This window comes from Gardnerella sp. KA00127, assembly GCF_049244125.1.
Taxonomy (GTDB): domain Bacteria; phylum Actinomycetota; class Actinomycetes; order Actinomycetales; family Bifidobacteriaceae; genus Bifidobacterium; species Bifidobacterium swidsinskii.
This window is the reverse complement of sequence record NZ_CP058377.1, coordinates 57,672-173,014: the sequence shown is the minus strand read 5'-3', so window position 1 is coordinate 173,014 and position 115,343 is coordinate 57,672. Positions and strand designations below refer to the sequence as shown.

The following is a 115,343-nucleotide window of genomic DNA, read 5'->3' as shown; positions in this document are numbered from 1 at the left end:
TAATTACTGCTATTGAATACTATTTAAATCACCGTAGTGAGCTAATATTACAGCAAACGCAAGACTCAAATATATAAATATCTTTGCAAAAAATTTGCGCAAATCGCACTAAAATATATGAAAATATCTGAAATTTTAAAACCGTATTTCAACAATTCCAATGCACAATTACATTGTCGCCTTTATACGTGCCCAACACAGAATAATGCGCGGTATCCATACGAAGAAGTCGCGCAAAATCTGGGTTTATTCCAAGCCAGCGCGCAGTAAGAATACGCAACACATGAGCATGCGCAACAACAAGCACGTCCTTACCTAATTTCAATTTAGGCATTGCCATATCAATAATCTTTTGAGTACGATCCGAAACCTCTTGCAAGCTTTCTCCAGAAGTCCTGTGCACATCCACTGTCTCTCCACTAGGAAGCACTTCTTTAGCATCACTAACCATGTGAAAAGGAAGAACTTTAGGACCATGTTTCCACACATCCCACGCCTCAACTCCACTTAGTTTAGAAATATCAGCGCGCGTGCGACCCTCAGCAGCACCATAATCCCACTCCAGCGCGCTATCGCAAATTGTATACGAAGCAAATCCAGCAAACTGAGCTGTTTGCTGCGCGCGACGAAGCGGGCTTACAAGCACACAATCCTCATCAAAACCTTTTGTGAACACACGCTGCAATCTAGCACCAGCCTCTTTTGCTTGCTCAACACCAACTTCAGTAAGAGGCAAATCCGTGCGCCCAGTATGCTGACCAGACACACTCCAAGCGGTTTGACCGTGACGAAGTAACACCAAGCAACCCTGCTTCGAGCATTCTTTCTGAGAGGATTCTTTAGTGCCGTTATTTTGCATAGTCTTCACATTCCTCACCAGCGCCATGTACACACATCGCACTGGACGCCTAGCAGCACGATTGCTTTACGTAAGCATTTCTTAACTTGCAGCCACTTTGCCGCAAATCAAGATTACTGTTCCATGGTACCGCCAAAATTGGTATTTCGTTACCATTAACATAGAAAATATGACGCAATTATCATCGGCTAATACTAAAACTCAACGAAACCATCGTGTGACTCAAGCTACCGTGCAACGACTGAATGCAGCGAATCGTAAGATTGATGCGCTTCGCGAGCGCCGATTAAAAAATCCAAATACTTTAGGAGATTCGTTGCTTAAAGCCGCACTTCCGTCTTTTGCAACGTTTATAGCTGGACAGATTGCGCACTTAATATGGGAAAAACATGTTGATACTAGAAAAATCAATTTAAACTCTAATAATCGTCCTAACAATCTTTCTAAAGAAAAAATCACACAAAAGCAACGTGTTAAGCAAGAAGAACCATTGCTAATGTCTCTTGGATTTGCAGTATTTTCTGCGATTCTTACTACGATTGTTGGTCGCTTAGTAAGTCACGGAACCTTGTCTTATGTTGCGCGGAGGCAAAGAAAGCGACAGTTTCGAAAAAATAAATTCTAATTTTGAACAAATGAAACTAAATGCAGAAATAATCGAAGAATAAGGAAAGTAAGGAATAAGAATAACGTGCAAAACTTACGTCACAACGAAACTATTGATACTCTACTGAACCGCCGATCTATTCGCGCTTTTTGCAGCGAAGCAATTGACGAAGATACAGTCGCGACTCTTGAAACCGTGGCTCAACGCGCTGCTTGCAGCCAGTTTTTGAACGACTGGTCAGCGATTAAAATTACGAATAGCTCAATTAAGCAGAAGCTTTCCGAAATTGGCAATCAAACATATATTGCTACAGCTCCGCTGTTGTACGTTTTTATTATTGACCAGCACAGAAACGCTGCAATTGCACAAAAAAATGGCATCGATACAGGCAGCGACGAATTTATGCTTAAAACTCGTTACCGCTTTACTCAAGCTCAAAACGACGTCTTTTGGCACTTCACACCATGGAAACTGCCGCGGAATCTTTGGGTCTTGGTTGCGTAATCCTCGGTTCAATTTTGAACAGTAGAACTCAGCTTATTGATATTTTGGATTTGCCTGAATACACGTATCCCGTGCTCGGCTTGGCAATTGGTAAGCCTGCACAAAATCCGGAATTAAAGCCGCGCATGAGTACTAGCATGCAGATTTTTGAAAACACTTACCCTGCTGACGATGCTGAATTACTAGAGAATCTTGCCGATTTCGACAATCGCGTGCATCAATATTACGATTTGCGAAATACTAGCAGACCGGTTGACGCTTTCAGCGCGCAAATTCTTGCTATAGCAGCAGACGATATTGCCAAAAAACACGAAGCAGAAGATGTTGAGCAGGTTGCAAGGCAAGGTTTTAATGTTGCATAAGATTTAACACCGTTTTAATTTAGTGCCGTTTTAACTTAACGCCGTCTTGGCTTGTACCCGCGCTTTCTAGATTTAGGCTTCGTGCTTGCGGATGGCGAGCGCATATCGGAATACATGCGATTTACCGGGTTTTTATGCGTCAAATGCCAGCAACCACAATATTCACAAGCATAAACCCATAACTGTGTTCCACGCTCTCGCAAACTTTGCTCCGCTGCCATAAGAGCCTGCCCTTTATTCTTGTACATGATTTTTTGGGTAGATTCGCAGCGCCTCGGAGTAAAGAAATACATAGCTTTTATGGTAGCAAACCGCTTAACACAGATTCTACGAGTTGCGTGCAATAGCGCGAAATAATGCAGCATTCCTAAATTTAAGTCACCAAACATATTCGCAAAAGTTCAAAATAAATTCAATTTTTACTTTGCAAAATACAAATTTGCGCGTAAAATCATCACTAAAAATATAAATAGTTCAATTTAATACTTATATTTTGAACTTTGCTATAAACTTGTTCAATTTATAAATGCCGATTTTACAAGAAAGACAGATTATGGCACAGAATTTTGCTGATGAGCTTAAAAAAGCTATGAAGCGTAAGGGGTACAAGCAGATTGACGTAATCGAGCTTGCAGCAAAAAACGGTCATAAACTTGGTAAAAGCCAGTTAAGCCAGTATTTAAGCGGCAAAACCGAGCCTCGCAAAGACGTACGTAACATGCTAGCTGAAATTCTTGGAATCAGCAGCGACGGAATCAAAGGCGGTCATTCTTGTGCAAAAATCGAGCAAAACTGCCAGTCTGCAGAAGAACCACAATTAAATCAGCCACAGCTTACAGAAGCTGAACTTTCCCAAACACTCAAACATAGAACCTTCAACAAATCAACCAAACTCGAGCACGTGCTTTATGACGTTCGCGGCCCAGTTGTTGAAGAAGCAAACCGCATGGAAGCGAACGGAACGCATATTCTAAAGCTCAACATTGGAAATCCTGCGCCTTTCGGATTCCGCGCTCCAGACGAAGTGATTTACGACATGCAACAGCAGCTTATTGACTGCGAAGGCTACTCGGATAGTCGTGGACTTTTCTCCGCTCGCAAGGCGATTATGCAATACGATCAGCTTAAGGGCATTCCAGGCGTGCAAATGGAAGATATTTACACTGGAAACGGAGTTTCCGAGCTGATTAATCTTTCTATGCAAGCGCTGCTTGATTGCGGCGACGAGATTCTTATCCCAAGCCCAGACTATCCGTTGTGGACTGCGTGCGCTAGCCTGGCTGGAGGTACTCCTGTGCACTACATGTGTGACGAAAAGTCGCATTGGTACCCAGATATTGCCGACATTCGCTCTAAAATCACGCCTCGCACTAAAGCAATCGTGATTATTAACCCGAATAATCCTACGGGTGTGCTGTATAGTCGCGAAGTTTTGGAAGAGATTGTTAAGATTGCGCGCGAGTTTAATTTGATTATTTTTGCGGACGAGATTTACGACCGTCTTGTTATGGATGGCAAGAAGCATATTTCGATTGCTTCTCTTGCTCCAGACGTATTCTGCGTAACTTTCAGCGGACTTTCTAAGTCGCATATGATTGCTGGCTTCCGTATTGGTTGGATGAGTCTTTCGGGAGATAAATCCAAGGCTCGCGACTACATTATGGGTCTTAATATGCTGTCTAATATGCGCTTGTGCTCGAACGTTCCTGCGCAGTCAATTATTCAGACTGCTTTGGGCGGATACCAGAGCGTTGAAAAGTATTTGGAACCAGGCGGACGCGTGTATGAGCAGCGCGAGTATTGCTATAACGCGCTTCAAGAGATGGATGGCGTAAGCGTTGAGCGACCAGACGCTGCTTTCTACATGTTTGTAAAGCTCGATCCAAGTCGATACAACATTCACGACGACGAACAGTTTGCGCTTGATTTGCTACGCGATCAGAAGTTGCTGATTGTGCACGGCAAAGGCTTTAATTGGCAGACTCCAGGCTACTTCCGCGTAGTCTACTTGCCGCGCTTGCAAACGCTTCGTGACGCAATGGGCAAACTCGCTAACTTCCTCTCCTACTATCGCCAGTAGAAAAAATAATTTTTATATAAACAAAAAAATTATGCATATAGTGCCACGCTAAAAAAACTTAACGTGGCACTATATTTTTCATAGGAGGAAGGAATCAAAGTATTTACTAAGCAGCCTATTCTCTTATAGATGCTGCTGGGCCAATTGACTCACGCAGCAGCACAGTAATAGGTAGACATACGTGACGGGATGATGCTCGTTCATACCCAGCATTCAAAGTCTCTACTATATATTCAGCAGCTAAACGTCCTTTAGTTGTAACAGGCTGTTTAACTGTTGTCAACGGTGGATTACTACATGCAGACTCATCTAGATCATCAAAACCTGTAACAGAAATATCACGTGGGATTTGCAAACCAAACTGTCTAGCAGCATCCATTACTCCAAACGCAATAACATCACTAAAGCAGATGAACGCAGTTGGGAATGCAGAATTATTTTGTTTAGTTATTTGTGCAAAAGCTTCTTTTCCTCCAGCACGAGTGCATGGCACTTCAATAACATTTTTCTTATCGACCAGTGGGGCTATTCCATTCTCTTCTAAAGCAGAAATCACACCATCAATACGGCGACGAATTGTTCCATGCCAAGAAAGATACCCATCATCATTGCCTGATTCTGGAGAAATCACCACAAAATTGCGATGGCCCAATGAAATAAGATGCTCAGTTAATTCCTTCATAGCGCGCGTCTCATCAATATTGATACTTGGAGCCTGACTATGCACCTCACTGTCAACAATAACAAATGGCTTTCCTTGCTGCATAAGAGCTTCAACTTCACCACGATCTTCTTCTAAACCAGTTACTATAAAACCGTCAACTGCAGCATAAGGAATTGCTTTTAACATAGAATTACGAAGTGGAGGCACTAAAAGAAGCGTCAGTCCCTCTCGCTCACAGATTTGCCCAATACCTTGAATAAATTCCGAATAGTATGGATTTTCTAGCACTCGCCCTAATTGCTGTGGTAGTAACAATCCCAAACTATTTGTCTTTTGAGTTCGCAGCATATAAGCAACAGGATTACGCACATATCCTAGTTCCTTTGCAACTGAAAATATGTGTTCTACAGTTTCTGATGATAAGCGATCAGGAGTATTATACGCAAAGGAGACAGCAGATTTAGAGACACGCGCTGCATCAGCAATATCCTGCATTGTAATTTTCTTTCCCATGTCTCACACTTCTTACTTCTACATTATTTTTACTGTTGAGCTTGCAATACAATCATAGAATTATCTTTATTGGGGCGCCAACTATTTCCAACAGTTACACCATTTATAATTCGCCAATTATGATTTTGCAATTGTTGAGGTAGCTTCGATGAATTATATTCTACCAAATTATTACGTGAAATAATCATCAAAAGAGATTCTTCCTTATGCTCTCGAGAAATAATGACAGTATCTTCGTCAACAGCGTAACAACTTTGCGTGCCTCTTCGCAACGCAATATGATCACGCCGCAATGCATTTAATTGAACAATTGTACGGAATATTTCAGCATTTGCATCAAGACTATCCCACTGCATACCAGAACGGCACCCTGGATCATTATCGCCAACCATACCAAGCTCATCACCGTAATAAATCATTGGAGCACCTTCGCAGGCAAACATGCAATAGTACGCGGTTATGCAATCCTCAGTATTATTTTGATGCGCAGTTAAAACACGCTCAGTATCGTGGCTACCCAACAAATTCATCATTCCATGGTGATATCCATACGGTATGCGCTCCTGCAAACGGTTAATACCGTTAACAAAATCGTATGCATTGAATCGCTTTGTCGCAGTAAAACCTAAAACTAAATCACGCAGAGTATAATTCATTGTGCTATCAGTAGTGTCTCCTTGCAACCATTGAGCAGGGTCTCTCCACTCTTCAGCTATCAAACATAATTCCGAATTTTTTGCTTTAACAACTTGCCTAAAGTCCTGCCAAAATTCTGGATAAATAAAATATGGAACGTCAAGACGATAGCCATCGATACCTTGATCAATCCAATATCTTGCAACATTAAAATGATGCTCACGCACCTTTGGATTAAACACATTCCACTTCGGTAGATATTCACAACCAGAACAGGTTTTATAATTAGGCACAGGCAATGACTTAACTGGAAAGTTTTTCACTGAAAAATAATTCACATATTCTGAATTCTCTTCATTTTTAACAACATCTTGAAACATCCAATGAGTTTTACCACAATGATTTAAAACTGCATCTAGTACTATACGTATATTCCGCTTATGCGCTTCATCTACCAATGTATGAAAATCTTCAAGCGTTCCTAAAAGTGGATCGATTTTGAAATAATCGTTTGCATCATAACGATGATTTGTTGCAGCAGAAAAAATTGGATTCAAATAGAGCGCGTTGCACCCTAAATCATGAATATAATCAAGTTTTTCTGTAATTCCAGCAATATTACCGCCTAAGAAATTCTCACGCGTAGGCTCAGCATCCCATGGATCAAGCGGCACATGACCTTCAGTTAGCATACCGTAGCCTTCACAACGATGGAAACGATCAGGAAAAATCTGATAAAATCTTGCATCAGGCAACCACTGTGGTATAGACATAATAAACCCCATCCTTAATATTTCTACAATTTCTAATCTTTCATACCCGTATTTGCAATTCCTCTAACGAGCGCACGTTGGAAGAAAAGGAACACAATGATACTTGGTATTGTTGCAGTCAAAGTTCCTGCCATCAAATAATTCCAAGAGGTTCCATAACGCCCTACGAAGGATGCTAAACCAATCTGGATTGTACGAGTTTCATCCGTATTCGTAACCAATAACGGCCAAAGGAAATCATTCCACGCAAAGAGAAAACTGAAAATACCAAGCGTCGCAAACGCTGGATATGACAATGGAACAATCAGTTTGAAGAATATTCCAAACCTGCCACAACCGTCAATGCGCGCTGCCTCATCAAGCTCTCGAGGAATTGTTGCAAAATATTGGCGAAGTAAAATAATGCCAAACACATCTGCAAGTCTAGGAACAACCAAAGCATACAGCGTATCAACCCACCCCAAATTAGCGACTATCTCATAGGACGGAATAACAATCACAAAATTAGGAATCATCAATGCAGAAAGCAGCAGAATGAATATTGTTTTCTTCAAAGGAAATTCTAAGCGCGCAAAAGCGTAGGCAGCAAAGGCATCAAATATTAAATGTCCTACAACAATTCCTACCGTCATCAATAGCGTATTCCAGTAATATTGTGCAAACGGCGCAGCTTGCCAAGCGTGAATATAGTTTTCCCAATGCCATGATGTAGGAAAAATTGAAGTATTCGTGTATGTTTCAGCACGCATTTGCAAAGAAGTAGTGAACATCCACAAAAATGGAATGATTACTGTTGCTGAACCTAAAATCAGAATCGCATGACGCGCCAAACGCGACCATAATGATGATTTCATTATTCTTCTCCTTGTGCTCCAGAAACTTTCCATTGAACCATCGTCACGCCTAGCACTAGCGCAAGTGTAATAAACGCTATTGCTGTTCCATAGCCAAAATCACCAAGCTTGAACGCATCCCGATACATCATCATGCCAAGCACTTCCGTGCCTCCGCGAGGCCCACCACCCGTGAGCATGTATGCAAGGTCGAAGGATTGGAAGCTCGTCACCAATGCCTGAACTACTACAAAAAACGTCATTGGAGACAGCAATGGGAAAGTAATCTTCCATAATTTTTGCCACCCAGTAGCTCCATCTAATGCAGCCGCTTCATACACACTTTTTGGCAATGCTTGTAACGCAGTTAAATACAAAATAGCGTTAAAACCAATATTTTTCCACACGGTCAAAAGAATTAATGCAATAAGCGCAAGCCAGCGATTTTGTAACCAATCTGGTCCGTGTATATTGAATTTCATCAACACACTGTTCACGAATCCAGAAGGATCGAGCATATATTTCCACACAATGGCTGCAGCCACAGAAGATGTAACCACTGGAAGGAAGTAAATACTACGATAAATACTCCTACCTCGTATAGGTGCATCAAGCAAAAGCGCGAGCAACAATCCAGTCAGCACACTTAATACACATACACCAGCAGCATAAATAATTGTTACCATTAAGCTGTTGAAAAACTCAGGATCTTGGAAAAGACGAGCATAGTTTTCCAAGCCAATAAATTTCTTTTCTGGAGAGAATCCATCCCACGATGTTAGTGAAATATATACAGCAGACAACACAGGGTACAGCACGAAACCACCAATAATAAGCACTGCTGGCAACAAGAATACCGCAGCACAAATTACCTGATCTTTCTGGTAGTGCCTGTGCGCAGACTTGAGAAAATGACGTTTTTTCATTACATACTCCTTGATGCAAAGAACTCCGATAGCTGAGCCAACTTTATTTCATTCGACCCAGCTATCGGCACAGTATTTATGCAATCAGCCTTTGGCAATCACGTCGTTTACTGCCTTTTCAGCATTCGCAAGCGCTTCATCAACACTCTGCTCTCCAGCGAAAGCCTTCTCCACAGCCTTTGCAAATTCGAAGGAAATCTTTGGATACAATGGCGTATTTGGACGTGTATGAGCAATCTCCATTTGTTCCACAAACGGAATTAAACGAGGCTGTTCCTTCTTAACCCAATCCAAATACTTATCAGACTTTGCAACACTCTTCGTTACAGGAAGCATGCCAGTCTTTTGCGACCACTTGATCACCTGTTCTGGCTGCAAGAACCAATTCAAGAACTCGCCAGCAGCCTTGGCACGAGCGTCAGAATTGTGGAAGACGATTGCTTGTTCACCACCGAGATTGGTTGCCTCCTTACCATCCTTTGGATGAGGGGCTTTTGCTACACCGAAATCAAATGGTGGATCTGGCGCCCAGATGCCAACCATCCAGCTACCTTCCTGAGCAGAACCACCCTTGCCCTTTTCAAATTCGCCCCACTTAGCATATGGGCTCACGCCGCTCTTGATGAGATCCATCCAGAAGTTCATAGCCTTCTTGCCTTCTGGCGTATTGAATGCAGCCTTAGAATTATCCTTCGTCAAGAATTCGCCGCCAGCTTGCCACAAGTTGACCTGGAAGTTCCAAGTTAAACCTTCGCCGTTATCTCCTGCTTGAGTAAGCAAATCATACCCTGGCTTGCCCGTCTTTTCCTTGATTGTCTTGGCAACTTTCTTCAACTCATCCCATGTTTGCGGTGGCTTGTTAGGATCTAACCCAGCTTCTTTATAAACATCCTTGTTGTACATGTACGCAAGATTATTGGCAGTCACTGGCACAGAAACTTGTTTGCCGTCAATATGACCATAGTCAATCAATGCAGGAGTCACATCATCGAGCGTTTTCGAGCTGATAACCTTAGAAAGATCAGTCAAATTGCCCATTTTTGCAATCTGTGGCACCCATACCAAATCACTTATAGAAATATCTGGCAAGCTCTTCGACGAAGCCGATGCACGAAGCTTCGTCATAAAATCAGAATTCGGGACGCTCGCAGTCTTAATCTTAATATTTTTATGCGAAGCATTAAAATCCTTCACCATTGCATCAAAGGTATCGGCGTTAGCGCCATCCCAATAATGCCAAATGGTAAGCGATGTTGCACCATTAGCGTCGGACGATTTCGTACTACCGCACGCACTTACGCTAACAATCATTGCAGCAGCACCAATCAGTGCACATATTTTTGTAAATTTCTTCATTGTAACCTTCTTTTTATATTCATACGTTAACTTGCACTCATTTTGCATTTAGAAAATGGATGACGAACGATTCTCTAAAGCATCAGAAAACAAACTAATAATTTTTTATTCTTTGTTGTATGACTACATAACAAGCAAACAGTTTTTTAATTGCCACAAACACTGGCTCATATAAATCTACATGTCATGTTCATACAGACACCAAAATCAAAAATGCATGCTTGTTTCTACCTCCTCCCCTCCAACTCCGAAGGCATTATCTTTAGACACCCACTGTTTGTCATCAAGCAATGCCTTAAATTGGAACTTTTTACCTTTAGGTATTCTTTCCATTTCAAATTCCCATATGTCGTTACCCAAATAATGACATGCACGACCATAATTCCAAGAAAGTGGATAAGTATCTCCTCTTACAGTTAGCGAATGACCTAAAGGAACATTCGCATGAACCATAATCTTCGTAAGATTCCGACGAACTGGGTGATACTCAGAAGTAGACGTCTCTGCGGCAAAAATAGCGACATCATGCGAAGATAATAGCACCTTAATCTGTTTACCGGTTACTCCTCCTGGCACAACAGTTGCCTTACGATTCGTATTCATCATATCTGTCAAAACAGTTCCTACAGAGATATGACTTTCTGCTCTAAGAGGTATAGTAACCATCTTTTCACCCCAAGTATTATGAGCAACTGTAATAACCTCATCGCTATTATCCTTGGCCATACGAGAGAAAGCATACACATCTTTGGCAGACCACATCTCAAGTTGACGACCTGTCCTCAATGAAGTGTGCTTACGACGAATCTCTGTTAATCGTTTAATATGCTGGTATAACGGAGATTTAGTGTTAAACGATTTCATATCTTTACGATTATCCTTATTTGCAATAGGGACTTCTGAACCATTGCCATTACCGTCATCAGCCTGTTCAGTGCCATAATAAATAATTGGCAAACCACGGGTAGTCATCATAAACGACAAGGCAGAACGTAAACGTTGATAATCATCATTTGCCCAAGTCAAAAACCTTGCTCTGTCATGATTATCAATAAATGTCTCTAATTGGTTTGGATTCCTATATTTCGTATCCTGCGAAAATAGCTTCCCTAAGTCACGCATATCCGTGTCTGCTGAAAAAGTTCTACGCACAGTGAAGAAATAAGGAAAATCTAATGCACCCCATTCGTAGTTTTGGTAATCAGCAACATAATCAACATCACCAACAAATATTTCTCCAAATGATGGAACCCCAACTTCTTTCTCAAATTTCTTTAACCAAGGTTTCGGGATAGAACGAGCAGCATCTACTCTCATTCCATCAAAGCCCATATCAATCCAATCTTTATATGTCTTAATAAGATATTTAGAGACTTGCGGATTAGACTGATCAAGATCATCTAAACCACCAAGATCACATTGCTCTATATCAGACTGCGATTCAGTATTATCGAATTTACAATCACCAAAATGATGATAAAATGCTGGATTATTCAAAAACCCTTCTGGATGATATGCCCCATTATATTTACGAGCATAAGCATCAAGATAGTCTGACGTGTGATTTGGCACAACATCGAGAATCATCTTTAATCCACGATTATGAGCTTCATTAATAAGCCTTTGCAAATCAGCTCTACTACCAAAATGTTTATTTGGTGTTGCAAAATCTTTAGTGAAATAACCATGATAGCTTGCTTCTTTACCGTCTTTTGACAACGGTTCTTGTTCAGACACAGGAGAAATCCAAATTGCAGTAACACCCAACCCTGCTATATAGTCCAAATGATTAGTTAGACCTTTCCAGTCGCCACCATGATAAAAACCTAAATCATTAGGGTTATATTCACCATGACCAAAATCATTGTTGGATGAATCACCATCCGCAAATCTATCAACTAAGACTTGATAAATAACATCACCTTCTTCCAATGGTCGCACACTATGAGCAGTGTTCGCAAAAGCAGAAGTAGATGAATTAAAAAGTAACATTACACTAATAAAAAATGAAACTATAAAAAATAAAATCCTACGCATAAATGCGCTAAACTTCATCGCTCGAGAGTTCATTTCAGTCTCCTTTGAACCGTAATGCTAAACTCTTGTAAATCAATTTACTACATTGTTAAACAAACGTCAATCCCTTAAAATAATTACATGTCATCTACTTGCTACGCTTGCAAACACTTCGTGACGCAATGGGGCAAACTCTCTAACTTCCCCTCCTACTATCGCCAGTAATTTATGTATCTTGCTTGCAAACCACAGCGATGCGAATCACTACACGAACAACAAAGCGCAAAAGTACGTACATTCCGGAGTAGTTAAGGGTAGTTCGAAGTAGTTAAGAGTAAAACACCGCAAGAAAACACTAATTTCACTCGCAGTCCAGAAAAAGGTGTATATCAATAGGCATATATCATTCAGAATATGAAAGACATTCATAACATGAAAGAAAAAAGAGAAGGAAATGAACGCTGCGGCACGAATTCGCACAACTCTTATTATTGCCGTTTTATCGCTTAATGCTTTTCTTTTAACAAGCTGTAGATTTGGCGTGAGTCTATATCTTTTAATGCATGTCGACTTATCTCACGCAGCGCTTAACGCAGTGTCCGTAGCACTTATGACCTGCGTAGCGGCACCGCTTGGCGGAATTATTGCAGATAAATATCCACCAACTAGATTGTTTATAGCACTAACGTTTTGTTTTGCCTTGTTGTGTACTGGATACGGTTTCGCTTTAGTAGCACAGCATAATCTTATTGCTATTACGGTTACACTACTCGGCATAATATTCGGGTTCTTTACCGCATTTTCTTCGCCTAATCAAAAAGTATTGATGGCGTATAGTGCACCAACTGGCGAAAAAACCAAGTTTTTGGCAAGCATGCGTATGTGGATTAATCTCAGCAGGCTTGCTGCACCTGCGATTACTGGCATATTTGTTGATATATGTAATCCGCTCATTTTCTTTACGAGCATTGCTATTGTGATGATACTAGCGGCGCTACCTCTACTGTTAGTTAATCTAAACCAGCAAGCACAAAATAGCGCAAACAATACGAAGACAGGAAGCAATAAAACTGCTGGTTTTGCAGCTTCTCTACACTATATGAAATCTACACCATGGTTAATAGTCTTAGGAGTAGTATCAGCATTACAATCAGGCTCATGGCTTGCTGCATTCAGACTAATGGGAGCACACCATTGTCTTACACTTTTTCATTCGGCATCCACGTGGGGTTCAATAGTCAGCATATTTAACATTGGCATGATTGTAGGTTCAGTATTATGCAAATACATTGTGCTACATTATGAGATTTTATACTCTATTTTATTACCTGGATTCCTTTCTATTCCTTTACTTATTTTCGCACTTAATAATTGGATTGCTCTTTTTCTTTGCTCTGCTTTCATTGCAGGTATTATTTTTGACGCAACTATCGTCTATGGGCAAACAGCTCTTCTCGACGGCATACCAACACGCATTCTCGGCGCGACTACTACTTTTACTTCCATTATGGAGCAATGCGGAATTATCGTGGGATATGCAAGCGTACTAGCATGGGGAAATCTAAATTCATCATTATTCATAATGATTGCAGCTGGTGTAATACTTGTTTCAACAGGTATAGCCTTATGGATTATTCAAGCTCGTAAACAAACATACCCATCAATGCTTACCAAAGATTATTGGACACCATCAACATGGGTAAAAAGAAGCATATAACAAGCTATTTAGCGCGAAAGCACAATAAAGCTATACAAATGCAATTACATCACAGGGCAATTAGTTTGCACATCCTGTTGGAATCCTGATGGATCTCCAAGTTTTGCTTTACGCATGTGCTCTTTGAAAAAGTTTCGCGTTGCATCATCACAACGATCTGGACCCATAAACGGCATGCTAGGCACTTTTTCAAGCTCATGCAAAGCTTTACTTGCCGCTTGTTCATCACTAGCATACGTGTCTAGCCATTGCCGCTCCCAAGCACACTGATAATAATTAGATGCTTGCGTATCGCCATATCCACTCTGGAACTGACTGTCTTTTTCTTCTCCAACCAAGTTTGCAGGAGCTTTATATTTTTCAGGCCAACTAAGCTTTGCCACAGATTCCTGATATTCCTTCTCTATATGAGCAAAATCAACAATCTCTCTAGGCGAACTATTTTGCGAGCGCGCGCCACCCATACCACTCGTATTATTGTTACCTACTCCTCCACACGCATTAAACATAAGAAGCGCACTAAGCACACCAATAATAAGAGTTGTTTTACTAATAGTATGATTATTCATTATTCCTTCTTTCTTATTTTTTGAAAATTATCGCAATGCTAATGCTGGTTGTAGGCGCGATGCTTTTATTGCCGGCACCACACTTCCAGCAAGTGCTGTGATAAAAGCCGCAATAACAGCTCCAATAGCGGCTTCATATGGGTAAACTGGCGGACTAACTGGGCTTGATGCATCCCAAAAACTTGATGCAATAGACACAAGACCAAAAGAAACAACGACGGCAACAATAGAAACTATCAACGCTAAAATAATCGCACTGCCTAACACAAGTGAAGCAATCGACCATCTAGTAGCACCCAAAGCTCTGCGTATAAGCAGTTCATGCGTGCGCTGCTCCAACGATGCTAAACCAATATTGATTAAACCTAGCGCGGAAACAAAAAGCAATAATGCTGCTACGATAGCAAAACTTAATTGCAATACTGTTATCACATTCTCGTAATTATCACTATTATCATGTCTTCTAATTTCGTTTACTTGCCCACCACAACAGTCATAAAGAGCATCTGAAACATAAGATTTAATTGATTTTTGAGAACGATTTTCTTTATTCAACCAGTAGATTGAGCCTTGAGCTTCTTTTCCAGAATATTCCCAAAGAGTTGGAGCGTAACGTAATAATCCTAGAATATTCACGTATACTTTTGCTGAGTCTACGCCATCGTTCACAACTCCAACAATCCTTATAGGACTCATTTGTGTTGTTTTGCGAGAAGTAATAAATGCTACTTCACCAATCTTGTATCTTTTGCTAGCAGATTGGTTTACTACCATTTCTAATGCGTTGCTTTTAGCGCTATTACTAAACCATCTTCCACTTACAATAGGTAAGTTATAAACTTTGTTGTATCCTGCCGTAGTGTAAACAGCGTCGACATATTGAAGATCGCTGGTTTTATATTCTTTGCTTATTTTTACGCTCTTCAAAGCTGGCATAGAAGCGCTAAACAGTAGCCCAGTGTTTGGTTGTAGCATAACGTTAGCGTTACGGTTTGCGGATTCAATGCGATTTAAAAATTTGTTAAATACTGAATATTCGTCAAAATTTTGTGCTGAAAAAGTAATCTCGTATGTTGGCCTACGACCGTTTAGCTGTTCGTTAGTTGCAATAAGATAGTCCTTACCAACCGTGCCGATAAGCACTGACGCAATAACGGTAACGATGCCAATAAATATTGAAAAACCTGTGAGGAAGGATCTCATAGGAGACAGGCGCAAATCTTTAAGCAGCATAATCATAAAGAACACCGCTTTCCATAGTAAAAATGTGAGAGCAAGAACGAGCCACTTTCATATCATGAGTGACTAATAGTAATGTTGTTCCAGATTCTTGAACACGATCATGCAACACTTGAAGCACTTTTTCTCCCGTACTACTATCGAGCGCACCAGTTGGCTCATCGCAAATAAGTAATTCGGGATTAGTAACGAGAGCACGCGCTATCGCAACTCTCTGTTGTTCACCGCCTGATAGCCTTCCAGGGTATTCATTTAGTTTATCTTGCAATCCAACAGCACATAATGCTTCTTCTATCGTTTTTCTTCTTGTCTGCTTGCTTTGTTGTAGTCCTGCGTATAAAAGCGGCAACTCAACATTTTCTCTAATGCTTAAATGCTTAATAAGCGAATAGTTTTGAAAAACAAAACCAATATTTCGAGCGCGCATATGCGATACTGTAGCATCACTACACTTTTGGATTGATTTGCCAGAATAATAGTATTTTCCAGTAAAATTTTTATTCAAAAATCCAATAATAGAAATAAGACTTGTTTTGCCGGAGCCAGACCTGCCAACTACCGCGTATGTTTCACCTTGATTAAGTAACATAGAAGCAGAGTTGACAGTGGTAAGCCATTCGCCATTGCCTAGTTTTACACGCGCTGACACGTCTTGTAGTTCAACCAGTGGAACAGGATTGTTCTCCATAATCATTGCACTCCTGGAATGAGATCAGGAGAAACACCTGCTACAACATCACCCTCATGCAAACCAGACGTAATTTCAATATTAGCGCCGTCACTGATTCCAAGACCAACTTCTTTACGCTCCCAATTATCGCCTTTCTTGTATGAGACTAATCCTTTTTGGACTCTTCCAGCAACTGCACTAACAGGCAGAGTTAGAACCGATTGTTTATGCTTGCCATTAAAAACAAGCGTCGCATTTTGGCCTGATTCTACTTCTGTGCTTTTATCTATTAAACACGTTAAAACTTTTGACGATACACTAGGCGTACTTTGCGCACTCGACTCATCTGTTTGAGTTGAATCAGCATTATCATTCTTGCTACTACCCGAAGCTGCAACATCTGTAGAAGTTCCACCGCTTTGTACTATTTGCAAACAATTGGTTGGCCCAACACCATCTTCAACTTGGAAGCGACCTTTAACATCTGCAATATCCGCAGAACGAAGTAAAGCTTTTGCATTAAGGCTTATTGAAAAACCTTCATATTTAAGAGTAAATAGCGGGAAAGATTTAGGCACGTCCGCAGATGATTCAGCCACTGACACAACTTTAGCGTCTACTGGAGCAATAACTTTGTTACCAGCATTGTAGCCTAAAATACTTCCAGCTTTTACAGCACTTCCTGCTTTTACCGACGGAGAAAAATTCCCTCTACTTACAGCAGTGATAACAAAGGTAGACGATTGTTCTATTGTTGCTTTACCCGACACAACTTGTGTTAAAGGCTGTTTTTTGACTGAAATAAGTGGAACTGAATCATGCGATGCCTGCTGTTGACTATCATCAGCTGCTCTACCAGCGCATGCAGTAAGCAAACACGCTGGCAGAGCAGCTAACAAGAATACTTTCGTAAACTTACGCATAACACAAAGTTCCTTACTCTCCAAACTCGTAGACACATAGGATGCGTCGAAACAAGCCTCTCAAACTGATCCAAAATAAATAAAAGGCTCGGCAATGCTGCAATTAACGCTTTTATGATTACCACTTCATTTAGAATTTCAGCTCTTGGTTAATAGCTTATAATCGCCGTAAAGAGTTTGCATCATACTAAATGATGATTTTATTTATGATTATTGGAGCTTGCGTAATACCAGAGAATGATTTATTTTGCATAGAGTTTATACACTACTGAGCAACTTGCTTGCGCATAGACGCAACCACATTGTGATTAAATCACTAAGCTTTAATCGAACTTATTCGCTGCGGAGTAACCCCCCGTAAGCTCCAGTAACTACCTTTATACAATCTGCTTTGTAAAGGTTTTCCTAGACAAGATATTCATCATACAAATTCAAGTACTATTATTACTTAAATAATGCTTTTCTAAAGGAGCAATATGATAGCAAAGCATATTACTGTTGGCATTGTTGATGATGATTGTTTTTGTCTACACGGCCTAAAAACATATATTGAGCAGGTTGTTCCGTCCTGCAGTATTTGCTGGTTATCCGCGTACGCCAATCAAGCAATTCAATTTTGTCAAAATCAATGCCCAGACGTGCTGCTAATTGACATGTATATGTCTGGGGTTTCGGGAATTAAAATATTATACGAATTGCGAAGAAGATACTCACTCCCAATAATAATTGCTATAACTTCATTCCCTATAAACGATTATGCTTTAAAAGCATCAACAGCAGGCGCACAAGGCATTGTTGGAAAGAACCACCCAGAAACTATTTGCGCCATGCTTAGCAGTATTGCCCATGGCACATTCAAGCCACAAATAATAGGCAATCTTCATTTTGACGACACGACGACAGCATTTCAACGTTTGCAAAATAAGCCAAAAAATGGACGCCTTGCTTTAACGGATCATGAGACTGAAATTGTAAAGTTGTGCAGTAGAGGAATGACTAATGCGCAAATCGCTAAACGTTTATTTGTTGAAACTTGTACTGTGGAAACTATCCTTCGTCGCGTGTTCAAAAAACTGAATGTGACGAATCGTTCACAACTTATTACTACATGGCTGCATGATGAATATTTAGGAAATGATACACAATGATTATTTTCTTAATGCGTCGTTTACGAGAAAAGCTTATTGACAATAAAACATTTTTACTATTGGGATGTTTGTCGAGCGCAATGGATGCGTATATTTACTCGAATAGCGACAATAGCACAATACAACTTGTTATAGTTTACATGATTCTTGCTGCTATAAATCTGTTCCTTTGCTTGCTTCCGCATTTTATGAGCATGTGCTATATTTTTGTGCATCTCAGCATTCTTGCTATTCCTAGTCTGAATCTTCCACCAGTAACTTTCGGGCTCATCATATCATTTGTTTTTATTTCGTATTTATATCCGATTCAATTTACACTACCTTTATTCTTAGTAATAGACGCATTACACTACGTTGCATACCGATACCTATCAACTTTATCTTTCAAGTATCTTATTGCTTACCTTTTAATAAATATATTTTGCGTTTGCACTGGTATTATTTTGCGTATTTCTCACCAAAAAATGGTTCTTTATGAAAAAGATAAGCAAACAATTAATAATCTTCATCTGGCTGTGCGAATGCACGATAGATTAACTAATAAGATTGCAGATATTGCACTACAAAGTAAAATAGCATTACTTGACAAGTCTATTTCTAAAAAACAGCGAAGTGCTATTGAGGCAATAAATGATTTGGCAGATCAGGCTTTTGAAGAAGGACATAATATTATCGACATTCTACGTGGAAATACTGCTAAGCAAGATGCTCGAAGCGAGTTCATTCAGCACATTGAAGATACACTACAAATGAACGACTCAATCAATACATCTTGTGGATTAAAAGGAAGATCCATATGCAATATATCTAGTAACGATATTCCTGAAGACATTAGCGATGAAATCATCTGTGAAGTTATTGAATTAATCGAAGAACTATATTTGAACATGCGAAAATATGCTTCTTTAGTTTATTACATCAGAATTTCGATACGTAAAAAACAAATTGTTATAAAACAGTTCAATGTTCGATTTTTGGGCGGAAAAAGTAAAGATGCAATTCGCTCAGTATCTCAAAAAGGACTTCTGCTTCATCGCGATACCATAAAGCATTTAGGCGGTTCACTCTATTTTCGAGCCTTTGGTAAGTATTGGGAATGTAATGCAGTTATACCTTTAAAAAATAAACATAACTATATAGATAGTATGCCTTACTGATTCAGTTTAAAAGATTAATGAATCTTAAACAGTTTTAGATAGTAATTATTTGTAAAGGTTTTCATATACAAGATATTGTTTACCTTTTAGCACGCCATTAATTTATAAATTGTCAAGATTTTTGGCATAAACAGTTACTTCTCGTACAGAAAGGCATATTATGAAGAAGTTAGCTATAGCATGCGTATTATCTGCTTCATTAATTTTTAGCAGTATTGTTGTTCCTTCTTCTACTGCACTCGCTCTTGAGCCAACAGATAGCACCGTTGAAAAAAACATAGCATGCGAACACATCACAACAAAAGATGGTTACCGCGTGTATGTAGTTAATGGATATCTCATTAAAATTCCAGCATCTAACGCAGAACCAACGCAAGCAGAGCTTCGTAACATATTACAAGAACGTGGAAAAATTAGTCTTGTAGTTAAAACAATTAAAACTATTTATCATAAACTACCTAAGCAAGTTAAACAATTCATTAAAAGTCATTTAGGATTAAATGAGCTTATAAAATTTTTGGAGCATTGGACTGGAAAGATTGAAGACGGAATTTATAATGCCTGCAAATCAGCAGGGATGCCAGATTGGATGGCTTGGGTTGTAACAAAAGCAATTATGATGCTGCTATAGTAGGAAAAATATGAGTAATTCAGAATATACAAAAGCACAAATTCCATCCGTATTTTGGACAATAGCCAATGGCGTATTTCTTGCTAGCGGAATTGCGCTGATTGTAATGCGTAATGATTATCTATGGGGAGTGCCTCAAATTATCGCTGGATTATTTGGACTTGCAACCATGTTTCTCATTAAAAAACCGTGGTGCGCGCAGCTATATTTTATAGTATCTTCACTAGTCGTAATAGCAAATGGGCTTATGGAAATATTCGGCATAATCCACGGATCTGGATACGGTTATGTTCCGCTGATTATTGGCATAATCGTGCTTTTATTTATAGGCCTTGACAAGGATGAAAGTTCAAAAGCTCTTGGAATTGCCAAGAATAAATAAAAGCATTAGACTACGATTTTAACTTAAAAACATATCGCAATTTTCAAAGGTCAAGTTGTAGCCACACATCCTACAGCTTGACCTTTACTTATTTATCCGCTATTGATTTGTTCTGCATAGAGTTTATACACTACTGAGCAACTTGCTTGTGCATAGCCCCAACCGCATTGCATTAAATCACAGCTTAAGGCTATCCTCATTAAGCAAAAAATCAAATAGGTCCATGGTGATTACTCCACGATTATCTCTTGTAACATGTAACCCATTTTTCGTAACTACTATCTTTTTAAAAGAATTATCAATATAGTAAAGCGAGCGCTTTTCTTGCAATGATTTTTCTTCCGTTGGCATAGCGAGCGCAGATTGTATATAATATTTTTCACTTCCCAAAGTAGCAATAAAATCTATTTCCAAAGATTTTTGCGAATAAATATCATGGTTATTTTTATCTTTTCGACCAGTATTTTCAGCAATATTCATTTCGCCAATATCCACGTTATATCCGCGATATCTTAACTCGTTGTATATAACATTTTCCATAATATGCGACTCTTCGATTTGCCTAAAATTAAGTAAAGCGTTGCGTACACCAATGTCTTCAAAGTAGATTTTGAACAAGGAATCAATGTATTTTTTGCCCTTAATATTGTACTTTTGAGCTTTGCTTACAAGAAAAGCATCACTGTAGTAGTCTATGAAACGACTAACAGTTTCTGAAGTAATTTCTCCATATCCGTGGCTAATAAACGTGTTAGAAAGTTTCCTTGGGTTAACAGGAGCGCCTATTGACGAAGCTATTACTTGCAAGGTTTCAGAAAGAGCCTGCTCTTTTCGCACGCCGTTTCGTTGAACTACATCTTTCAAATAAGTTTCTTTAACAAGATTTTCAAGATATTTTATTTGTTCCTCAACATTTTGCATTCTTGCTACAAGCGGTATTCCGCCAGCAATAATGTAATCTGCCCAAGATTCTGAAATCGTTTTGCTAGAACTTTCCATATATTCGGCAAAAGTAAGAGGTTGAACGTGAACTTCTGTGCTTCTCCCCTTAAATTCAGTAACAATGTCTGATGAAAGAAAACGGGAGTTAGATTCAGTAACATATATGTCTAAATTTGCGTGCCTTAAGTAACTGTTAAGTGTGCCAACAAAATTATCAAGCAATTGCACTTCGTCGAGGAAAATGTAAAACTTGTCGCTATCATTTATTTGCGACGCAATGTAGCGACGGAACACTTTAGCATTTATAACGTAGCCAAGTTTTTTATCTGCGATTTTTACTGGCTCGCCATTTGCGAATGGCTCAAGACGATCAATATCTTCGTCTGCATCAAAGGCAAACCGAATAATATTCTTCTGCAAAACACCTTGAGAAATAAGAGAATTATAGAACAGCTCGTTAAGAATGAACGACTTTCCCGCGCGGCGCACACCAGTAATGATTTTAACCAGACCATTCCAACTAAGCTGGTTAAGTTTCCTTATGTAACTTTGACGATTGAAAATCATTCGCATTCCTTTTCCTTCCACTTCTATCTTCAATTTAGCAAAGTACTTTGGTTTTTGCAAGATAGAATTAGCGAAAATAGGACATATTTAGCAATTCTATCTGATATTTTCCAAAGTACTTTGCGCTTTGCAAGATAGATTGGTTTATGCGAAGTTACTTTTCCTGCGCAAGCTCGATTGGCGGATGCTCCGCACGGAAAGCATTTACGTGCGCTTCAGACGCATACCCTAACGCAAAACCAGTAATCAGCGCATACTCCGGCGGAATGTCGAATACTTCGTCAAGCGGCGAACGCCATGTAGCAAGAACGCCAAGCGGGCATGAATCTACGCCTTGCTCTTTGGCAGCCAACAGTAACGTTTGCAGCATAATTCCAGCATCCAGCGCAGCAAATGGTAGAAAATCACGGCGTACAAGCACAAATCCCATAACTGGCGCACCAAACGCCTGGAAGTTGCGCAAAGTGTGAGCATTTCGAGCAGGAAAATCTTTACGATCAATATTTAAATGTTTATACAACGCCAACCCTAAACGCGCACTGCGCTCTTTAAGCGATTGCGGATACGGAGCCATTACAGGAAAATCTCCATCCGGCTGGCTCATTTTCTGGGCTATCATGCGCTCGTCTTCGCTAAGGGTAGCGTCTTTAGTACGAAACATTGCTTTGCATTTTTGCGTATAAGCATCAATAAGCTGCTGCTTGCGTTCTCCTTGAGCAATAGCGAGCATGTAGCCACGAGTGTTAGACCAGCTCGGCGATTGTGCAGCTGTTTGCAAAATAGTTTCAAGTATTTTAGAATCGACTGGCTTATTTAGAAAATCACGTGCAGAAAATCGCGACTTTGCGAGTACTTCAAAAGTTTGTGTAGTCATGCTTTTAGTATATCGCACCAAATACGCACGCAGTACTTTCCTCGCGTTTGCGAGGCGACCTGCTTGAGCGCAGCATTGCGCGCGCGAAAGCAATTCGGAGCGTGAGCTTGCTCAGCAGTGAGCGCTTATAGCGCGAGCGTTGTCCAGAGTTTGGAGGATTACAAAAACAGTAGTATACGAAAATAAAAAAAGCGGGGAGTGAAAACTCCCCGCTAGAAAAATAATGCGGCAGCGTGCTAGTCTCCCACACCCTATCGAGTGCAGTACCCTCGCCGTGTCAGGCCTTAGCTTCCGGGTTCGGAATGGGACCGGGCGTCTCACCTGAGCCATGACCACCGCAAAACTAGATTATACACTCAAAACCATTGAGTGGCAACACGTGGCGGTTAGGGAACCGGACATGAACGCGAATAAAAACTCTCTTACCAACTGATCGTTAAGCAAAACATTCAGTACTCATTAACGCTAGAAGAATAATACTCACAGAAACTCACCCTCCCCACTCACAAAAGTGAGGAAGAATGTCACCATCGCCCGTTAGTACTAGTCAGCTCCACCCCTTACAGGGCTTCCACATCTAGCCTATCAACCACGTGTTCTACATGGGGGCTCACACACTAAAGTGCAAGGAATGCTTATCTTGGAGCAGGCTTCCCGCTTAGATGCTTTCAGCGGTTATCCCTTCCGAACGTAGCTAACCGGCAGCGCCACTGGCGTGACGACCGGCATACCAGAGGTTCGTCCACCCAGGTCCTCTCGTACTATGGGCAGGTCTCCTCAACATTCCAACGAGCGCAGAGGATAGAGACCAAACTGTCTCACGACGTTCTGAACCCAGCTCGCGTGCCGCTTTAATCGGCGAACAGCCGAACCCTTGGGACCTGCTCCAGCCCCAGGATGCGACGAGCCGACATCGAGGTGCCAAACCATCCCGTCGATATGGACTCTTGGGAATGATCAGCCTGTTATCCCCGGGGTACCTTTTATCCGTTGAGCGATGCCACGTCCGTACGCCGGCACCGGATCACTATCTCCGACTTTCGTCCCTGCTCGACCCGTCAGTCTCACAGTCAAGCCCGCTTGTGCGATTACACTCAACACCCGATTGCCAACCGGGCTGAGCGGACCATTGAGCGCCTCCGTTACTCTTTAGGAGGCAACCGCCCCAGTTAAACTACCCGCCAGGCACTGTCCCTGACACGGATAACGTGTCGAGGTTAGACGCCAGATATGGAAAGAGCGGTATTTCACCTGTCGACTCCACGCAAGCTAGCGCCCACGCTTCACAGCCTCCCGCCTATGCTACACGATCCACACCTAACGACAATACCAAGGTATAGTAAAGGTCCCGGGGTCTTTTCGTCCTTCTGCGCTTAACGAGCATCTTTACTCGTACTGCAATTTCGCCGGGCTCCTGGCCGAGACAGTGGGGAAGTCGTTACGCCATTCGTGCAGGTCGGAACTTACCCGACAAGGAATTTCGCTACCTTAGGATGGTTATAGTTACCACCGCCGTTTACCGGGGCTTAAATTCACCGCTTCACCGAAGCTAACGGATCCTCTTAACCTTCCGGCACCGGGCAGGCGTCAGAGCGTATACAGCGGCTTACGCCTTCGCACGCTCCTGTGTTTTTGGTAAACAGTCGCTACCCCCTAGCTTGTGCCACCCCCAACAGCTCAACAGTGTAAAACCATATCACCATCAGGGGTCTCCCTTATGCCGAAGGCACGGGAGTAATTTGCCGAGTTCCTTGGCCAGGATTCGCCCGATCGCTTCGGTATACTCTACCAGACCACCAGTGTCGGTTTAGGGTACGAGCGGAATCACACCTCACGTTGAAGCTTTTCTTGGCAAGCAGGATCACCGGAATCAGCCTTACAGCCTACCCATCACGCCTCAGCTTTAACATCCCCCGGATTTACCTAGGAGACAGCCCACACGCTTAGCCACGGAAAACCACCTCCGCAGCCGGCTACCTACCCGCGTCACTCCCACGCTAACCTACTACCGATACAGTCCCAACACAAACCAGCCAACAACCCCGAAAGGCAATCAACCAGCAAATGAAGGTTAGTACTCTCAGATTCAGTTCGAACGGTGTAACACCGGTACGGGAATATCAACCCGTTCATCCATTCGACTACGCCTGTCGGCCTCGCCTTAGGACTCGACTCACCCGGGGACGACGAACGTGGCCCCGGAACCCTTAGTCATTCAGCGGACGGGATTCACACCCGTCTCTCGCTACTCATGTCTGCATTCTCACTCCTGTAAAGTCCACGACAAGTTCACACTGCCGCTTCACCCCATACAGGACGCTCTCCTACCCCGCATGAAACAAATCATGCAGCCGCGTCTTCGGTGGCGTGCTTAAGCCCCGCTACATTGTCGGCGCGGAACCACTAGACCAGTGAGCTGTTACGCACTCTTTCAAGGATGGCTGCTTCTGAGCCAACCTCCTGGCTGTCTATGCGACTCCACATCCTTTCCCACTTAGCACGCGCTTCGGGACCTTAGACGACGATCAGGGCTGTTTCCCTTTTGACGACGGAGCTTATCCCCCGCCGACTCACTGCCGTGATAAACCTAACAGGTATTCGGAGTTTGGCTGCTATTGGTACCCGGTATGGGCCCGCAAGCATCCAGTAGCTCTACCCCCTGTAAGCAATAACACGACGCTGCACCTAAATGCATTTCGGAGAGAACCAGCTATCACGGAATTTGATTGGCCTTTCACCCCTAACCCCAAGTCATCCCCCCAGTTTTCAACCTAGGTGGGTTCGGTCCTCCACACGGTCTTACCCGCGCTTCAACCTGCTCAGGGCTAGATCATCCCGCTTCGGGTCCAGGACATGCGACTCAAACGCCTTTTAAAACTCGCTTTCGCTACGGCTCCCCCACCCGGGTTAGCCTCGCCACATACCACTGACTCGCAGACTCATTTTTCGATAGGCACGCCGTCACCCCACAAAGAAGGCTCCGACGGATTGTAAGCGCACGGTTTCAGGAACTATTTCACTCCCCTCCCGGGGTGCTTTTCACCTTTCCCTCACGGTACTAGTACACTATCGGTCAGACAGGAATACTTAGGCTTACCCAACGGTCTGGGCAGATTCACGCGGGATTCCACGAGTCCCGCGCTACTTGGGAATAAACATAAAGAGACATCGCACGACAAGCTACGGGGCCATCACCCTCTACGGCTGGGAATTCAATCCCATTCACCTAGCACGACATTTTATCACTCTCCTCAACCCCGTCAGAGGCTGAACAGTCCATCCCACGACCCCGAATGCGCAACACCTGACGGCTATCACACGCACCCGGTTTAGCCTGATCCGCTTTCGCTCGCCACTACTCACGGAGTATCCTTTCCTGCAGGTACTGAGATGTTTCACTTCCCTGCGTACCCCCCACAAAAACTGTGGTGACCACTCATAACAGTGGCCGGGTCTCCCCATTCGGAAATCCTCGGATCAAAGCCCACTCGGCAGCTCCCCGAGGCATATCGCAGCCCGTCACGTCCTTCATCGGTCCTGTCTACCAAGGCATCCACCATACGCCCTTACCAGTGACAAACACTAAAGTAAGAACCCATCAGCAAAATTCTCTAGACAAAAAATCATCACACTAAACGATCACAAAACGATCAAGCGACTCCAACAAAAGGAGCCGGTTGAAATTGATAAAAGCAAAAAAATCGAAACAAAAAAGTTTCGCATTTTACTCGCGTCCACTATCCAGTTCTCAAACCACCACAACACCACAAAACCCAAGCCAAACACTCAAAAGCATCAACCTGAAATCCTGTGAGTCAAGGACCGCAACCCCAAACAAAAAGGGGGGTGGCAATCCGGGAACCCAAAAGCATGCCCAACAAACTCATCTAAAAACGTCAACTATTGTTTTCCACACCAGTAACCACACTCAAACCGAGCGTGCACAAAAAACTCCGTAGAAAGGAGGTGATCCAGCCGCACCTTCCGGTACGGCTACCTTGTTACGACTTAGTCCCAATCACGAGCCTCACCTTAGACGGCTCCATCCCAAAAGGGTTAGGCCACCGGCTTCGGGTGCTGCCCACTTTCATGACTTGACGGGCGGTGTGTACAAGGCCCGGGAACGCATTCACCGCGACGTTGCTGATTCGCGATTACTAGCGACTCCGCCTTCACGTAGTCGAGTTGCAGACTACGATCCGAACTGAGACCGGTTTTAAGGGATCCGCTCCATGTCACCATGTCGCATCCCGTTGTACCGGCCATTGTAGCATGCGTGAAGCCCTGGACGTAAGGGGCATGATGATCTGACGTCATCCCCACCTTCCTCCGAGTTAACCCCGGCGGTCCCCCGTGAGTTCCCGGCATAACCCGCTGGCAACACAGGGCGAGGGTTGCGCTCGTTGCGGGACTTAACCCAACATCTCACGACACGAGCTGACGACGACCATGCACCACCTGTGAACCTGCCCCGAAGGGAAACCACATCTCTGCAGTCGACAGGCACATGTCAAGCCCAGGTAAGGTTCTTCGCGTTGCATCGAATTAATCCGCATGCTCCGCCGCTTGTGCGGGCCCCCGTCAATTTCTTTGAGTTTTAGCCTTGCGGCCGTACTCCCCAGGCGGGACGCTTAACGCGTTAGCTCCGACACGGAACCCGTGGAATGGGCCCCACATCCAGCGTCCACCGTTTACGGCGTGGACTACCAGGGTATCTAATCCTGTTCGCTCCCCACGCTTTCGCTTCTCAGCGTCAGTAACAGCCCAGAGACCTGCCTTCGCCATTGGTGTTCTTCCCGATATCTACACATTCCACCGTTACACCGGGAATTCCAGTCTCCCCTACTGCACTCTAGCCCGCCCGTACCCGGCGCAGACCCACCGTTAAGCGATGGGCTTTCACACCAGACGCGACGAACCGCCTACAAGCTCTTTACGCCCAATAATTCCGGATAACGCTTGCGCCCTACGTATTACCGCGGCTGCTGGCACGTAGTTAGCCGGCGCTTATTCGAAAGGTACACTCACCCGAAAGCTTGCTCCCAATCAAAAGCGGTTTACAACCCGAAGGCCTTCATCCCGCACGCGGCGTCGCTGCGTCAGGGTTTCCCCCATTGCGCAATATTCCCCACTGCTGCCTCCCGTAGGAGTCTGGGCCGTATCTCAGTCCCAATGTGGCCGTCCGCCCTCTCAGGCCGGCTACCCGTCGAAGCCTAGGTGGGCCATTACCCCGCCTACAAGCTGATAGGACGCGACCCCATCCCATGCCACTAAACACTTTCCCAACAAGACATGCGTCAAGTTGGAGCATCCAGCATTACCACCCGTTTCCAAGAGCTATTCTGGAGCATGGGGCAGGTTGGTCACGCATTACTCACCCGTTCGCCACTCTCACCAACCAGCAAGCTGGTCAGATCCCGTTCGACTTGCATGTGTTAAGCACGCCGCCAGCGTTCATCCTGAGCCAGAATCGAACCCTCCACGAAAAAACTTCAATGAAGAGCCAACAAAAGGCTCCAATATTAAAAAGAAAAAGACGAGACATTCTTTAAGGAAAGAACATCCCAACAAAAACCTCACCACCATTTAACCATCTCTCAGGCACCCTGCAATCTGCAAGGCAGGCAATGAACTGGCAATAATTAACTAATAAGTAGTACAGACACGCTCTTGAGTTCTCAAACCACCACCACACCAGCCGGCCCATCAACCTCAACCGAGGAGAACCAGCCGCGCTGAGCAGCAAGAGATAAACTTACACCAACCCACGCTAAAACGCAAACCCACCAAAAACAAACACCCCAAAACCATTGAAAACAAGCCAAAACACCGGCGTGTCGAAAATCGCGAAAAAACACCAAAAAACCAACACAAGACCAGGAACAATAATCAAAACCAACAAAAAATAATCAAGAATAGCCCCAAAAACATCAAAACCGGGAGTGTCGCACCGCCATACTCCAAACAAAACAGCAAAAAACGCAATTAATACAGAATCAACGCGAAAAATACACAATAAAAGCAGAAAAAGATGAGATATACGATTAGATATACACAAAAATATATGAGCGCGATATATGGAATACATACGGAATAAAAAATACCTATATAAATAGATACTTATTAAATAAACTTTTATAAAGCATACAAAGCACATAAAAACACAAAAAGCGTAAAGCGCATAAAGAAAAAAGAAAAATAAGAAAATAAGAATAGGGTATTAACAGACATTAATAAAAGAAGGAGCAGAAGAATGAGCAACAAGCAATCGAGCAATAAAGCACACCACATTGTTGTGCTCACAGGCGCAGGAATCTCCACAAGCGCAGGCATTCCTGACTTTCGCGGTCCAGATGGAGTTTGGACTAAGCACCCAGAGCAAATGAACGTTTATGACATAGACGCATTTTTAAGCAGTAAAGAGGAACGCGTCTACTCTTGGCGCTGGCAAAAAGAGTCTCCCGTTTGGAACGCACAGCCGGGGACTGCGCACAAAGCACTTGTAAAACTCGAGAAGGCAGGAATGCTCGACCTTATAGCCACCCAAAACTTTGATGCGCTTCACGAAAAAGCTGGCAATAACCCAAATATTATAGTGAACTTGCATGGAAGCATCGGAACTTCGCACTGCATGAGCTGCCACGCGAGCTATAAAACTGCCGATATTATGGCAGATTTAGATGAGCACCCGGATCCGCATTGCAGACGCACTCTGCCGTACCGCAGCAATATGCCTTGTAACGGTCTCATAAAAACAGACGTTGTTTATTTTGGAGAAGCGCTTCCAGAAGGTGCTATGGAACGCAGTGCGCAAGCAATAGTTAAAGCGGACGAGCTGTGGGTTATTGGTTCCACGCTGGAAGTATTTCCAGCTGCCAGCCTCGTGCCGTTAGCTGCGCGCGCTGGAGTGCCGATTACGATAATGAACCTGGGCTCTACGCAATACGACTATTTGGCAGAGCGTATTATTCGCGAAGATATTGCGAAAGCTCTGCCAAAGTTAGTAGACGAAACTATTGCAAAGTGATTATTGCAAATTAATGCTATTAAAACTATTGCAAAGTAACAGCTATACCTTCCCAAGGCGCAAGCGTACCGTTTTTAAGCGATGTAAGCGCGTGATTCACGTCGTAGGTTGTAACCATTACGTCACGCCCCACAAAAGCGTTAGAGGCGCGATTTTGCAATAATTGCGCGCTCTGCGTAGGGATAGGCACAGTTGAGTCAGTCATATTAACCATTACGAGCATGCGTTCTGTAGATTCCGCGGAATTTGCAGCAGATTCCGCAGCAGTCTCTGCAGAATCTTCCTGCTTTTCGCAACCAGATTTAAGCTCGCGCACAAAAGCATACACGCACTCGTCATCTGCATCAACCAAATCCCAAGAACCAGCAGAAACAATCGTCTCCGAATGACGAAGCGCAATCAAATACTTATAGAAAGCGTAAACGGAATCTGAATCTTCCATCTGCTCTGCTGCGTTAATATCCACATAATTAGGATTCACACTAATCCACGGCTCTGCGTTATTTACCGACTGAACATTAAAAGGCATGAATCCCGCGTATTTAGAAGCATTCCACTGCATTGGAGTTCGAGAATTGTCGCGGCCGCGCTTTGCGAGCGCATCCATCATCGACTCAGCAGACTGAATATGCGCTTTTTCTACGCGCTGCTTAAACATATTCAACGCTTCCAAATCGCGATACTGCTCGAGACGCGTAAAGTGCGCGTTAGTCATACCAATTTCCTCGCCTTGGTACACGTAAGGCGTGCCGCGGTGCATGTGAAGAAGCATGGCAATCGCCTTAGCAGAGCGCACGCGCATCTCCTCGCTAGCCTCACTACCCCAGCGAGAAAGCGCACGCGGCTGATCGTGATTATTAAAGAACAGGCTCGCCCAACCAGCATCCACTACCGCTTGTTGCTGCTCTGCCATCACGCTCTTTAATGCCGTAAGCTTTAGCGGCACAGGATTCCACTTAGTACCGTTTTCGCAATCGATATCCACATGATTGAACAGGAATAACATGTCAAGTTCGCTGTGAGCAGGGTCAGTAATATAAGTATTACGGTGCGGAGAAATTCCCGGAGCCTCGCCAACAGTAAGATAACCTTCGCGACCGTCGAAAACTTCTGCACGCATCTCGCGCAAGAATTCGTCTAAACGAGGACCGTCCGAGCAGAACGGGAATGGCGAAGAATAGCCGTCAGCACCAGCTGGCAAATCTTCAATTTGGCAGCCATCTTCACCCGGCAAACGACCTTCAGAATCAACATGCTTGGAAATTTGCGTAATCACATCCATGCGGAAGCCATCAATTCCGCGATCCATCCACCAATTCATCATCTTGTACACGGCAGCGCGAACCGCGGGATTTTCCCAATTCAAATCTGGCTGCTTTGGCGAATACTGGTGAAGGAAGTATTCTCCGCGCTTCGGATCGTAAGTCCACGCGGAACCGCCGAAATACGAACCCCACTTATTCGGCTCCGCACCCGGCTCACCAGGCACACAACCTTCACGCGCAGGCCTCCACCAATACCAATCAGCGTAATCACTAGAAGCATCTCTTGAAGCCTGGAACCAAGCGTGCTCGTCAGAAGTGTGATTTACTACTAAATCCATCACGACTTTAAGACCGCGCTCGTGAGCTCCAGCCAGCAGCTCGTCCATATCTTCCAAAGTTCCGAAAAGCGGATCAATATCTTGATAGTCGGAAATATCGTAACCGTTATCGTCTTGTGGGGACTTGTAAACAGGGCTGAGCCAGAGCACGTCAACGCCTAAATCAGCCAAGTAATCAAGGCGAGAAGTAATTCCCTTCAAATCTCCAATGCCGTCACCGTTTGTGTCCTGGAAGCTTCGCGGATAAATCTGATACACTACTGCATTCGCCCACCAAGGGTTTGGAGTAGCGCCGTTCGTACGCACGGATTCTGGCAAGTTTGCTCTGTCAAAAGTAGTCATTTAATCCCCATTAATTTACATTGATAAGTATTTTTATTGCAGTTTTATTTATTACAAATAATTCTATTTACTTAATAATATTTATGATTTTAGACTCTAAACTTTATCATCATACTAGATGTTACGCGCGGATAATAAAAAGCGGCCCGCAGTAAAAACCGCGAGCCGCGCCTCCTTCTCATTCATTGCAAGAGCTATAGGGATACTCTCTAAATTATTGCTGATTATGAAGTTTGAACGCGAGTTCTGCCAAATGAACTCCATGCGTTAAGAATTCGTGAGTGCGGCAAACGTAATCATTTTCGCGACCGAGCTTTGCTATGTAACCATTAATGTAATCGACTTCAGTCTTTCGTCCGCGACTCATATCTTGGTACATAGAAGGATAGTGCAGAGGATTTGCAACGCGACTTACGTAATCGATAGCCTCTAGCTCCTGCTGACGCGTATTAACCATACGAATTCCGGCACGATCGCACACGTCGTACGCTTCGTTAATAAGCTGTTGAGCCATATCCATAGCCCCAGGGTACGAAATAAACTGACCCATTTGAATCTGATACATTGTGCACAAAGTGTTAACTACGGAATTGAAAACTACCTTCGCCATGCACGTACCCTTGAAATCTTCCGTAATAGTAGGATTCAATCCGGCAGCTTTAAAGTCGTCTCGCATAGCAAGCTCAACGTCACTCACCTGCTCGTTCAACGCGCACATATTCATAGTTCCAACGCCAACTTTACCAATAAAATCAACGTCGCCTGGACCGTTCAAAACGGTTGCAATCATGGCAGTTCCGCCGTAAATATGATCATCCGGGAAGTACTGCTGCAACTTTTCAAAATGACCCCAGCCATTCATAGCAGCAAACACAACCTGATGCTCTTTAAACAGATGCTTACAACGCTCCAACATTTCCGCAAGCTGCATTTGCTTCATAAACACAATCCACACGTCTGGATCGCCGTCATAATCTTCAGGCGTATACATATTAATCGGCACCAAATGACGGTTTTCATGGTCACGGCTCACCATTACGCCGCCTTGCTCGCGAACTTTATTCACATTCTCATCCCAGGCATCAATGAAATCAACATGAATGCCAGCCGTTTCCTGCAACAAAACGCCATAGCGATATCCCATAGCTCCCGAACCGATCATTGCATATTTCATGCCACTCATAGTGACACCTCCTTTTAGGTAAAAATGTGCTTAGGCGAAATTCGTGCATACATGAAAATTCGTCGAAGCGACTGTAAATATAGTAAAAAGCAGTAAGGCTGATTGTAGTGACTAAAATCAGCCAACTGCTTTTTGGTTTTTATAGCATATTACACAGTTTTAGAAGAATGTCAAAATTCTGCGCATCGGCAAGGCGCGAACGTCAACTGAATATACTTACAATTTATGCATGCATCACCTACTTACAAGTGAAAAAATTGACGAATTTGAGCAACTGTACCGTAAGAAGCTTGTGCGCCAAATCCAGTAGCAGCATATGCAGCTACATAAGAAGCGAGTGACGCTGCATCAACCAACCGCATATCCACAGACAAACACGCAAGCACAGTACCCATAAAAGCATCGCCACAACCCGTAGTATCAACGGCATTGACATGCTGAGCCATAATTCGATGCACCGAATTATCAGCATAATCCAAAACCATAGACCCACGTGAGCCAAGTGTTACTATTGCCTCATTAAAGCCAAACTCATGCATTGCATGAAGCGTATGCTTCCAATCAAATGAATCCCAATCACCGCTATCTGGTTCTGAAATATGCAATAGCTGTGCCATTTCATGCTCATTGACCAGTAAGATATCTGCAGATCGTATAAGATCTTGCGGTAATGTATCCAAAAAAGGCGAATTATTAAGCAAAACTTTTACGCCATGTTCATGCGCTAAGCGAGCGCACATCGTAACCGATTCTAATGGACTTTCCAAGCAAAGCCCTAATACTTTTGCATTAGTAATAGCAGCTTGCACAGATGGCGACTGAATATAATCAATATCAACTTGCGAGTTAGACCCAGGCGCATAAACAATAGTATTTTCGCCACTTTGCGCATCCACTGTAATCACTGTTGCGCCACTGTTGCAATTGGGTACATGACGTACATACGTCGTATCAACACCAGATTCTCGCAAAGCACCAGTAAGAAAATCAGCATTAGCATCATCACCTACAGCACCGAACATACATACGTGCGCACCAAGCTTTGCAGCAGATACTGCCTGATTACCTGACTTGCCTCCAGGCAGTATTCGTATTTCGTTACCTTTAATGGTCTCACCAGGCATAGGAAGACGATTAGCAACAATAGTATAATCCGCATTCATAGAACCAACTATCGCTACAGTAGGCATCTTCATATTTCGTAACGCAGGCAATGTCTCATGTTGCAAAGCCACGTTAACAGGCTGAATGACTTTAATCTTTTCTAAACTCTCTAACGAGTCAAGCATATGATAACTACACATAATTCTCCCTAAATATTGCGCAAAACAAAGCTTAGAATGGAACGCCACAACGCAGCAACACGTTAGAATACGGAGTAGTCTCACCCGTTCGAATCACGAATTTAGCTTGCGAAACAAGAGCCTTAAACCCTCGTTCGCCATCATGCGGCACATAAGTCAATGGCACACCAAGCAAATCCTTGATCCATGTTTCTGGAACATCATCACAAGCTTCTTCCGCCATAATACCAGACTCAAGAACAAGATCATCCTTTATTGATGCAAGCACATCAGGAAATCGCGGTATTCCAAAAACCAAAGCTAAATCAATAACTTCTACGCCCGCTGGGACAGGCAGGCCACAGTCAGAAACAACAAATTGATCCTTATGCCTCAATTTTGCAATAGCAGCTGCTAATTGTGCGTTCAAAATACCATGAGTTAACATAATTCACCCCATATCGTGGCTCATGAAAGTGACATCAACAATGATCATCACCTTCATAACAAGTGCGCCACCACGAACATATATGATAAAAAATCTTATTAAGAAAACAATGGCGTTGAGAACACTAAAGCATACGGTATTAATAAATTTTACTGTTGCGATTATTTTCACGAAAGCATCATGAATGCTCTCAACACCATATAAATTTTGCATTAGCTATATTAATCCATAAAACTACTCAACATAAACTTTAATGTTTATATACAGAATTACATAGTTTTATGCAAATATGTATTACTCAAAATCACCCACATTCGTTATTGTCACTGTTTTCACAGTAATTGGTTCAGTCTTTGGAACACTTTGCCCTTTAATAGCTTTTACAGCAGCAGCAACGGCGGAACGACCAAGTTCCTTTGGCTGCTGAGCAATTGTTCCAGCCATTGCGCCGGCCTTAATAGCTTTCATACCGTCAACAGTGCCATCGAAACCGACTACTTTAATTTCTTTACCAGCTTTAGCTCCTAATGCTTGAATGGCACCTAATGCCATCTCGTCATTTTCGGCGTAAATGCCGGTTGCATTCGGGTGCGATTGCAACAAATTAGTAGCCACATTTAATGCTTCAGCACGGTCAAAGTTAGCAGTTTGTTCTGCTACAACTTTAATATTTGAATATTTCTTAATACGATCTTTGAATCCTTTGCCACGGTCGCGAGTAGAAGCCGCTCCAGGAATACCTTGCAAAATCAAAACTTCACCCTTTTCGCCCATACTATTAGCTAGCGTGTCAGCAGCCTGAGCACCACCAGCAACGTTATCGGAAGCAATATGCGAAGTAACTTTTTCACCAGTTACAGAACGGTCAACAGAAATCACAGGCAAGTTCGCGCTTAGCAACGGGGCAACTGCAGGACCAGCAGCATCAGAATCTACAGGGTTAATAATAACAGCTTTTGCACCTTGTGATTGAGCATTCTGCGCTTGATCCTGCTGCTTTGCAGAATCATTCTGAGCGTCGGAAACTTGCAAATCAACACCAAGTTTCTCTGCTTCAGCTTGGGCACCATCACGCAAATCCACAAAGAACGGATTGTTCAAAGTAGAAACTAGCAATGCGACTTTATCGCCACCATTAGTACTACCACATGCACTCATGCTGACAATAAGTGCAGATGCTGCTGCAACCGCGCAAGCAATCTTTACGCCTCGACGCATAATTGGATAATTCATCATATCTCCTTTGATTATTGCCCTGTGCTACCGCAAGTTTTAGTTCGATAAATCCACAATGTTGCAGTGACATAAGGCTGATGTTTCACCATCTCTTTACCTTATTGTTACGTAGTTTTGAGTTATAAAGTTCAGTTATAATATTCCAAATCGTCTCAATTCTTGCTGAAAATATTGATTACTCGCCACTTACGAATCAACATTTGCAAGATTCACCTCCTTCCTACGAGAAGATCAAGTTTATAAAAAGTATTAATTTGCTGTCAGTGCGTATCTTCCTTGCGGCGCAAAGTGTCAAGGCTCACAGCAAAGGCAATAACCAAACCAATAACTACTTGCTGCCAGAAGGAGGAAACATTCAAAATATTCAAGCCATTACGAATTACAGCCAGCAAAATTGCTCCTACGAAAGTGCCAGAAATCTTACCTTTACCGCCCGAAAGCGAAGCACCACCGATAACAACAGAAGCAATAGCATCCATTTCATAGCCAGCGGCAGCCTGAGGCTGAGCGGAATGTAAACGACCGGCAATAACTAAACCAGCGATGGCAGCGAAAATACCGGAAAAAACAAACACCATAATTTGCGTTTTATGAATATTGATACCAGAAAGGCGAGAAGCCTCCATATTTCCACCAACAGCATACATAGAACGACCAGTAGTGGTGAAGTTCAGTATTACTGCAGCAATAACACCCATGATAATCATCATCACAATTGGCATTGGAATACCTAATATCTTGGCACCAAAGAAATTCACCATGCCAGAAGTGGAAATAGGACGACCGTCTGAAACAACAAGGGTAAGTCCACGCGCAACAGACATCATTGCCAATGTAGCAATAAACGACGGTAACTTAAGAAAAGCGTTTGCAACACCTGAAATAAGACCAAAAAGCGCACCGGTTACTATGCCTACAACAACAGTTAACACTGGTGGCAAACCCATAGAAACGCCTGTATACGCAACCAACATACTAGAAATTGCAGCCACCGCACCTACTGACAAATCAATACCAGCGGACACGATAACAAAGGTTTGACCGAATGCCAAAATAGCAACTGTCGCAGCTTGAATACCCACATTGAGAATATTCACACTTGTCAAAAATGCTGGCGTGGCGCACGAAAGCGCAGCACACAAGATAATCAAGCCGATAAGAGCGCCATTGCGTGATGCAAACTTTTTCGCTGCAGGCAAAAATCCTTTATCAACTGCACCGTATCCCAAATGCTCAGATTTTGCACTACTCGTAGCAGCCATAATTTATACTCCTTTAACAAATTTTGCTATAACTCACTGCACTGCTGTGTGCAATAAATTGTTGTATGCAAGTTTTACGTTTGATTGGTAACTTTAATTTTTAAGATTTCAATATGGCTCATGTATCAGTTTCATATTGAAAGCAGTAAGGTTTTACTCATTCCTGTATGCTCAAATACCAGATGTATTAAGGTGAGTCACTGCAAGTTCCATCACACTTTCCTGCGTAGCCTCGCTTGCAGCTAATTCACCGCTGATTCTGCCGTTCGACATCACCAATACGCGATCTGACATGCCAAGCACTTCAGGCAAATCTGAGGATGCCATCAGCACAGCACCTCCATTTTCTACGATACTGTTAATCAACTCGTAAATTTCTACACGAGCACCAACATCAACACCACGAGTAGGCTCATCCAGCAATAGCACTTTCACGTTCGCCATAGACCATTTGCCGAACACGATTTTTTGTTGATTACCGCCAGATAGCGAACCAGCGAGTTGATCAATGTTTGCCATACGAATACGCAATTTTTTTGCAGTTTCTTCCTCGCGAGTACGCTGCCCTTTCAAATCCGCAAATCCTGCATGTGCTGTAGGAACTAATGTAGAAATTCCCAAATTTTCTGCAACAGATGCTTCAAGAATCAACCCTTGTACTCGACGATCTTCTGGGACTAAACCAAGACCAGCTGCGATGCTTCCTGCAATATTCGCTTTTGCAATAGATTTACCATCAACAGTTATTGAACCTGAATCATAACTATCTGCACCAAATATTGCACGAAGAACTTCGGTACGACCAGCACCTACCAAACCTGCAAGACCCACAACTTCGCCAGCATGAACGCTGAAGGATACATTTTCTAACGTACCTTTTCGCGTTAAGCCTTCTACTTTTAGCAGCTCTTTGCCTTGACTACGTTTGCCATGAGGGAATTGATTTGTAATATCACGACCTACCATGAGTTTTACAAGTTCCTTCTCAGGAACTTGCGCATCAACAGTATCGACGTATTTGCCATCGCGAAGTACGGTTACAACATCACCAATACGCGCAATTTCATCTAAATGATGAGAAATAAACACCATTCCAACATTTTTGGATTTTAAATCTTCCATAATGTTAAATAACTGTTCACATTCTGGTTTTGTTAGAGCAGCTGTTGGTTCATCAAGAATAAGGATAGATGCATGCTGCATAAGTGCTTTGGCTATTTCTACCATCTGTTGACGAGCTACACCAAGTTGTCCCATTGGCTTATTGACATCTTCATCTAAACCGATAACTTGCAATGCAGATTCCGCACGAGCACGCATCGTCGCGCGACTAACAAAACCAGCTTTCGTAGGAAGCATACCAAGGAACAAATTTTCCATAATAGAAAGTTCTGGCACCAAATTTAACTCTTGGTGAATCACAGCAATGCCCAATTTGCGAGCAGTATCCACATTAGGAATTCGCGCTGTTTCACCATTGATCTCAATATGACCTTTATCTGGCTGATAAATGCCGCTCATCATCTTAATAACTGTTGACTTGCCCGCACCATTTTCACCAAGGAGAACATGCACTTCACCTGGTTTTACTGTTACAGACACATTGTCAACTACCGTAGAATTACCGAATATTTTCGATACTCCTACTAGCGATAGTTCCGTCATGTCTTACCTCTTTCTTCGCTACAGCACCACTGCTGCCACGAAAATGCAATAAATTACGCTACATTACGCTTGTACTTTGGATGAGAATTATGCCGCAATGTGCATGCAAAAACGTAACAACAACGGTACGCTCAGGTGATTGCTGCACACGCTTACAAAGTCACGGTACAAAAATCAATAACAATAGTGTCAAGCTATAGAATAACAGCCTTACAGCTACGCATTTCCTAACGATTCACGCGGAATATACATAGTTTCTACTCGCTGCGATTGAACATCAACATTATGTTCTAACATATCCAAAAAAAGTGCAGCACTAGTACGACCAATGCGCTGAACTTGTTGCGAAATAGTAGAAATACGCGGCGTTGCTAAGCGGAATATTTCAACATCATCAAACGAGATAAGTGAAATATCACTGCCTATCACTAATCCTTCACGAGCCATTACATCCATCACTCGCAGCGCATCTGGCGAATAACCGACAATAAGTGCTTTTACACCAACGCTAATCATGCGATGCAACACGCTAGCGCATGAGGATTGTTCAAATCCCGTAGATTCTACAAATACATGTTCTTCGCCAAATATCTCCGAAGCCACTGTACGAAATACTTGTTCACGTTCTTGCAGTGACGGTGAAGCGATAATTGGACCCGACACGTAGCCAACTGAGCAAAAACCATGTTGTTTAACATCCAATAATGCTTCACGAATACCTTGCTCTGGATCCGAATCCACAACTGGCACATGCGTCAAATCGCCAGTCCGAGACTCCACATGTCGATCCATAAACATAAGTGGAAGATGCTGCTCCATCAACATTCTCATAGCATCAGTTTCCTCACCTTGAGGCACAATAATCGCACCATCAATGCGTTGAGAAAGAATACTTGTAATGAATGAATCTTGACGAGCTGCACTCTCAGAAGATGTTCCAATAAACGCACAATAGCCGGCATCAAACAACGAGTCTTGCACAGTATACGCAAGCTCAGCAAAATACGCATTGCGTATATCTGGCACAAGTAGCCCCACTGTCTTAGTACGAGATGACCGCATCGCCTGAGCGCGAGAATCTGGTATATAACCTAGTTCCGCAACTGCACGCTCAACTTTCGCCTTAGTGTTTGCCGATATACGACCCGTATTATTCAATGCGCGAGAAACAGTTGATACTGATATACCAGCACGTTGCGCAACATCGCGAATCGTAATGTACGACATGACACCTCCAGCTCATCTCTTATGCTCAACCAGTGTTAACAATTTTGCACTGTTATCGATATGTTTTGATTTTAGCTTGTACTCCATGTTTTATACTACGTTTTTCCATATACTCCTCTCGTTGGAGAAAAACAGCACTATGCAACCATGCATAAGAGCCTCTGTGCAATCTTATTCTCAATGAGCAGCTTCATCAGCGCTGAATAGAATCCGCAATTGAGATAACGTTCCCACAATTGTCGGTTTCTTCAACTTACCTCATGCGGTAACGTTACCGCAACTATAACATTTTGCTAGAATGAACACAAGGGGAACACGCTAAAAATTACTTTTCATGCACTGCGTTATCTTGAATTAAACGCAACATTAAAAAATAATGCAACACTTATCTAACGTTGATGCGCAAAAAAGTTTCGCAAGGGTTGAGCACACTCAGATTCGCATACTGAACCAATGACTTCCGGACGTGAGCCAACATGAGGATCTCGCAAAATATCCCATACAGAACCACACGCACCAAGTTTGGCATCCCACGCCCCGAAAATCACGCGTTTAAGGCGCGTTTGCAGCACAGCTCCAGCACACATAGGGCAAGGTTCAAGAGTTACTACCAGAGTACAGTCAGATAGATTCCAAGATTTACGCGAGGTAGCAGCATCTTTCATAGCGAGCACTTCAGCATGAGCCAAAGGATCAGCGCTCTGCTCTCGCATATTTGCGCCTTTGCCAATAATATTACCGCTACCATCAAGCACAACTGCTCCAACTGGGACTTCGCCTGCAGAAGCAGACTCTCGAGCCAAATTCAAGGCTTGATTCATTGCAAATACTATCTCATCGCGCATATTCATGAAATCACTTTACAAATTAATTTACAGATTAAGAAAAAACAAAATCGAATAAATTTACATAAATCTAAGTAAATTTACATAAGCCCAGAAGAAATATCGTGAGTTACGAACCACTTGCGAATATCGCCAATTTCGTTCATATCAACAGCGTGATCCAACCCGCGATAACGACGTTCTTCAAGCCAAGTGTGCTCCTCAAGCCACGCTGCAGCAGCCGAGAATTCGTAAGGAGGAATCACGCCATCCTCTAATCCGTAGCCGAAAAATACAGGAGTATTACGCTCAGCTAAATCGTTATCTTGTAATGCGATTTCTTCCGAGGAAGCAGGAACACTAGGCGCTATGAACCCGGAAAGCGAAACGGCCGCACGGTAGCGCGAAGGATTCAAACGCAAAACGTGCACCGCGAGCGCAGCGCCTTGCGAAAAACCAAATGGCACAATGTCGCGATTCGCTGGAATATTTTCATGCACCCATTCGTCAATTGCTACAGCAGCAGCATACATATCGTAATCTAAATCTTCTCGCTGCGGCACAGCATCGTGGAACCAACTGTAAGCGCCTTCTGCCAACTTAAGTGGAGCACGTAAAGCGATTGCATCATTATATGGTGCAACTACTCGCAACAAATCCAATAAATCTTCCTCGTTAGAACCCCAACCGTGAAGGAGCAAAAGCAGCGGATGCGTTGGATGAGCTGAAGCATTCCCTTGCGAATACTGTGCATTCATAACTTTTAAAGGCTCACCAAAACGACCCGGCACAACGTGAGATTCGCGACCAATATGTGGATCGTAAGAATTGTCACCTACATTATTGATATTTAGTTCATCGTTAGTGTTCATTACATCACCGTCGCTTGTAATAAATAAAAGTTTGTACAATACTCGCACTTTTTTGCATTGCAGTTGCAATATAGTTGCCTTATATTTGCACAAAAGGCCAGAATAGTAAGAGGCAAAGCCCTTGCAATTCCAGCCTTTTTAACTAGTGCGAACGGCGGGACTTGAACCCGCACGAGCATACGCTCACTGCCACCTGAAGACAGCGCGTCTACCATTCCGCCACGTTCGCATACAAAGTGCAAGGCTATCATATTTAACATAAATTCGCAATATTTAACCTAGCATTTTGCGCTCAAAACTACTCTCAGCCTTTAGAACCGTTTTCGTAATAGTGTGCAAGAGTCTCATCGCGGAACTCTTCAAAATATCCGCCGTCAATAGAAGCTCGAATATCGTCGAGCAGCTTCACAAAGAAACGCTCATTATGAATGGTTGCAAGCGTAAATCCATTCATTTCACTAGCGCGCAACAAATGATCCACATACATTCTGGAATAATGCGTGCAAGTGTAGCAATCGCAGCCTTCTTCAAGCGGACGCTGATCATGCTTAAACTCTGCACGTTTTACGTTGTAGCGACCATGACGAGTAAAAATTGCTCCGTTTCTTCCGCAGCGAGCTGGAGCCACGCAGTCGAAAGTATCTCCGCCGTTTTCAACGCAAGCAAAAATATCATCCACGGCTGCAATACCAAGCACGTGGCGTGGGCGATTTTCCGGCATAGCATCGCAAATCCAAGCGCAAGTATCACCAATAATTCGCTTCTCAATAGCGCCACCAATGCCTACGCCATCAAAATCTAAAGAAGCAATCTGCTCGGCCGCATGCCTACGCAAATCCTCATAATTAGCACCCTGCACAACGCCATACAATGCTTGATACGGCTTGCCTACACGCTCCTCGGTTAAACGCTGATGCTCTGCAACACAACGCTTTGCCCAGCGGAAAGTGCGCTCTACAGATTCCTCTTGATATCGGCGAGTATTCATCAAAGTAGTAAGCTCGTCGAAAGAAAACATAATATCCGCGCCCAGCTTATGCTGGATTCCCATAGAAATTTCAGCACTAAAACGGTGCTTAGCTCCGTTAAGAGGAGACTTAAAAGTTACGCCATCCTCGTCAACAAAAGCCATACGCTCCTTACCGGCTGCAATAACATCATCCGACTTCATGCCAGTAACGTCCATTGCAAGGGTCTTCTTAAAACCAGCACCCAAAGAAAGAACCTGAAAACCGCCAGAATCCGTAAAGGTTGGCTTATCCCAGTTCATAAACTTTCCCAATCCGCCAGCTTCGTCAAGAACATCCGCGCCAGGACGTTCGTACAAATGAAAAGCGTTTGAAAGCATGCACTGAGCGCCCAAATCCTTAATGCTTTCTGGCAACACTGCCTTCATTGCAGCTTGCGTTGCAACAGGTACAAATGCTGGGGTCTGAATATCTCCGTGAGGCGTGTGAATTACGCCGGTGCGCCCATAGCGAGCACCGTCACGACCTTTACCTTCAGCAGTATTGGAAAGTCGCGTTTTAGTTGTAAACGAAAATTCTTTGCGGTCACCAGGCTTCCCAGGCTCAGCTCCGCGTGGATGTTCAAGAAGACTTGTCATAGCATTTACTTTATTAGAAGGCATGACGAGTATAAATAAAAAACACACACAATTTATATTTTTCTGTGACAATATCCAAATTAATTTGCAAAATTTATGAAATTTACAAGGCAAATTATTTAAAAAATTATAAAAAAACATACTATCTCTTACATAGATAATGGCATGGTTTATTATGGTGTGTTAAGAGTCTTTTGTAAGGAGGATGAATGGCTGACGATATGTATGGTGCAAATCAGCAGGAATCCAATGAAACTGCAAATAATGGATATTACGAGCAGCAGGAACAACCGACGCAACCAGCACAACCAACGCAAACAACGCAACCAGCACAAACATATAGCCCAGCTCCTGAATTCGGAGCTTACGGCCCAACAAATAACGAAAATGAAGTTGGTACAAACACTACACAGTATCCAGCTAACAATTACGCCGTAAACCAAAATAACGATGCGGATAATACAAATATCAACAATGCTCCTACGCAATACATTGGATCACAAAATTACTACGGAAATAATAATTTTAACGGCTTCGGAAATCCGTATAATTACGGCACAGACAATAATTCTTACCCAAATAATGAAGTTGGCAATCAAACACCAGCGCAACAGAATTTTAACAATAATGCAAGTAACGAAGAAAATGAAAATATAGCAAAAACAAGCATTATTAGCACAAATGCAGCAAATACAAACGACACAAACAAAAAAGGTAACAAAAGAAAAACAAAAAGCTCTTCGTCAACTGCTTTTGTTGCCATTTTATCCTCCGCAATTTCTGCAATAGTTTGCGTAGTTGTAGTTCTATTTGTAATCTCGCAAGGTCTTATTTCAATTCCACAAAGCGGCTCTTTCGCAAACATCGGCTCTCATTCTTCTGGCCCTGGGACCGCAGTAGTTAAAGGCGGACAATCTCCGGATTGGCAAGGAGTTGCAAAAAATGTTTCCGGAGCCGTTGTTTCTATACAAACTCGTTTAGAGAAAGGCATGGGGAAGGGTTCTGGAGCAATTATTGATTCAAAAGGTTATGTTGTAACAAACAATCACGTAATTGCTAATGCAAAAGAAATTCAAGTAACCCTTTCTAATGGTCAAATTTATTCAGCTACATTAGTCGGAGCAGATAAAACTACTGATTTGGCAGTACTTAAATTAGACAATTCACCAAATAATTTAAAGACAGTCCAATTTGCAGATTCTAATCTGCTTTCCGTTGGCGAACCGGTTATGGCAATCGGAAATCCGCTTGGATATGACGATACAGCTACCACAGGCATTGTTTCGGCTTTAAATCGTCCAGTATCAGTTATGGACGACCAAAGCCGCTCTGAAATTGTAACTAATGCAGTACAAATTGATGCAGCTATTAATCCAGGAAATTCAGGCGGCCCAACTTTTAACGCTGCCGGAAAGGTCATAGGTATTAATTCTTCTATTGCAGCGACATCAGCTCAAGGGGAGACTACAGGATCTATCGGCATCGGCTTTGCAATTCCAGCAAATCTGGTGAAACGAGTAGTTACAGAAATTATTAAGAATGGTTCTGTAAAGCACGTAGCACTAGGGATCATGATTAAAAGCACAGCAGTTGAGTCCGAAGGAATTACTCGCGGAGGAGCTCAAATTGTTTCTGTCAATCAAGGAAGCCCTGCTGAAAAAGCCGGACTCAAAGCCAATGACACTATTGTTGCCTTTGACGATAAGCCTGTATCCAATAATTACGCACTCCTCGGGTATGTGAGAGCAACAGCGTTCAATCAAAAAGCTACGCTCACAATAGTTCGTAACGGCAACACACTTAAGTTGCAAGTTACATTCAACCAAGAAGAAACTGCTGTTAATGGCACAAATAAGCAAGAAAAGAAATTAAAGAAAAACCAAAAGAAGCCTGGTAAAAAACGCGGAAGTAACTCGTACGATGGTGACGATGACGATTTACAACAACGTGGAGATGACGATGGTGACGATGGTGGAATATTTGATCCATTCGGTTTCTGGTAAATAAAACCGCATGTTTTACTATTAAAAAGTAAGACACTGTAATAAAAATGCCCCTAAATAAGTTAGTTAACTTACGCAGGGGCATTTTCATAATGTAATTAAATATATTTAAATATAATTATATAAATGCGCTAATTATTTTTTGCGCTCATATACAATAATTCTTCCTTCTGAGACTCCTGCTTTCCAAGATGATTTTGTTTTAGCAATAGTATGCTCAGTATAATGGTCGATATTGTAGTTTAAATACACAAAATAATACCAAGGCTTATCTGATTCTGTGACAAAGAATTTAGGTTCTTTCTTTGCTTTGCAAGCACCCATTTCATTTGATGCCTGTTCTTGAGATGGCTGCTCATTTGTAATAAACGAGCTATTCTTATAACTGCAATCAATAAGATTCTTCGAGAAATAAGGATTTGCTGTAATAAGCTGCCACGAATATTGATGAATATCTTCAAATTCAGGAACAATAACATTACCTTGTTTATCCGTTTTTTCATCTTGATGTAGCCAAGACGTTACGAATCGCATGTTTTCAGCATGATTTTGCTTAATAAATTGCGCAAGTGCGCGCGAACCTGAATAGTCGAATCGAATATCGTTAACGCAAGAATACCCGTTCCAAATCAAGCTTGGGGATAATAAAACAACAATAATAATGCCAGCAATAACTTTGCTTCCGGCAGATTTACTTGCAGATTTACTATTGCTATTTTCAGCTTTATTTGCAGCTTTGAACAACCTAAAAATAATCGCCGGAATATCTTTAGATTCCAGTGGCTTACGCGCAATACACATCCAAAGTTGAGATACGAAGAATACAAAAACGATTCCTGCGTGATGCAAAGTGAAATATTGCGTGGCAATTGCCGCAAAAGTCAAGTAAGGAAGTATCAAAGAAACAAGCATGCCTCTTCGATAAGCGATTCTTACAGCGAAAGACCATATTAAAATCGAAATAATAACGCAAATAATCGCGGAAGGTACGCTTAGCATAAGTCTACGTAAAGAAACATCGCCGGCAAATTGAGTGAACATACTTTCTGATGGCATAACGAAAATAAATGACAAGAATTGCGTAAGAGGAGAATTTCCGTCGAATGTTTCACGCGATGCGAAAGCGTTAGCAGCAGGCCAAATGCAAATAATGCTTGCAATTCCAACTAAAGCAAGGATTATCCAGCTTACTAATCTGTTAGTGTTAGAGACTATTTCAGCGAAAGCTTTTTTAATTCCTGCAGATTTTACAACTCTCCAAATCCACGCAAAAGCAAAACCTGCTGCTAAAGCAATGCCATACGCGCTGATTGCACATAAAAGTACAAGACTTAGAGCAAGTTTCCAAGTATCAGAAGACTTAGAATCAGATTGTTTCCAATAATGCGCAACCATGAACAAAACCGCGCAAAGAAGAGCATACGGGCGTGAAGTAACGCCATATTGGAAGCACAAAAAATACGTAAACGGAAGCAAAAACACAGCCAATTTACTAAAAGGCGCGCGGAAAATAAGCCAGCCACCCAAAAGCGCAGTGCATAGAAGTTGCACGCCTTTAAGACCAATTTCGTATGGAACTCCTGTTTTTGCAGGTATGGAAAGAAGCAAAGTCCAAAGCGGCGGATGGCCTTCATAATGTGGGCGAAGAGTTAACAAATCAGCAAACGAAGAATCGCGTGCAATAAGCCAACTTTGAGCTTCATCAAACCAAGGCTCGTGGAAGCACATAACTGCTACGACGACAGATAGGTATGCAATAAAAATAAGTGAACGAGCATTCTTTACGAACCATAATTTATTTGTTGTTTTTAAAGTTTTTGTCACATTTAAAGTTTTTTTTGTTTTTGACGTACTTGTGTTCGTATTTGTACCTGTATTTGTAACAGTATTTTCGTTCATAAGTGTTTTATTTTCTTCTATAGTATTTTCGCTAATATGCATATTTCTATTTAATTATTTCTTTCAAAATTGCGTAAGTACTAAACTTCAGCAAATCCAAAGCCCCAACCAAATAAAATCACGCTAACACCGTAACAATACAGTGCAAGCGTGATTTTAAAGTTTGAAAATTTCAGTTTTGATTCAATGCAGCCAAACGACGAGCGTTAGCAACAGCGTACAAACTGATGCCTGCTGCAACAGAAGCGTTAAGAGATTCAACCGCGCTAGAAATTGGGATTCCAGCAATAGCATCGCACGCTTCTCTCGTAAGGCGACTCATGCCCTTACCTTCAGAGCCGAGCACAACAACTAACGGATCAGTTTCAAAGCCAGTTTCTCCAACAAGCTTATCGCCGCCGCCATCAAGACCAATTGCATACCATCCGCGCTCTCGCAAACCTTGAATTGCCTTATTTAAATTAACAACTCTAGCAACTGGCAAATGAGCTGCAGCACCAGCAGAAACCTTCCAAGCAGCAGCAGTTACGGAAGCACTTCTGCGCTCAGGCAAAATCACACCATTAGCACCGAAAGCTGCTGCAGAACGAATAACAGCACCCAAATTTTGAGGATCCGTAACGCCATCCAAAGCAATAAACAATGGTCGAGCATTAATGCGAGCAGAATCTGAATCAGCAGCTTCCATTGCGCGCGCCTTCTTTTCCGCTCGTTCAACCAATTCTTGCAAAGAGTGATACTGGTAAGGCTGAACTTTCACAATAATGCCCTGATGATTCGTACTATGCGCAATACGATCCATTTCAAGGCGATCCGCTTCAAGCAAACGCAAACCCTGCATGCCTGCTAACTTCACGATTTCGCGCGTGCGATCGTCATGCTCAATGCGATTAGCCACATACAATTGAGTGCTTGGAACTCCAACTCTTAACGCCTCTAAAGCAGCATTGCGACCAATTACCAACTCATCTGAATCGCTACCAAGCTTATCCACTCTGCGGCGCGCAGCCAAACGCGGATCTGCAAATGTGCGCTTAATAGCAGCTTTCTTAGCAAAATAAGCTTTGTGATACACGCGATCTTCAGCCTTCGGAGTAGGACCTTTTCCGCGCAAAGCATTGCGATGTTTTCCACCCGACCCCTTGGTCGGCCCTTTTTTCGTAGTCATACTCCTATTCTCACATGCCCCCAAGGCATTGTTTAATAGCTTTCTGAAGCTGGCAAAATCTGCTGATTCTAAGCTCGGCGCGTTGTATGGCATAATAGAACGGTACTTAATTGTTGCAAACTATTGCAATATTCCACAACCGCGCAATAGTTACAATACGAAGCGCTAAAAATAGCGTTAGCATTGCGATTATTGACTACTCCGCGGCACTCCCAAGGGGGAAGATATGGTTGATCACGCTCTTGATCAATCCAATAAAACAGCTGACTCTTCAGCTAATAGCAAAGATCCATCATTGTGCGATGTTCAGCAAGTAGCTAAATCACTTAACGTAGATATTACATGCGGTTTAAGCTCTGAGGAAGCCGCAAAAAGACTTGCTCAATTCGGCCCAAATGCACTTGCTGCTGCTCCTAAAATTCCAGCATGGAAACGGTTCCTTGATCAATTTAAAGATCCGCTCGTTTACTTGCTTATTGCAGCAACTATTATTTCTGCAATTGCGTGGTTTGTTGAGCGCGCACAACATAAAGGAAACAGCGGTGGAGAGATTCTGCCGTTTGATTCAATCGTAATTATCATTATTTTGATTGCAAACGCAGTGCTTGGCTACATTCAAGAGTCGCGAGCAGAAGAAGCAGTCGAAGCTTTAGCTAGAATGAGTGCTCCGCAAACTTCAGTTTTGCGCGATGGTAGCGTGGTGCGCATTAATACTGCAGAAGTTGTGCCAGGCGATATCTTAGTGCTTGGCGAAGGAGATGCCGTGTCTGCAGACGGTCGACTTATAGCAGCGGCTTCATTACGCGTAGCTGAGGCAAGTCTTACAGGCGAATCTGTTGCAGTAAGCAAACGTCCGAATACGCTTTCGTCTGCAAAAGCTTTAGGCGATCGCACAAATATGGTTTTCAACGGAACTGCTGTTACGCAAGGAACCGGTCGCGCTGTAGTCACCTCTACAGGTATGCGCACACAAGTTGGCAAAATCGCGGATATGCTTTCAAAATCAGATGACGAAGCAACACCTCTCGAGAAAGAAATGGTACACGTTTCTAAAGTTCTTGGAATTGCGGTGTGCATTATTGCAGCTGTTGTTCTTGCTTCCATGTGGCTGATTGAAGGCTTCCACAGTATTCAAGATATTATTGATTCTCTGCTGCTTTCTGTTTCCCTAGCTGTTGCTGCTGTTCCAGAAGGTTTAGCTGCGATTTTGACAGTAGTTCTTGCGCTTGGCGTGCAACGAATGGTGAAGCATCATGCTGTTGTAAAAAAGCTTTCATCCGTGGAAACACTTGGTTCTGCTTCTGTTATTTGCTCCGATAAAACAGGCACCTTAACTCGAAACGAGATGACTGTTGAACGCGTAGTAACACCTAGCGGCGAAGTTCAGCTTACAGGAAGCGGTTACAAGCCTGAAGGACGCATGATATTAATTGGTTCTGCGGACGCAGATTTAGCAGTACCACAAAATCTTGCTACAGAAGTATTAGGCGCGTTAGGCTCCGGATGTTTGGCTAACGACGGCGATTTGCATTATGACGAAACTACTAAAAGTTGGCAGCCCGTGGGAGACCCTACAGAAGTTTCGCTAATAGTAGCAGCTCGTAAAACAAAAGCGGACAAACGTTACGCTCATTTGACTCGAGTTGCGGAAGTACCTTTTACTTCTGAACGCAAACGTATGTCTGTTGTTGTTAAAGATGGTTCGGATTCTGGAAATCTGATTGTTTGCGCTAAGGGCGCTCCGGACGTGCTGCTTTCTTATTGCACGCGTATTGCAGTAGCTGGTGCCGTGCGTCCGCTTACTGACGGCGATCGCGAAGATATTTTAGCAACTGTTGAACGTCTTTCTGGAGAAGCCTACCGCACGCTTGGAATAGCTTATAGGCCGCTTGGAGTCGATAGTCTTTCAAAAGTTGATGGCATGGTTTCTAACGCTGCAGGTCAAATCGCGGACGTTGCGGAACAAAGTGACGTACTAGAATCTGATTTGATTTGGAATGGTATGGTTGGAATTATTGATCCTCCGCGAATTGAAGTTCGAGATAGTGTAGCTCAAGCTCATCGCGCTGGAATCCGTACTGTTATGATTACAGGCGACCATCCTCTTACGGCTACGCGTATTGCTCGAGATCTTGGAATTATTGGAAAAGATGAGCATGCACTTACAGGCGACGAACTTGACGAATTGCTTTCACGCAACGACGATAATATTGCTTTTGATGAAGCTATCAGTAAAACTAGCGTGTACGCGCGAGTAGCCCCTGAGCACAAGTTAGCTATCGTTTCTTCGCTTCAACGTCAAGGAAACATTGTTGCTATGACTGGTGACGGCGTAAACGATGCTCCAGCCGTAAAGTCTGCCGATATTGGCGTTGCTATGGGCATTACTGGTACAGAAGTAACTAAAGAGTCTGCCAAGATGATTTTGGCTGACGATAACTTCTCTACAATTGTTGCAGCAGTGCGCGAAGGTCGCGGAATTTTCGACAATATTCGTAAATTCTTGCGATACTTGCTCAGTTCTAACGTTGGCGAAGTTTGTACTGTTTTCGGCGGCGTTGTTTTCGCTGGCGCACTGGGAATTACACAGCCAAACTCTGTTGGTGTAACTTTGCCTTTGCTTGCAACTCAGCTTTTGTGGATTAACTTGCTTACGGATGCAGCTCCTGCACTCGCGATGGGCGTTGATCCGCAAACTGACGACGTAATGGATCGAAAGCCCCGAAAGCTTACCGATAGCGTTATTGACCGACGAATGTGGGGAGATATTGTATTTATCGGCATAATCATGGCTGCTATTACGTTAATCGGTATGGATATGCATTTGGCAGGCGGATTCTTTACAGACCGTTCTGTTGGAATTATGGATCACGCTGCTCAGCTTACTCACGCTCGCACAATGGGCTTTACAATTCTTGTGTTTGCGCAAATGCTGAATGCGTTAGCATCTCGTTCAGACTCACAAAGCGTATTTGTAGGCTTATTTGCAAATCGTTGGCTTTGGGGTGCTATAGCAGTTTCTATTGTGCTTCAGTTGGCTGTAATTTACATACCGTTCTTGAATGAGCCATTTGGCACTGTTCCTTTGAGTGTAACGGAATGGTTCGAGTGCCTTGGTCTTTCAATGGTCGTGTTAATTGCTTCCGAATTGCGTAAATGCGCGCTTCGTTTCATTGCAAAACGTAAAGCAGCGAACGCCTTAACTATTGCCGCTTAATAAAATACATTATTAAGCTGTTTTGCAAATACGCGGTACAGTACGTAGTTTTTTACATAACCTACGTTTCTGTGCCGCGTTTTGTGTTTTTATTTTCTATAAAATTTTTTGCTGATTGCTCATGAATATTTATTTGTTTTCAGGAAATAGCTTGCATCATAATCACAGACCGCGGCACGCGCTACAATTGTCTGTATTGCAATTTTCGTACAAAATAAGCAACAAAATATTTCGTGCGAACAATGAAGTTGTTTATGTGTTGATACATCACAAGGAGATTTGACGTCATGCTGTTGTCTGATCGCGACATTCTCAAAGCTCATGATGAGGGTCATATTGATTTGACCCCGTGGACTCCGGAAATGGTACAGCCAGCGTCAATTGACGTACGTCTTGACCGATTTTTCCGCTTATTTAACAACCATGCTTACACGTATGTTGATCCTGCAGAAAATCAGGGTGAACTTACAGAACAGTTCGAGGTAGCTCCTGACGAGCCATGGATTCTTCATCCTGGAGAGTTCGCACTCGGCGCTACGTGGGAGTATGTAAAACTTGACGCTACTATTGCTGCACGTTTGGAAGGCAAAAGCTCGCTTGGTCGTCTTGGTATTTTGACACATTCCACAGCTGGCTTCATTGATCCAGGTTTTGAAGGTCATATTACTTTGGAGCTTTCAAACGTTAGCACTTTGCCAGTTAAACTTTGGCCTGGCATGAAGATTGGTCAAATGTGTTTCTTCCAGTTAAGCTCACCATGTGAAAACCCATACGGTTCAGCCGTTAACGGATCGCACTATCAAGGTCAGCGCGGTCCAACTCCGTCACGTTCGTATGAGCATTTCTATCGCGCTGATTTAAGCGAATAATATTTTTAGAAAAATGATTCCGTTTTTAGAAAAGTAATTCCTAAAATAGCAAGATTTAGAAGAAAAGTAGATAATTCTCAGGTAATTATCAGTTAGCGTTACTGTTCTGCTCAGAATAGTGTGATTATATAATATTGTCGACAAAAAGACAGGTGCAGAGCACCTAAAACTTATTCTTTTCTTCTCTCCTTTATTTCCCCGGCGCATAGACGCCGGGGTTAAATTTTTTCTGCACGAAACGCCGAATTAACACTAAAAGGTTGACATTGTCACAGCTAAGGCTAAACTTGTGCAACAAGATTGGAGGTTGATGAACATGAATACTCGTTTCTGGCGCAGCTGGCGTAGTTAAAAGCGAGTTCACATATCGGTGTGGGCTTGCTGATTTTAAACAATCAACGGGGCTATGCCGGATTCATCATCAACATTATTTGAGCTGAATGGCATATAAGCTGCCATCCAGCTTTTTTGTTATCTGAGCACACGCCCTTCAAATTTACAAAATAATCGACATAAAAATAATAAAGAACAAACTTAATGCCGATTTCCTCGGCACGCACAAGAAGGGCAAAATTATGGTAAACGCAGTTGAACAAAATATGTATTACGGTGAATTTGGCGGACAGTACGTACCAGATATGATTCGTCCAGCACTCGACGCAGTAGCAGCAGCTTACTTACAATACAAAGACGATTCAGAGTTCCGCAATGAATTAGCTGGATTATTAAAAGATTACGACGGTCGCGAAACACCTTTATACTATGCTGAATCTTTCACAAAATATTTAGGCGGCGCAAAAGTATATTTAAAGCGCGAAGATTTAAACCATCTCGGCGCTCACAAAATGAATAATGTTCTCGGACAAATTTTACTCGCTCAGCGCATGGGTAAAAAGCGCATTATCGCTGAAACCGGAGCCGGTCAGCATGGCGTTGCCACTGCTGCTGCAGCAGCACGATTCGGCATGGAATGCGAAATTTTTATGGGCGCACTTGATTGCGAACGCCAAAAACTTAACGTTTTTAGAATGACTTTGCTCGGTGCAAAAGTTCATGCTGTTCAAGAAGGCACAAAAACTTTAAAAGATGCTGTAACTGCAGCATTTATGGATTATGCACAGCACTTGGATGATACCTTCTACATCGTTGGTTCCGCAGTGGGACCTTACCCTTATCCACAAATGGTTCGCGATTTTCAAAGCGTTATTAGCAAAGAGTCGAGAAGGCAAATCCTAGAAAAGGAAGGCAGATTGCCGAATGCTGTAATTGCTTGCATTGGTGGCGGTTCTAATGCAATTGGTTCTTTTGCAGCATATATTGATGATCTGTCTGTACGATTGATTGGTGCTGAAGGCGCAGGTAAAGGCGCTGATACTCCTCAAAATGCTGCTACTATGACGAATGGAAAAGTTGGCATTACGGATGGCATGAAAACTTATGTTCTTATGGATGATGACGGTAACGAGCTTCCAGCCTACTCTATTTCTGCGGGATTGGATTACCCTGGAGTCGGCCCAGAACACTCATATTTAAAGGATTCTGGTCGCGCAGAATACTACGCAATCACTGATGATGAAGCAGTTCAAGCTTTTCGCGCACTTTCTAGAGTTGAAGGAATCATCCCAGCTTTGGAAAGCTCACATGCAATAGCACAAGCTATGAAGATGGTTCCAAAGATGAGTAAGGATGACATTGTTTTAGTAACAGTTTCCGGCCGTGGAGATAAGGATGTGAATCAAGTAGCACGCTATCTTGGAATTGAATTATAAATCATTAATTTAGCAACAAATAAAACACAGCAAATAAAACGAGGCAGATAATTCTCAAAATAAAGTGAGAATAAAAAGTAAGAGAAGAAGAACATGGCACTTCTGTAGCTAACATAGCATACAGAAGTGCCTATTTTTATTTTTATTTTTATTTTTATTTTTAAGCAGAATATCCCACTTATTTTTTATGCAAATCAGAGCATGCTGAACTAATTATTGTGCACAATCCTTCCATAATTTTGTCTACTGGAGAAGCTGCGCGCCAATTCAAATATAACGATCGATAAGGTTTAGGATTCTTAAACTCACGCAACATCAAACCAACTGGTTGCACAATTGGAGGTACAGTTGCAAGACGCGGCAATAATGTCACATCTTTGCTACCTACAACCATATATCGCAAAGTTTCTAACGACGTTGCCCTAAATTCTGATTGCTTCGCCCCCACTTTTTGGCATACATCGAGCATGCTTCTACGCATACAATGCCCATCTTCTAGTAAAAGCACTTTCTGAGTAGACAAATCTGAAAGTTCAATTGGTTTACTCTCGTGTCCTAGCAAAGAATTTGTAGAAGTCGCAAGAAGAAAATCTTCGTCAAAAACATGACACACTTTTATTGAAGGCGCATTCAAACTTTCGCTTAATATAACTGCGTCGACTTGACCACTATCTAGCAAATCAATAAGTTTCGCTGATTTTTCTTCTATAAAACGAATAGTAAGTTTTGGTTTTAAACGCCTGAGTGCAGGCATAATTCTTGGAAGTAAGTATGGTCCTAACGTTGGGAACACACCCAAAACTACTGTAGATGACCATGGATCTTCTGAGCGTCTTGCAGCTTGTCGAATACGTGACATATCTGCCTGAATACGTTTAGCGTAATAAACCACTTCCCTCCCAGCAGGAGTTAAGATTTGTTTCCCGGGAGTGCGCTCAATAAGTTCTACGTCTAAAGTCTCTTCAAGTTTTTTAATTTGCGTTGAAAGAGTAGGCTGAGAGACGCGCATACGAACAGCCGCCTTGGTAAAGCTTCCTTCTTGTGCAAAAGCTATTAGATATTCTAACGCTCTAATATTCATAAGACGCCCCCATTGTTTATTGCATAATAAATTTTATAAATTATTTATTTTGCGGGCTGCGGATAAGATAGTCAAATGCAGATAACGCAGCATTGGCTCCAGAACCATACGCTGTAACAATCTGCTTATACGGTTCGTCTGAACAATCTCCAGCAGCAAAAACACCCGGAGTATCAGTGCATCCAGCGCGATTCGTAATAATTTCTCCTCGATTATTGAGAGAAATATTATTTACAAGCCAACGAGTATTCGGAGCTAAACCAATTTGCACAAAAACCCCATCAGTTTCAACAATATGTTCTCTGTTTTCATCATCGTCTGCTTTATTGCGATCTATGTAACGTATTGCAGTAACTTTACTACCATTACCTTCAATACTACTTACGGCAGCACTTGTAATAACTTCAGTGTTAGGTAATTTATGCAAAGCATTAAGCAATACTTGATCCGCTTTAAGTACATCCATGAACTCAACCACCGTCACATGTTTTGCAACTCCTGCTAAATCGATAGCAGCTTCAACGCCAGAATTTCCGCCGCCAACAACGACAACATTCTTATCTTTGAAAAGTGGACCGTCGCAATGAGGGCAGAATGATACGCCTCTATTCCTATACTCATCTTCTCCTGGAATACCCAACGTACGCCAAGTCGCACCAGTTGCAATAATCACTGCACGCGCTTTCAAAGATCCACCAGAACGCGCATGAATAGTATGCAACCCATATGGTTCCTTAGATAAATCGAGCGAGTCTGCCCAATCAGGAGTAAATACGTCAATATCGTATTGCGAAATATGCTTAGTTAAATCTGCTGCTAGTTGAGAACCAGTCGTATGCGTTTGGGAAATATGATTTTCAATACTTTCAGTTTCTACAACCTGTCCGCCACGATGATCCATAATCATAGCTGTACGCAAACCCTTACGAGCAGTGTAAATTGCGGCAGCAGAAGCAGCAGGACCGCCGCCAGCAATAACAATATCGTATGGATTTTGCGAATTCATTTTTTCTGCGAGCGCAACATTTGCCGAAGAAACGCTATTACCATTATTGCCATTCTCATTTTGCTCAACAGATTTTTCTTGTTCTGCGAGCACAGATACAAGTTCGTCAATTCCTGCCCGTCCGGAGGAAATAAGTTTGCCATTTTCAAAAACTGCTGGCACGCTCATTACACCGAGTTTATCTACTTCTTCACGGAAAGCGCTACCTTCAACTACAGTATGCTGGATTTTAGGGTTAATAATAGAAATGGTGTTAAGCGATTGCACAACTTCTGGGCAATTCAGGCAAATTACCGACATGTATGTTGTCACATTGTGTGAACCAAGCTTTAGTATTGCATCGCGTTGCTCATCACTAATTTTTGGCGCATAGCCACTTACTTGTAGAAGTGCTAGTACTAAAGAGCTGAATTCGTGCCCTAAAGGCAATCCCGCAAAACTAACCGATACAGTAGATTCTCCATTTACTGGATTATCTAGTTTTCTACGCAATTCAAAGCTTGGCTTACGCTTTACATTGCTAATTTCATTATTATTTACTTCAGAAATACTGATTTTGTCACTTTGCTGAGATACTTCTTCCAGTAAGGATTTAACTTTTTGAGATGTTTCAGAATTATCAACGTAAGAAATGATTTCTATTTTAGATACCATCTTTTTTAGTAATTCTGAAAGCTGAGCAGTTAATGATGCATTCAACAAAGACATAGTTTACTTCCTTCCGCAATTTTAGTCACAAGCAAAAATAAGAGAAATGCGTAGGAAACTATGAACGTAGCTCCCTACGCATTGAGATGATTCTTTAAAAAAATATTCTTTAATATTTAATTGCAAAAATCAGATTTTGCCGACTAAATCGATAGAAGGTTCCAAGGTTTCTTCGCCCTGCTCCCATTTTGCTGGGCAAACTTCGCCTGGGTGCGCTGCAATATACTGTGCTGCTTTAACTTTACGAAGCAGCTCGTCGGCGTTACGACCAATTCCGTCTGCGGTCATCTCAAAGAACTGAATCACACCTTGCGGATTCACGAGGAATGTAGCTCGGTGAGCTAAACCGGATTCTTGATTCCAAGCGTCAAAATTACGCGAAAGAGCTCCGGAAGGATCACCCAACATAGTGTACTTTACTTTTGCAATTGCTTCAGAATCGTCATGCCATGCTTTGTGTACAAAATGTGTATCCGTAGAGACTGAGTAAACTTCAACGCCTAGCTTTTGCAATTCCTCATAGTGGTTTGCAAGATCTTCCAATTCAGTTGGGCATACGAATGAAAAATCAGCTGGATAGAAGAAGAAAATTGCCCATTTGCCAAGAACATCAGTATCACTTACTTCAACAAATTCGCCATTCTTATAACCATTTACTTTGAATGGAAGAATATGTGTGTTCATTAAACTCATATCATTCTCCTAAATAGGTCATTTGCGCCTTCGTTGCGCTTTTATTTTCATTATTAAGAATAGATTATGGCTATTGATAATTCTAGTTATATAGATGTTTTCTATGACTCTTATACACATCGTCAATGATTTTAGTAAACAAAAAAGGAGCAACAACATTTATTTAGAAGTATGGACTTTTGTTTATGTAGACTATACAATTGATGAACTGTGTAGAATAGCAATTGTGGCGGCAAAATAAATTTCGATTAATTTATATAACGCACGTAGTTAACAAAGAGGTGCTACAAATCGTAAACAGTCGTCCTATACATTTGTTGACTACAAAACTAAACAAAATATGGGAGGATACTATGAAACGCAATGCAGTAACAGGGTTTTTAACTAGCCTATGCATGCTCTTGAGCCTATCTGCTTTCGCAATGCCAGCAATGGCAACAACCGCAGATAATTATGCAAAAACTCCACTTACTGCTGAAACAGCTAAACAAATCGCAAATGGAACTATAGGCTTAGATTTACCTGGGGCTTTGGATATGTCTTTATATCACAAGAAGCCTCTTGATCCACAAGCTGATTTAGATGGTGACGGCTTAACTAATAGTCAGGAAATTTACACTTACACTAAAGACGGTAAGACTTATTATGGGTACAATTCTCACCCTATGATGAACGATACCGATGGCGATGGTATTCCAGATAATCAAGACAGCAATCCTCGCAGGTGGGATATTAGTCCTCGCGATATGGCTTTATTCTCTGAACTTTCTTATCGAGATGATAATTACATAAATAAGGTACTCGATTACACTAAACCGCTTCACGACATTTACAAAAATCGCAGTGAGTACCGCCTTATGCACAACGAGCTTGCACCATTCTGGAAAGTTAAGGAAACCTACCACAAAAGGGGAGGATTTGATGCTGTTTTGTTTGAAAATGTAAGTCCATACCCATTCTTAGAACAAGGCACTGTTCAAGTACTAGCAATTCGTGGAACTTCCCAATTTAATGATTACGATGATGATTTTGCAATAGCTGTAGGTCATAACCCAGATCAAGCTAAAGATGTTGAGCAGTTGATTGAGCGTTATGGTCGCGAAAATACTGTTAGCAATTTGTATATTACCGGACATTCCCTCGGAGGATATCTTGCACAGCGTGCTTTAATTCGTGCTAAAGGCAAAGGCTACAACTGGATTAAGAAAATTTACACATTCAATTCACCACAAATTTGGGGAAATATTTTCAACCGTTGGTTGCGTGCCGTCGCCAATACTGGCGATAAGCTCACTCGAGAAGGTTACGCTGTTCATTACAAAGTAGACAACGACAAGGTTATTCGTTCTGTTGGCAATTTTGCTGGAGCTATAAGCGTCAGCAATTCTGCGCAAGGACATAGCTCTCGAAGCTATCTTGAGGCCCGTATGAACAATTTCCCAGGTTTCACCGTAGGTACTAGAGGAGATATTTCTGGCACTGGACGTTGGATGGAAGAACTTAACAACTTCTACGATGTTCGCACGTTCTAATTACTGCTAATTAATGATTATTAATTAGCACCAGCAATAGATAGCTATCTCGTGTAATTTATTAACAATAAGCTAAGTGCTGATTTACCGATGATTCATTAATATCACAAGTAGCTCAGTGCTTTTCCTATATCAATTAATCTAATGAAATTCTTTCCTATTACACCGCATCAGCTTAAGTATTAACTTTTGGTACTTATTAAAATTATCTGATTCAACTAGATACAATTTTATAAAGTTGTTAAATCTGATAAAACCAACACGTTGAGCTAAATCTGTTGTGCTGCTCGCAAAAATATTTTCAAAATAAAGTAGAAGTCTGTACAAAAAGTAAGGAATAGCAGTATGAGAAAAGTAAGTACCGTTCACACAATTAGTGGAATTGTATTAACTTTTGGTTTGATCATTTCATCGCTGGTTTACATACCTTCGCTAGCAACAACCGCAGCGGCAGAAGAAACATCACCAGTGCACGTACCTCTTACCGCACAAACCGCTCACGACATTTCTACTGGTCGAATTCGTTTGGAAAATAATCAGATTGATTCTTTGCTTTACCATAAAGCCGCGCTAGATCCAGATCAAGATAGCGACGGCGACGGTCTGAAGAACAGCGAAGAGCTTTACACTTACGTAAAAAACGGACGCACATATTACGGATATAATTCGCATCCACTTATTAAGGACACCGACGGCGACGGATTAGATGACAAAAACGATAGCAATCCTCGCAGGTGGGATATTAGCCCTCGCGATATGGCGCTTTTTATGGAGCTTGTGTATAGGGAAGACAGCTACGTCAAAGAAGTACTTGACTACTCAAAACCGCTCAGGATTATTTATGAAAATCGCAATGAGTACCGCCTTATGCACAACGAGCTTGCACCATTCTGGAAAGTTAAGGAAACCTACCACTTCGGGAGTGGGTTTGACGCTATCCTTTTTGAAAATGTGAATCCTGCGTACCCATTTATTAAGCAAAACGGCGTGCAAGTATTAGCAATTCGCGGCACTAAAGGCGCAACAGATGTATGGAATGATGTCTTGCTTGGAACTGGCTCAAACCCAGGCCAAGCTGCTGATATAGATAAATTAATTGATGAATATAAACAAAAGAACACTGTAAGCAATTTATATGTTACAGGTCACTCTTTAGGTGGGTACTTAGCACAAAGAGCCTTAATTCGAGCTAAAAGTAGTGGCGCAACTTTTAATATTAAAGCTTATACTTTTAACGCTCCGAGAATCAAAGGTAATATATTCAACAGATGGCTTTGGGAAACATCTGATTTTGGCGATAAACTAACTAAAGAAGGTTATGCCGTTCATTATAAAGTTGATAACGATACAGTAATAGGCGGAATAGGAAATTTCGAAGGTGCAATAAGCGTAGGAAGTTCTGGAGCCGGTCATGGATCCAGAAGCTACTTTGAGCCTAGAATGAATGCTTTCCAAGGATTCACAGTTGGCGAACGCAATAAAATTGAGGGAACCGGTCGCAAAATTGATGCACTCGACGGATTAGTTAACGAACCAGTTATTAAAACTGACGAACAAGCTTTCGAACCTAAAATTACGAATATTGACATTATGGAAAATGATCCATTGCCAAAAGGCACAACAATAAAGCATCTTCTTAATCCTAACGATATACCGCAAGGCTCTACCATTACAGACATTACAGAATACGACAAAATTGACACTTCTCAATGCGGCAACTACGAAGGGAAAATACTACTCGTACTATCTGGTAGAATATTAAAAACTATTATAGTTCCAATAACCATTCATAAACGATTGGCTAATATCGAGGAACTTCCAAATGTTACTGCTGAACCTGGCAAGAAAATAGAAGTCAAAAAAGACAATAAAATCCCCGATAATTTCGACTTCAAACCATACTTAAAAAACTTACCAGAAAACAGCACAGTACAAGTTGTAAAACAACCAAACACAACAAACACTGGAGAAACAACATTTATCATAGAAATAACCTTTGCAAACAAAGCAAAACAGAAAGTAACTCTTAAAGCTCACGTTGTAGAAATCATTCCAGCAACACCACTAAACCCAGCTAAAAAGAGTATTACGTGGGCCGAGTTAATTCCTGCAAAGAAATCAACACCATGGGTCGAGCTAACACCAGCGACGCCAGTGACACCAACTCCAACACCAACTCCCGTACCTCCGACACCTGTACCACCAACACCGGAACCAACGCCTGCGCCTAAACCAGAGTCACAACCTGTTCCACCAACACCAGAATCTCATTCTGACAACAGTGAACACTCTAGCAATGGCGAACCTGATAAGTCTGCAAATAGCACAACCCCACAGACTAATAAGTTCGATCAAGACCATAAGGAAATTCCAAGCATGGGATTTCCCGAACCAACACATCCTTCCAAAACTCTACAAACTCCTGCAGTTAGTAACGATTCTATGCGCGAAAACCACATAGAGCTTAACGCAAACTCAGAATCACACACATTACAGCAACAGATTCCATCAGCACCAAAGAGTATTGCAGATTTACTTCCAGCGTTGTGCAACACTCTCACCGTCGGGAATAATAACATTGCTTATGCGGGAAAAAATAACCATATCACTGTTACAGTAAATGCAACATCAGAATTCATGCGCAGATTACAACTAGAAAAAGCAGTAAAAGCTTATGCCTACATATATTCCAACCCTAAACTTCTTTATAGCGCAAATGGAATGAAATATGTAACAGTTCACATTAATGAATATGGCAGAATTGTATTCGACGTAGTTATCCCAGAAGAATATAAAGGCAATCATACGATTGTCCTTATTGACGAAAACGGTAAACAAGTTGCGTGGACGAATACTTTAGTAAAGAAAGACCCTCATTTACACAAACAATCCACAATAGCCAATAATGCACTCCCTCGTACTGGAATACAAATAATTCCAATTGTACTTAGCGTTGCATTAATGCTGTTTGTTAGCACAATCGTGACAATTGCAAGAAAAAGAAAGTTTAACTAACGCGTAAGTTGTAGTTTTTATACATCCAATGTACAAAAACTACAACTTATACAATTTTACAATCTGAATGGAGCGGATGACGGGAGTCGAACCCGCCTCTGAAGCTTGGGAAGCTTCCATTCTACCGATGAACTACATCCGCATGCTGTAACTTAAAAGCAAACTAGTTTCAACAACCATCTAAGGGTATCATGCACAGCTTACCGCTTCAATATTTAGGAATCAGTTTATGAACTCAATAAACAAGACAAGCAAGTTCAACAAACAAAATATTCATGCAGCAATGCTCATTAAACGCCCAATCCTATCCTGAACAGTAGGACGCGCAGTACACAAACGCACAAGCGCAGGAGCGTTATTATTCCATGGACAAATAATCATCAAAGAAGCAACAGCCTGCAATCCAGCAGTAGATTTCATCTCGTGAAGCTGCATGCCGTAAGTAATTTTATTAAGCGCGGAAGCAAGCGCAGCAAAATCTCCAGTAATTTCACTACTTCCCTTATCTGCGTCAAATTCACGCGAACCAGGAATAATTGCATTGATAATAACAGAAGCAACAGGAGCGAATAAAATATTCAAAAACTTACCAATAAATTTGCAATACTTGCGAATATCACGACGATATGTATCACCGACATAAACAAGCCAAGAACCAACGTACGTTAATACTGTTGCTGTAGCAGTAGCCAGCGAAGAAGCGAGAATATCATGATTATAAATATGAGTTAATTCATGACCAATAACACTACGTAACTCGCGCTCGTTAAGAATATTAATCAAACCACGAGTACAACATATACTCGCATGACGCTCACTTCTACCAGTTGCAAAAGCATTAGGACTTTCGTAGGGAGAAACCATTACTCGCGGCATAGGTTTACCAATTCGAGCAGACAAATCTCTGACCATTGCGTAAAGCACAGGCTCTTCTTCTTCACTAACCTCTGTAGCATGCATAGCAATAATCGCAAGCTTACTTGAGCACCAATAAGCAAAAACACTAAATGCAATACCAGGAATAATGAACCATATTAGTGAAGACAGATGCGAGCCAGTAAGAACCCAACATAAGGCAAGAAAAAGCCACACAACAACAAAAAATAGTGCGGCTTTTAAGCTGCCATAGTGTATTCTCAAGCCTTTCAACATATGAGCTATCTTAATAATGCGAACTTAAATTTTTCTGAATATATACTGCGTATTTACTAACTACAAACTTAAATACTAAGTAATATTTTCAGTTTATTTAGGGCATTATTTGCTACCTAAAGCAATATTTACAAGTTCAGAAGCTGAAACAACTTTCTTTCGAGTTCTCTGCTCATTGGCTCCAAGTTCACGCTCATAAGAGTCAACTCGCTTCCAACCGGCGTAATCAATTGGTTTAATGCCCTTTTCTGCCAATAATTTATCTATAGAATTTTCATCGCGATCAGGTGCGATTCGCCCAGCATTGCCAGCTTTAGATAAATCTTCAAGCATATTATTAACAATCAAAAGAGCATCAGATTTTGTAGAGCCGATTAATCCTACCGGCCCACGCTTAGCCCAGCCAGTTGCATACAATCGCTCACGAACTTCGCCATTTTCTACAGACTCCACTAAGCGCCCATCAATATTTGCAAGCAAAGTACGCTTTTCGTCGTAAGCAATACCTGCAACTTCTGCAGGATGGTAGCCAATGGCATGGTATACAGCTTGAACGGCGTATTCCTCGAACTCTCCAGTACGAGTCATTTTGCCATCGGCGCTTGTAGTCGTGCGCTCAACTCGTATTGCCTTCACATGTCCATCTTCACCAAGAATTTCTACCGGCGCACAGTTGAAGTGGATAATATAGCGTTTGTTGGCTGGCTTCCCCTCAAAATCAACGTTTCCGCCATCTTCCATGTCTTCAGCCATATCGCGAATAGCGAAAAGCTCCTCAACCATTTGACGCGTGAGCTTATCGTTACCGGCTACTTCAATAGTCTCATCGTCAAGTTCAAAATCATCTTCGTTAATAATTATTTGCACACCCTGTAACTTTTCCATTTCACGCAATTCTTGCACTGAGAATTTCGCTTGAGCTACACCTCGTCGAATAAATAGATGTAAAGTTTGAGTGCGATTTTGTTTCAATCCTTCATACACATCGTCTGGAATATCCGTATGAGCGCGCAAATAATCAGGATCTCGTAAAAGCTCACGAGCAACATCCATTGCCACATTTCCGCCACCAATAACAGCTACTTCCTTGGCTTCAAGCGGCCATTCTCGATTGCTAGTTGGGTATCCATCGTACCATTCTACGAATTTTGCAGCTCCATACACTCCGTCTAAATCGGCACCTGAAACTCCTCGAAGAGACCTATCTTTCACAGCACCCGTTGCAAATAACACAGCATCATATCTATGAAGTAAATCTTCTAATGCAATATCTTTACCAAATTCAACATTTGCATAAAGATGAATATTTGGATTATCAAGCGTCTTTTCAAGCGCATCCGCAATAAATTTGATACTTGGATGGTCAGGAGCTACTCCGTAACGCACTAAGCCGAAAGGCACTGGCAATTTTTCAAAAAGATCAATGCGAGCGCTAGAGCCTAATCCCAATTCTTCTCCACGCTTTGCAATCTGACGTAAGAAGATATCGGAAGAGTACACTCCTGCAGGACCTGCTCCTATTACAGCAATACGCAGTTGAGATGTTTCTCGTGAAATATTTTCGCTTAAATTATTTTTTTTCATTATTATCCCCATATTGAACTGTATTATACGGCACTTTTCGCCGTTTTCGCGCTATTTAGCGCGGCCTACAAGCACAGGTTGCCATCAGCTCAGCAGCGTAACTGTAAAGCGTTTATATGTAATTCTTCGCCAGAAATAAGTTACGTACAAGCTTGAGCCGTTACCGTTTGCAGCTAACTCGTATGCTTTCATAATTAGACTAGCGCATTACTTCGTCTTACAACATGCTCAAACGATAAAATACTCAAACGAATATTATTAAAGGTGTCGTAATGAATATCGTAAAAATATTGCCAAAAAATATTTTTATTTTCGTTCGCGCAATGCTGTTAAAGCCCACATAATAGCAACAACATCAATTGCTTCTTGCATCATTGCGCCAATAACTGCTGGAATAAAACCGAAAGCCGCAAAAATCATACTTATAATTGCTAATCCAATGCCCATCAATACTGACTGAACCATAACGCGTTTAGTATGTTTTGCTACTCTTATTGCGCTTGCAACAGAAGAAATATCGTTGTTCATAATAACTACCTGTGCGCATTCAGATGCTGCCGTATCTGTGCCATCCGTTACCGCTACGCCAATATCTGCAGCCGCAAGCACTGGAGCATCGTTTACACCGTCTCCAACCATCATTGTTACAGTCGAATCTTTCTTACTTTTGGCTGCATTGTAATTGTGCTTTTTTACATACGCTAATTTATCTTGCGGAAGCAAATCTGCATATATTGTGTCAATTCCAACACTTTTACCAATTGTTGTTGCAGCTTGCAAACTATCGCCAGTAAGAATAGATATTGAGCGCGCACCAAGTGTACGCAATGTGTCAATAGTTGATTTCGCATTATCGCGCGGCACGTCTTTTAATACGATTCTTCCTACCAGCACGCCGTCAAAAGACACGTAGGTTGCCATTTCGTCTGCTGCGAGAGATTTGCCTATAGTTTGATTCGCGTTTTGCTCTGTAACGTACTTGCGTCTGCCTACACGTACTAAAATACCGTCTACAACGCCCTGAATACCCTGACCTGCAGTTTCTTTAACACTGTGCACTACAGGGTATTCTCGCACGCTAGGAAGCTGCGGAACCGACGATGGGTGAGCATTTTCCCACAAGCTTGCTCCCGCTTTAGCAATACCACCTGCAAGTATGTGCTGAGAATACGTCTCTAGAACACCTGCGAGCATTACAATACGATCAGCCTTCTGCGTAGTATCGATTACGTCTACGTTTACAACTTGCGGCTGTTTTACAGTCAACGTGCCAGTTTTGTCAAAAAATACATCTGTTACACGACTTAATTGCTCAAGCACATCCTGACTTTTAACAACAATTCCAAGTTTCGCTAAACGCCCAGTTCCAGCCATGCACGCAACCGGCACCGCAATAAGCAGCGGGCAAGGAGTTGCCAAAACTAGCACTTGCGCAAATCTAAGAGCATCTCCAGAAAAGCCCCAAGCAAAACCAGCAATTACAAAAGACAAAACAGTAAATGGCACAGATAACATGTCTGCAAATCTAACTACTGCAGCTTTAGAAGACCTAGCAGACTCAACAAGCTGCATGATTTTCTGATACTGCGAGTTTTTAGACAGCTTTGTTACGCGCATAATAAGCACAACTCCACCGTTTACACAGCCTGAAAGCACTGCAGCTCCCGCATAGACTTCTCTAGGAACGGATTCTCCGTTAATAGCACTTGTGTCTAAAATTGCAGAACCGCTTAACAGCTCACCATCAACTGGCACAGTTTCGCCAGGAAGCACAATAATTACGTTTCCAATATTTAATTCATCAACTGGAACCGTTTTGTAACGCTGCAAATTTGAGGAGATTTCGCCGTCTGTAGACGCTTGCAAAAATGAACAAATATTGTGTTTATAGTCGCAATTTTGCTCGCTAATATTAGATTGCTTAGAATTAGCGGCATCTACTTTTCTAAATTCAGCATGCTGGCACAGCACACACGAGCTAGGCTTGCACTGATTTTCACTCAAACATGGCGGTTCGTATGATTCATCATTTGCTTGATTATTATCCATTCCATGCTCAAGGCCTGGCAAAGTCATAAGGTGAGCAGTTTTTGGTGCTGCGCTTACTAAAAGAGATAGATTGCGCTGGGCTTTCATATGCGCAAAATCTTCAATTGCCTCTCCCGTCCAAACCATTACAACAATCAAATAGCTTGCCCAAAACTCACCAATACAAAGCGTTGCAAGTAATGCAACAAAAGCTAGCAAATCAATGCCTAAAGTTCCGCGCAATAAATTTTTAATCATGTTGCGCAAAGAAATAAGGCTGGTATATAAAACGAGAATAGCGATAATAGTTTTCCCGATACTAAGACTTATGGAAATATCGCAACCAAGATTTAAGAAATCAAAGATTTGCTGCGAAAGATTAGATATTTGCTCACAGAAAGTAGTTAATATAGGCAAATTATACGAGTACAAAGCCGCAATAAACGGAAAAGCAAGAATTACGACTGTTAATTGAGGTGCACGACGGCAATATGCTAAAAGTTTACGCATACACTTTCCTTACGCTGATCAGGTTAACCGCTTAAGACGCTGCTAACACACGATTTCACGCCTTGTTAACCCATTGAGAGCAGATTTGATTTAGCTGCACTCAATACACGGCGTAAAGATATTCATGTTTATTTATATGTGATTAGTATACCAATAGGCCTTGATGAGAAGCATTCTCATGTAAATATTATGCTTCCAAAAAAGCACCATAATGAGTTCCAACAATTACTAATTGTACTATTTGAATTATTAAATTAATAAGTTTATGCTTCATATCTTTTTAAAATTTAGGTTATAGGCAAATTTATTTGCCATAGATTCGGCCTATAACCCTAAAATTTACTGTTCTTTAGTGAAAAGAGTTCTTACAATTTTGAAAAGCATAAATAATAGACGTAGTGTGATATATGTTGCTACGAATGTTGCAAGCCAAATCATAATATTTTGAATATTCCAACCTTGACCTTTAACAAATGAAGCTACTAATAAAGAAACTACGCCAGCAGAAATATCAGCAATATTTTGTTTTATCTTATAAATCATTTTTTACATCCTTCCGTCTAAAATGAAAACCTTTATGGTTTTCATCTCTCTTTAATACCTTTCAAGTTAACAATATATTGTGTATAGTTCCACAGCAAAATATATGCCGCAATCTCTGGGAAGAGATTCAACCATTTAAACATTTTTATATTTTTTACAACACTGACAAATATCAGGGTGTCACCCTAATTTTATTAGGGGTAATCAGTAAAAAATTGGGTTATTCCCCAAAAATTGAATGGGCACGCGACAAGAAATAAATTAATAAACAAAAAGTTCTGATTGAAAAATCAATCAGAACCCTGTTCGTGGAGCTAAGGAGACTCGAACTCCTGACCCTCTGCTTGCAAAGCAGATGCGCTACCAGCTGCGCCATAGCCCCATTTGAAAGAATGATGTCATTCTATCGTGGGCCCGGGAGGACTTGAACCTCCGACCTCATCCTTATCAGGGATGCGCTCTAACCACCTGAGCTACGGGCCCAACTCGTATGCCTAAAACATACAAGTAGTTACATTAGCACAGACACAGAAAATGTCAAACCGCAACACGCCATAAAAAGAAAACAGCGTGTTGCGGTTTGAATCAAAAAAATTAAACAGAGAATAATTAATCAAGATGGCTACGCATGAACCACTGGAACTTTTCCAACTGTTGAACATGATCTTGAATAATATTTGAGCTAACTAAATCAAGCTCATCAAGTTCCGCGATAGCCTTGCGATCGTCTGCAATCATATCGTTATAGTACTCAATAAGTGCTTGCAAATACTCCTTTGTAGACTTGCGACCAGTCAAAGCAAAACGCTTCCATGTGCGAGCTGCAACAACATCGTCTGCGCGGCCAAGTGGAGAGCCACCCAAAGTTGCAATTCGCTCAGCAGTTTCATCCGCCTGCGCCAAAACTTCAGCAACCTGCGGATCAAGCATTTCGTGCACAGCAATAAAATCTGGGCCAGTAACATTCCAATGCGCATGCTTAAGCACCAAAGCAGCCTCCTGCTCGTGGCTTAAACGATTCTGTAAAATGGCAACAGCCTTTTCACTGGCCGCTTCGTCGAGACCTGGCAAAATATGCAACAAAGCCATGTTCTATCCTTCCTTAGGTTTGTTAATACCGTTATTATTCTACTGCTATGGCTTAAACTACGCACGGCGACGCACTTCAATCGTCGCAATACGCCTACCATCAACCGCAGTTACAGTCATATCGTAACCATCCGCATCATGCAAAACAGCTCCAACACTTCCCATTGAGCCAGTATGCGCTAAAAAGTAGCCTGCAACAGTCTCATACGGACCGTCCTCAAGCTCAATGCCGGTAATGTCAGCAAAATCTTCAATGGTCATACCGCCATCAATTTTTGCAACACCATTTACAAAAGCAGTTGTTTTATTCACATTATTTTGCTCAGTTTCACCAGGCAAATCATATTCATCGCGAATATCTCCAACTAGCTCTTCTGTCATGTCCTCGAGCGTAACAATACCGTCAGTTCCACCATATTCATCGATGACAACAGCCAAATGAATACCACGTTTACGAAGAAGTTCCAGGCTCGGCAATAGTTTGGAAGTTCCAGGAAGACTAATTCCTTCGCGAGTTACATCTGCAACAGTTTTTGCATTTGGATCACGCACATCTAGCAAATCACGAACATGCACAAAACCTATAACATCATCAAAATCTTTGCCAATAACAGGGTAGCGAGAATACGGAAGCTCACGAATTTTCGCGGCAGCTTCTTCAAGGCTCAATGAACCATCCAAAAACTCAACATCAGCACGAGGACGCATTACTTCAGCAACAATAGTTTCAGACGCATCAAACACATCATCCAAAATAGTGCGCTCATCTTGACTTAAACGCTTATTGCTATTGACAAGCACGCGCAATTCTTCGTCAGAAACTTCGCTTTCCTTCTCATTAGGATCAAAGCCAAGAATGCGCACAAAACCGTTAGTATTCTTTCCAATAAGCCAAATTAAAGGCTTGCAAATCTTTGAGAAAACATCAACCGCCGGCACAACCGCTCGCGCAATCTGCTCAGCACGCTGCATAGCAATACGTTTTGGAACTAATTCAGAAATAACAATAGAACAGTAAGAAATAACAAGAGTTAGAAAGATTGTTGTAAGTGGACCAGCAACGTGCGAAGAAACACCCCATGAACATACAACCGGCACAACATACGGAGCTAAAGCAGACTCACCAAACGATGCAGAAAGAAAGCCAGAAAGAGTTACTCCAATTTGTAGAGCAGATAGAAAAGTGTTAGGATCGCGGGCAATTTTTGCAACTCTAGCACCACGCGCATCCTGCAATTCCATGCGATCAATTTGCGAACTTCTCAAGCTCACTAAAGCTAATTCGGTTGCCGCAAATACGGAACCAAATAGCAAAAAAATCATAATGAGTAGAATATTAAAACCAATCGCCATACTTGTTATCTTAGTTTACTTCTATGCGATATCAACAATTCTAAAATAATTATCACCATTAACGAAGATAAATTATTTATGGGCGATAAAAATATCCAGTTGGAGCTTGAGCTGTTTGCATTGATATAACGTGCAGCACAACTCCAGGATGCTGATATCCAGGAATGCCAATATTGCCTCTAGAAACGCGTGCACGAACACGCACCCATTCATGATCTTGAATTTCGCCAATATTTGATTTTTCGGCAACTAATCCAAACGGAGACATGTCGAGAATACAGCATGACATAAGCTGACGAGATACCCTAAATTGATTTGCATTCAACGTAGAATCTCTGCTGACAAAACCTGTAAGAGTAATCGCGTATCCATCATATTTTGCAGCATTATGATCGATTTCGTCATACCAGGAGCCGAAATCATCATCATCAACTGTTATCTCATGAGATTTTTCATACAATCCTGGCAAAGGATAATTTTGGCTACGAATAGCAATAGCACGACCGCCAGCATACTGGTCGAATCCATCTACACTAATATTTTGAGCGTAACGCAAAGGAACAATAATAAGTAGCGCAGGAACAACGAAAGCTACAAACATACGCCAAACATCGCGCGAAGAAACAGAAAACCATCCAATCGCAGCACATATAGACAAAATAAATAGCAAAATAGCAGTAATTAACAAATAATAATATGCTCTAGGCGTAGTAAAAAGCGTATATCTACCGCTTAAAGTAACTTTCGCAATTATGACTGCAAAAAATAGCAATAAAATAGCTTCTACCAATTGAGCTAAAGTGATTTTTTTACAAGCATTATGCTCAACACATTTTTGCTTTTTCATGCGATGAACCCCCAAGCCCAGTGAGCTAATAATGACGCTAGGAAGCACGCAAAAGCAATAGTTAATGTTAAGCGCCACACAAATTTACCACAGCAATCCTCAACGAGCATAAGCGTATTCTTTAAATCAAGCATAGGACCAAACAGCAGAAATACTAGCACCGACGACATAGGCAATGATGTTGCTAAACTTCTTGCAATTACAGCATCTGAGCTGGAGCATAGAGAGCTTGCGTACGCAATAGCCATCATTACAGGAATAGCAATGAAAACATTACTCACTTGCACGCGAGAAGCAGGATCAGCTCCGAGCCATGCGCGAATTACAGAAGCAACTATAGTTCCACATACAATAATTGGAATTAATTTTATTAAATCCTGATGTATATGCTGCACATATTTGCGAATTTGCGCAGAAATACTATGCTTTTCAATATTATTTTTTGTGAGATTACTTTCGTTATTCAATTCGCAAGAACAATGTAAAGAAGATTCGCTTTCTACTAAAATTTTCTTACGCAAAATATTGGTTTTCGAAGGGAATATAACAAAACTTAATCCAACTAATAATGCAATACCAACACCTAGAGCAATACGCATAATAGCAACAGCTGGAGCGTCAGAAAACGCATAAAATGTTGCCAATACAGATACTGGATTTACAACAGGAACTGCACATAGAAAAGTTATGGCGCACGGCAATGGTAGTTTTCTTGCAACTAAACGAGAAAACGTTGGAACGACTACACAATCACAAACCGGCATACAGACGCCGGCTAATATGGCAGCCAAGAAACCATTTGCTGTAGATTTTGGAACATGTTTCTCAATAAAATCAGCAGTTACCCAAGTTTCTACTGCAGCAGAAACAAGCACACCTATGAGCGTAAAAGGTATAGCTTGTAGCAACAATCCGGAAACACCTCGAATTGTTGTATCAACGAGAAACCAAGGATGTTGCCCTTGTAAAGCAGGAGCAGCTGCAATAATAAAAGCTACTAAAGGAGCTCCGACAAGCAAGAAAAGATAGTTCGCAGAATTAGCGGAATTTGCAGAATTTGCAGAATTTGCATCAAGCGTATCTTTAGATGATTGATTCATATCTGTAACCTAACAACGTATTAATAATTCTGTTAAAAATGCGACTACATGCTACTTAGCATGAAAGAACCTCTACTAAACCATCACTCATTCTATACCTAGCGCCAACTAGCATAAGGTTATCGTTAAAAGCGGCTTCACGAATAATTTGAGATTTATCGCAAATTTCAGCCAACATATTAGACACGTGAATGCGCTCAATATCGTCCGTGCTCAAGTCTTCTTCAATACCTGCGAGCGCAGCCGGCCCTAAAGAACGAAGCAATATTGACCCGCTAGACTCAATTATTTCGCTTGTTTCATCTTCGCCGTATTTAGAAACCAGCTTTTGCACATTCGGCAAAACGGCTTGTACAGCACCGCAATGCTCGTGTCCAAGAACAACAAGCACTTTTACTCCCAAATCGCTTACAGCGTATTCTAAAGATGCAATTACAGCATCATCAAGCACTTCGCCTGCAGTGCGGACAGAAAAAATATCACCTAAACCAGCACCAAACACAAATTCTGGAGCCACGCGCGAGTCAGCACAGGAAAGAACAACAGCTCCAGGATGCTGACCTTCAATAAGAGATAATCTCGTTTCTTCACTAAGTCCATGGCAATTTAATGAGCCTTCTGCAAACTTACGATTACCAGCTAGCATCGCGCTCCACACAGATGTAGCCAAAAGTGAATCTTCTTTTAAAAGATCTTCTTTGACTGTCTCGTGCATTATTACCTCCTTGTATTGATGCGCTTGCGCAAAGATGACAAATACAAGCTATCAACAAATTTTGAAAAACACTTCGACTTATAAAACATATTCTATCGTTACTGTGTTAAATAGAAAATATGCTATAAAAGCTAACAAAATTTATAAAATATGATTATAAAAAGAAAAGCCAACGCACAGCTAATAAAGCAGTACGAAGGCTTTTCTTAATCACATAAACTTATAAAATCATCCAGTATTCTGCAAGCCTGCAGCAACACCAGAAACAGTGCAAAGAATAAGGTAGATGAACTCTGCCTGTTGGCTTTCGCTAAGCTCTTCTTTGTCTACCTTGTTGCGAAGCTTGTGCAATGCAAGCGACTGGATTACAGACAGCGCGTCAACATAAGGCGAGCGCACGCGGATTGCCTGACCGAGCACGTGACGATGTTGCAAAGGCCACTTGTCGTCAACAATTTGCAAAACCCACTTGCGAGTAAGCTGCATTTCTGAAAGTACTTTATCACTCAAATCTTCGCGATCTCCAAGGCTTAAGTACATGCGAGCAATACGCTCATCCGTTTTAGCCAAAGACATCTCAATATTGTCAATAAAAGTACTAAACAGCGGCCACTCTTCGTAAGCGCGACGCAAAGTTTCCAAATCGCCAAACTTTTCGCAAGCAGTACCCAATCCGTACCATGCTGCTAAGTTAATGCGAGCCTGAGCCCAGGAGAACACCCACGGGATTGTGCGCAAATCATCCAACGACTTCGCACCCAAACCGCGCTTAGCTGGGCGAGAACCGATTGGAAGCAAACCAATCTCACTAAGCGGCGTAACCGTAGAGAACCATGGAGTAAAGTCATCCGTTTGCAGCAAATCAAGGAAACGCTCATGAGCTGCAACATCAAGTTTTGCAGCCATATCCGCATACTTCTTCGTCATATCAGTGTTAGTTTTCTCAACACTTGGCGAAGACTGAAGCAAAGTTGCAGAAGCAACGGATTCAACGTGACGAATAGCAAGAATTGGATTGCCATATCGTGCGAAAATAACTTCGCCCTGCTCAGTAAGCTTGAAGCGGCAGTTGACGGAACCAACTGGCTGAGCAAGCACTGCACGGTTTGCAGGACCGCCACCGCGACCAACAGCACCGCCGCGGCCGTGGAACAGTGTCAAATCAATATCGTGCTTCTTAGCCCACTTAGCAATGCGCTCCTGAGCAGAATGCAAAGCAAGCGTTGCGGAAGTAGGACCAGCATCCTTGGAAGAATCCGAGTAGCCAAGCATAACTTCCATCTTGCGGCCAGTAGCCTTAAGACGAGCTTGCACTTCAGGAATTTTAATAATCTCCTCAAGCACATTTACAGAGTTTTGCAAATCTTCCAACTGCTCAAACAGCGGAATGACGTCGATTGTTGGCGCATCCTGTGGGTGAGCGAAAGCAAGACGATTTAGCTCAAATACGTCACGTACATGCTGAGCAGATTTTGCGAAGGAAATAATATAACGTCGAGCAGCGCGCATACCGTTGCGCTTTTGAATTGCTCCTAAGGCGCGGAACGTATCGAGTACTTCACGAGTCATTGGCTGAAGCGGACCGCGTTCGCCATGCAATCCATGTTCGCGAATATCTTCCAAAGCGCGAGAATGCACGAGAGAATGCTGACGGAATTCCATTTCAACCATGTGGAATCCAAAGGTTTGCGCTTGCCAAATCAAATCCTGCAAAGGACCATATGCAGCACGAGGATCTCCGCCTTCTGCCAAAGAGCGTTGCACAATTTGCAAATCCTCAATGAAATCTTCGCAAGAATGATACATCAAATCCGTATCGCGGCTAATAGTGCGATGCAAACGGTCAGCCATTACCAACATTACTGCACGATGTGGCTCACTATTAGAAACGTCTGAAGCGTTTTCTGTAAGCTGTTCGCTCATTTCGCGCTGACGATTCCATAATTCAAGCAACTCCACGCTTGGAGGAGTTGTGCGAGTTTCCATAGTTAAGCACTTGCCAACTTCGCGCGTGCGATTCTCCAAAGCTGCAAGCACGTGATCGCTAAACTTTCGAGCGACTTGACGGCTCACTTTAGCTGTCACATTAGGATTGCCATCTCGATCTGAACCAATCCAGCTTCCTGGATGGAAGAATGCAGGGCAACGCGGAGGAACTAATCCAGCCTTCTTACCAAGCAGCCAATCGTCAAATCGACGATACACGACTGGAATCGTGTCAAACAAAGTGGCGTCAAAAATGTCAAGAATAGTATCCGCTTCTTCAACCGGAGTCGGCTTCTTTAAAGCAATCGGAGAAGTACGAAGAAGCGCATCAATTTCGTTATAGAGACGACGATAATTTTCGCGCTTATCAGATCCACCTAAACGATGATGTTCGCTTAATAATTGCGAAATTCTGCGAATCTTACCTGCAACGGCTTTACGACGAGCTTCGGTTGGGTGCGCGGTAAATACAGGATGAAACTCAAGCTTTGCAAGCAATTCTTTCGCTTCAGCAGGGCTCATTTCAGTGAGCAACTTGTGATAAGCACAAGTTAGTTCGTTAACTGGATCAACAGGCAATGAATCTTCAACTTCACATTCACGCTGATGAAGTACAGAAACACGATAATTTTCCTCGCACAAATTTGCCAAGTGGAAATATGTTGCGAAAGCACGAGCTAAAAGCTGCGTATCGTGCAAATTCATTCCGTTGAGCCTGCTAACAGCTTTACTTAAGCCATCATCTGCAGTTACTTTTGCGTCTACCATTTGCGCAAAATGAGCCGCACTAGCTTCTACAGCATTCAAACGCACATCGTCGAATACTGCTAATAATTTTTCATCGAATTCGCCAAGAACATCGCGAAGAATATGCAAGCACAAATCCATGTCTTGCTTAAGTGATGCTGGAAGGTCACGCTCCTCTGGGCCTTTTCGCCCTAAACCAGACGTAACAATAGTTGCGTCTGCCGGAGTAACCTGCTGATTTTCTGTTGCCATCAGACCTCCTTACGCCAGACTAAGGTTGCTTGGTCGTCTGACTTCCGCAGCTCCTCCGCGGTTATGTAGGTCAGAAGTTGCAAGCCCACAGCCTTGTTTCCAGCGAGATACCAAGTTAATTGTGAAACTACCACCGGACGTAGTAAAGAATGCTGATTTATCAACAAAATATAACTCGGCAACGGGGTTGCGTATACTAAAAAATTGTGAGTACAGCAGAGAATAATATTGAGAATAATGAATACGACAACAGCATCAACAACTGCGATTGCGATAAGCCTGAAATTCTTTCGACTGGTCATATAGTCGGAAAACCTTCTGGGCGTTTTCATACTCATGCTATTCCACTCGATATGGACGATGTTGAGCGAGATTGGGATAAGCCAGTTACACAAGCAGGAATTGCTGCAAAATCGAGTATTATTATTCGCGTCGGTGCGCTCGGCTTAGGAGCAGGCACAGGAAGCTACCGAGTTCGCGAGCTTATGCACAGAATCGGCGAACCAATGGGTGTACATGTGCGCGCGGACGTGAATCTCACAGATATTGAAGCAACTTGTACTGATAAGCATGAGCGAATTACTGAAGTTGTAGATCTTCCAACCACAGGTGTTAACACTGAGCGCATTTGGCTTCTAGAACATTTTGCAGATTGGTTTAACGTCAAGCTTGGAAACGATTCTTTATATCACTCTAAAGCTGCTGTTTCTAAGGAATTAGTTGACACATTGCAAGCGAGCGACGACGAACATACCATTGTACAAACAGCTAAGCAGTCTGAAGAAAATGCTACTAAAATTGCAAAAAAGAAAGCGTTGCAAGAAGCTATAAAAAAAGAAAAACCACGCGGCATTTTTGCATTACAGCCAGAAAGTGCTTATGCTGAACATTTTTCACACGTAAACACATCCAGTAGTAATGGCGAGCCTAAAAATAATCATCCTCTTACGGTTAGAGAAGTACATGACCGTCTTGATTTGATTAAAAATAGGAAACCGCTATACAAACCGTGGTTTGCTGGTCTTGCTTCGGCAGTTGCTTGCGCATCCTTTGCGTTCTTGCTTGGCGGCGGCATTTACGACATGATTGGTGCTTTTATTGGAGCAGGAATCGGTCACTATATTCGTCGCAGAATGTTTATGAAGCATCTAAACCAGTTTGTAGTTACATTCGTAGCTGTTGCAATAGGTGCACTATCATGCATTGGGGCTTTACGTCTTATTGGCTTCTTTGACCCTAGCGCGCTCAATCATACAACTGCATATATTGGCTCAGTGTTGTTTGTTATTCCTGGATTCCCTCTTATTACAGGCGGTTTAGATATTGCAAAAATTGATTTCCCTTCAGGAATTCAACGACTTTGTTACACAATGGCTATTATTTTGATGGGAACTCTTGCGGGATGGACAGTTGCAAGCCTTGTACATCTCAATCCTCAAGGCTTCCCTCCTCTCGGATTAAATCCTTGGCTTAACGCAGTTCTTCGACTTATTACAGCTTTTGCCGGAGTATGGGGCTTCTCAGTTCTATTTAATTCTCCACAACGAATGTGCTTAGTTGCTGGCGTTATTGGCGCTATTACTGACACATTGCGTTTAACTATGACAGATTTTGGAGTTGCTGCCGAAATTGCAGCTTTCAGCGGTGCTTTATTGGCAGGTTTGCTAGCTTCTGCTTGGAGAACTATCGTTCGTCACGGATTAGCGCCTCAATATTTGGGTTATCCACGAATAGGTCTTACGGTTCCATCTATCGTAATTATGGTTCCTGGACTTTATATGTATCGCGCAATGTTTTATCTTGGTCAATTTCACACGCTTCCAGCGTTAGACTGGACTTTCCGCGCTTTCATGGTAATTATTTGCTTACCTATTGGTCTTGCTGTAGCACGCGTTATTACAGATAAAAGCTGGCGTTACGACGTGTGATGTTCTAAGTTTCAGTTCGTTAATTTTTAACAAAAAGCCGCTTACAAGTTTTCTTGCGAGCGGCTTTATTTTTTATTAATTTACTTATTGAAATTTAATTAATACTTCATTCCCATAGCATCTCGCACTTGGGAAAGCGTTTCTTCTGCAATAGCATTTGCACGCTTATTGCCATCATGCAAAATGTCTCGAACAGTATCCATATCTTTTGCAAGTTCTGCACGACGCTCACGGTGAGGTGCCAAGAAATTATTTACATTTTCAATTACGTAAGCTTTCAATGCGCCAGCACCAGCGTTACCAATTTCTTCAGCAATCTCTTTAGGATCCCTACCTGTAACTAAACCTGCAGTAGTAAGAAGTGCAGAAACTTGCGGACGAGTTACTGGATCAAAAGTAATCATCCTCTCAGAATCAGTTGGACTCTTCTTAATTAATTTGGCAGTTTCTTCGGCAGTAGCCCCGAGCATAATCGAGTTACCGTAAGATTTGCTCATCTTTCGTCCGTCCAATCCTGGAATTTCAGGAGCATCAGACAAAATTGCTGCTGGCTCTGGGAACACTGGATTCTTTTTTGCGTATCTCTCATTAAAACGACGCGCAATTGTACGAGTGATTTCAACATGCGGCAAATTATCTTTACCAATCGGCACAACATTAGCTTTACAGAACAAAATATCGCAAGCCTGGTGCACTGGGTACGTAAGGAGCAATCCGGTTAAAGCATGTCCAGATGATTCCATTTCCGACTTTACAGTAGGATTCCTGTGTAATTCTGCTTCTGTAACAAGCGAAAGGAAAGGCAACATAAGCTGATTTGCTGCAGGAACTGCGGAATGAGTAAATATCATTGTTTTTTCAGGATCAATTCCGGCAGCCATATAATCCAGCACTAAATTCAAAACATTATCTTCAATATGCTCAGTGGTGTCACGATCAGTAATTACTTGATAATCTGCAATAATAATATTGGTTTTTACTCCGCGCTGCTGCATTGCAACACGCTCACGAATAGATCCAAAATAATGTCCTAAATGCAAACGACCAGTTGGGCGATCTCCAGTAAGCATAGTAAAAGACGAAGGGCTAGCTTGTAACTTTTCAAGCGTTGCATCTGAACGTTTACGCGCTGCAAGGAAGCTTGCGCTCATCTCATTACCAGCAGCTGTAACCTGTGCTTCTTCCGGCATTTTAGGCTCCTTAATTGTGCGTATTTTTACGCTGAAAATATGGCTTTTATGGTAAAAGTTTACACAGACAATATACTCGGTTGCGGTTAAGTGGTACGCTCTTGTGTGATGAACTGATTGTTACTTAATTTTTAGAGGGGGTCAGATGGGCCGCGGACGACAGAAGGCAAAGCAACAGAAAATTGCCCGTAAGCTCAAATACCTGACGACCGATACGGATTATGACGAGCTTGCTAAGGAACTTAATTCCAGCGAACCCGGACAAGGATCCTTCGATCCATTTGCGTCGAGCGAAAGCTATGAGGAAGATACATATCTTCCAGAAGAGAATGACACAGATCAAGAAAATGATGTCGTTGATGCTTCAAACGAAGATGATTTAGACGAGTATGCCAAGTGGGCTGCGGAAGCAGCTGCAAAAGCCGTTAGCAGCGAAAACTCTTCTACAAACTCGGGAGCGCACACGCCAGCGCATCATCATATCCCTATGCCAATTCCAAACTTCATACACAAACACGACAATTAAAAATTAAATTTATTAAAATTATTTTATTTACGTATCCTGGGCATTCGAAATACTGTTTGCCCAGGATATTTGTAAATACACGCTGTAAATACGCAATTAAGCTACAATAAAGTCAACTTACAGCGGCAAAATATCGCTTAAATCATCACGCTCGCCAATTGCACTTATGTTGCCAAAGTCCTGTTCCTGATGCCATTTAGTAACACCACTCGCTAATCTAAGCCATACTTTAGGCTCAAGTTCAATAACATCTGGCGGTGTGAGATTATGCGGATCCGAAGCTGGTCCTTCCAAAATTTTTACTGCACCAAAAGGCGCAACCCTTACTTCTACTGCGCACCCAGGCACTTTATTCTCAAGAAGATATAGCGAATATCTAACCGCTAAAGCTTCGTCGTTTAAAGAGATATTTAAAATATTACTATTTATTTGCATGGCTTCTATGCCATTGCCAAGTGCTTTAATAGCAGATTCACGCCAGAATTGCCAAGCACATTGTCCTCGTTTTATATCTCGTTCAAGTATTACTGACATATTTTTATTATCTTCTAAACAACCTACTTTCAGCAATATATTTGTATTAAGACGTTATATACAAATATTTAAAGGGATTAGGTTGTGGTATTCTCGGGGTTATCGTGTGCATTCACATGCCTCTTGTAGTTATCTTCAAAAGTTATCTGCAAAATGGTGATGGTTTAATTGCCTAAACACAAAGTTTTAGGCTGCACACTTTTAGGAAATATATCAAACGGCACAAGGAGTCAAATATGACTAAACACGTCGCGCCGAAAGCCAAAACTACTGCGACGGCATTTGCCAAAGAACTTCAAGAGCACCTCAAGTACACCCAGGGTGTAACGCCAGAGCAGGCCACTACGGCAGATGTGTATGTTGCCGCTGCTACCGCAGTTCGTCGTCACTTGATGGACTCTTGGATGCAGACTCAGCATGACATGGTTAATGGCAACACCAAGGCTGTGGGCTATTTGAGCGCAGAGTTCTTGATGGGTAAGCAGCTTGAGAACGCTTTGTTGAACGCTGGTCTTACTGACCAATTCAATAAGGCTGTTACTAAGCTTGGCTTCGATCCAAAAGCTGTTATCGATGCCGAGTATGAACCAGGTTTAGGTAACGGCGGTTTGGGTCGTCTCGCAGCCTGCTTCATCGATTCACTCGCCTCTATTGGCGTTCCAGCATTTGGCTACGGCATCCAGTATCGTTACGGCATCTTCAAGCAGCGCTTTGATGAAGAAGGTAAGCAGGTTGAAACCCCTGATTACTGGCTTAGCAACGAAGAGCCATGGGGTCACATTGATTATGGTCGTGACCAGCGCGTCAACTTCGGTGGTGAAGTTGTAGAGGAAAACGGCAAGCGCGTTTGGAAGCCAGCTTGGTCTGTTCGCGCAGTACCAGTTGACTACATGGTTCCAGGTTATAATTCTGGTCGCGTAAATACTCTTCGTTTGTGGACCGCTAAGTCTTACGATGAGTTTGATTTGCTCACCTTCAACAAGTCCGAGTACTTGGATGCTGTAAAGCCACAGGTTGCAGCAGAAAACATTTCTAAGATTCTTTACCCAGAAGATTCCACTCCAGAAGGTAAGGCTTTGCGTCTTGAGCAGCAGTACTTCTTCGTAGCTGCTTCTATTCATGATGCAATCCGCGTATTCTACCCAGGTCAGGATAAGCCGGATCTCACTACCTTCCCAAGCAAGATTAACTTCCAGTTGAACGACACTCACCCAGTTATCGGCATTCCAGAGCTTATGCGCGTTCTTATGGACGAGTACGGCTACGATTGGAACACCGCTTGGGGTATCACCACCAAGACCTTCAACTACACTTGCCACACCTTGCTTCCAGAAGCTTTGGAAGTTTGGCCAGCCAAGCTTATTGGCGAACTGTTGCCACGCCACCTTGAAATCATTCAGGGCATTAGCGAGCAGTTCCGCAACGAGCTTCGCGGTAAGGGCGTTGCTGAGGATCAGGTTGAGCGCATGCGCATCGCTACCGACGCTGACGAAAATGGCGAAGGTGCTGTAGTTCGCATGGCTTACTTGGCTACCTACGGCGGTTCTTACGTTAACGGTGTTGCTGAACTTCACTCTGAGTTGTTGAAGGATGTCACTTTGAAGGACTTCTCCAGCGTTTACCCAGATAAGTTCAAGAACGTTACTAACGGCGTAACTCCTCGTCGTTTCGTGCGCTTGAGCAACCCACGCATGTCTGCTCTTATTACTGAGGGCTTGGGCACAGACGCATGGCAGGGTAATTTGGAGCTTCTCGAAGGCTTGAAGCCATTGGCTGACGACAAGGCGTTCGTTAAGAAGTTTGCTGAAGTTAAGAAGCAGAACAAGCTTGCCTTCGTTGATTTCGCAAAGCAGAAGTATGGCTTTGAGATCAACCCAGACACAATGTTCAACACCATTGTTAAGCGTTTGCACGAGTACAAGCGCCAGTCCATGAAGATCCTCCAGGTTATCTCCACATACGCTGGAATCAAGAATGGCACAATCGACGTAGACAAGATGCTTCCACGCACCGTGTTCTTCGGCGCTAAGTCTGCTCCAGGCTATGCTATGGCAAAGCTTACGATTCAGCTCATCAACAATGTTGCTCGCGTTGTGAACAACGACCCAGCTTGCAAGGGCAAGCTCGCAGTGTTCTTCCCACCAAACTACAACATTGAACTTGCTATGAACTTGATTCCTGCAACCGATTTGGATGAGCAGATTTCTCAAGCTGGTAAGGAAGCTTCTGGCACTGGTAACATGAAGTTCGCTTTGAACGGTGCTTTGACTGTTGGTACTCTCGATGGTGCAAATGTTGAGATTCGCGAGCGCGTTGGTGCTGAGAACTTCTTCCTCTTCGGCATGACCGTTGACGAGGTTGAGAAGCTCTACGCTGAAGGCTATGATCACGGCGGCTCCCGTAAGTACTATGAATCTGATCCTCGCTTGAAGACTGCTGTGGATATGGTTGCTGACGGCACCTTCTCCAACGGCGACAAGAGCGTGTATGAGCCACTCGTTAACGATTGGCTTACCCATGATTACTTCATGGCAATGGCTGACTTCAGCTCTTATATGGATATTCAGGCTCAGATTGAGGAAACTTACCGCGATCCAATGAAGTGGGCTCGCATGGCAGTCTTGAACGTAGCCAACTCTGGTTACTTCTCTTCTGACCGCTCTATCGAAGATTACCTCGATCGCATTTGGCACACTGGTGCTCTTCCAACACCTGTTGCTGAGTAATTGAGTATTCTCCAATAGCAATACATAGAAAATAAAAGGCGGAGGCTGTTAATCAGTTTCCGCCTTTTTGTGTAGATTTTAGTTAAATTGCATGTAAGACAAACGCTTTTGTTTGCAACAATTCTTTAGTAATTACAAATAAAGGCGACTACGAATATACGCAATCGCCTTTATTTTGGACTGTATAAAGCAAATGTCACTTATGCCTCGGCGGCAGGAGTATCGTTAGCTTCTTTCTCTTCTTTTTCTAACCCTAGGTCAATTGGCGAAGAACTGTTCTCCCATGGTTCCTCCCAAGGGTCATAATCAGGATTATGCTGCTTGTACACATACAACGCAGCAATACCTGCGAGCAGTGCTCCGAAGAGCAGTGCAAAGAACTTCCAACCGCCAGAGGATCTGTTCTCCATGATGGCTCCTTTCCGGTTAAGCTGACCTGCTCGTCCAAGTCAACAATCTATACCGCTTTTTGTCGCGTAATAACTATCATAGTTGCTTTTCTTCAGAGTTGCATCTTTTTTAAATAATGTTATTGATTAAATTTGTGAAGTAAAACCGATATCATAAGCATATGCACAACTTTGATATTAAAAATATTTTAAATAATATAAGACTTCGTTTTAACACAACCACAGCCATTTTAGTATATTCATGCATTTTTATTTGGATATTGGAAATGATACTGAACTTTGCATATCCAAATTATTATTCGACTCTAATAAGCTATACTGCGTTTCTTCCAATTACTGCGTTACAAACACCTTGGACTTGGTTCACATCAATGTTTGTTCACGCACCAAATTTAACCCATATTTTCTTCAATATGCTATGTCTTTGGTCGCTCGGAGTTGAATTAGAACGATTCTTCGGTAAATGGAAGTTTTTTGGATTGTATTTAATATCCGGCTTTGGTGGAAGCGTAGCTGATATTGTATGGTGCAAACTCACTAATAATTGGTTCGTTGCTTCATACGGTGCTTCGGGAGCTATTATGGGGCTTATAGGTGCACTTCTCGTAGCACAATGGCGACTAGGAGAAAACATGCGAGGAACAATTATTTGGATTGCTATTACTCTCGCTATGCCAGTCATTGTGCCTAATATCGCTTGGCAATCACACGTTGGAGGCTTAGTTTCTGGTACCGCAATTGCAGCATTGCTCGGAGTACAAAATCCGCTACTTAAAAAAGCTTCGTTTAATACGCGTTTCTTAGTATATTTTGTATCACTATTTGCTATTCTCACTGCTTGTGCAATGTTTTGTTTGAAGGCATAATTTGTTAAATTACACGTGTGTAGTTTTCCACCAATGTGCACAGGATTGTGTATAAGTTGTGCCTAAATTGGTGACAACTATATAAGTTATCCACATAGTTAATCACAAACGTTGATAACTTGCCTTTTTTGAACCTGTGCACAAGTGTATAAGAGTTATCCACAATTTAAGTTTTTTGTGGACTAAACTATCGACTACATAATTTTAATCTTTACTTGCTCTAAAATTTTCTACACCTCAACAAGGAATGAGATTCATGCCTACACTTCAAGTTCCAAAAACAATCGAACCAGCAAACGCTTCTACACTCACTTTTATTAAAGAAAACGCACAATTGTCACCAAGCAAAGCTGCTCTTAAAGCACCACGCAACGCAAATATCGACATACCTTTTGCAATTAACCAAATAGCAGGTAGGCAGATCGCGCAACAAAAACTGCCAAAATGGGCTTCCTGCAACGAAGTTATATACCCTGCGCATATTTCTATGGAACAGTGTTCTTCTCAATCAACAGCACAATACAAGGCAAATGTTGCAAAAGAATTACTCAACAAATTAAATTCAGAAAATTTTAGTAGCACACTTGTGGATCTTACTGGCGGCTTTGGCGTTGATTGCGCAATAATGTCTGAAGTTTTCGATTCTGCTATTTGTATTGAACAGCAAAACGAACTTTCTAGCATTGCACATCACAATATGAATGCACTTGGTATTACAAACGTAAAATGCTACAACAACAATAGTCTTGATGCACTCAAAAATATTCCTAAGTCAACGATAATATACGTCGATCCAGCTCGTCGTAACAAACAAGGATCTCGCACATACGCTATTGAAGATTGCACTCCAAACGTATTAGATCTTAAAAATCAATTGCTCACTAAAGCAGAAATAGTGATTATTAAACTTTCTCCAATGCTTGATTGGCACAAAACAGTTAGCGATTTTAGTGGCAATGTAGAAGCCGTACATATAGTCGCACATAGTAACGAGTGCAAGGAACTATTGATAATACTCAGCAACTCTCAGCACACAAAAGTACCAGTATATTGCGCAAACGATGATCAGATAACTGTTGTACAAGCAACTTACAATACTTCAACAAATCAGGTATCAATACAGCCTGGGTCAAATGTTTTAAATAATAGAGAAGAAAATAATAAAAAAGATAAAATTTTAGATATAAATAACTGGCAAGAATGGTCGCAATACGTTTATGAGCCAAATGCAGCAATCATGAAAGCTGGCTGTTTTTCATTGTTAGAAACTCAATACAATATACAACAAATCAGTGCGAATAGTCATGTTTACGTATCGGAAGAATACTACTCAGAATTTCCAGGAAAAATATGGAAAATTGAAAATATATGCAGCATGAATAAACGAGAAATAAAACAAACTTTTGCTGATATTACTCATGCAAATATTGTTACTCGTAACTTTCCAATACCTGTAGAAGCATTGCGCAAAAAATTAAACTTACAAGATGGCGGAAATACAAGAATTATTGCAACAACTGATAGCAATAAAAATCATATACTTATTCGCGCCGCAGCAGCAACAAAATAAAAAGTAGCTACGCAATATTTGCATAACTACTTTTAAAACATATTAAGCAGTTTGTTTTACAGACTAACGCCACCACATTGTCATAATGAATCCAGTCATTACTATTACTAATGCAATAACTAAATTCCATGCACCAATTCCAGGAATTGGAAGCACAGGGTTCAAATAATAAACAACAGCCCAAATTAATCCAACGACCATTAATGTGCAGAACAGCGGCACAAACCATGCAGCATTAGCTTTTGTGCCTTTAATGCTTTCTTCGACACGTCGCCTATTTTCAGCTTGTCTCTGCATCATTTGCTGAATCTGTGGAGAAAGCGCTGCTTTATCCGCAGTAGCATTCAACACTGCTTCAACTTCGTCCATAGGAACGCCATAAGTATTCTCATTTGACGTATCGCTCTTCTTTGCAGCGTCGTCAGCTGCAGTCGTGTGCAATTCTTCATCAGCCATAACTGTAACTCTCCAATCAATCGGCTACACGCTATAATAGTGGTTACACTCGAACGCGTGAAGGATGAAGATAAAATATGGCTAAGAGAACTGGGAAACATCGTGCTCAACACTCGCTGTTAAGCAGTTTTGCTGTTGCCGTTGCAGTATTTCTTACCGGCTATTTATTCGTTCTTAACTTGCGCGTAAACCGCTCTGCTTTTGTGACTTCTAATACGAGTCAAATGGTTGAAAGAAATTCACAGCGCACAAAAAATTTACGAGAAGATATAAAATCTTTAGATTCTAAAATTAATTTACTTAATAAAACGCTTGGTAGCAGCACTAGTGAAGGAAAAGAATCTTCTGATACTGGAAGTAGTACCGTACTTCCAAAACTTGAAGGACCTGGAATTGTTGTAACTCTTAACGACTCTCCTCTATGGAAAGGCGCAGTTAATGGTTCCGGAACATCCGGAACCATTAATGATTACGTAATCCACCAGCAAGATATTGAAGCTGTAGTAAATGCTTTGTGGCGCGGCGGAGCAGAAGCAATAACTATTCAGGATCAGCGAGTATTATTTAACTCCGCAGTTGTTTGTATTGGTAACGTTCTTATGTTGCAAGGTCATCAGTACTCGCCACCGTATAAAATATCTGCTATTGGTCCAATGGATAGCATGGTTGATGCTCTAAACAATTCACCAGCCATACACACCTACAAGGAGTATGTAAGTTCGTTTGGATTAGGATGGAAAGTGGAGAAAAAGAATAATCTGCGATTCCCTGAAGCATCGGCTTTGTTGCAACCATTAAGGTACGCAACAGTTCCTAAAGTGCTAAACAAATAAAATATGTTGCAAAGTCTTCATACATCAATAAAGGAGTAGCACACTATGCAATCTGCTAATATGCAGGAAGGAAAAACGAAGCGTAGCAGCTCGAATTTCTGGTGGCAAGCCGCTGGAATTATTGGCGAACTGTTGATAGCTTTTGCAGTTATTTGCGCATTGTACATTGCATGGCAAATGTGGTGGACTGGAGAGCAGGCTGAGCACACTCAAGTAGAGGCACGTCAAGCAATATCTTGGCAAAACCCAAAAACTGGTGATAAAACGAAGATTGCTTTACCACAGAATACTGACCCACCTGCTTTAAGCAAACCAAAGTCTGAAGACCTTGTAGCTCGTTTATACATACCACGTTTTGGAAATCAGTGGGAACGAAATGTTGTAGAAGGCATTACGCCAGACATCTTAAGCAAGCGTGGTTTAGGTCATTATCCAACCACACAAATGCCTGGTGCAATAGGTAATTTTGCAGTAGCAGGTCACCGAAATGGTTATGGTCAGCCATTGGGAGATGTAGACTTACTGAAGCCTGGCGACGCAATAGTAGTTCGCACAAAGGATTATTGGTTCGTCTATAAGTACACTTCTTACAAGATTGTTACACCAGATCACGGTGAAGTTATTGATGCAAATCCTGATCATCCTGGTGAGAAACCAACAAAACGTATGCTTACTCTTACAACGTGCGAACCTAAGTATACTGCTGCAACTCATCGCTGGATTAGCTACGCAAAATTCGCTTATTGGGCAAAGATTAGCGATGGCATTCCAAAAGAACTTTCTACTATTGATGAGCAAGGAAAAGTGAAGTTTATTAACAATGAGCAACAATCTCTAGTTTCTCGTCTTTCTTCACTAGTGCCAGTTATGGTGGTTGTTTTATTAGTGTATATGATGATTTTCGTAGCAGGAGCAATTGCTTGGCAATGGCCAGAACTTCGCGCTATTCATTCTGGATTAAAGAAAAAGCCTGATGCAAGCATTTTTGGCGGTCTTTTGCGCATACAACCAGGTATTACAGCGATTCGTTGGATTCTTTCGATTCTGATTTATTTCTTCATTGTATTAGCATTATTCCAGTGGATTTTCCCTTGGGGCGCATCTACAATTCCATTCCTTCAGCAGATGTCTAATTACTCAACAACTGTATGATAACGGGTTAAGTAGTAAGTTTTAAATATTCTTACGATTGCTTTAAAACTTACAAAATAAAAACATTTAAGGCGATTGCGTATGAAGCGCAGTCGCCTTTTGTTTATATTAATAAAATAAAAGCCTATAGAAACACATAAAATAACGCATTGCTGTAAAACTATGTCTAAATAAACAAACATATCTTAAACAGCTATTTTTTCGTTTTATCACATACTTTGCAACCTAATATAAGTCTATTTATGCAGATCTATTTTCACGCATCAATTTTTATAAGTAATATACGAATTTTATTAGAGATACAAACATTAGAGATACAAAAATGCTGCTTGTTCTACTTTTCTTGTAGAACAAGCAGCATATACATTATTTTTTACAGACTTAATCTAATACAAATCTAAATCAGTCTGAATCAGATGAAGAACCAAGGCTTGGACGTGTAACTAATGTAATCGCTTTGCCCTTCTCAACCTTGCTTCCTGCTTCCTCAGACATGCTCATGACTATATCGTCATCTTTTGCCATTGAATCAGATACTACTCTCAAACCTTTTGCTTCAAGTATTTTCTTCGCCTGTTTGAAGGTAACAGTACCAAGATCTATACTAGGAACTTCAACTTTCGAAGCACCTTGAGAAACATACACAGTAATAGAGCTGTGTGGTTTAACAGAGGAACCAGACGACGGATTTAGTCGAGTTACAGAACCTTCAGGCACATTATCTGAATCTTCCTTAACTACATCCGTAGTAAAACCAAAATTCTCTAATTGGCTAACCACAATGTCTTTGCTTTGACCAACAAGACCGTCAGGAATTTTAGTTAAACCGGATGCAATATATAAAGTAATTAACGTACCCTTATCAGCAAACGAATCTGCGTCAGGATCTGTGCGAGTTACATGATCTTTCTTAATATCTGCACTATCTTCTACTCGAACATTAGCAATCTTAAACCCAGCACGCTCAAGCATTTTACGAGCAGCTTCTTGCGTTTTACCACTTACATCTGGCACGCGAGTTGATTGTGGTCCAACCGAGAACCATACAGTCACCTTGGATCCAGAAGCAACATGCTCACCTCCACGCGGTGATTGCTTAGTAAAAGTTCCCTCAGGTTGAGAAGAATGATCATCTTCACGAATATCTGGAACCAAACCAAGTGCACGCAACTTTTCACGAGCAGCATCCTGCGTTGTTGTCTCCATAAATGTTGGAACTACAACATCTCCAGTAGCACGACTTCGATTGAGCATAAACAGCACACCCAGAAGAACTAATACTGTTACTAATACTCCAACTATAGATCCGATTACTACTCGTTTACGACGTTGCGCTTGCATTGTTGCTCTTTGTGACGCGCGCGTGCTAGGAGAAAATGCAATATTTGCAGATTCAACTTGACCAGTAATAGGATTAAACGATTGAGTTGCAGCACCATCTGTCATGCCCATAGCCATAGTTGCAGCATCCTGTTCAGCCTGCTTACGCGCCTTCATATTAGCTAAATCAGTCAATGGATTAAACGCTGCTGCAACAGGCACTCCGCCGTTCATAAACGCTAGAATGTCATTCTTAAACTCTGATGCTGTGGCATATCTATTTTGTCTATCTTTTGCCATTGCTTTAGCACAAATCTTGTCCCACATAGCAGGCATGCCTGGAACAAGTGTGCTAAGAGGTGTCGCCACTTCTGAAACATGCTGATATGCGATGGCAACAGCTGAATCTCCAATAAAAGGAGGACGTCCAGTTAGCATTTCATACAGCACACACCCTGCAGAATACAAATCAGAGCGCATATCTACTTGTTCACCACGAGCCTGCTCTGGAGACAAATATTGTGCTGTTCCAACAACACCTTGAGACTGTGTCATAGTTGTTGCAGAATCGTCAAGAGCACGAGCAATGCCGAAGTCCATTACCTTCACCATGCCCTGCTCGGAAATCATAATATTTCCAGGCTTAATATCGCGGTGAATAATACCCATTCTGTGTGAGTACTCTAAAGCATTGAGCACGCCAAGCATAACTTGTTCAGCGTCTCTCTGACTTAAAGCTCCATTCATTTTTAGAATATCGCGTAATGTTTTACCTTTAATGTATTCCATTACAAGATACGGTAAACGCTCTTCTAAGCCATTTTCTGCTATAACAGATTCTTCTCCAGAATCATAAATATTCACAATATTAGGATTGTTCATCTGCGCAATGGCATGCGCTTCCCTGCGGAATCGCGAAAGGAAAATCTCATCGTTCGCTAAATCAGAACGCATGATTTTCACAGCAACTGTACGACCTAAGCGCTTATCAACAGCAACACGCACTTCCGCCATGCCGCCGCGGCCAATAAGCTCCCCTAATTCGTATCGACCATTCGCTAATAAGGTGGGCATTGTGGTATTCATTGCTGCTCCTTGCGATCATTGGTATTAAAAATATTAATAATATTTACTTGGTTTTGCGGCATACTTTTAATACATCTTCGTTGTCGCAAATTTGTAGAAAGTACTCCTGTTGTATTGTTGAAGGCTGTTTCTTGATCTAGCAGTCTGCGCTCAATACGAGATAATACTTTCGACACAACTAATGCATCTTTTGGACGATCTTTTGGATTCTTTGCAAGCATAGACATAATAAACTGTTGTAATTGCAAATCAACATTTTCTGGCAAAGGTGGTACAGGATCATTAACATGTGCAGCAGCAATATCTACCGGCGTTGCTCCAGTAAATGGACGATGTCCGCACAAACCTTCATATGCCACAACACCTAACGAATAAATATCAGATTGTGCAGTAGCTTGTTCACCTTGTGCTTGTTCTGGAGAAATATATTGAGCTGTTCCAACTACCATGCCATCTTGAGTGATCTGTTCTTGGTCACTGGAATATGACACACCAAAATCTGTGATTTTCACATTGCCAGTATCAGAAACCATAATATTTGCAGGTTTTACATCGCGATGAATTACGCCATGAGAATGAGCTACAAAAAGTCCTCGAGCTGTTTGGATAAGAATAGGAAGTAACTTGGTAGGATCAATTATTTTTTCTTTATGATACAAATCTGCCAATGATTTACTTGGCACATATTCCATAATTAGGAATCCAATACCATCGTGCTCATAATAGTCAAATAATGCTGCAATATTAGGATGCGCTAAATTTGCTGAATTATGCGCTTCAGCACGAAGACGACGTAATTTTGCTTCAACGTTTACGGTATCTGTACGTAACGCCTTAATGGCAACAATTCGCCCAAGTTGAATATCAAAGCCTTTCCAAACTTCTCCCATACCGCCTTGAGCAAGGCGGCGATCAAGTCTATAACGATGATGAACTAACTGTCCTTCAACGAGTTTCATTGTTTAAGCGCCTCCTCCATCACTTGTCGCATAATAGGTCCTGCCGCGTAACTACCAAATGTACTTGTGTTATGTACTATAACCGCTATAGCTATTCTAGGATTTTCAGCAGGAGCAAATCCAATAACCCAACCATTAGCAGCTTGATTATACATTCCAATCTGTGCAGTACCTGTTTTAGCCGCAACATGAATATTAGGTAAAGCAAGATTAGGATTTTCTTTTGTAACAACAGCCTGCATCATAGAAGTTAATTTAGATGCACTGTCACTACTCATTACTTGGTTCATAACGGTTGGTCTAGTTTGTGACAATACTGACAAATCGCTAGATCTTACACAATCAACAAGAGTAGGCTTCATCAATGTTCCATTATTTGCAATAGCTGCCGCAATCATAGCGTTTTGCAAAGGTGTAACCTTTGCATCACCTTGACCTATTGATTCCAGAGCTAGTCTATCTGGAGTTGGCTTAATAGAAAAAGTAGATTTCACGGATCGTATTGGGAATCCAGTAGAATCAGAACCATCAATAGGCAGCGAATCGAAGAATCCAAACTTTCTTGCCTGCTTTACAATTACGTCAGATCCTAAAGAATTACCCAATTGAGCAAAAGCAGTATTAGACGAATATGCTAAAGCATCCTCAAAAGATATTTTTCCATCAACGCCATTCGCTTGGTAAGTGACATTTGTAAGAGACGTCTTGGTTCCAGGCAAAACATAGCTCGCACCAGCAGGTATTTTCGTATCAGGCTTGTATTTTCCAGATTCTAATGCTGCTGCTGCAACAACAGTTTTGAACGTAGAGCCAGGAGCATAAAGCTCAGAAACAGCACGATTCAGCATAGGATTTGACACATCTGATGTTATTCTCTCATACGATTTATTTACTTCATTAATATTGTGAAGAGCAAGATCATTCGGATCATAACTTGGAGTGCTTACCATGGCGCGAATTCTTCCGGTTTTTGGCTCAATTGCAACTAAAGCTGCGTCTTTGCCTTTAAGAAGATTGTAAGCAAGATTTTGCAAACGTGAATCAATTGATGTTTCTATAGAAGCTCCGCGATTAGTTGCTCCAGTAAATAATGAACGGAATCTTTGCCAGAACAGAGCATCTGATTCTCCACTTAATAAACTATTACGAGAAGCTTCAATTCCTCTATCTGCACGCTGGCTAATAGAAAAATATCCAGTAACTGGAGCATATACTAATCCGTTAGAATACTGACGTTGATACACAAAAGCATCTTTAGATGGTTCAGATTTCACTATAACTGTGCCATCTGATGTAAGTATTGCTCCACGTGGAGCTCCAAACTCATGGTATAAAGCTCTGCGATTTCGAGGATCAGAATTTAGAGCATTCGCTTTAATAGAAGTAATAATTGTACTTGAAATACCAAGTATTACAAAAAGTACCAATACTGCAGTAAAAAGTTCTCTAAGACTTTTATTCATTGTTATCACCTCTTTCTGAAGAGGAAATAACAGCAGAAGCATCTATATTATTTTCATAATCTGTATTGTTATATTCACTATTATTTGTATTCGTATTAGCTCGCTCTTGCAATTCACGCTCGCGCAACGCTGCTAAGGCAGCGTATTGGAAAGTATCTGAAACAGGAGCAGGTTCAGGTTTATTTGCAGCGTGAGAAATAACAATAAGCAAAGATGCAAGCAAATAATTTGCTACTAAAGAAGAACCTCCAGCTGCCATATACGGCAAAGTTAAACCGGTTAATGGAATAACCAAAGTAATTCCACCAACAACAGTAAACACTTGGAAAGCCATAGTAAAAACAAGCCCTGAAGCTAATAATTTTCCAAAGCCATCTTTAATTTTCATTGCAGTAATCATTCCGGATGCAATAATAATTAAATACAAAACCAATACGGCTAGAAGCCCAGTAAGACCAAGCTCTTCACCAACAGAAGCATAAATAAAATCAGAATTAGCTAGCGGTGTTATAGAAGGATGACCTTGTCCTAAACCTGTTCCAGTTGTTCCTCCAGCAGCCAAACCAAACAATCCAGATACAATTTGCGCTGAGCCACCAGGGAAACGATTATAAACCGCATTATCAAATGGATGAAGCCACGAATCCACACGATATTGCACATGTGCGAATAACTTTACTGCCATCAAGCATCCAGCTACAAAAGCAATACCCCCAACAGCAATCCATCCTCTTCGACCTGTTGCCACATACAACATTGACACAAACATTGCGAAGAACATCAATGACGTTCCAAGATCATGCTGGATAACAAGCACACCCATTGATGCTGCCCATACTAAAGCAATAGGTCCCATGTCTTGTAATCGAGGAAGGTGAACTCCCAAAACCTTATTTCCACCTACAGCAAGTCGATCACGATGATTAAACAGGTACGCAGCAAAGAAGAATGACAGGAAAAGCTTAGCAAACTCTCCTGGTTGCACTGTGTGATCTCCAAAACCTATCCAAATTCTCGCTCCACCAATTTCTTTACCTAATCCAGGAACCATAGGTGAAAGCAAAAGAATCAAGCCTATAACCATATTCACATAAGAAAAACGCCTTAAAATGCGATAATCTTTCAAAAGAATAACGAAAATAATTGATAATACTAATGCTGCACAAATCCACACCATTTGTTTTATTGCAACATTTGTATTATTTTGCCTATCGATTCTAGCTATAAGAACTGTTCCAATTGCAGTTAAAAGCATAATACAAGGTAAAATAGCTTGACTTGCATATGGCTGTTTAACAAGAAGAACACCCCAAAATACGAAAAACAGTGCCATAACGAGAATCAACATTGCTGCATAATTAGCAGAAATATAACCGTCAATACGGAAAAACATCTGTAAAAATGCCATGCCAGAAAGCAATGTTGCAAAAAGCAACAATGCTATCTGTCTGATACGCGTAGCAATCATATTCATGAGGTTTTACCCCCTTGCTTCGCGTTATCTTTATTTTTATTTATTTTATTTTCTAATTTCTTTTGATTCTGTTCATTAAGTTTTTCTTGTTCTCGCGCACGCATTTCTCGACGAATTAACGAAGCATGACCACGAGCCTCAACTAAGCTGCCAAAACTAATACCTTCTTTTAATTGATCCTGCCAAGATTTATCTAGTTTATTAACAGGGATGTCAGTAGATTCCACTTTGTGAGATAATGCAATACCAAAAATATTTGTTGGCACTCCTTGATAAATAACAACTTTGTTACTGTCTTTTCCAATATAATATTGCGTTTGAGTCCACGCATATACTCCGTAACCTACTCCAGAAATAACAAATAATACTAGTAATATTCCCAAAGATATGCCTATGCGAGTCCATCTACGCCTCAATGAATGAGCACGATGTGCCTCATCCTGCTCATGTTTAACAGCACGAGCAACATCTGGATCATGAGGATCTGTTGAAACTTTACCATTCTTTTTTTTGACTATAGGGATCTCATTAGTGTCAGGTGTATGTAATTCTCCAACTTCTTCACGAATGTGTGAAGGTTGCACAATTCTTGTAATAGATATTGTTCCTTCATCTGGATTTTTAGAATTATCATCATCTTGAGCTAGCGCGGCTGCTCTTTGAGCTGGTGAATTCTTATCTTCGCGCAATGCCGGTGCTGAAGCTACTGCTTTATTTACGATATCTGCAATTGACTCGAGATCCTTACTTGCAGCTCCTCCAATAAGTGGAGTTTGATGCGGAAGATCAAATGCATCAGCATCAAGTGCAAGCGTTGCATCTGCAATAACGGCTGTAACATTATCTGTACTACCAGCACGAAGTGCCATAGATACTAATTTTTGAGCGCATTCTTCTTGATTAGAAATACTACTCATCACATCTTGAATAGTTGAATCTTCAAGAACTCCACACAATCCATCAGAGCAAAGAAGCCAACGATCAGAAGGATGAGCTGAACGCAAAGCAATATCAGGACGAGGATCTATATCAAAATCACCTAGTACTCGCATAACAACATTTCGTTGAGGATGATTTCGCGCTTCTTCAGGCGTAATATGACCTGTATCAATCAAATGCTGAACATAACTATGATCAGTAGTCATGCGCATAAGATGATTATCTCTTAGTAGATACGCTCTAGAATCACCTAAATGAGCCAGAACCCAGTATCCTCTTACAAGAGTTACTGCAGTAACTGTCGTTCCCATTCCAGCAAGACGGCGCTCACGCTTAGCTTTACCAACAATCGCATCATGAGCAGCCATAATCGATGTTTCCATCATTGAAGAAACAGTTTTAACATCATGCGGTCTTGAATCTTGTTCAATATGTGCAAGAGAACGAATCGCTATAGTAGAAGCTGTATCTCCTCCAGCATGACCACCCATTCCGTCGCAAATTGCAGCTAAATGTTCACCAGCAAATGCAGAATCTTGATTATTACTACGAACAGTTCCAACATCACTGACAGCCGTAGCATACATAAAAAGTATTTTTTCTACAGAATTTGCGCGATTTTCTTTAATATCATTTTTATCTGTTATAGATGATATTTTTTCTATTTGCCCAGTAACTGCGGTCTGAATTTCTTCTTCGTTATTTGAATTGATTTGTTTCATTTGTTACCTCAATTCAAACATTGTTGCGCCGATTCGCACAGAAGTACGCGGAGCTAATATAACAGGCTCAGTAACACGATTATGACCAATCATGGTTCCATTTGTGCTGCCTAAATCTTCAAGAACCCAAGAATTAACTGATTGATTAAAATAAACACGAGCATGGTGTGAAGATACAAATTCATCATTTAATACGACTGTATTAGAAGCAGCACGACCAAGAGTCACACCAGCAGCGTTCAATGGGAATGAAGATCCTGCCAAAGGTCCATCAATAACAACTAACAAAGTTGGAGAACCGGATGTATTTTCTTGATTTTCTGCTTTGGCAAATACTGGCGTCTCACGCACTTGCATAACTTGTGAAAACTTTGCTTCACGAGAATTACGACGAGAACTTTTCTTCCAAAAACGAGATTTTTTAGGACTAAATACTTCAATATCGCAGCGAAGCGAACGGATAGCGCACCATACAAAAATCCAAAGTAAGACTAAAAAGCCATACTTAAGTATTGCAAACGTTAATTCAGTAAACATCATGCGCGTTATCGTCTCCTAGCTCGGAAATACTTATTACTCCTGGTCTTGAGACGATGCCCAATAAAGAATACGCGTACGACCAATAGTAATAGTGTTGCCATCAACCAATGTTGCTGCAGGAACCTGATGACCTTCTACATATGTACCATTCGTAGATCCAAGATCACGAGCAATAACACCGTCAGGAGTTATATCAATACCAAGATGATGACGAGAAATACCTGGATCATCTATTACAATATCGCAACCAGACCCACGTCCTAAAATAGTACGATCCTTTGTAAGCAAGTACTGGTTACCATTAATTTCAAGCATCGGGTGATTCTGCGATTGATCCTCAGTAGTAACAGGAACAGCATTACCCTGAACAGATTCAGATGTCAAATGGAAATTACCTTTAGTTAATTCCAAATCCTCTTCAAAAATAACAACTACAGGTCCTACGAAAGCATAATGCTGACTCTTAGCATATTGAGTAAGATTATCTGCAAGCTCATTAGCTAATGCTTCACTACCCCATTGTTCAATATGATCAAAATCAGGCGTACTCAGCTTAAAACGGTACTCATTTGGAGCAACTGTGTGATCTCTGCCAATAGGCATGGCTTCAGCGTCAATTTCACGTTCCAAAGCACTCGAAAAATCGACTGGCTGCAAATCTTTGGAGCCGAATTTTGCGAAGACGCTGTTCATTGCACCTTCCACGCTCTTCTCAAATCGGTCAAACACGCTCATGGTAAACCCTTTCTATCTGTTCATCATAGTACTCGTCACCGGGTACGGTGTTCAACTACCACACGCTTTTCTTCTAATATATTTTCTTTTTTATACATATTATTTCGTACTCTCCAACGTGCATTTACATCATTGTGCGTGTAATCTTAACAAGTATGATGCAGAAAAATAACAGTAATCACAGCGGATTATCGGTTTTCACTAGAAATTCCGCTACTATTTTTACACTATTACTCGCAGTTGTTATTCCGTTCTTAGGAAAAGCACTATTAGTTACGAGTAAAGAGCGCACTTATGAATCATCCATAGTCTCCTGGTTCCACAAGAGTGTTCCCTCTGTAATTCTCAGTATTTCAAAAATATTAGCTTTAGTTTTTTCAACTAAGGGTTGCATAGCAATACTCGTTTTATTAGCAGTTCTTTCATTATTTGTAAATAAAAATTGGAAGATGACAATAATTCAACTTTTAATTTCGCTTCTTCCTATGATTTACATTTTTGCAGTTAAATTTGCTGTAAATCGTCCGCGTCCCCACATTGGTTTGAATATTAAATTACCAACTGATCCAAGTTTCCCAAGTGGACACACTTCAGCAGCTGTAGCAGTTTGCGTTATGGCAATGTTGATTCTTTACATCAATAAACCATCATCAATTCAATTTGGATTACTTTTTAGCGCAATTCTTGTTGTTATAGTTGCTGTTTCACGTATTATTGTCGCTGCTCATTTCCCTACGGATGTATTAGCTGCAGCAATTATATATCCACTACTTTCTGTTACAATTTTGCGCTCGTTCCAGCGACATAATTTATATATTGACAACAGAAATAATGACAAATCTACTTACGAAGAACAAATATTAGATTTTAACTCACAATCTAATATTCAATAATATATAAAAGGAAGAAAATACTAATGATAAAAGGATTTAAAAAATTTATTTTACGAGGCAGCGTAATCGACATGGCTGTCGGTGTTGTTATGGGTAGTGCAGTAACTGCAGTAGTAACAACGATAGTTAATTATATTATTAATCCTCTTATTGCAATGATTTGTGGAAAGCCAGAACTTAATGGTGTTCTAACTATTAGTATGAATGGTGCAACAATTTCTTTTGGCGCAGTAATTGGAGCATTATTGAATTTCCTTATTGTTGCTACAGCAGTTTATTTCTGCATTGTTTTACCTATTAATAAATTGCGTGAAATTGGTGCAGATTTGTTGCAAATTGAACATGAAAAAACTGAAGAAGAAAAAAGAAAAGAGCGTGAAGAAAAAACTATTCAACTGTTACAAGATATTCGTGACGAACTAGTAAAACGTTAATTTCTTATTTTTCTTATAAAAAATTCCCACTGCTTCGTAGTAAACAGTGGGAATTTTATTCTCCAAAGCTAAATTATTCACACTATCAGTCGTCACCTAAAGTAATGTGAATTCCTCCAACTAATGAACCAACAACGTTATATAGAAGAGCAATTATTGCAGATAATACGGTTATTATAATTATTTCTACAATTGAAAAAATAGTCACAGTACTTAATACTGTTGGGAGTGAGAACACATCTGCAAGATTAAAACCGTTACTATCCAAACCAGTAGAAGAAACAATCTGCGTTACTTGATCAAATACACCAATCATATTCAAGAACAACCACACTAAACCTGCAGCAATAACTTGAATAATTCCTCCTGCAACGCTTAAAAGGAATGTTACTTTTGCTACAGACCATGCATCTACTCTTACTAAAGAAAGACTCATACGACGAGCACGCGGAACACGTCCTGATTTTGTTGCATTTGATTTATTGGAAATAGATGAAGCAGCACCACCAATTGTACGACGATACGTATTGGAACTACCACTAACACGTCCAGAAGATGATGAATTTTTAACAATATTTCCTAAAGAAGAATTACCAGATATTTCATCAAAATTATTTTCTTCACTTGAATAATTAACTTCCTTAGAAGGAACCATTTTTTCTGCAGATAATTCTGTGTCATTAGACAAAAATCTTGCAGATTCCTCATTCATATTCATCGGATTTTGCGATGGCTCAAAATTTTCGCTCATCTCAGTGTTCCTTCTCTTATTAATTTGCCTATAATCAGTGTCATTATACCAATGAGAGTACCAATAAAAACAGACTAGAACAGTTTTTATTAGTACTCTCAAATTTTTGTGGAATAGTATTAATAATATTATTCCACATAAGAAGTTTCTTAAGCTTCCTCATTTTCTGAAGTAGCTTCTTTTTCTTCTAATTGATTTTCTTCGTCATCCGTTTCTTCATTACGGGCAATAGAAATAATTTCATCGCCTTTATCCGGCTTAGCTAAGGTTACGCCTTGAGTTGTTCTACCAGTGCGCTTCACTTCATTAATGTCAGAACGAATTACCTTACCGGACTTCATAATTGCCATTACTTGATCTGTTTCTTCAACAATCAAAGCTCCAACTAATGAACCACGACCCTCTGCAAGTTGAACAGCTTTAACACCGTAGCCGTTTCTTCCTTGCAAACGATACTCTTCAATAGCAGTTCGCTTAGCAAAACCTTCATTAGTAACAACAAGAAGATCTTTACTAGTTTCTGCCGCAACAACGTCCATATCGAGTAATTCGTCACCTTCACGGAATCTCATACCCTGAACGCCGGCAGTCTGACGACCCATTGGTCGAAGTTGTTCATCATCTGCTCTAAACTTCAAACTCATTCCAAGCTTAGAAACAAGAATAATGTCATCTTCTGAATTGCACAAAGCTGCACCAATAAGCTCGTCGACAGGTTCACCTGTTTCTTCATTTGCCATCAAACGTACAGCAATCAAACCGCCTTGACGTGGAGAATCATACTCTTGCAATGCAGTTTTCTTAACTTTCCCGGAACGAGTTGCCAATACCAAGTATTTAGCAACATCATAATTTGGAATTGATAACACTGCTTGAATTGTTTCTCCAGGAGTAAATTGCAACAAATTAGCAACATGCTGACCTTTAGAATCGCGAGATCCTTCTGGAAGTTCGTAGGCTTTCAGACGATAAACTCGACCACGATTAGTAAAGAAGAGCAACCAATTGTGTGTAGAAGTTAAGAAGAAGTGATCAACTACATCATCTTCACGAAGCTTTGCACCCTTAATGCCTTTACCACCGCGGTGTTGAGCACGATACTCGTCTGCCTTAGTACGCTTAATATAACCTGCGCGAGTTACTGTTACAACAACGTTTTCTTCAGCAATAAGATCTTCAACATTCATTTCACCAGAGAATGGAAGAATCTTAGTTCTGCGATCATCACCATATTTTGCAACAATTTCATCAAGTTCATCGCCAACAATTTTGCGCTGACGTTCTGGGCTTGCCAAAATATCGTTGTAATCAGCAATTTTAATCATCAAATCTTCATGCTCGTCGAGAATCTTCTGACGTTCCAAAGCTGCAAGTCTACGAAGTTGCATTGCAAGAATGGCATCCGCTTGAACTTCATCAACATCAAGCAAATTCATTAAACCAGTACGAGCAGTTTCAACATCTTTAGATGAACGAATTAAAGCCACAACTTCATCAATCATATCCAAAGCTTTCAAATAGCCTTGCAAAATATGATCTCGCTCTTCAGCTTCACGCTTTAAGTAACGTGTACGCCTATCAATTACTTCAAGCTGATGAGTTACCCAATGACGAATAAACGCATCCAAACTCAAAGTTCTAGGAACGCCATCAACCAAAGCAAGCATATTTGCGCCGAAAGTTTGCTGCAATTGCGAATGCTTATACAAATTATTTAAAACAACTTTTGGAACAGCATCACGCTTAAGAACAAGAACCAAACGCTGACCAGTACGACCAGACGTTTCGTCGCGCATATCTGCAATACCTTGAATTTTGCCATCTCGTACAGCTTCACGAATAGAAGCAGCTAAGCGATCAGGATTAACTTGGTATGGAAGCTCGGTAACAACCAAGCACATGCGTCCCTTAATTTCCTCAGTATTAACTACTGCTCGCATTGTAATTAAGCCGCGACCTGTGCGGTACGCTTGCTCAATTCCCTTGTGACCTAAGATTGTTGCTCCAGTAGGGAAATCAGGTCCTTTAATTCGCTGAATTAAAGCTTCAAGAAGTTCTTCTTTGCTTGCATCAGGATGATCCAACGCCCAGTGCACACCATCAGCCACTTCACGCATATTATGAGGTGGAATATTGGTTGCCATACCAACAGCAATACCAGCAGAACCATTAACTAAAAGATTCGGGAAACGAGCTGGCAAAACCGTAGGCTCTTGAGTTTTACCATCATAATTTGGCAGGAAATCAACGGTATCTTTATCGATATCTCGTACCATTTCCATAGCCAACGGTGCCATACGGCATTCCGTATAACGCATTGCTGCTGCAGGATCATCACCAGGAGAACCAAAGTTTCCTTGACCATCAACAAGCATATAGCGCATTGACCAAGACTGAGCCATACGCACTAAAGTGTCATAGATAGCAGAATCACCATGAGGGTGATACTTACCCATAACATCACCGACAACGCGAGAACACTTGTTATATCCGCGATCAGGCCTGTATCCTCCATCATACATTGCATAAATAACACGACGGTGAACAGGTTTTAAACCATCACGAACATCTGGTAAAGCACGCTCAACAATAACAGATAATGCGTAAGCTAAATAAGATTCGCGCATTTCCTGCTGCAAATCCATGTTCTTTACGCGAGCACCCTTCATTAAGCCATAATCAGTATTATCTGCTTCCTGAGGGCTCTGTGGTTCCATAGAACCATCTGGAAGCTGATCTCGCTCAGCATCATCACGAGCGGAATTTATTTCGTCTACCACTTCAATTCCTTCTTAATCTTATAAAAATTAAAGTTTTTTCTTTTTATCTTTTCGAATAAATTAATACTTTTAAGCGTCAATAAACCTTGCATCATGAGCATTTCTTTGAATAAAGAGTCTACGAGGCTCTACTTCATCGCCCATAAGCATGGAGAATGTTTCATCAGCTCGAGCAGCATCTTCAATATGAATTTGCTTCAAAATACGATGCTCAGGATCCATTGTTGTTTCCCACAACTCCTGATAACTCATCTCACCCAAGCCCTTGTATCGCTGAATACCTTCACCTTTAGGAAGTTGACGACCAGCAGCTTTACCTTCTGCCAAAACTCTGTCTCGCTCAGCATCCGTATAAACAAAATCATGTGCTCCCTTGCTCCACTTCAAACGGTACAAAGGTGGCATAGCAACATAAACGTATCCTGCAGTAATCATAGGACGCATATAGCGGAAGAATAATGTCAAATTCAAAGTAGCAATATGAGCACCGTCGACATCAGCATCAGCCATAATAATGACTTTGTGATATCGAACCTTGCTTAAATCGAAGTCTTCTCCATAACCACCACCAACAGCAGTAATTAAGGATTCAATAGTTTCAGACTTCATCATTCTGTCGATTGAAGCACGTTCAGTATTCAAAATCTTACCACGCAAAGGCAAAATTGCTTGCGTAATAGGATCGCGACCTTGAATTGCTGAGCCACCTGCAGAATCACCCTCGACTATGAATAATTCACATTCTTCAGGATTACTTGACTGGCAATCCTTCAACTTATCTGGCATTCCAGCAGTTTCAAAAATAGACTTGCGACGAGTATTTTCGCGAGCTTTTTTAGCAGCAAGTCGAGCACGAGAAGCTTCTATAGCTTTTTGAATAATATTTTTTGCTTCATTTGGATGAGCATCAAACCAATCTCCAAGCTTTTCAGTCATGACTCTTTGCACAAAAGTCTTAGCTTCAGAATTGCCAAGCTTTGTTTTAGTCTGACCTTCAAACTGTGGAGTTGTAAGCTTTACTGAAACAACTGCTGTTAAGCCTTCGCGAACGTCATCACCAGAAAGATTAGTATCTTTCTCTTTCAAAATATTCTTTTCGCGAGCATAACGATTAACTAAAGTAGTAAGCGCTGCACGGAATCCTTCTTCGTGAGTACCGCCTTCAGTAGTCGAAATAGTATTAGCAAAAGTGTGAACTGCTTCAGAATAAGCAACAGTCCATTGCATAGCAATTTCCGCAGAAATACCAATTTCAAGATCTTCAGCCTCAAAGTCAATAACATCTGGCTCTACTGGAACAGCTTTTCGAGATTTAACTAAGTAATCAACATAGTCTTTAATACCATGCTCATACTGGTAGCTTACGCTTCTATGCTTTTCTTCACTAGAAGATTCGGAATCACCTGCAACTTCATCTCCAGCTTCATCTGGCTTACGTAAATCAGTTAAAGAAATCTTCAAACCCTTATTTAAGAAAGCCATCTGCTGGAAGCGAGAACGCAAGGTTTCAAAATCATAAACTGTTGTTTCAAAAATTGTTCCGTCTGGCCAGAAAGTCACAGAAGTTCCAGTAGATTCTCCTTCTGCCATTGGCTCACCTTTTGCCAAAGGAGCAGTTGGATGCTGATCAACATAAGTTTGAGTCCAGTGGAATCCTTGACGACGAACTTCAATTTCTACACGAGTAGAAAGTGCATTAACAACAGAAATACCTACACCATGTAAACCACCAGAAACAGCATAACCGCCGCCACCAAACTTACCGCCAGCGTGAAGCTTAGTCATAACTGTTTCAACACCAGAAACACCTTCGCCTGGCACTTCATCTACTGGAATACCTCGACCATCATCGACAACACGAATAGCATTATCAGGCAAAATTGTTACTTCAATATGCGAAGCATATCCTGCCAAAGCTTCATCAACAGAATTATCAACAATCTCATAAACCAAATGATGCAATCCACGAGGACCGGTAGAACCAATATACATGCCTGGTCTAATACGAACTGCCTCTAATCCTTCTAGAACACGAAGGTCACTCGCATCATAATGTTCAGGAGCAAGTGAATCATCGAGTTGAGCATCATCGAGTTTATGCTCTTCGACGGCATTATCCATCGAATTATCTTCCGTGTTTGCCACTTTAGGTCCCTTCACAAATTGCCTCATACTAAAAGGCATTTATAGAGCCAACATATGCCAGAAAGCACATAAAAGGGGATTCTAGCGTTTTAGCCATAATACATGACATTCTACACACATACTATGACCTCTCTTCAGAAATAGGCATTTTTACTATTTTTAAAAAATATAATAATATTATTAAAATTTATTTCTTAAAAATCCTAATCCACTCGTTGTTGGACCAATAACTTTAATTTCTTTTATTTCAATATTTTCAAGGTTATTATTAATTTTTTCTTTTAATTGTGGAATTAAATAAGAAAGTTGAGTTGCCCAAACTGTTGATTGAGCACGAACAATAAGCACGCCATTTACAACTTGACTTATTTCACAATGTTTTGCAATACTTTCCCCTACTACTTTATGCCAAGAAGAACGTAATTTTGCTATAGAAAGTTGACTATTCCAATTACTTTCAGAAGCAAAATTTTTTAAAATACCACAGAATGATTTAGGATCTCTACCAGGTTTTCCAAAATTTTCCCAAGCTTGTTCTGCATTTTTTTCACGATTATTTTCGCGTTCAGCTTTTCTATTAATAGGATCAAAAATAATTGCAGGTAATTTTCGAGTATCAATTTTTAAAAGGATATTAACAGGAATCATTATTTTTCCTCCTGCTTATTTTTTCTTTGTTCTATTACATCAAGCAAAATATTATTATGCTCTTCACTGAAATTATTAATTTCATTATTTTTTTCTAATAGTTTTCCAATATTTATAAGATTTGTTTTTTTAATATATTCTTTATTAGGAATGTCGCTAAGAGAAGAAGTAGTAATAAAAACTTGACCTTGATTAAGTGCAAAATTTAATATTCTTATACGCCTGTTTTCATCAAGTTGTGCAAATACATCATCGAGAATAACAATAGGTTTATCATTATTTTTTTCTTCTAATGCCTTGCATAATGCCATTTTTGAAGCTATTGCAATTGTCCAAGATTCACCATTCGAAGCAAAATCTTTAGCAGAAATATTATTAATAGCAAAGTCAATATCATCACGATGAGGGCCAATAAGATTGCATCCTCTAGCTAGCTCTCCATCATAAATACGTTGAAAATGCTCACTTATTTTAGAAAAAAGCTCGTTTTTATCTTCAATATTTTCATCACTCTTTTTTTCAAATAATACTTCTTCAAAAGAAGGAACATATATTATTTCCGTATTTTCTTCATTAGTAAAAGATTTAATTATATTTTTGAAATATTTATTAATAATTTGCACAGTTTCTTGGCGTGCTTTTGTTAAGTTAATACCACTTTCAATAAATTTACCAGTCCAAATTTCTAATCCGGATAATGAAACTGTCTGATTTTTGTATGAAAAATCTCTAATATTTTTTAGTAATGCAGCACGCTGTTTAGAAATATGTTTAAATTCTTGCAATAATTGCACATAATTTGGTATTAACAAAGATCCAGCTTGATCGATAAAAGTACGTCTAACATTAGGATCACCAATTATAAGAAATTGGTCTCTTGGAGTAAAAGAAACTATTGGCAATAATCCAACAATGTCTTTAACATATAATGCTTTACCAGAATTTATATGTGCTCTATTAGAACCTTTTACATAAAGATCTATTTCATAAGTTGTTTGATTTAAATTACTTTCTAAAGATGCAATATTACTTAAGCCAGTATTTGTTTCATCTTTTTTATAATTTATATCATTATTAATGGTATTTATTCTTATTATTGATTTTTCATAGCCTTTTTTAATAAGAGGCAATGTTGAAGATGTTCTGTGACTTATTCCAGTACCAGTAACTTCTAATGCTTCTACAATATTGGTTTTTCCTAAACCATTATTGCCATATATAACATTTATTCCAGGGTTGAAATCACAAATTATATGGTTCCAAGAACGAAATGTATCAAGGGCAATTCGCGAAATATACATTGCTTAATTACCCTTTCTTAATAGTTTTAAAAGAAAAATGCGATATTACATTGTACATCAAAAAATAATCTAAAATACAATGCAATATCGCAACAATATTAATTATTAAAACGCATAGGAACAAGCAAATAGCGATAATCTGTTGATTCATCACCATCTGATTCCTGCTGACCATTAAATTCAACAGGTTTTACAGCTGTTGCCATTTTCATATGCACAAATGGCTCTGGAATAGCTCCTAACCCTTCAAGTAAGTAGTTCGGATTAAAGGCAACAGTTATGTCTTCTCCATCCATATCGATATCAAGTACTTCTTTTGCTTGTGATTCGTCAGCAGTACCAGCACTCAAAGTTAACTCCTGATTTGAAAAAATCATTCGAATAGGAGCATTTCTTTCGGCGACTAAAGATACTCGCTTAATTGCATTTATCAATAATTGTTTATTAATAATTGCGTGAATAGGATATTCATCTACGAATAGTCGATCTACAGAAGGGAATTCTCCATCAATTATTTGTAAAGTACTTGTACGACCGGAATTTTCAAAACCTAAAAGTGACTTATCTTCCTCATTAAAATGGATAATAACATTTTGATGATCGTCGAGAGAATGAGCAATATCTCTTAGTAATGACCCACGAGTAAGAGTGGTCGAATGAATGTCATTATGTTCTGGTGTCCACTTAAAAGTAGATCTAGATAGACGGAATCTATCAGTAGAAGTCATAGTAACGGTGTCATCTTCAAATTGGATCCTAATTCCAGTTAGAACCGGTCTATTTTCTTCTCTAGATGTAGAAACAGATGCTTGATTTACAGCTTGAATAAATGTTGGTGCATCAACCTGACCTAATTTATGAGGCAGTTCAGGCAAGTCAGGATACTCTCCAAGAGGCATAAGTTGTAGAGTAAATGTTGATTTTCCGGAAGTAATAGTCAAAGTATTATTTTCAGATTTTAGATAAGTTTTTTCTGCAGGAAGAGACTTAGTAATATCTGCCATCAATTTGCCTAGAATAAGTATGCTTCCCTCTTCGTCAACACCAGCTTCGATGTGATGGCAGCTAGAAATTTGATAGTTGAATGCAGAAAGCTGCAATGTGCCATTTGCTGCTTCAATTTTTAAGCCTGCAAGAATAGGGTTTGCAGGGCGTGAGTCAATTACGCGTGTAGTCCAAGCTACAGCATCAGCAAATGATGCAGAGTTGACTTCTACTTTCATGCTTCCTCTTTTCTGTAAAGTCTGCATTTATTCTACAGTATGAGGGTGTCTACAAAAAAATATTTTTCAATGTTTGCATTGCTTTTGCAATTGTTATTTTTCTTATTAACTAAGTAGTAAATAAAAGTAGTAATAAAGACTGTGTATATGTGGAAAAGTGCTTAAAAACCGCTTTTAAAAAGACTTATTAACAATTAAAAGATGTGGATAACACAAGAACAACAATGTGTATAAGTGGGGAACTTATCCACAACTTTTTCTATTTTTTAGAGTTTCCACATTTTTAAATGCCTTATAAACAACTTAATAACATTTTTAAGCGGCGTTTTCCACGAGTTATGCTCAGCTTTTACCCACATTTGTTATTAAGTATGTGGATAACTTTTTATAAACTTTTAAACATTTATTCATGAATATGTGGAAAATAAGTTTAATTTCTACGCTCAACAGGATTTTGTTTTAAACGAACAGTTAATTCCATAACGTAGTTATAAATTTCTTGCTTTTCTTGCATCTCGCCACTTACTCGAGTATAAGCATGCATAACTGTAGTATGATCCCTACCGCCAAAAACTTCGCCAATATCAACCAAACTCATGCTTGTCATTTCTCTTGCAAGATACATTGCAATTTGACGAGCGAGTGCAACATTCTTTGTGCGCTGACGACCAACAAGTTCATCAAAAGTCATGTGGAAATACTGAGCTACTTGACTAATGATGTCAGTTGGCCTTACTTCAATATCTGTAGCAAAGAAATCTTGTAATGCTTGTTCAGCTAAAGCTTTACTAACAGGCTGATTACTTAAAGATGCTACAGCAGTAACGCGTGTCAATGCACCTTCAAGTTCACGAATATTTTCTGTAAAACGTTCAGCAATTAAATCAAGTACGTCACTTGGAACATTACAGTGATTCATTGATGCCATCATTCTCAGAATTGCAATACGCGTCTCCAAATCTGGCGGTTTAATATCAACCGTAAGACCTGATTCAAATCTGGAAATTAAGCGTGCTTCAAATCCCTTAAGATTTTTTGGCGCAACATCTGAAGCTATAACTATTCGCTTATTTGCTTGATATAAAGAATTAAAAGTATGGAAGAATTGTTCAAGTGTTGCTTCTTTTCCACCAAGGAACTGAATATCGTCAATAAGAAGAACATCTACTTCACGATATCGCCTATTAAAATCAGCGATTTGACCTTGACTTTGATTTGGTGTTTGAAGAGCTTCAATAAATTCATTAGTGAATTCCTCACTTGTTACATAACGAACTTTAAGTGAAGAATCTTTTACTAAAGCATAATTGCCAATTGCATTAAGCAAGTGAGTTTTGCCAAGACCGGAGCCACCATAAATACATAAAGGATTAAAATCTCTGCCGGAACCCTCTGCGACTGCCAAAGCTACAGTTCTTGCAAAACGATTTGAATCGCCAGGCACAAAAGTATCAAAAGTTGCGCACGTATTTAAATGTGTAATTGCATCGCGTTGAACAGAGACAGGCATTTTTTGCTGTGCAGCCTGTTCAGTAGAAATATCAGTTTGTTGAAGAGTAGATATTCCAGTTGCATGATCAAAATCTGGTTGTACAGGAGATGAATTATTTGCTGTAACCGATGACAAATTATTAGATGATGAAACTGAAATATTATCAACAGGCAAAACTGTATTATCAGTTACTATTTTATTTTTATTTAAATTCGCATTGTTCTGTGCTTGATGAGATAAAGAATTTGAAGAATTTTGTGCAGCTTTTTCCTGATATTCAGATTGAGGGACGATCCTAAAAGCAGGAAACATATCTTTACCAGTGCAAATTTTTAATGCTGTAAGTAGAGGAGAATTTAATTCATTTTGCAAAGCTTGTTGCGTTTCAGCATTAGATACGCACAAAACGATGGTCGTTCCAAAGATTGCTTCTGGTTTAACACCTTCAAACCAACCTTTATCGCGCGCAGTTAAAAGGGCGTTATGCTGTAAAACAGTAAGCGTATTAGACCATACCAAAGCAGCTTGCGATGTAGAATCGCCTAATGTATCAGCCATTTCACCCCCAAACTTGCATTTAGCACATGTAATAATGCTGATTCTGTTTACGCGCGCACGTGTGTAATAAGTATCAGTAAGATATGTTTACTCTGACCCTACGAAGTTATCCACAGTCTAGCGTGTTGAAATTGTTTAATTGTGAATAACATGTGTGTAATTTGTGGATAAGTTTAAAGCTGAGATTTGGCTATTTTTCAACGATTTTGCGTGTACAATAAATTGTAATAGAAATGTGAATAAATCATTTTTATTTATATCTGACAATGTTGATTCTTTAATAAGAAAATGTGGAGTTTTGAGCATTGGTGAGGGGTAATAGTATTTTGGTATAGCTTGACTCATACGGGGCCATGCTTTTGCGTGGCTGAATACAGGAGCATTAGTTATGAAGAGGACATTTCAGCCGAATAATCGTCGTCGTCACATGAAGCACGGCTTCCGCGTTCGCATGCGTACGCGTGCAGGTCGCGCAGTAATTAATCGTCGTCGTGCCAAGGGCCGCAAGTCACTGTCTGCCTGAGTTAAGGTAGCGTCGTAAGGCATGGAAAGGCTGAAAAGCCACCGTGATTTTGTTGCGGTGCTAAAAAAACGGCGCAAGGTGAGTTCTCGGGATATCGTCGCGCATTACATTATGCGTGACGATATAGCCGTGCAGAGCACACTTAACGAAGATAGAAGTGCAAGTTTAGATTATATTGCCACGGGTTTTGAAAGTGATACTCCCGCGGCATTTTCTGATACCTTCTTACATGATCAAAAATTTGAACATGTAAAAAAGAGGCTAGGTCTTGCTGTATCTAAATCAGTGGGGAAAGCTGTAGTTCGCAATAAGGTAAAAAGACGTCTGCGAGTAATCGCAAAAAATTATGAATCTTTATTACCTGCAGGTTGTGATGTGGTGCTAAGAGCAAAACCTTCTGCAGCTCAATCTTCATTTGATTCGTTACAATGCCAGATACAAAAGCTTTTTGGCAAAATTAGTGCAGATTTATGTTCTACACAAAATTGCAAAATGCATGAGAATAATCAGAATCAAGGATAATTGAAATATATTATTTTGAGTAAATGGTGGTTATTGTTATGCGTAGTAAAAAAAGTTTAAGTTCTAAGTTTGTAATTAGTGCAATTAGATGGTATCAGCGCACGATTTCTGCAAATAGACCAGCTTGCTGTAGATACTATCCTACGTGTTCGCGTTATGCTATTGAAGCAATTGCTAGGTATGGCACGTTTAAAGGTGGTATTCTTGCATTATTACGCCTTCTACGCTGTAGACCTTGGACAAGCTGCAGTATTGATGATGTACCCCGCAAATATTCGATTTTTTACAGATGTGCTTGGTCTAAAGCACATGAAGAGCCACGGCTAACTCCCTTGGCTGAAGAAGACAAGGAAAACTAATGTTTAATCAAGATAACTTCATACTTGATAATGGATTCTTGGGATGGTTTTATAAAATCTTGACGCCAGTTGAGTGGCTCATGACTCAAATTATGTCATTATTCCATAAGTTATTAACTCTTCTGGGAATGAATGAAGTTGGCTTCTCTTGGGTTTTTTCCATCGTATTCTTGGTATTAGTTGTGCATGCGTGCATTTTCCCTGCATTTATTAAAAGCATTAAAGGCATGCGCAAAATGCAAGCTATTGCGCCTAAGATTAAGAAAATACAGCAAAAATATAAAGGCAAAAATGATCCTGCAAGTAAAGAAGCTATGCAGCGTGAAATGATGAAGCTTTATCAAGATAACAAAGCCAATCCTGCTGGTTCGTGCCTACCTATGATGATTCAGGGTCCTGCATTTATGAGTATTTGGTATACGCTTTCTGTTATTCCTTTTATTGCTCGTGGTAAGCATGCAGCTCTTGGTGCCTTTGATATTGCAACAGCACAGCAATTCATTAAAACTCGCGTATTTGGGGTTGGTGTTGCAGATACTTTTATGACAACTGCTGGCGCAGGTAAAATTGTCATAGTTATATTTGTTGTACTTATGTGTGCTGCAATGTGGTACATGCAATTCAATAATATTCGTAAGAATCTTCCGCCTGAGTCTAAGCAGGGTAGCCAATATACTGTACAAAAGCTCATGATGTGGGGATTCCCGTTGATTTACGTTTTCTCTGCGTTTGCTATGCCATTTGCAATGTTGGTTTACTGGTTAGTAAACAATGTTATAAATATGTTGCGTTCAATTTGGCAAGTTTACGCATTCCCAACTCCTGGATCTCCTGCAGCTGAAGAAAAAGAAAAGCGTGACTATCAAAAAGAAACTGCTCGTCGTGAGCGCGAAGGGTTGCCTTCTATTGAAGAAGAGAATCTTCAAAAAGCTCGTGAAGAAGCTGAGCGTAGAGAGATTGAGGGATTCCAGCGCAAACAGCCACAACGTAAACGTAAGGTGGCAAAGCGCTAATATTTAGATACATTTTGCGGATATATAAAGTCATTTTTATGACTTGAAAATAAGTTAGTAACTTGGCTTTATTATCCGCTAAACTAGACTTCAGGAATTTGTAAAACGTGAATTTTCTCACGATAAGGAGTAATTAATGGTACAAGATGAGAAGAGGACGGTTGATCAACTCAATGAAGAAGCTGATATTGCCGCAGATTATTTAGAAGGCTTACTCGATATTGCTGATTATGAGGGTGATATTGAGATGGGTGTGCGCAATAATCGCCCAATGATTCAGATTGTTGCAGATGATGACACTGATATTAAGAATTTAATTGGTCGCAATGGTGAGGTTGTCGATGCCTTGCAGCAATTGAGTCGTCTTGCTGTTCAACAAAAAACTGGTGATCGTTCGCATCTTATAGTTGATGTAGATGGATTCTTAAAGCGTAAGCGCCAGCATTTGCGCGATATTGCGTTAGATGCTGTTGATGAGGTGCGTGAAACTGGTGAACCTGTGAATTTGAAGCCAATGAATTCTTTTGAGCGTAAAGTTGTGCATGATACTGTACGTGATGAAGGTTTGCGCTCCCGTTCACATGGGGAAGAACCACGCCGCTATGTAACTGTTTACATGCCTTCAGTTGCTTCTGAAGATGAGAATATTGATGAAATTGACGATGTAGAAGGCGAATATTCTGAAGAATAATTAATTTTTATTTAATTGTTTCTTTTCGAAGGAAAAGAGAAATAAAATGAAAAGTAACACAATGGAACAAAAAATGTTTTATTGTGTTACTTTTTATTTATTTTTTATATTGCTTTTATTTGTTTTGGGGAAAATATGGAAGCTAATTTAGATAAAAAATACGAGGAAAATACACAAAAAATAGCGGACGAATTGGAAGGATCCCCGTTGCTGAACGAGGTTTTAGGTGAAGCATTAGAAAAGTGTAAGCTGTTTCACGTGAAACTTCAGCAAGAAGGATTAATAAGAGGTCTTATCGGTCCTAGAGATATGAATATTCTCTGGGAAAGGCATATATTAAATTCTGCAGCAGTTGTTCCTTTTATTAAAGAAGCAATAGTTGGTAGAAAAAATAAAAGAGTTGCAGATGTAGGTAGCGGCGGAGGTTTTCCTGGTCTAGTTTTAGCTGCGTGCTTACCTGATTATGACGTTACTTTGATTGAACCTATGGAGCGTCGTGTTGATTGGTTGCGTGAGTGCGTTGCTCTTATGAAATTAAAAAATGTTACTATATTTCACGGCAGATCAGATGAAGTTATTGACAAAGTTAAGTCACATGAAATTCCAGCGTTTGATGTAGTAACATGCAGGGCTGTAGCTCCTATGACGAAATTAGCTGGATGGACTATTCCTCTATTGAATAAGCACGGGAAATTAATAGCATTAAAGGGTAAATCTGCTCAAGCAGAAGTAGAAAAAGCTGTAAAAATGATTCGAAAAGCCGGTGGAATAGATACTCATGTTTTTGAGGCACCTGTTGCATCTGGCTTACAACCAACTACAGTTGTAATAGTAAATAAAGCCTAATTTTTTAATTAAAATTTGTGTTTTCTATGGCGCGAGTTTATTTTCGATGTTCTTGCGTATCGTCTATGAGTTTTGACTGGTGTTTTCTGAAAACGGTCTGATGAGCCTCGAAAGTTCTTGTTTGGCGTGGCGTGAGTTTTAGCTGGTGTTTGGCTGGCGGGTTTCTTTGTGTGGCTGTGTGAGATAGGAATTACTTGTCTCGCAGCGCTCCGCTCTTATACCTTATTTGGACTTAGCGGTTGTGTAGTTAAGTTTAGTTTTTTATTTACTTTTTCTGCAAAAATAGTATTCATCAACAAGATTATTACTATCGTTCCGCTTTTATATTGCTCGACCAAGCAATTCCTATCTCCCACTATTAGTAAAACCGCTAGTGTTTTTGGTGTGGTAGGAGTGCCTGGTGTGACGTGCGCAGCAGCACGGATGCTAGTGTTCTCTATGCGATAAATATTCAACGTCCGCAGAGCAATACTGTTAAAGTTTGCTAATCAATAAATAATCGCCGTTTGCAAAGCATTACTGCAAAGCTTCATGTGCAACGTTTGCAAAGCATTGGTGCAAAGCTACAGAAACATACAAGCATCCAATCAATGCGAAAAATCGAAGAATCTCACCACATGAATATAAATTGTTCAATTAGGTTTTGGGGAGAGCGAGGCATTGATTGTTTCTATTTTGTAGTGTGCAGCAGCATTAACATTAGTGTTCTATGATTAGAAAAATATGTAGTTAGTTATGGAATAAGGTGTTGATGTTTCATGTGAAACATCAAAAAAATTTGTGCTTTTTATGTCCATGGAAACGACGAAACTTAAAACACGATATTTTTGTTTTAAGAGTTTCGCATATTTAATTGGGGGTGATACGTCGTGGAATCAGCTGCTGAAACGATTCAACGAATTTTTGGAGATTCAAAATCCTCCCTAGGTATTGAATTGGCAGATTTGACATCTCGTTTTCATTCCATTGAACAAGCGAAATATCCTAAGCCTAAGCAAACGCGTTTTATTGCTGTTGCTAATCAAAAAGGTGGAGTAGGAAAAACAAGTTCTGCTGTAAATCTTGCTGCAGCTATGGCAGTAAGTGGATCAAAAGTACTTCTTATTGATATGGATCCACAAGGGAATGCGTCAACTGCATTAAATACTCCTCATGCTTCTGGTAATTTGTCGGTTTACGATGTTCTTGAAGGGCGAAAAAGTATCGCTGAAGTAAAACATGCTTGCCCAGATATTGAAGGACTTGATGTTGTGCCAGCATCCATTGATTTAAGTGGTGCTGAATTAGAGCTTGCAGATATGGATAATCGTAATAATCTGTTAAAGGATGCCTTGCAAGAATAT

General features: G+C 41.1%; 88 protein-coding genes, 4 tRNA genes, 3 rRNA genes and 2 pseudogenes (1 of these 97 only partly in view). 31 read left to right on the top strand and 66 right to left on the bottom strand.

Annotated features, from left to right (window positions below; all coding sequences use genetic code 11):
* Nucleotides 1–148: 148 nt before the first annotated feature.
* The gene (locus HXT48_RS00705; protein WP_064621493.1) at nucleotides 149–859 is read right to left on the bottom strand and encodes a histidine phosphatase family protein; all 711 of its coding nucleotides are present in this window, start codon (nucleotides 857–859) and stop codon (nucleotides 149–151) included.
* Between the two features lie 169 nt (nucleotides 860–1,028).
* Between HXT48_RS00705 and HXT48_RS00700 the strand changes: the two genes are divergently transcribed.
* Complete coding sequence (locus HXT48_RS00700; protein WP_064621498.1) at nucleotides 1,029–1,484, top strand: DUF4235 domain-containing protein; 456 nt, start codon at nucleotides 1,029–1,031, stop codon at nucleotides 1,482–1,484.
* A 66-nt stretch (nucleotides 1,485–1,550) separates the two neighbouring features.
* Nucleotides 1,551–2,332: pseudogene (locus tag HXT48_RS00695) on the top strand (nitroreductase family protein).
* A 35-nt stretch (nucleotides 2,333–2,367) separates the two neighbouring features.
* Here HXT48_RS00695 and HXT48_RS00690 read toward each other — a convergent pair.
* Nucleotides 2,368–2,625, bottom strand: a complete 258-nt coding sequence (locus HXT48_RS00690) for a hypothetical protein (protein WP_076003106.1) — start codon at nucleotides 2,623–2,625, stop codon at nucleotides 2,368–2,370.
* Nucleotides 2,626–2,885: 260 nt separating this feature from the next.
* On the opposite strand from HXT48_RS00690, the gene HXT48_RS00685 reads away from it, so the two are divergent.
* On the top strand, nucleotides 2,886–4,412 hold the full coding sequence (locus HXT48_RS00685; protein ID WP_012914541.1) for an aminotransferase class I/II-fold pyridoxal phosphate-dependent enzyme: 1,527 nt from the start codon (nucleotides 2,886–2,888) through the stop codon (nucleotides 4,410–4,412).
* A 115-nt stretch (nucleotides 4,413–4,527) separates the two neighbouring features.
* Here HXT48_RS00685 and HXT48_RS00680 read toward each other — a convergent pair whose 3' ends face one another.
* The 6 genes and pseudogenes from HXT48_RS00680 to HXT48_RS00655 all read right to left on the bottom strand — a co-directional run.
* Nucleotides 4,528–5,589 (bottom strand): LacI family DNA-binding transcriptional regulator, encoded by a 1,062-nt coding sequence (locus HXT48_RS00680; RefSeq protein WP_004108190.1) that lies wholly within the window; start codon nucleotides 5,587–5,589, stop codon nucleotides 4,528–4,530.
* A 29-nt stretch (nucleotides 5,590–5,618) separates the two neighbouring features.
* The gene (locus HXT48_RS00675; RefSeq protein ID WP_004108193.1) at nucleotides 5,619–6,998 is read right to left on the bottom strand and encodes a glycoside hydrolase family 13 protein; all 1,380 of its coding nucleotides are present in this window, start codon (nucleotides 6,996–6,998) and stop codon (nucleotides 5,619–5,621) included.
* Between the two features lie 32 nt (nucleotides 6,999–7,030).
* Entirely contained in the window at nucleotides 7,031–7,852 is an 822-nt protein-coding gene (locus tag HXT48_RS00670; protein ID WP_004108195.1) for a carbohydrate ABC transporter permease, read from the bottom strand.
* Complete coding sequence (locus HXT48_RS00665) at nucleotides 7,852–8,757, bottom strand: carbohydrate ABC transporter permease (RefSeq protein WP_012914542.1); 906 nt, start codon at nucleotides 8,755–8,757, stop codon at nucleotides 7,852–7,854. Before HXT48_RS00665 ends, HXT48_RS00670 begins: the two co-directional genes overlap by 1 nt.
* Nucleotides 8,758–8,841: 84 nt before the next feature.
* Complete coding sequence (locus tag HXT48_RS00660) at nucleotides 8,842–10,113, bottom strand: ABC transporter substrate-binding protein (protein WP_421793086.1); 1,272 nt, start codon at nucleotides 10,111–10,113, stop codon at nucleotides 8,842–8,844.
* 984 nt (nucleotides 10,114–11,097) lie between these two features.
* Nucleotides 11,098–12,105, bottom strand: a pseudogene (locus tag HXT48_RS00655) (alpha-amylase family glycosyl hydrolase); the annotation flags it as partial.
* Nucleotides 12,106–12,583: 478 nt separating this feature from the next.
* Between HXT48_RS00655 and HXT48_RS00650 the strand changes: the two are divergent.
* Nucleotides 12,584–13,846 carry an MFS transporter gene (locus HXT48_RS00650; protein WP_004108204.1) on the top strand — a complete coding sequence of 421 codons (1,263 nt, stop codon included), beginning with the start codon at nucleotides 12,584–12,586 and terminating at the stop codon, nucleotides 13,844–13,846.
* A 44-nt stretch (nucleotides 13,847–13,890) separates the two neighbouring features.
* Here HXT48_RS00650 and HXT48_RS00645 read toward each other — a convergent pair whose 3' ends face one another.
* Genes HXT48_RS00645 through HXT48_RS00630 form a run of 4 tightly spaced genes read right to left on the bottom strand, consistent with a single transcriptional unit; the run spans nucleotide 13,891 to nucleotide 17,247 of the window.
* Nucleotides 13,891–14,415 (bottom strand): hypothetical protein, encoded by a 525-nt coding sequence (locus tag HXT48_RS00645; RefSeq protein ID WP_004108207.1) that lies wholly within the window; start codon nucleotides 14,413–14,415, stop codon nucleotides 13,891–13,893.
* Nucleotides 14,416–14,442: 27 nt separating this feature from the next.
* Entirely contained in the window at nucleotides 14,443–15,654 is a 1,212-nt protein-coding gene (locus HXT48_RS00640; protein WP_033888416.1) for an ABC transporter permease, read from the bottom strand.
* Nucleotides 15,638–16,348, bottom strand: coding sequence for an ABC transporter ATP-binding protein (locus HXT48_RS00635; protein WP_004108211.1), 711 nt, complete (start codon nucleotides 16,346–16,348; stop codon nucleotides 15,638–15,640). Before HXT48_RS00635 ends, HXT48_RS00640 begins: the two co-directional genes overlap by 17 nt.
* Nucleotides 16,345–17,247 carry an efflux RND transporter periplasmic adaptor subunit gene (locus HXT48_RS00630; RefSeq protein WP_004108212.1) on the bottom strand — a complete coding sequence of 301 codons (903 nt, stop codon included), beginning with the start codon at nucleotides 17,245–17,247 and terminating at the stop codon, nucleotides 16,345–16,347. The genes HXT48_RS00635 and HXT48_RS00630 overlap by 4 nt, the downstream gene beginning before the upstream one ends.
* 476 nt (nucleotides 17,248–17,723) lie before the next feature.
* Here HXT48_RS00630 and HXT48_RS00625 point away from each other — a divergent pair, with 476 nt between their 5' ends.
* The 4 genes from HXT48_RS00625 (at nucleotide 17,724) to HXT48_RS00610 (ending at nucleotide 20,565) form a co-directional block, all read left to right on the top strand.
* Nucleotides 17,724–18,395, top strand: a complete 672-nt coding sequence (locus HXT48_RS00625; protein ID WP_004108214.1) for a response regulator — start codon at nucleotides 17,724–17,726, stop codon at nucleotides 18,393–18,395.
* A complete protein-coding gene (locus tag HXT48_RS00620; protein WP_004108215.1) occupies nucleotides 18,392–19,552 on the top strand; it encodes a hypothetical protein in 1,161 nt (386 codons plus the stop codon). Before HXT48_RS00625 ends, HXT48_RS00620 begins: the two co-directional genes overlap by 4 nt.
* Before the next feature lie 160 nt (nucleotides 19,553–19,712).
* Complete coding sequence (locus HXT48_RS00615) at nucleotides 19,713–20,183, top strand: hypothetical protein (protein WP_004108217.1); 471 nt, start codon at nucleotides 19,713–19,715, stop codon at nucleotides 20,181–20,183.
* A 10-nt stretch (nucleotides 20,184–20,193) separates the two neighbouring features.
* Nucleotides 20,194–20,565, top strand: a complete 372-nt coding sequence (locus tag HXT48_RS00610) for a hypothetical protein (protein WP_004108219.1) — start codon at nucleotides 20,194–20,196, stop codon at nucleotides 20,563–20,565.
* A 177-nt stretch (nucleotides 20,566–20,742) separates the two neighbouring features.
* Here the strand turns inward: HXT48_RS00610 and HXT48_RS00605 are convergent, their stop codons facing one another.
* The 6 genes from HXT48_RS00605 to HXT48_RS00580 form a co-directional block, all read right to left on the bottom strand.
* Nucleotides 20,743–22,074 (bottom strand): ATP-binding protein, encoded by a 1,332-nt coding sequence (locus HXT48_RS00605; protein WP_421793085.1) that lies wholly within the window; start codon nucleotides 22,072–22,074, stop codon nucleotides 20,743–20,745.
* 154 nt (nucleotides 22,075–22,228) lie between these two features.
* Nucleotides 22,229–22,948, bottom strand: coding sequence for a nitroreductase family protein (locus HXT48_RS00600; RefSeq protein ID WP_004108224.1), 720 nt, complete (start codon nucleotides 22,946–22,948; stop codon nucleotides 22,229–22,231).
* Nucleotides 22,949–23,171: 223 nt separating this feature from the next.
* Nucleotides 23,172–23,288, bottom strand: a 5S ribosomal RNA gene (gene rrf, locus HXT48_RS00595).
* A gap of 178 nt (nucleotides 23,289–23,466) precedes the next feature.
* Nucleotides 23,467–26,528: ribosomal RNA gene (locus HXT48_RS00590) — 23S ribosomal RNA — on the bottom strand.
* A 379-nt stretch (nucleotides 26,529–26,907) separates the two neighbouring features.
* A 16S ribosomal RNA gene (locus HXT48_RS00585) occupies nucleotides 26,908–28,434 on the bottom strand.
* The 16S, 23S and 5S rRNA genes sit together here, the layout of an rRNA operon.
* A 192-nt stretch (nucleotides 28,435–28,626) precedes the next feature.
* Nucleotides 28,627–28,773 carry a hypothetical protein gene (locus tag HXT48_RS00580; RefSeq protein ID WP_162720529.1) on the bottom strand — a complete coding sequence of 49 codons (147 nt, stop codon included), beginning with the start codon at nucleotides 28,771–28,773 and terminating at the stop codon, nucleotides 28,627–28,629.
* Between the two features lie 428 nt (nucleotides 28,774–29,201).
* Here HXT48_RS00580 and HXT48_RS00575 point away from each other — a divergent pair, with 428 nt between their 5' ends.
* Complete coding sequence (locus HXT48_RS00575; protein WP_421793084.1) at nucleotides 29,202–29,975, top strand: SIR2 family NAD-dependent protein deacylase; 774 nt, start codon at nucleotides 29,202–29,204, stop codon at nucleotides 29,973–29,975.
* Between the two features lie 25 nt (nucleotides 29,976–30,000).
* On the opposite strand, the gene HXT48_RS00570 is transcribed toward HXT48_RS00575, so the two are convergent.
* The 12 genes from HXT48_RS00570 to tgt form a co-directional block, all read right to left on the bottom strand.
* A complete protein-coding gene (locus HXT48_RS00570; protein ID WP_119522341.1) occupies nucleotides 30,001–31,920 on the bottom strand; it encodes an alpha-glucosidase in 1,920 nt (639 codons plus the stop codon).
* A 214-nt stretch (nucleotides 31,921–32,134) separates the two neighbouring features.
* Complete coding sequence (locus HXT48_RS00565; RefSeq protein ID WP_064621534.1) at nucleotides 32,135–33,103, bottom strand: ketopantoate reductase family protein; 969 nt, start codon at nucleotides 33,101–33,103, stop codon at nucleotides 32,135–32,137.
* Nucleotides 33,104–33,345: 242 nt separating this feature from the next.
* Nucleotides 33,346–34,392, bottom strand: coding sequence for a ribokinase (locus tag HXT48_RS00560; protein WP_004109420.1), 1,047 nt, complete (start codon nucleotides 34,390–34,392; stop codon nucleotides 33,346–33,348).
* A gap of 46 nt (nucleotides 34,393–34,438) precedes the next feature.
* Entirely contained in the window at nucleotides 34,439–34,834 is a 396-nt protein-coding gene (gene rbsD / locus HXT48_RS00555) for a D-ribose pyranase (protein WP_004109421.1), read from the bottom strand.
* Nucleotides 34,835–35,128: 294 nt separating this feature from the next.
* Complete coding sequence (locus tag HXT48_RS00550) at nucleotides 35,129–36,067, bottom strand: D-ribose ABC transporter substrate-binding protein (protein WP_421793214.1); 939 nt, start codon at nucleotides 36,065–36,067, stop codon at nucleotides 35,129–35,131.
* Between the two features lie 263 nt (nucleotides 36,068–36,330).
* Nucleotides 36,331–37,332: an ABC transporter permease gene (locus HXT48_RS00545; protein WP_004109423.1), complete on the bottom strand. Its 1,002-nt coding sequence runs from the start codon at nucleotides 37,330–37,332 to the stop codon at nucleotides 36,331–36,333.
* A 171-nt stretch (nucleotides 37,333–37,503) separates the two neighbouring features.
* On the bottom strand, nucleotides 37,504–38,997 hold the full coding sequence (locus tag HXT48_RS00540) for a sugar ABC transporter ATP-binding protein (RefSeq protein WP_033888531.1): 1,494 nt from the start codon (nucleotides 38,995–38,997) through the stop codon (nucleotides 37,504–37,506).
* 216 nt (nucleotides 38,998–39,213) lie between these two features.
* Nucleotides 39,214–40,224, bottom strand: coding sequence for a LacI family DNA-binding transcriptional regulator (locus tag HXT48_RS00535; protein WP_004109425.1), 1,011 nt, complete (start codon nucleotides 40,222–40,224; stop codon nucleotides 39,214–39,216).
* 389 nt (nucleotides 40,225–40,613) lie between these two features.
* Nucleotides 40,614–41,075 (bottom strand): nucleoside deaminase, encoded by a 462-nt coding sequence (locus HXT48_RS00530; protein ID WP_064622043.1) that lies wholly within the window; start codon nucleotides 41,073–41,075, stop codon nucleotides 40,614–40,616.
* Nucleotides 41,076–41,149: 74 nt separating this feature from the next.
* Nucleotides 41,150–41,920, bottom strand: coding sequence for an alpha/beta hydrolase (locus tag HXT48_RS00525; protein WP_004109429.1), 771 nt, complete (start codon nucleotides 41,918–41,920; stop codon nucleotides 41,150–41,152).
* 146 nt (nucleotides 41,921–42,066) lie between these two features.
* Nucleotides 42,067–42,149 (bottom strand) — tRNA-Leu (locus HXT48_RS00520).
* A 75-nt stretch (nucleotides 42,150–42,224) separates the two neighbouring features.
* Nucleotides 42,225–43,550, bottom strand: a complete 1,326-nt coding sequence (gene tgt / locus HXT48_RS00515) for a tRNA guanosine(34) transglycosylase Tgt (protein ID WP_004109431.1) — start codon at nucleotides 43,548–43,550, stop codon at nucleotides 42,225–42,227.
* Nucleotides 43,551–43,735: 185 nt separating this feature from the next.
* On the opposite strand from tgt, the gene HXT48_RS00510 reads away from it, so the two are divergent.
* The gene (locus HXT48_RS00510; protein WP_004109433.1) at nucleotides 43,736–45,529 is read left to right on the top strand and encodes a S1C family serine protease; all 1,794 of its coding nucleotides are present in this window, start codon (nucleotides 43,736–43,738) and stop codon (nucleotides 45,527–45,529) included.
* 135 nt (nucleotides 45,530–45,664) lie between these two features.
* Here HXT48_RS00510 and HXT48_RS00505 read toward each other — a convergent pair whose 3' ends face one another.
* Together HXT48_RS00505 and rlmB are read right to left on the bottom strand one after the other, a co-directional pair.
* The gene (locus HXT48_RS00505) at nucleotides 45,665–47,470 is read right to left on the bottom strand and encodes a hypothetical protein (protein WP_076003115.1); all 1,806 of its coding nucleotides are present in this window, start codon (nucleotides 47,468–47,470) and stop codon (nucleotides 45,665–45,667) included.
* Between the two features lie 130 nt (nucleotides 47,471–47,600).
* Nucleotides 47,601–48,596, bottom strand: coding sequence for a 23S rRNA (guanosine(2251)-2'-O)-methyltransferase RlmB (gene rlmB, locus HXT48_RS00500; RefSeq protein ID WP_012914562.1), 996 nt, complete (start codon nucleotides 48,594–48,596; stop codon nucleotides 47,601–47,603).
* A 226-nt stretch (nucleotides 48,597–48,822) separates the two neighbouring features.
* Between rlmB and HXT48_RS00495 the strand changes: the two genes are divergently transcribed.
* From HXT48_RS00495 to trpB, 3 genes are all read left to right on the top strand, one after another.
* Nucleotides 48,823–51,813, top strand: a complete 2,991-nt coding sequence (locus HXT48_RS00495; protein ID WP_421793083.1) for a cation-translocating P-type ATPase — start codon at nucleotides 48,823–48,825, stop codon at nucleotides 51,811–51,813.
* A gap of 287 nt (nucleotides 51,814–52,100) precedes the next feature.
* Complete coding sequence (gene dcd, locus HXT48_RS00490; RefSeq protein ID WP_004119774.1) at nucleotides 52,101–52,682, top strand: dCTP deaminase; 582 nt, start codon at nucleotides 52,101–52,103, stop codon at nucleotides 52,680–52,682.
* Between the two features lie 575 nt (nucleotides 52,683–53,257).
* Nucleotides 53,258–54,451: a tryptophan synthase subunit beta gene (gene trpB, locus HXT48_RS00485; RefSeq protein ID WP_064621760.1), complete on the top strand. Its 1,194-nt coding sequence runs from the start codon at nucleotides 53,258–53,260 to the stop codon at nucleotides 54,449–54,451.
* 178 nt (nucleotides 54,452–54,629) lie between these two features.
* Here the strand turns inward: trpB and HXT48_RS00480 are convergent, their stop codons facing one another.
* From HXT48_RS00480 to ahpC, 3 genes are all read right to left on the bottom strand, one after another.
* Nucleotides 54,630–55,532 (bottom strand): LysR substrate-binding domain-containing protein, encoded by a 903-nt coding sequence (locus HXT48_RS00480; protein ID WP_004109449.1) that lies wholly within the window; start codon nucleotides 55,530–55,532, stop codon nucleotides 54,630–54,632.
* Nucleotides 55,533–55,572: 40 nt separating this feature from the next.
* A complete protein-coding gene (gene ahpF, locus HXT48_RS00475) occupies nucleotides 55,573–57,246 on the bottom strand; it encodes an alkyl hydroperoxide reductase subunit F (RefSeq protein ID WP_102155589.1) in 1,674 nt (557 codons plus the stop codon).
* Nucleotides 57,247–57,375: 129 nt separating this feature from the next.
* Nucleotides 57,376–57,939: an alkyl hydroperoxide reductase subunit C gene (gene ahpC, locus HXT48_RS00470; RefSeq protein WP_012913675.1), complete on the bottom strand. Its 564-nt coding sequence runs from the start codon at nucleotides 57,937–57,939 to the stop codon at nucleotides 57,376–57,378.
* Nucleotides 57,940–58,292: 353 nt separating this feature from the next.
* Here ahpC and HXT48_RS00465 point away from each other — a divergent pair, with 353 nt between their 5' ends.
* Both HXT48_RS00465 and HXT48_RS00460 read left to right on the top strand, forming a co-directional pair.
* Nucleotides 58,293–59,471, top strand: a complete 1,179-nt coding sequence (locus HXT48_RS00465; RefSeq protein ID WP_012913676.1) for a lipase family protein — start codon at nucleotides 58,293–58,295, stop codon at nucleotides 59,469–59,471.
* Nucleotides 59,472–59,816: 345 nt separating this feature from the next.
* Entirely contained in the window at nucleotides 59,817–62,486 is a 2,670-nt protein-coding gene (locus HXT48_RS00460) for a Rib/alpha-like domain-containing protein (protein WP_421793082.1), read from the top strand.
* A 68-nt stretch (nucleotides 62,487–62,554) separates the two neighbouring features.
* Here HXT48_RS00460 and HXT48_RS00455 read toward each other — a convergent pair.
* From HXT48_RS00455 to HXT48_RS00395, 13 genes are all read right to left on the bottom strand, one after another.
* A tRNA-Gly gene (locus HXT48_RS00455) sits at nucleotides 62,555–62,628 on the bottom strand.
* A 131-nt stretch (nucleotides 62,629–62,759) separates the two neighbouring features.
* Nucleotides 62,760–63,638 (bottom strand): M48 family metalloprotease, encoded by an 879-nt coding sequence (locus HXT48_RS00450; protein ID WP_004109459.1) that lies wholly within the window; start codon nucleotides 63,636–63,638, stop codon nucleotides 62,760–62,762.
* A gap of 105 nt (nucleotides 63,639–63,743) precedes the next feature.
* The gene (locus HXT48_RS00445; RefSeq protein WP_421793081.1) at nucleotides 63,744–65,222 is read right to left on the bottom strand and encodes an FAD-dependent oxidoreductase; all 1,479 of its coding nucleotides are present in this window, start codon (nucleotides 65,220–65,222) and stop codon (nucleotides 63,744–63,746) included.
* A 306-nt stretch (nucleotides 65,223–65,528) separates the two neighbouring features.
* Nucleotides 65,529–67,760, bottom strand: coding sequence for a heavy metal translocating P-type ATPase (locus HXT48_RS00440; protein ID WP_421793080.1), 2,232 nt, complete (start codon nucleotides 67,758–67,760; stop codon nucleotides 65,529–65,531).
* Between the two features lie 339 nt (nucleotides 67,761–68,099).
* Complete coding sequence (locus tag HXT48_RS00435; protein WP_012913681.1) at nucleotides 68,100–68,303, bottom strand: hypothetical protein; 204 nt, start codon at nucleotides 68,301–68,303, stop codon at nucleotides 68,100–68,102.
* Nucleotides 68,304–68,612: 309 nt separating this feature from the next.
* Nucleotides 68,613–68,685: transfer RNA gene (locus HXT48_RS00430), tRNA-Ala, on the bottom strand.
* Nucleotides 68,686–68,712: 27 nt separating this feature from the next.
* Nucleotides 68,713–68,786: transfer RNA gene (locus HXT48_RS00425), tRNA-Ile, on the bottom strand.
* 126 nt (nucleotides 68,787–68,912) lie between these two features.
* Nucleotides 68,913–69,392, bottom strand: a complete 480-nt coding sequence (locus tag HXT48_RS00420; protein WP_012913682.1) for a Dps family protein — start codon at nucleotides 69,390–69,392, stop codon at nucleotides 68,913–68,915.
* Between the two features lie 57 nt (nucleotides 69,393–69,449).
* Nucleotides 69,450–70,745 (bottom strand): hemolysin family protein, encoded by a 1,296-nt coding sequence (locus tag HXT48_RS00415; RefSeq protein WP_012913683.1) that lies wholly within the window; start codon nucleotides 70,743–70,745, stop codon nucleotides 69,450–69,452.
* Nucleotides 70,746–70,821: 76 nt separating this feature from the next.
* On the bottom strand, nucleotides 70,822–71,592 hold the full coding sequence (locus tag HXT48_RS00410; protein ID WP_012913684.1) for a TIGR03943 family putative permease subunit: 771 nt from the start codon (nucleotides 71,590–71,592) through the stop codon (nucleotides 70,822–70,824).
* Nucleotides 71,589–72,692, bottom strand: coding sequence for a permease (locus HXT48_RS00405; protein ID WP_421793079.1), 1,104 nt, complete (start codon nucleotides 72,690–72,692; stop codon nucleotides 71,589–71,591). The genes HXT48_RS00410 and HXT48_RS00405 overlap by 4 nt, the downstream gene beginning before the upstream one ends.
* Nucleotides 72,693–72,747: 55 nt before the next feature.
* The gene (locus HXT48_RS00400; RefSeq protein ID WP_004109491.1) at nucleotides 72,748–73,407 is read right to left on the bottom strand and encodes a carbonic anhydrase; all 660 of its coding nucleotides are present in this window, start codon (nucleotides 73,405–73,407) and stop codon (nucleotides 72,748–72,750) included.
* Nucleotides 73,408–73,635: 228 nt separating this feature from the next.
* Entirely contained in the window at nucleotides 73,636–76,392 is a 2,757-nt protein-coding gene (locus HXT48_RS00395) for a phosphoenolpyruvate carboxylase (protein ID WP_102703284.1), read from the bottom strand.
* A 206-nt stretch (nucleotides 76,393–76,598) separates the two neighbouring features.
* On the opposite strand from HXT48_RS00395, the gene HXT48_RS00390 reads away from it, so the two are divergent.
* Complete coding sequence (locus tag HXT48_RS00390) at nucleotides 76,599–78,320, top strand: threonine/serine ThrE exporter family protein (protein WP_076002508.1); 1,722 nt, start codon at nucleotides 76,599–76,601, stop codon at nucleotides 78,318–78,320.
* Between the two features lie 98 nt (nucleotides 78,321–78,418).
* Here the strand turns inward: HXT48_RS00390 and trpS are convergent, their stop codons facing one another.
* Nucleotides 78,419–79,510 carry a tryptophan--tRNA ligase gene (gene trpS / locus HXT48_RS00385; protein ID WP_004109506.1) on the bottom strand — a complete coding sequence of 364 codons (1,092 nt, stop codon included), beginning with the start codon at nucleotides 79,508–79,510 and terminating at the stop codon, nucleotides 78,419–78,421.
* A gap of 145 nt (nucleotides 79,511–79,655) precedes the next feature.
* Between trpS and HXT48_RS00380 the strand changes: the two genes are divergently transcribed.
* Nucleotides 79,656–80,036: a DUF3073 domain-containing protein gene (locus HXT48_RS00380; protein WP_004109509.1), complete on the top strand. Its 381-nt coding sequence runs from the start codon at nucleotides 79,656–79,658 to the stop codon at nucleotides 80,034–80,036.
* Between the two features lie 117 nt (nucleotides 80,037–80,153).
* On the opposite strand, the gene HXT48_RS00375 is transcribed toward HXT48_RS00380, so the two are convergent.
* Nucleotides 80,154–80,570 carry a sterol carrier family protein gene (locus tag HXT48_RS00375; RefSeq protein WP_004109512.1) on the bottom strand — a complete coding sequence of 139 codons (417 nt, stop codon included), beginning with the start codon at nucleotides 80,568–80,570 and terminating at the stop codon, nucleotides 80,154–80,156.
* 236 nt (nucleotides 80,571–80,806) lie between these two features.
* Between HXT48_RS00375 and HXT48_RS00370 the strand changes: the two genes are divergently transcribed.
* Nucleotides 80,807–83,296, top strand: a complete 2,490-nt coding sequence (locus tag HXT48_RS00370) for a glycogen/starch/alpha-glucan phosphorylase (protein ID WP_012913689.1) — start codon at nucleotides 80,807–80,809, stop codon at nucleotides 83,294–83,296.
* Between the two features lie 200 nt (nucleotides 83,297–83,496).
* On the opposite strand, the gene HXT48_RS00365 is transcribed toward HXT48_RS00370, so the two are convergent.
* On the bottom strand, nucleotides 83,497–83,706 hold the full coding sequence (locus HXT48_RS00365; protein WP_004106126.1) for a hypothetical protein: 210 nt from the start codon (nucleotides 83,704–83,706) through the stop codon (nucleotides 83,497–83,499).
* A gap of 161 nt (nucleotides 83,707–83,867) precedes the next feature.
* On the opposite strand from HXT48_RS00365, the gene HXT48_RS00360 reads away from it, so the two are divergent.
* Both HXT48_RS00360 and HXT48_RS00355 read left to right on the top strand, forming a co-directional pair.
* Complete coding sequence (locus HXT48_RS00360) at nucleotides 83,868–84,572, top strand: rhomboid family intramembrane serine protease (protein ID WP_102155571.1); 705 nt, start codon at nucleotides 83,868–83,870, stop codon at nucleotides 84,570–84,572.
* 256 nt (nucleotides 84,573–84,828) lie between these two features.
* Nucleotides 84,829–86,142 (top strand): THUMP-like domain-containing protein, encoded by a 1,314-nt coding sequence (locus HXT48_RS00355; RefSeq protein WP_102155569.1) that lies wholly within the window; start codon nucleotides 84,829–84,831, stop codon nucleotides 86,140–86,142.
* A 63-nt stretch (nucleotides 86,143–86,205) separates the two neighbouring features.
* On the opposite strand, the gene crgA is transcribed toward HXT48_RS00355, so the two are convergent.
* Nucleotides 86,206–86,598, bottom strand: a complete 393-nt coding sequence (gene crgA, locus HXT48_RS00350) for a cell division protein CrgA (protein ID WP_004109527.1) — start codon at nucleotides 86,596–86,598, stop codon at nucleotides 86,206–86,208.
* Nucleotides 86,599–86,675: 77 nt separating this feature from the next.
* Here crgA and HXT48_RS00345 point away from each other — a divergent pair, with 77 nt between their 5' ends.
* Together HXT48_RS00345 and HXT48_RS00340 are read left to right on the top strand one after the other, a co-directional pair.
* Nucleotides 86,676–87,431: a DUF881 domain-containing protein gene (locus HXT48_RS00345; protein ID WP_004109529.1), complete on the top strand. Its 756-nt coding sequence runs from the start codon at nucleotides 86,676–86,678 to the stop codon at nucleotides 87,429–87,431.
* Nucleotides 87,432–87,476: 45 nt separating this feature from the next.
* Complete coding sequence (locus tag HXT48_RS00340) at nucleotides 87,477–88,583, top strand: class E sortase (protein WP_004109532.1); 1,107 nt, start codon at nucleotides 87,477–87,479, stop codon at nucleotides 88,581–88,583.
* Nucleotides 88,584–88,985: 402 nt separating this feature from the next.
* Here the strand turns inward: HXT48_RS00340 and pknB are convergent, their stop codons facing one another.
* Genes pknB through HXT48_RS00305 form a run of 7 tightly spaced genes read right to left on the bottom strand, consistent with a single transcriptional unit; the run spans nucleotide 88,986 to nucleotide 97,821 of the window.
* On the bottom strand, nucleotides 88,986–90,989 hold the full coding sequence (gene pknB, locus HXT48_RS00335; RefSeq protein ID WP_012913692.1) for a Stk1 family PASTA domain-containing Ser/Thr kinase: 2,004 nt from the start codon (nucleotides 90,987–90,989) through the stop codon (nucleotides 88,986–88,988).
* On the bottom strand, nucleotides 90,986–91,948 hold the full coding sequence (locus tag HXT48_RS00330) for a serine/threonine-protein kinase (protein ID WP_004109538.1): 963 nt from the start codon (nucleotides 91,946–91,948) through the stop codon (nucleotides 90,986–90,988). Before HXT48_RS00330 ends, pknB begins: the two co-directional genes overlap by 4 nt.
* Nucleotides 91,945–93,411, bottom strand: coding sequence for a peptidoglycan D,D-transpeptidase FtsI family protein (locus tag HXT48_RS00325; protein ID WP_004109541.1), 1,467 nt, complete (start codon nucleotides 93,409–93,411; stop codon nucleotides 91,945–91,947). The genes HXT48_RS00330 and HXT48_RS00325 overlap by 4 nt, the downstream gene beginning before the upstream one ends.
* Complete coding sequence (locus HXT48_RS00320; RefSeq protein ID WP_004109544.1) at nucleotides 93,404–94,885, bottom strand: FtsW/RodA/SpoVE family cell cycle protein; 1,482 nt, start codon at nucleotides 94,883–94,885, stop codon at nucleotides 93,404–93,406. Before HXT48_RS00320 ends, HXT48_RS00325 begins: the two co-directional genes overlap by 8 nt.
* A complete protein-coding gene (locus HXT48_RS00315; RefSeq protein ID WP_004109546.1) occupies nucleotides 94,882–96,546 on the bottom strand; it encodes a protein phosphatase 2C domain-containing protein in 1,665 nt (554 codons plus the stop codon). Before HXT48_RS00315 ends, HXT48_RS00320 begins: the two co-directional genes overlap by 4 nt.
* Before the next feature lie 3 nt (nucleotides 96,547–96,549).
* Complete coding sequence (locus HXT48_RS00310) at nucleotides 96,550–97,086, bottom strand: FHA domain-containing protein FhaB/FipA (RefSeq protein ID WP_004109549.1); 537 nt, start codon at nucleotides 97,084–97,086, stop codon at nucleotides 96,550–96,552.
* Between the two features lie 33 nt (nucleotides 97,087–97,119).
* Complete coding sequence (locus tag HXT48_RS00305) at nucleotides 97,120–97,821, bottom strand: FhaA domain-containing protein (RefSeq protein ID WP_012913694.1); 702 nt, start codon at nucleotides 97,819–97,821, stop codon at nucleotides 97,120–97,122.
* Nucleotides 97,822–97,976: 155 nt separating this feature from the next.
* Here HXT48_RS00305 and HXT48_RS00300 point away from each other — a divergent pair, with 155 nt between their 5' ends.
* Both HXT48_RS00300 and mscL read left to right on the top strand, forming a co-directional pair.
* On the top strand, nucleotides 97,977–98,714 hold the full coding sequence (locus HXT48_RS00300) for a phosphatase PAP2 family protein (protein ID WP_004109555.1): 738 nt from the start codon (nucleotides 97,977–97,979) through the stop codon (nucleotides 98,712–98,714).
* 23 nt (nucleotides 98,715–98,737) lie between these two features.
* Nucleotides 98,738–99,148, top strand: coding sequence for a large conductance mechanosensitive channel protein MscL (gene mscL, locus HXT48_RS00295; protein ID WP_004106097.1), 411 nt, complete (start codon nucleotides 98,738–98,740; stop codon nucleotides 99,146–99,148).
* An 85-nt stretch (nucleotides 99,149–99,233) separates the two neighbouring features.
* Here the strand turns inward: mscL and HXT48_RS00290 are convergent, their stop codons facing one another.
* From HXT48_RS00290 to dnaA, 7 genes are all read right to left on the bottom strand, one after another.
* Nucleotides 99,234–99,803, bottom strand: coding sequence for a DUF3566 domain-containing protein (locus HXT48_RS00290; RefSeq protein WP_369827461.1), 570 nt, complete (start codon nucleotides 99,801–99,803; stop codon nucleotides 99,234–99,236).
* A 245-nt stretch (nucleotides 99,804–100,048) separates the two neighbouring features.
* Nucleotides 100,049–102,679 (bottom strand): DNA gyrase subunit A, encoded by a 2,631-nt coding sequence (gyrA, locus tag HXT48_RS00285; protein ID WP_012913696.1) that lies wholly within the window; start codon nucleotides 102,677–102,679, stop codon nucleotides 100,049–100,051.
* A 69-nt stretch (nucleotides 102,680–102,748) separates the two neighbouring features.
* Nucleotides 102,749–104,824 carry a DNA topoisomerase (ATP-hydrolyzing) subunit B gene (gene gyrB / locus HXT48_RS00280; RefSeq protein WP_004106076.1) on the bottom strand — a complete coding sequence of 692 codons (2,076 nt, stop codon included), beginning with the start codon at nucleotides 104,822–104,824 and terminating at the stop codon, nucleotides 102,749–102,751.
* A gap of 180 nt (nucleotides 104,825–105,004) precedes the next feature.
* Nucleotides 105,005–105,472: a DUF721 domain-containing protein gene (locus HXT48_RS00275; protein WP_004109579.1), complete on the bottom strand. Its 468-nt coding sequence runs from the start codon at nucleotides 105,470–105,472 to the stop codon at nucleotides 105,005–105,007.
* Nucleotides 105,472–106,773 (bottom strand): DNA replication/repair protein RecF, encoded by a 1,302-nt coding sequence (gene recF, locus HXT48_RS00270; RefSeq protein WP_012913698.1) that lies wholly within the window; start codon nucleotides 106,771–106,773, stop codon nucleotides 105,472–105,474. The genes HXT48_RS00275 and recF overlap by 1 nt, the downstream gene beginning before the upstream one ends.
* A gap of 98 nt (nucleotides 106,774–106,871) precedes the next feature.
* Nucleotides 106,872–107,996 (bottom strand): DNA polymerase III subunit beta, encoded by a 1,125-nt coding sequence (gene dnaN / locus HXT48_RS00265; protein WP_421793078.1) that lies wholly within the window; start codon nucleotides 107,994–107,996, stop codon nucleotides 106,872–106,874.
* Between the two features lie 430 nt (nucleotides 107,997–108,426).
* Nucleotides 108,427–110,046: a chromosomal replication initiator protein DnaA gene (dnaA, locus tag HXT48_RS00260; protein WP_004109588.1), complete on the bottom strand. Its 1,620-nt coding sequence runs from the start codon at nucleotides 110,044–110,046 to the stop codon at nucleotides 108,427–108,429.
* A gap of 388 nt (nucleotides 110,047–110,434) precedes the next feature.
* On the opposite strand from dnaA, the gene rpmH reads away from it, so the two are divergent.
* The 7 genes from rpmH to HXT48_RS00225 form a co-directional block, all read left to right on the top strand.
* Nucleotides 110,435–110,569, top strand: a complete 135-nt coding sequence (gene rpmH, locus HXT48_RS00255; RefSeq protein ID WP_004106067.1) for a 50S ribosomal protein L34 — start codon at nucleotides 110,435–110,437, stop codon at nucleotides 110,567–110,569.
* Nucleotides 110,570–110,590: 21 nt separating this feature from the next.
* A complete protein-coding gene (rnpA, locus tag HXT48_RS00250; protein ID WP_415685032.1) occupies nucleotides 110,591–111,091 on the top strand; it encodes a ribonuclease P protein component in 501 nt (166 codons plus the stop codon).
* A gap of 38 nt (nucleotides 111,092–111,129) precedes the next feature.
* Nucleotides 111,130–111,450: a membrane protein insertion efficiency factor YidD gene (yidD, locus tag HXT48_RS00245; protein WP_076003119.1), complete on the top strand. Its 321-nt coding sequence runs from the start codon at nucleotides 111,130–111,132 to the stop codon at nucleotides 111,448–111,450.
* Nucleotides 111,450–112,463 (top strand): membrane protein insertase YidC, encoded by a 1,014-nt coding sequence (yidC, locus tag HXT48_RS00240; RefSeq protein WP_064621826.1) that lies wholly within the window; start codon nucleotides 111,450–111,452, stop codon nucleotides 112,461–112,463. The genes yidD and yidC overlap by 1 nt, the downstream gene beginning before the upstream one ends.
* Nucleotides 112,464–112,599: 136 nt before the next feature.
* Nucleotides 112,600–113,154 (top strand): protein jag, encoded by a 555-nt coding sequence (locus tag HXT48_RS00235; RefSeq protein ID WP_004109601.1) that lies wholly within the window; start codon nucleotides 112,600–112,602, stop codon nucleotides 113,152–113,154.
* 135 nt (nucleotides 113,155–113,289) lie between these two features.
* Nucleotides 113,290–114,000, top strand: a complete 711-nt coding sequence (rsmG, locus tag HXT48_RS00230) for a 16S rRNA (guanine(527)-N(7))-methyltransferase RsmG (RefSeq protein WP_004109604.1) — start codon at nucleotides 113,290–113,292, stop codon at nucleotides 113,998–114,000.
* A gap of 869 nt (nucleotides 114,001–114,869) precedes the next feature.
* On the top strand, nucleotides 114,870–115,343 hold the 5' portion of the coding sequence (locus tag HXT48_RS00225; protein ID WP_004110194.1) for a ParA family protein. 498 nt of this gene lie beyond the right edge of the window; only the first 474 of its 972 coding nucleotides appear in the window; its start codon is at nucleotides 114,870–114,872; the stop codon falls past the right edge of the window.

Excerpts from the sequence above, each read along its gene's own strand:
- HXT48_RS00330 (WP_004109538.1), bottom strand. The coding sequence starts at position 91,948 with ATGAAACTCGTTGAAGGACAGTTAGTTCATCATCGTTATAGACTTGAT.
- HXT48_RS00370 (WP_012913689.1), top strand. The coding sequence starts at position 80,807 with ATGACTAAACACGTCGCGCCGAAAGCCAAAACTACTGCGACGGCATTT.
- HXT48_RS00315 (WP_004109546.1), bottom strand. The coding sequence starts at position 96,546 with ATGAAACAAATCAATTCAAATAACGAAGAAGAAATTCAGACCGCAGTT.
- HXT48_RS00625 (WP_004108214.1), top strand. The coding sequence starts at position 17,724 with ATGATAGCAAAGCATATTACTGTTGGCATTGTTGATGATGATTGTTTT.
- HXT48_RS00400 (WP_004109491.1), bottom strand. The coding sequence starts at position 73,407 with ATGCACGAGACAGTCAAAGAAGATCTTTTAAAAGAAGATTCACTTTTG.
- HXT48_RS00685 (WP_012914541.1), top strand. The coding sequence starts at position 2,886 with ATGGCACAGAATTTTGCTGATGAGCTTAAAAAAGCTATGAAGCGTAAG.
- HXT48_RS00615 (WP_004108217.1), top strand. The coding sequence starts at position 19,713 with ATGAAGAAGTTAGCTATAGCATGCGTATTATCTGCTTCATTAATTTTT.
- yidD (WP_076003119.1), top strand. The coding sequence starts at position 111,130 with ATGCGTAGTAAAAAAAGTTTAAGTTCTAAGTTTGTAATTAGTGCAATT.
- HXT48_RS00675 (WP_004108193.1), bottom strand. The coding sequence starts at position 6,998 with ATGTCTATACCACAGTGGTTGCCTGATGCAAGATTTTATCAGATTTTT.
- HXT48_RS00670 (WP_004108195.1), bottom strand. The coding sequence starts at position 7,852 with ATGAAATCATCATTATGGTCGCGTTTGGCGCGTCATGCGATTCTGATT.
- HXT48_RS00570 (WP_119522341.1), bottom strand. The coding sequence starts at position 31,920 with ATGACTACTTTTGACAGAGCAAACTTGCCAGAATCCGTGCGTACGAAC.
- HXT48_RS00600 (WP_004108224.1), bottom strand. The coding sequence starts at position 22,948 with ATGACTACACAAACTTTTGAAGTACTCGCAAAGTCGCGATTTTCTGCA.
- HXT48_RS00325 (WP_004109541.1), bottom strand. The coding sequence starts at position 93,411 with ATGAATAAAAGTCTTAGAGAACTTTTTACTGCAGTATTGGTACTTTTT.
- HXT48_RS00610 (WP_004108219.1), top strand. The coding sequence starts at position 20,194 with ATGAGTAATTCAGAATATACAAAAGCACAAATTCCATCCGTATTTTGG.
- HXT48_RS00380 (WP_004109509.1), top strand. The coding sequence starts at position 79,656 with ATGGGCCGCGGACGACAGAAGGCAAAGCAACAGAAAATTGCCCGTAAG.
- tgt (WP_004109431.1), bottom strand. The coding sequence starts at position 43,550 with ATGCCTTCTAATAAAGTAAATGCTATGACAAGTCTTCTTGAACATCCA.
- HXT48_RS00410 (WP_012913684.1), bottom strand. The coding sequence starts at position 71,592 with ATGAAAAAGCAAAAATGTGTTGAGCATAATGCTTGTAAAAAAATCACT.
- HXT48_RS00620 (WP_004108215.1), top strand. The coding sequence starts at position 18,392 with ATGATTATTTTCTTAATGCGTCGTTTACGAGAAAAGCTTATTGACAAT.
- HXT48_RS00375 (WP_004109512.1), bottom strand. The coding sequence starts at position 80,570 with ATGTCAGTAATACTTGAACGAGATATAAAACGAGGACAATGTGCTTGG.
- HXT48_RS00415 (WP_012913683.1), bottom strand. The coding sequence starts at position 70,745 with ATGGCGATTGGTTTTAATATTCTACTCATTATGATTTTTTTGCTATTT.
- HXT48_RS00565 (WP_064621534.1), bottom strand. The coding sequence starts at position 33,103 with ATGAGTGGCATGAAATATGCAATGATCGGTTCGGGAGCTATGGGATAT.
- HXT48_RS00305 (WP_012913694.1), bottom strand. The coding sequence starts at position 97,821 with ATGAGCGTGTTTGACCGATTTGAGAAGAGCGTGGAAGGTGCAATGAAC.
- dnaA (WP_004109588.1), bottom strand. The coding sequence starts at position 110,046 with ATGGCTGATACATTAGGCGATTCTACATCGCAAGCTGCTTTGGTATGG.
- trpB (WP_064621760.1), top strand. The coding sequence starts at position 53,258 with ATGGTAAACGCAGTTGAACAAAATATGTATTACGGTGAATTTGGCGGA.
- ahpC (WP_012913675.1), bottom strand. The coding sequence starts at position 57,939 with ATGAGTTTAATGAACACACATATTCTTCCATTCAAAGTAAATGGTTAT.
- HXT48_RS00535 (WP_004109425.1), bottom strand. The coding sequence starts at position 40,224 with ATGTCGTACATTACGATTCGCGATGTTGCGCAACGTGCTGGTATATCA.
- HXT48_RS00340 (WP_004109532.1), top strand. The coding sequence starts at position 87,477 with ATGCAATCTGCTAATATGCAGGAAGGAAAAACGAAGCGTAGCAGCTCG.
- HXT48_RS00605 (WP_421793085.1), bottom strand. The coding sequence starts at position 22,074 with ATGATTTTCAATCGTCAAAGTTACATAAGGAAACTTAACCAGCTTAGT.
- HXT48_RS00235 (WP_004109601.1), top strand. The coding sequence starts at position 112,600 with ATGGTACAAGATGAGAAGAGGACGGTTGATCAACTCAATGAAGAAGCT.
- HXT48_RS00320 (WP_004109544.1), bottom strand. The coding sequence starts at position 94,885 with ATGAATATGATTGCTACGCGTATCAGACAGATAGCATTGTTGCTTTTT.
- HXT48_RS00345 (WP_004109529.1), top strand. The coding sequence starts at position 86,676 with ATGGCTAAGAGAACTGGGAAACATCGTGCTCAACACTCGCTGTTAAGC.
- HXT48_RS00660 (WP_421793086.1), bottom strand. The coding sequence starts at position 10,113 with ATGAAGAAATTTACAAAAATATGTGCACTGATTGGTGCTGCTGCAATG.
- HXT48_RS00395 (WP_102703284.1), bottom strand. The coding sequence starts at position 76,392 with ATGGCAACAGAAAATCAGCAGGTTACTCCGGCAGACGCAACTATTGTT.
- HXT48_RS00355 (WP_102155569.1), top strand. The coding sequence starts at position 84,829 with ATGCCTACACTTCAAGTTCCAAAAACAATCGAACCAGCAAACGCTTCT.
- HXT48_RS00310 (WP_004109549.1), bottom strand. The coding sequence starts at position 97,086 with ATGATGTTTACTGAATTAACGTTTGCAATACTTAAGTATGGCTTTTTA.
- rsmG (WP_004109604.1), top strand. The coding sequence starts at position 113,290 with ATGGAAGCTAATTTAGATAAAAAATACGAGGAAAATACACAAAAAATA.
- HXT48_RS00525 (WP_004109429.1), bottom strand. The coding sequence starts at position 41,920 with ATGAACACTAACGATGAACTAAATATCAATAATGTAGGTGACAATTCT.
- HXT48_RS00705 (WP_064621493.1), bottom strand. The coding sequence starts at position 859 with ATGCAAAATAACGGCACTAAAGAATCCTCTCAGAAAGAATGCTCGAAG.
- dnaN (WP_421793078.1), bottom strand. The coding sequence starts at position 107,996 with ATGAAAGTAGAAGTCAACTCTGCATCATTTGCTGATGCTGTAGCTTGG.
- HXT48_RS00680 (WP_004108190.1), bottom strand. The coding sequence starts at position 5,589 with ATGGGAAAGAAAATTACAATGCAGGATATTGCTGATGCAGCGCGTGTC.
- HXT48_RS00550 (WP_421793214.1), bottom strand. The coding sequence starts at position 36,067 with ATGAATTATCCAATTATGCGTCGAGGCGTAAAGATTGCTTGCGCGGTT.
- HXT48_RS00545 (WP_004109423.1), bottom strand. The coding sequence starts at position 37,332 with ATGGCTGCTACGAGTAGTGCAAAATCTGAGCATTTGGGATACGGTGCA.
- HXT48_RS00630 (WP_004108212.1), bottom strand. The coding sequence starts at position 17,247 with ATGCGTAAGTTTACGAAAGTATTCTTGTTAGCTGCTCTGCCAGCGTGT.
- HXT48_RS00640 (WP_033888416.1), bottom strand. The coding sequence starts at position 15,654 with ATGATTATGCTGCTTAAAGATTTGCGCCTGTCTCCTATGAGATCCTTC.
- crgA (WP_004109527.1), bottom strand. The coding sequence starts at position 86,598 with ATGGCTGATGAAGAATTGCACACGACTGCAGCTGACGACGCTGCAAAG.
- HXT48_RS00540 (WP_033888531.1), bottom strand. The coding sequence starts at position 38,997 with ATGACGGAACTATCGCTAGTAGGAGTATCGAAAATATTCGGTAATTCT.
- HXT48_RS00665 (WP_012914542.1), bottom strand. The coding sequence starts at position 8,757 with ATGAAAAAACGTCATTTTCTCAAGTCTGCGCACAGGCACTACCAGAAA.
- HXT48_RS00690 (WP_076003106.1), bottom strand. The coding sequence starts at position 2,625 with ATGTATTTCTTTACTCCGAGGCGCTGCGAATCTACCCAAAAAATCATG.
- mscL (WP_004106097.1), top strand. The coding sequence starts at position 98,738 with ATGATAAAAGGATTTAAAAAATTTATTTTACGAGGCAGCGTAATCGAC.
- HXT48_RS00365 (WP_004106126.1), bottom strand. The coding sequence starts at position 83,706 with ATGGAGAACAGATCCTCTGGCGGTTGGAAGTTCTTTGCACTGCTCTTC.
- HXT48_RS00290 (WP_369827461.1), bottom strand. The coding sequence starts at position 99,803 with ATGGTTCCTTCTAAGGAAGTTAATTATTCAAGTGAAGAAAATAATTTT.
- HXT48_RS00360 (WP_102155571.1), top strand. The coding sequence starts at position 83,868 with ATGCACAACTTTGATATTAAAAATATTTTAAATAATATAAGACTTCGT.
- HXT48_RS00445 (WP_421793081.1), bottom strand. The coding sequence starts at position 65,222 with ATGAAAAAAAATAATTTAAGCGAAAATATTTCACGAGAAACATCTCAA.
- ahpF (WP_102155589.1), bottom strand. The coding sequence starts at position 57,246 with ATGTCTTTGTTGAATGCATCATTAACTGCTCAGCTTTCAGAATTACTA.
- HXT48_RS00275 (WP_004109579.1), bottom strand. The coding sequence starts at position 105,472 with ATGATTCCTGTTAATATCCTTTTAAAAATTGATACTCGAAAATTACCT.
- HXT48_RS00460 (WP_421793082.1), top strand. The coding sequence starts at position 59,817 with ATGAGAAAAGTAAGTACCGTTCACACAATTAGTGGAATTGTATTAACT.
- rlmB (WP_012914562.1), bottom strand. The coding sequence starts at position 48,596 with ATGACTACGAAAAAAGGGCCGACCAAGGGGTCGGGTGGAAAACATCGC.
- HXT48_RS00435 (WP_012913681.1), bottom strand. The coding sequence starts at position 68,303 with ATGATTTATAAGATAAAACAAAATATTGCTGATATTTCTGCTGGCGTA.
- HXT48_RS00440 (WP_421793080.1), bottom strand. The coding sequence starts at position 67,760 with ATGCGTAAACTTTTAGCATATTGCCGTCGTGCACCTCAATTAACAGTC.
- pknB (WP_012913692.1), bottom strand. The coding sequence starts at position 90,989 with ATGAATACCACAATGCCCACCTTATTAGCGAATGGTCGATACGAATTA.
- HXT48_RS00450 (WP_004109459.1), bottom strand. The coding sequence starts at position 63,638 with ATGTTGAAAGGCTTGAGAATACACTATGGCAGCTTAAAAGCCGCACTA.
- rnpA (WP_415685032.1), top strand. The coding sequence starts at position 110,591 with ATGGAAAGGCTGAAAAGCCACCGTGATTTTGTTGCGGTGCTAAAAAAA.
- HXT48_RS00510 (WP_004109433.1), top strand. The coding sequence starts at position 43,736 with ATGGCTGACGATATGTATGGTGCAAATCAGCAGGAATCCAATGAAACT.
- HXT48_RS00635 (WP_004108211.1), bottom strand. The coding sequence starts at position 16,348 with ATGATTATGGAGAACAATCCTGTTCCACTGGTTGAACTACAAGACGTG.
- HXT48_RS00650 (WP_004108204.1), top strand. The coding sequence starts at position 12,584 with ATGAACGCTGCGGCACGAATTCGCACAACTCTTATTATTGCCGTTTTA.
- HXT48_RS00300 (WP_004109555.1), top strand. The coding sequence starts at position 97,977 with ATGATGCAGAAAAATAACAGTAATCACAGCGGATTATCGGTTTTCACT.
- HXT48_RS00405 (WP_421793079.1), bottom strand. The coding sequence starts at position 72,692 with ATGAATCAATCATCTAAAGATACGCTTGATGCAAATTCTGCAAATTCT.
- trpS (WP_004109506.1), bottom strand. The coding sequence starts at position 79,510 with ATGCCGGAAGAAGCACAGGTTACAGCTGCTGGTAATGAGATGAGCGCA.
- HXT48_RS00480 (WP_004109449.1), bottom strand. The coding sequence starts at position 55,532 with ATGAATATTAGAGCGTTAGAATATCTAATAGCTTTTGCACAAGAAGGA.
- rpmH (WP_004106067.1), top strand. The coding sequence starts at position 110,435 with ATGAAGAGGACATTTCAGCCGAATAATCGTCGTCGTCACATGAAGCAC.
- HXT48_RS00530 (WP_064622043.1), bottom strand. The coding sequence starts at position 41,075 with ATGAATATGCGCGATGAGATAGTATTTGCAATGAATCAAGCCTTGAAT.
- HXT48_RS00575 (WP_421793084.1), top strand. The coding sequence starts at position 29,202 with ATGAGCAACAAGCAATCGAGCAATAAAGCACACCACATTGTTGTGCTC.
- HXT48_RS00700 (WP_064621498.1), top strand. The coding sequence starts at position 1,029 with ATGACGCAATTATCATCGGCTAATACTAAAACTCAACGAAACCATCGT.
- recF (WP_012913698.1), bottom strand. The coding sequence starts at position 106,773 with ATGTATATTTCGCGAATTGCCCTTGATACATTTCGTTCTTGGAACCAT.
- HXT48_RS00645 (WP_004108207.1), bottom strand. The coding sequence starts at position 14,415 with ATGAATAATCATACTATTAGTAAAACAACTCTTATTATTGGTGTGCTT.
- dcd (WP_004119774.1), top strand. The coding sequence starts at position 52,101 with ATGCTGTTGTCTGATCGCGACATTCTCAAAGCTCATGATGAGGGTCAT.
- rbsD (WP_004109421.1), bottom strand. The coding sequence starts at position 34,834 with ATGTTAACTCATGGTATTTTGAACGCACAATTAGCAGCTGCTATTGCA.
- yidC (WP_064621826.1), top strand. The coding sequence starts at position 111,450 with ATGTTTAATCAAGATAACTTCATACTTGATAATGGATTCTTGGGATGG.
- HXT48_RS00465 (WP_012913676.1), top strand. The coding sequence starts at position 58,293 with ATGAAACGCAATGCAGTAACAGGGTTTTTAACTAGCCTATGCATGCTC.
- HXT48_RS00420 (WP_012913682.1), bottom strand. The coding sequence starts at position 69,392 with ATGGCTTTGTTGCATATTTTGCCAGGTCTCGACGAAGCGGCCAGTGAA.
- HXT48_RS00495 (WP_421793083.1), top strand. The coding sequence starts at position 48,823 with ATGGTTGATCACGCTCTTGATCAATCCAATAAAACAGCTGACTCTTCA.
- HXT48_RS00560 (WP_004109420.1), bottom strand. The coding sequence starts at position 34,392 with ATGCTTGACTCGTTAGAGAGTTTAGAAAAGATTAAAGTCATTCAGCCT.
- HXT48_RS00505 (WP_076003115.1), bottom strand. The coding sequence starts at position 47,470 with ATGCATATTAGCGAAAATACTATAGAAGAAAATAAAACACTTATGAAC.